The 115,343-nt window shown below is 63.8% G+C and carries 87 protein-coding genes (2 of these 87 only partly in view); 36 read left to right on the top strand and 51 right to left on the bottom strand.

The window, feature by feature from the left end; translation table 11 throughout:
- Together OPIT5_15845 and OPIT5_15840 are read right to left on the bottom strand one after the other, a co-directional pair.
- Positions 1-1,458, bottom strand: partial view of a hypothetical protein gene (locus tag OPIT5_15845; GenBank protein AHF91474.1) — the 5' portion only. Its footprint begins 60 nt before the window's first position; 1,458 of the gene's 1,518 nt are visible here — the first part of the coding sequence; the start codon lies at positions 1,456-1,458; its stop codon lies off the left edge, out of view.
- 320 nt (positions 1,459-1,778) lie between these two features.
- Complete coding sequence (locus tag OPIT5_15840) at positions 1,779-2,873, bottom strand: alanine dehydrogenase (protein AHF91473.1); 1,095 nt, start codon at positions 2,871-2,873, stop codon at positions 1,779-1,781.
- A 193-nt stretch (positions 2,874-3,066) separates the two neighbouring features.
- Between OPIT5_15840 and OPIT5_15835 the strand changes: the two genes are divergently transcribed.
- Positions 3,067-3,930 (top strand): universal stress protein UspA, encoded by an 864-nt coding sequence (locus OPIT5_15835; GenBank protein ID AHF91472.1) that lies wholly within the window; start codon positions 3,067-3,069, stop codon positions 3,928-3,930.
- Between the two features lie 171 nt (positions 3,931-4,101).
- Here OPIT5_15835 and OPIT5_15830 read toward each other — a convergent pair whose 3' ends face one another.
- The 10 genes from OPIT5_15830 to OPIT5_15785 all read right to left on the bottom strand — a co-directional run bounded on the left by OPIT5_15830 (position 4,102) and on the right by OPIT5_15785 (position 17,210).
- The gene (locus tag OPIT5_15830; protein ID AHF91471.1) at positions 4,102-5,508 is read right to left on the bottom strand and encodes a hypothetical protein; all 1,407 of its coding nucleotides are present in this window, start codon (positions 5,506-5,508) and stop codon (positions 4,102-4,104) included.
- Between the two features lie 111 nt (positions 5,509-5,619).
- Positions 5,620-6,282, bottom strand: coding sequence for a hypothetical protein (locus OPIT5_15825; protein ID AHF91470.1), 663 nt, complete (start codon positions 6,280-6,282; stop codon positions 5,620-5,622).
- Positions 6,283-6,352: 70 nt separating this feature from the next.
- Positions 6,353-8,830, bottom strand: coding sequence for a hypothetical protein (locus OPIT5_15820; protein AHF91469.1), 2,478 nt, complete (start codon positions 8,828-8,830; stop codon positions 6,353-6,355).
- 99 nt (positions 8,831-8,929) lie between these two features.
- Positions 8,930-9,664 carry an N-terminal cleavage protein gene (locus OPIT5_15815; GenBank protein ID AHF91468.1) on the bottom strand — a complete coding sequence of 245 codons (735 nt, stop codon included), beginning with the start codon at positions 9,662-9,664 and terminating at the stop codon, positions 8,930-8,932.
- Between the two features lie 39 nt (positions 9,665-9,703).
- Positions 9,704-10,585, bottom strand: coding sequence for an anchor protein (locus OPIT5_15810; protein ID AHF91467.1), 882 nt, complete (start codon positions 10,583-10,585; stop codon positions 9,704-9,706).
- Between the two features lie 69 nt (positions 10,586-10,654).
- Positions 10,655-11,851, bottom strand: a complete 1,197-nt coding sequence (locus OPIT5_15805) for a hypothetical protein (GenBank protein AHF91466.1) — start codon at positions 11,849-11,851, stop codon at positions 10,655-10,657.
- 336 nt (positions 11,852-12,187) lie between these two features.
- Positions 12,188-13,270: a carbohydrate kinase gene (locus tag OPIT5_15800; GenBank protein ID AHF91465.1), complete on the bottom strand. Its 1,083-nt coding sequence runs from the start codon at positions 13,268-13,270 to the stop codon at positions 12,188-12,190.
- Complete coding sequence (locus tag OPIT5_15795) at positions 13,267-13,959, bottom strand: 2-dehydro-3-deoxyphosphogluconate aldolase (GenBank protein AHF91464.1); 693 nt, start codon at positions 13,957-13,959, stop codon at positions 13,267-13,269. Before OPIT5_15795 ends, OPIT5_15800 begins: the two co-directional genes overlap by 4 nt.
- Positions 13,960-14,138: 179 nt before the next feature.
- The gene (locus tag OPIT5_15790; protein AHF91463.1) at positions 14,139-15,431 is read right to left on the bottom strand and encodes an MFS transporter; all 1,293 of its coding nucleotides are present in this window, start codon (positions 15,429-15,431) and stop codon (positions 14,139-14,141) included.
- Between the two features lie 171 nt (positions 15,432-15,602).
- Positions 15,603-17,210 (bottom strand): hypothetical protein, encoded by a 1,608-nt coding sequence (locus OPIT5_15785; protein AHF91462.1) that lies wholly within the window; start codon positions 17,208-17,210, stop codon positions 15,603-15,605.
- A gap of 223 nt (positions 17,211-17,433) precedes the next feature.
- Between OPIT5_15785 and OPIT5_15780 the strand changes: the two genes are divergently transcribed.
- Positions 17,434-18,426 (top strand): LacI family transcriptional regulator, encoded by a 993-nt coding sequence (locus tag OPIT5_15780; GenBank protein AHF91461.1) that lies wholly within the window; start codon positions 17,434-17,436, stop codon positions 18,424-18,426.
- Between the two features lie 393 nt (positions 18,427-18,819).
- Here the strand turns inward: OPIT5_15780 and OPIT5_15775 are convergent, their stop codons facing one another.
- Together OPIT5_15775 and OPIT5_15770 are read right to left on the bottom strand one after the other, a co-directional pair.
- Positions 18,820-19,914 carry a LacI family transcriptional regulator gene (locus OPIT5_15775; GenBank protein AHF91460.1) on the bottom strand — a complete coding sequence of 365 codons (1,095 nt, stop codon included), beginning with the start codon at positions 19,912-19,914 and terminating at the stop codon, positions 18,820-18,822.
- A gap of 346 nt (positions 19,915-20,260) precedes the next feature.
- Positions 20,261-20,437: a hypothetical protein gene (locus OPIT5_15770; protein ID AHF94434.1), complete on the bottom strand. Its 177-nt coding sequence runs from the start codon at positions 20,435-20,437 to the stop codon at positions 20,261-20,263.
- Positions 20,438-20,518: 81 nt separating this feature from the next.
- Here OPIT5_15770 and OPIT5_15765 point away from each other — a divergent pair, with 81 nt between their 5' ends.
- Positions 20,519-21,469 (top strand): lipase, encoded by a 951-nt coding sequence (locus OPIT5_15765; GenBank protein AHF91459.1) that lies wholly within the window; start codon positions 20,519-20,521, stop codon positions 21,467-21,469.
- Positions 21,470-21,593: 124 nt separating this feature from the next.
- Here the strand turns inward: OPIT5_15765 and OPIT5_15760 are convergent, their stop codons facing one another.
- The gene (locus OPIT5_15760) at positions 21,594-22,637 is read right to left on the bottom strand and encodes a LacI family transcriptional regulator (GenBank protein ID AHF91458.1); all 1,044 of its coding nucleotides are present in this window, start codon (positions 22,635-22,637) and stop codon (positions 21,594-21,596) included.
- A 115-nt stretch (positions 22,638-22,752) separates the two neighbouring features.
- Between OPIT5_15760 and OPIT5_15755 the strand changes: the two genes are divergently transcribed.
- The 3 genes from OPIT5_15755 (at position 22,753) to OPIT5_15745 (ending at position 26,418) form a co-directional block, all read left to right on the top strand.
- Positions 22,753-23,667, top strand: coding sequence for a hypothetical protein (locus OPIT5_15755; GenBank protein ID AHF91457.1), 915 nt, complete (start codon positions 22,753-22,755; stop codon positions 23,665-23,667).
- 61 nt (positions 23,668-23,728) lie between these two features.
- A complete protein-coding gene (locus tag OPIT5_15750; GenBank protein ID AHF91456.1) occupies positions 23,729-24,457 on the top strand; it encodes an N-terminal cleavage protein in 729 nt (242 codons plus the stop codon).
- Positions 24,457-26,418 carry a hypothetical protein gene (locus tag OPIT5_15745; protein AHF91455.1) on the top strand — a complete coding sequence of 654 codons (1,962 nt, stop codon included), beginning with the start codon at positions 24,457-24,459 and terminating at the stop codon, positions 26,416-26,418. Before OPIT5_15750 ends, OPIT5_15745 begins: the two co-directional genes overlap by 1 nt.
- A 27-nt stretch (positions 26,419-26,445) precedes the next feature.
- Here the strand turns inward: OPIT5_15745 and OPIT5_15740 are convergent, their stop codons facing one another.
- From OPIT5_15740 to OPIT5_15720, 5 genes are read right to left on the bottom strand one after another with little or no spacing between them, the layout of a single operon-like run.
- Positions 26,446-27,852: a hypothetical protein gene (locus tag OPIT5_15740; protein AHF91454.1), complete on the bottom strand. Its 1,407-nt coding sequence runs from the start codon at positions 27,850-27,852 to the stop codon at positions 26,446-26,448.
- Positions 27,853-27,903: 51 nt separating this feature from the next.
- On the bottom strand, positions 27,904-29,049 hold the full coding sequence (locus OPIT5_15735) for a hypothetical protein (protein AHF94433.1): 1,146 nt from the start codon (positions 29,047-29,049) through the stop codon (positions 27,904-27,906).
- Positions 29,050-29,087: 38 nt separating this feature from the next.
- Positions 29,088-29,900, bottom strand: a complete 813-nt coding sequence (locus OPIT5_15730) for an alpha-dehydro-beta-deoxy-D-glucarate aldolase (GenBank protein AHF91453.1) — start codon at positions 29,898-29,900, stop codon at positions 29,088-29,090.
- Positions 29,897-31,072 carry a hypothetical protein gene (locus tag OPIT5_15725; GenBank protein ID AHF94432.1) on the bottom strand — a complete coding sequence of 392 codons (1,176 nt, stop codon included), beginning with the start codon at positions 31,070-31,072 and terminating at the stop codon, positions 29,897-29,899. Before OPIT5_15725 ends, OPIT5_15730 begins: the two co-directional genes overlap by 4 nt.
- On the bottom strand, positions 31,069-32,514 hold the full coding sequence (locus OPIT5_15720; GenBank protein ID AHF91452.1) for a bile acid:sodium symporter: 1,446 nt from the start codon (positions 32,512-32,514) through the stop codon (positions 31,069-31,071). The genes OPIT5_15725 and OPIT5_15720 overlap by 4 nt, the downstream gene beginning before the upstream one ends.
- Before the next feature lie 200 nt (positions 32,515-32,714).
- Between OPIT5_15720 and OPIT5_15715 the strand changes: the two genes are divergently transcribed.
- Positions 32,715-33,773 (top strand): hypothetical protein, encoded by a 1,059-nt coding sequence (locus OPIT5_15715; GenBank protein ID AHF94431.1) that lies wholly within the window; start codon positions 32,715-32,717, stop codon positions 33,771-33,773.
- A gap of 120 nt (positions 33,774-33,893) precedes the next feature.
- Here OPIT5_15715 and OPIT5_15710 read toward each other — a convergent pair whose 3' ends face one another.
- The 4 genes from OPIT5_15710 to OPIT5_15695 form a co-directional block, all read right to left on the bottom strand.
- A complete protein-coding gene (locus OPIT5_15710) occupies positions 33,894-35,918 on the bottom strand; it encodes a heparinase (protein AHF91451.1) in 2,025 nt (674 codons plus the stop codon).
- Between the two features lie 39 nt (positions 35,919-35,957).
- The gene (locus OPIT5_15705; protein AHF94430.1) at positions 35,958-37,124 is read right to left on the bottom strand and encodes a hypothetical protein; all 1,167 of its coding nucleotides are present in this window, start codon (positions 37,122-37,124) and stop codon (positions 35,958-35,960) included.
- Positions 37,125-37,261: 137 nt separating this feature from the next.
- On the bottom strand, positions 37,262-38,548 hold the full coding sequence (locus tag OPIT5_15700) for a hypothetical protein (GenBank protein AHF94429.1): 1,287 nt from the start codon (positions 38,546-38,548) through the stop codon (positions 37,262-37,264).
- 148 nt (positions 38,549-38,696) lie between these two features.
- Positions 38,697-39,398 (bottom strand): N-terminal cleavage protein, encoded by a 702-nt coding sequence (locus OPIT5_15695; protein ID AHF91450.1) that lies wholly within the window; start codon positions 39,396-39,398, stop codon positions 38,697-38,699.
- 126 nt (positions 39,399-39,524) lie between these two features.
- On the opposite strand from OPIT5_15695, the gene OPIT5_15690 reads away from it, so the two are divergent.
- Complete coding sequence (locus tag OPIT5_15690) at positions 39,525-40,619, top strand: LacI family transcriptional regulator (GenBank protein ID AHF91449.1); 1,095 nt, start codon at positions 39,525-39,527, stop codon at positions 40,617-40,619.
- A gap of 28 nt (positions 40,620-40,647) precedes the next feature.
- Here the strand turns inward: OPIT5_15690 and OPIT5_15685 are convergent, their stop codons facing one another.
- The 5 genes from OPIT5_15685 to OPIT5_15665 form a co-directional block, all read right to left on the bottom strand.
- On the bottom strand, positions 40,648-41,634 hold the full coding sequence (locus tag OPIT5_15685; protein AHF91448.1) for a shikimate dehydrogenase: 987 nt from the start codon (positions 41,632-41,634) through the stop codon (positions 40,648-40,650).
- 291 nt (positions 41,635-41,925) lie between these two features.
- Entirely contained in the window at positions 41,926-44,322 is a 2,397-nt protein-coding gene (locus tag OPIT5_15680; GenBank protein AHF91447.1) for an RNA-binding protein, read from the bottom strand.
- A gap of 519 nt (positions 44,323-44,841) precedes the next feature.
- Positions 44,842-45,072 (bottom strand): hypothetical protein, encoded by a 231-nt coding sequence (locus OPIT5_15675; GenBank protein AHF91446.1) that lies wholly within the window; start codon positions 45,070-45,072, stop codon positions 44,842-44,844.
- A gap of 4 nt (positions 45,073-45,076) precedes the next feature.
- The gene (locus OPIT5_15670; GenBank protein AHF91445.1) at positions 45,077-45,346 is read right to left on the bottom strand and encodes an addiction module protein; all 270 of its coding nucleotides are present in this window, start codon (positions 45,344-45,346) and stop codon (positions 45,077-45,079) included.
- A 512-nt stretch (positions 45,347-45,858) separates the two neighbouring features.
- Complete coding sequence (locus OPIT5_15665) at positions 45,859-46,857, bottom strand: LacI family transcription regulator (GenBank protein ID AHF91444.1); 999 nt, start codon at positions 46,855-46,857, stop codon at positions 45,859-45,861.
- 202 nt (positions 46,858-47,059) lie between these two features.
- Between OPIT5_15665 and OPIT5_15660 the strand changes: the two genes are divergently transcribed.
- The 8 genes from OPIT5_15660 to OPIT5_15625 all read left to right on the top strand — a co-directional run bounded on the left by OPIT5_15660 (position 47,060) and on the right by OPIT5_15625 (position 58,274).
- On the top strand, positions 47,060-47,866 hold the full coding sequence (locus tag OPIT5_15660) for a hypothetical protein (protein ID AHF91443.1): 807 nt from the start codon (positions 47,060-47,062) through the stop codon (positions 47,864-47,866).
- 158 nt (positions 47,867-48,024) lie between these two features.
- Positions 48,025-48,744 carry a hypothetical protein gene (locus OPIT5_15655; GenBank protein AHF91442.1) on the top strand — a complete coding sequence of 240 codons (720 nt, stop codon included), beginning with the start codon at positions 48,025-48,027 and terminating at the stop codon, positions 48,742-48,744.
- A 210-nt stretch (positions 48,745-48,954) separates the two neighbouring features.
- On the top strand, positions 48,955-52,197 hold the full coding sequence (locus tag OPIT5_15650; GenBank protein ID AHF91441.1) for a hypothetical protein: 3,243 nt from the start codon (positions 48,955-48,957) through the stop codon (positions 52,195-52,197).
- A 57-nt stretch (positions 52,198-52,254) separates the two neighbouring features.
- On the top strand, positions 52,255-52,983 hold the full coding sequence (locus OPIT5_15645; GenBank protein ID AHF91440.1) for a hypothetical protein: 729 nt from the start codon (positions 52,255-52,257) through the stop codon (positions 52,981-52,983).
- A 41-nt stretch (positions 52,984-53,024) separates the two neighbouring features.
- Positions 53,025-53,579 carry a hypothetical protein gene (locus OPIT5_15640; GenBank protein AHF94428.1) on the top strand — a complete coding sequence of 185 codons (555 nt, stop codon included), beginning with the start codon at positions 53,025-53,027 and terminating at the stop codon, positions 53,577-53,579.
- Between the two features lie 42 nt (positions 53,580-53,621).
- Positions 53,622-54,305 (top strand): N-terminal cleavage protein, encoded by a 684-nt coding sequence (locus tag OPIT5_15635; protein ID AHF91439.1) that lies wholly within the window; start codon positions 53,622-53,624, stop codon positions 54,303-54,305.
- A 4-nt stretch (positions 54,306-54,309) separates the two neighbouring features.
- On the top strand, positions 54,310-57,087 hold the full coding sequence (locus OPIT5_15630; protein AHF94427.1) for a hypothetical protein: 2,778 nt from the start codon (positions 54,310-54,312) through the stop codon (positions 57,085-57,087).
- A gap of 20 nt (positions 57,088-57,107) precedes the next feature.
- Positions 57,108-58,274: an oligogalacturonide lyase gene (locus tag OPIT5_15625; protein ID AHF91438.1), complete on the top strand. Its 1,167-nt coding sequence runs from the start codon at positions 57,108-57,110 to the stop codon at positions 58,272-58,274.
- A gap of 52 nt (positions 58,275-58,326) precedes the next feature.
- On the opposite strand, the gene OPIT5_15620 is transcribed toward OPIT5_15625, so the two are convergent.
- Positions 58,327-59,208 carry an AraC family transcriptional regulator gene (locus tag OPIT5_15620; protein AHF91437.1) on the bottom strand — a complete coding sequence of 294 codons (882 nt, stop codon included), beginning with the start codon at positions 59,206-59,208 and terminating at the stop codon, positions 58,327-58,329.
- 82 nt (positions 59,209-59,290) lie between these two features.
- On the opposite strand from OPIT5_15620, the gene OPIT5_15615 reads away from it, so the two are divergent.
- From OPIT5_15615 to OPIT5_15605, 3 genes are all read left to right on the top strand, one after another.
- Positions 59,291-60,652 (top strand): tat (twin-arginine translocation) pathway signal sequence, encoded by a 1,362-nt coding sequence (locus tag OPIT5_15615; protein AHF91436.1) that lies wholly within the window; start codon positions 59,291-59,293, stop codon positions 60,650-60,652.
- Positions 60,649-62,694, top strand: a complete 2,046-nt coding sequence (locus OPIT5_15610; protein AHF91435.1) for a beta-galactosidase — start codon at positions 60,649-60,651, stop codon at positions 62,692-62,694. Before OPIT5_15615 ends, OPIT5_15610 begins: the two co-directional genes overlap by 4 nt.
- Before the next feature lie 215 nt (positions 62,695-62,909).
- Positions 62,910-64,904 (top strand): heparinase, encoded by a 1,995-nt coding sequence (locus tag OPIT5_15605; protein ID AHF91434.1) that lies wholly within the window; start codon positions 62,910-62,912, stop codon positions 64,902-64,904.
- Positions 64,905-65,025: 121 nt separating this feature from the next.
- Here OPIT5_15605 and OPIT5_15600 read toward each other — a convergent pair whose 3' ends face one another.
- The 3 genes from OPIT5_15600 to OPIT5_15590 form a co-directional block, all read right to left on the bottom strand.
- Positions 65,026-66,021: a phosphatase GppA gene (locus tag OPIT5_15600; GenBank protein ID AHF91433.1), complete on the bottom strand. Its 996-nt coding sequence runs from the start codon at positions 66,019-66,021 to the stop codon at positions 65,026-65,028.
- A complete protein-coding gene (locus OPIT5_15595) occupies positions 66,021-66,806 on the bottom strand; it encodes a uroporphyrin-III C-methyltransferase (GenBank protein AHF91432.1) in 786 nt (261 codons plus the stop codon). Before OPIT5_15595 ends, OPIT5_15600 begins: the two co-directional genes overlap by 1 nt.
- Before the next feature lie 97 nt (positions 66,807-66,903).
- Positions 66,904-69,855: a hypothetical protein gene (locus OPIT5_15590; protein ID AHF91431.1), complete on the bottom strand. Its 2,952-nt coding sequence runs from the start codon at positions 69,853-69,855 to the stop codon at positions 66,904-66,906.
- A gap of 173 nt (positions 69,856-70,028) precedes the next feature.
- Here OPIT5_15590 and OPIT5_15585 point away from each other — a divergent pair, with 173 nt between their 5' ends.
- Entirely contained in the window at positions 70,029-70,256 is a 228-nt protein-coding gene (locus OPIT5_15585) for a hypothetical protein (GenBank protein AHF94426.1), read from the top strand.
- 130 nt (positions 70,257-70,386) lie between these two features.
- Here OPIT5_15585 and OPIT5_15580 read toward each other — a convergent pair whose 3' ends face one another.
- Positions 70,387-72,105 (bottom strand): glycosyl hydrolase family 32, encoded by a 1,719-nt coding sequence (locus tag OPIT5_15580; protein ID AHF91430.1) that lies wholly within the window; start codon positions 72,103-72,105, stop codon positions 70,387-70,389.
- Positions 72,106-72,257: 152 nt separating this feature from the next.
- Positions 72,258-73,379, bottom strand: a complete 1,122-nt coding sequence (locus tag OPIT5_15575) for a transcriptional regulator (GenBank protein AHF91429.1) — start codon at positions 73,377-73,379, stop codon at positions 72,258-72,260.
- Between the two features lie 83 nt (positions 73,380-73,462).
- On the opposite strand from OPIT5_15575, the gene OPIT5_15570 reads away from it, so the two are divergent.
- The 8 genes from OPIT5_15570 to OPIT5_15535 all read left to right on the top strand — a co-directional run bounded on the left by OPIT5_15570 (position 73,463) and on the right by OPIT5_15535 (position 86,194).
- A complete protein-coding gene (locus OPIT5_15570; protein ID AHF91428.1) occupies positions 73,463-74,170 on the top strand; it encodes a hypothetical protein in 708 nt (235 codons plus the stop codon).
- 69 nt (positions 74,171-74,239) lie between these two features.
- Positions 74,240-75,007 (top strand): hypothetical protein, encoded by a 768-nt coding sequence (locus OPIT5_15565; protein ID AHF94425.1) that lies wholly within the window; start codon positions 74,240-74,242, stop codon positions 75,005-75,007.
- Positions 75,008-75,148: 141 nt separating this feature from the next.
- The gene (locus tag OPIT5_15560) at positions 75,149-76,027 is read left to right on the top strand and encodes a hypothetical protein (GenBank protein AHF91427.1); all 879 of its coding nucleotides are present in this window, start codon (positions 75,149-75,151) and stop codon (positions 76,025-76,027) included.
- The gene (locus OPIT5_15555) at positions 76,024-78,540 is read left to right on the top strand and encodes a heparinase (GenBank protein AHF91426.1); all 2,517 of its coding nucleotides are present in this window, start codon (positions 76,024-76,026) and stop codon (positions 78,538-78,540) included. The genes OPIT5_15560 and OPIT5_15555 overlap by 4 nt, the downstream gene beginning before the upstream one ends.
- Before the next feature lie 132 nt (positions 78,541-78,672).
- The gene (locus tag OPIT5_15550; protein ID AHF91425.1) at positions 78,673-80,883 is read left to right on the top strand and encodes a heparinase; all 2,211 of its coding nucleotides are present in this window, start codon (positions 78,673-78,675) and stop codon (positions 80,881-80,883) included.
- 239 nt (positions 80,884-81,122) lie between these two features.
- Positions 81,123-83,060 (top strand): heparinase, encoded by a 1,938-nt coding sequence (locus OPIT5_15545; protein ID AHF91424.1) that lies wholly within the window; start codon positions 81,123-81,125, stop codon positions 83,058-83,060.
- A 66-nt stretch (positions 83,061-83,126) separates the two neighbouring features.
- Positions 83,127-84,740 carry an ABC transporter substrate-binding protein gene (locus OPIT5_15540; protein ID AHF91423.1) on the top strand — a complete coding sequence of 538 codons (1,614 nt, stop codon included), beginning with the start codon at positions 83,127-83,129 and terminating at the stop codon, positions 84,738-84,740.
- A gap of 56 nt (positions 84,741-84,796) precedes the next feature.
- Positions 84,797-86,194, top strand: coding sequence for a beta-glucosidase (locus tag OPIT5_15535; GenBank protein AHF91422.1), 1,398 nt, complete (start codon positions 84,797-84,799; stop codon positions 86,192-86,194).
- Positions 86,195-86,226: 32 nt separating this feature from the next.
- Here OPIT5_15535 and OPIT5_15530 read toward each other — a convergent pair whose 3' ends face one another.
- From OPIT5_15530 to OPIT5_15510, 5 genes are all read right to left on the bottom strand, one after another.
- Complete coding sequence (locus tag OPIT5_15530; protein AHF91421.1) at positions 86,227-87,576, bottom strand: sulfate adenylyltransferase; 1,350 nt, start codon at positions 87,574-87,576, stop codon at positions 86,227-86,229.
- Between the two features lie 164 nt (positions 87,577-87,740).
- The gene (locus OPIT5_15525) at positions 87,741-88,883 is read right to left on the bottom strand and encodes a sulfate adenylyltransferase subunit 2 (GenBank protein ID AHF91420.1); all 1,143 of its coding nucleotides are present in this window, start codon (positions 88,881-88,883) and stop codon (positions 87,741-87,743) included.
- Positions 88,884-88,893: 10 nt separating this feature from the next.
- Positions 88,894-89,625 (bottom strand): adenylylsulfate kinase, encoded by a 732-nt coding sequence (locus OPIT5_15520; GenBank protein AHF91419.1) that lies wholly within the window; start codon positions 89,623-89,625, stop codon positions 88,894-88,896.
- A gap of 454 nt (positions 89,626-90,079) precedes the next feature.
- Positions 90,080-91,522 carry a hypothetical protein gene (locus tag OPIT5_15515; protein AHF91418.1) on the bottom strand — a complete coding sequence of 481 codons (1,443 nt, stop codon included), beginning with the start codon at positions 91,520-91,522 and terminating at the stop codon, positions 90,080-90,082.
- A 69-nt stretch (positions 91,523-91,591) separates the two neighbouring features.
- Positions 91,592-93,499 (bottom strand): hypothetical protein, encoded by a 1,908-nt coding sequence (locus OPIT5_15510; protein AHF91417.1) that lies wholly within the window; start codon positions 93,497-93,499, stop codon positions 91,592-91,594.
- A gap of 81 nt (positions 93,500-93,580) precedes the next feature.
- On the opposite strand from OPIT5_15510, the gene OPIT5_15505 reads away from it, so the two are divergent.
- The gene (locus tag OPIT5_15505; GenBank protein ID AHF91416.1) at positions 93,581-94,177 is read left to right on the top strand and encodes a peptide deformylase; all 597 of its coding nucleotides are present in this window, start codon (positions 93,581-93,583) and stop codon (positions 94,175-94,177) included.
- A 54-nt stretch (positions 94,178-94,231) separates the two neighbouring features.
- On the opposite strand, the gene OPIT5_15500 is transcribed toward OPIT5_15505, so the two are convergent.
- From OPIT5_15500 to OPIT5_15465, 8 genes are all read right to left on the bottom strand, one after another.
- Positions 94,232-95,341, bottom strand: coding sequence for a dehydrogenase (locus OPIT5_15500; GenBank protein ID AHF91415.1), 1,110 nt, complete (start codon positions 95,339-95,341; stop codon positions 94,232-94,234).
- A complete protein-coding gene (locus tag OPIT5_15495) occupies positions 95,338-96,138 on the bottom strand; it encodes a pectate lyase (GenBank protein AHF91414.1) in 801 nt (266 codons plus the stop codon). Before OPIT5_15495 ends, OPIT5_15500 begins: the two co-directional genes overlap by 4 nt.
- Before the next feature lie 4 nt (positions 96,139-96,142).
- The gene (locus OPIT5_15490; protein ID AHF91413.1) at positions 96,143-96,847 is read right to left on the bottom strand and encodes a hypothetical protein; all 705 of its coding nucleotides are present in this window, start codon (positions 96,845-96,847) and stop codon (positions 96,143-96,145) included.
- Between the two features lie 26 nt (positions 96,848-96,873).
- Complete coding sequence (locus OPIT5_15485) at positions 96,874-98,799, bottom strand: autotransporter (GenBank protein AHF91412.1); 1,926 nt, start codon at positions 98,797-98,799, stop codon at positions 96,874-96,876.
- A 29-nt stretch (positions 98,800-98,828) separates the two neighbouring features.
- Positions 98,829-100,658: a hypothetical protein gene (locus OPIT5_15480; GenBank protein AHF91411.1), complete on the bottom strand. Its 1,830-nt coding sequence runs from the start codon at positions 100,656-100,658 to the stop codon at positions 98,829-98,831.
- Positions 100,659-100,806: 148 nt separating this feature from the next.
- Positions 100,807-101,835, bottom strand: coding sequence for a LacI family transcription regulator (locus OPIT5_15475; GenBank protein AHF91410.1), 1,029 nt, complete (start codon positions 101,833-101,835; stop codon positions 100,807-100,809).
- Positions 101,836-101,985: 150 nt separating this feature from the next.
- Positions 101,986-102,750, bottom strand: coding sequence for a Suppressor of fused protein (SUFU) (locus OPIT5_15470; GenBank protein ID AHF91409.1), 765 nt, complete (start codon positions 102,748-102,750; stop codon positions 101,986-101,988).
- Positions 102,747-104,387, bottom strand: a complete 1,641-nt coding sequence (locus OPIT5_15465) for a hypothetical protein (protein ID AHF91408.1) — start codon at positions 104,385-104,387, stop codon at positions 102,747-102,749. Before OPIT5_15465 ends, OPIT5_15470 begins: the two co-directional genes overlap by 4 nt.
- 177 nt (positions 104,388-104,564) lie before the next feature.
- On the opposite strand from OPIT5_15465, the gene OPIT5_15460 reads away from it, so the two are divergent.
- From OPIT5_15460 to OPIT5_15430, 7 genes are all read left to right on the top strand, one after another.
- Positions 104,565-105,575, top strand: coding sequence for an alanine racemase (locus OPIT5_15460; GenBank protein AHF91407.1), 1,011 nt, complete (start codon positions 104,565-104,567; stop codon positions 105,573-105,575).
- Positions 105,576-105,645: 70 nt separating this feature from the next.
- On the top strand, positions 105,646-106,341 hold the full coding sequence (locus OPIT5_15455) for a hypothetical protein (GenBank protein ID AHF94424.1): 696 nt from the start codon (positions 105,646-105,648) through the stop codon (positions 106,339-106,341).
- A gap of 33 nt (positions 106,342-106,374) precedes the next feature.
- Positions 106,375-107,082 (top strand): hypothetical protein, encoded by a 708-nt coding sequence (locus OPIT5_15450; protein ID AHF91406.1) that lies wholly within the window; start codon positions 106,375-106,377, stop codon positions 107,080-107,082.
- Positions 107,083-107,185: 103 nt separating this feature from the next.
- Positions 107,186-109,279, top strand: a complete 2,094-nt coding sequence (locus OPIT5_15445) for a hypothetical protein (protein AHF91405.1) — start codon at positions 107,186-107,188, stop codon at positions 109,277-109,279.
- Between the two features lie 62 nt (positions 109,280-109,341).
- Positions 109,342-109,587, top strand: a complete 246-nt coding sequence (locus OPIT5_15440) for a hypothetical protein (protein ID AHF91404.1) — start codon at positions 109,342-109,344, stop codon at positions 109,585-109,587.
- Between the two features lie 127 nt (positions 109,588-109,714).
- Positions 109,715-109,972, top strand: coding sequence for a hypothetical protein (locus OPIT5_15435; protein ID AHF91403.1), 258 nt, complete (start codon positions 109,715-109,717; stop codon positions 109,970-109,972).
- A gap of 142 nt (positions 109,973-110,114) precedes the next feature.
- Positions 110,115-111,947 carry a hypothetical protein gene (locus tag OPIT5_15430; protein AHF91402.1) on the top strand — a complete coding sequence of 611 codons (1,833 nt, stop codon included), beginning with the start codon at positions 110,115-110,117 and terminating at the stop codon, positions 111,945-111,947.
- 259 nt (positions 111,948-112,206) lie between these two features.
- Here OPIT5_15430 and OPIT5_15425 read toward each other — a convergent pair whose 3' ends face one another.
- The 3 genes from OPIT5_15425 to OPIT5_15415 form a co-directional block, all read right to left on the bottom strand.
- Positions 112,207-113,655 (bottom strand): glucuronate isomerase, encoded by a 1,449-nt coding sequence (locus OPIT5_15425; protein ID AHF91401.1) that lies wholly within the window; start codon positions 113,653-113,655, stop codon positions 112,207-112,209.
- A 109-nt stretch (positions 113,656-113,764) separates the two neighbouring features.
- Positions 113,765-114,544 carry a xylose isomerase gene (locus OPIT5_15420; GenBank protein ID AHF91400.1) on the bottom strand — a complete coding sequence of 260 codons (780 nt, stop codon included), beginning with the start codon at positions 114,542-114,544 and terminating at the stop codon, positions 113,765-113,767.
- Between the two features lie 53 nt (positions 114,545-114,597).
- Positions 114,598-115,343 carry the 3' portion of an oxidoreductase gene (locus OPIT5_15415; protein AHF91399.1) on the bottom strand. The gene runs 427 nt beyond the window's last position, so 746 of the gene's 1,173 nt are visible here — the last part of the coding sequence; the start codon falls outside the window, past its right edge — the gene reads right to left on this strand; it ends in the stop codon at positions 114,598-114,600.

Raw genomic sequence — 115,343 nt, 5'->3', positions numbered from 1 at the left:
GGCGTCCTGCATGACCACCCGCGGCGCCGGACCGGCCGTCCGCGGCCGCGCCGGCCCCGGCCACACCCAGTCGCCCTTCATCGGGTTGAGGCTGCCATCTTCATTGATCGCCACCACGCCGCCGTCGTCCGTGCGGTTGGCGCCCGTGGCATAAAGCGTGAAACCGCCGCCCGCCAGGCGCCGGTAACGCGGCGGTTCCCCCGTCACCAGATCATGGATACCCCCGATCTCGCCCCCCCACGGTTCGCCGACGCCGGCCGGCAAGGCCGCCGCCAGCGCGTCGAGCGATTCCGGATACGCGCCGCGGGCCCGCCGGTACAATTCGAGCGCGCAGGCCACGCGGGCCAGCTCGACCTGCGTCTGCGTCGCCGCGCAGTTGACGATCGCCTTGTAGAGCGCGGGCATGAACATCCGCGTGAGGATCGTGGAGGGCTGCGGCGGCATCTGCGCCACCCGCCGGTCCACCTCCAGCAGCCGCTGCAGGTCCACCCGCCGGTTCTCCGCATCCCAGGACGGGAAAATGTCGTCGAGATAGAGCCGGCCCATCAGCGCCATGTTGCGGTAGACCCAGCCGCTGGGCACGTAGTGGATAAACTCCGTCTCGTAGCCGCCGCGCGTCGCCCGGGACACCGCCGCGCGCGAATCGAGCGCCAGTTGCTCCATGTACTCCGCGCCGAATGCCAGTTCGCCGCGCAGCCCGTGCATGCCGCTGCCCAGCAGGTCGAGCCGCGCCAGTTCGGCCGAAAGCACCCGCAGGTCCTCGTCCGACCACGCGCCGCGCGCCAGCCCCTCGCGCACCGCCTGCAGGCCGAAATTGGCGTTCGCGTTGGCCGCCAGATGCGTGAGCAGAAACGGCTCCTCGCGCGGCACCGCCACGAGCCGGAACACCGTGCACACATCGGCCAGCGCCGCCGCCCGGTCGCCTTTTTCCAGACGCGCCACCGCCCGCAACGCGAACAGGCGCGAGAGGCTGCGCAACGCCGGCAGGTACGGCATCCCTGAAAACACGCTCTGTGAATAATCGACCGCGAAACGCGCATGCGGACGCCGGCTCGCCAGCGCCACCGCCGCCATGTCGGGCGCGTGCCGGTCGAGAAACCCGCCGAGGTCGTCGGTCGCCAGGTAAGCCCGCCACTGGTCGAGCGGCACCGGATCGCCGCGCCACCACACGCCGAAACCCGGCTCCGGCAACTCGGAGTCCGCCACCGGCATCCGCCAGCGCGCGCCCCGGGCGGCGATATCCGCCTCCGCCGCCAGCACGCCGACAAACACCGGAGCCGCTCCGAAATCATCGGCCGGCCGCACCGGCCCCGGAGCCGCATCGGCCAGGGTCAGCGGCTCGCCGCGGGCCGCGGCCAGCTCCCGGACCTCCCGCCAGGCACGGCGACCCGCCGCGTTTTCCACGGCATAATAGACCGCCACCGCTCCCGCCAGCAGCCCCGCTCCGCCGAGAGTCACCCCGAGGAACACGCGCCAGCCGCGTCGGGCAAAAAAAGGGACGGGGGGTGCAGCAGGGGCGTTCATCGGGTGCGGAAAGCGGCCACTCTCCTGCAAACCTGGCCCGGACGCAAGCCGGAGCGGAGACCCGGCCCCCCGCGACGGTCTCCGGACTGCTGCGACGACGCGTCGCCCGGTCTGGAAAATCCGTGGCCTGTCAGCGAAAGGGCGAGGCGCGTGGCGCCTTGTCGCAGCGGCAGGAATGCCGCCGCTCCGGCTCGCGCGGCCCTGACATCACTTCGAACCGCACCCCGGCAGGCATGGCAGACGGTTGCCCCGCATCACACCGGATGCAGTCCCAGGGCCTCGGCCACGGGCGCGAACGTGATCTTGCCCCGGCACACGTTGAGTCCGCGAGCGAGCGCCGCATCCTCCTGCAGCGCGCGTTCCCAGCCGCGGTCCGCCAGCCGCATCACATAGGGCAGCGTGGCGTTGGTCAGGGCCAGCGTCGAGGTGCGCGCCACCGCCGCCGGCATGTTGGCCACGCAGTAATGGATCACCCCGTCCACCGTGAAGACCGGGTCGCTGTGCCGGGTCGGGCGCGAAGTCTCGAAACACCCGCCCTGGTCGATCGCCACATCCACCATCACCGCCCCGCGCCGCATCTCCTGCAACATGGCGCGTGTGACCAGCCGCGGCGTCTTCGCCCCCGGCAGCAACACCGCGCCGATCACCAGATCGGCCTCGCGCAACAATTCCCGCACCAGCAGCGGGCTCGACATGAGCAGCTTGCAGTTGGCCGGCATCACGTCGCCCAGGTAGCGCAACCGGTCGATGCTGGCATCGAGCAGCGTCACCGACGCGCCCAGCCCGCAGGCCATCTTCGCCGCGTTGGCCCCGACCACGCCGCCGCCGAGAATCAGCACCGACGCCGGTTCCACGCCCGGCACGCCGCCGAGCAGCACGCCCCGCCCCCCGTGGATCATCTCGAGGTACCTTGCGCCCTCCTGCACCGACATCCGCCCCGCCACCTCGCTCATCGGCTGGAGCAGCGGCAGGCGCCCGTCCGCGAGCTGGATCGTCTCGTACGCGATTGCCACGCAGCCGCTGCGCATCAGCGCCCGCGCCTGCGGCTCGTCCGCCGCGAGGTGCAGGTAGGTGAACACCACCTGACCCTCGCGCAGCAATCCGTACTCGGAGGGCATGATCTCCTTCACGTGCAGCAACAGGCCGGCGCGTGCGAAAATCTCCTCCGGCGTCGCCACCGGTTCGGCCCCGGCGTTGGCGTAGGCCACATTGGGAAAACCCGAGGCCAGCCCGGCGTCGTTCTCGACCAGGACGCGGTGCCCTTTCTGCACCAGCGCATCGACGCCAGCCGGTGTCATCGACACGCGATTTTCCTCGGCCTTGATCTCCTTCAGCACTCCGATGGTCATGACGGTGACGCTGACGCCCCCGGCCCGGCCATGCAATGCCGGGAAGCCGGCCCCGGCGCCTCCCCGGAAAAACACGGTCCCGGTCATCTTCTCCTGGCGAAACGCACAAAAAGCGTTACTTTGACCGTGCAGTTCCCTTCCCGGCCTCTCCGGGCATCCACTCGCAACATCAACCCCCGACCCGCCATACGCCATGTCCACGATTCTATCCTGCACCGACGGTTCCATCTACGCCGCCAGCATCTACGACCACACGATCTGGGCCGCCCGACGCCTCGGCTCCGGCATCCGCGTCCTCCACATGCTGGAACCGATGACCACCGTGCCGCTCGTCTCCGATTTCTCCGGCGTCATCGGGCCCGACGCCCAGACGCAGCTCGCCTCCGAACTCGTCGCGCTCGAGGCCGCCCAGACCCGCGTCAACGAAACCCGTTCCCGCGCCCTCCTCGCCGCCGCCCGCGAACACCTTGTCAAGGGCGGCGTGAAACCCGACGACATCCGGACCGACGTGGTGGAAGGCGAACTCGTGGACGCCCTCGCCACCTTTGGCGACACCACCGACCTTGTCGTCATCGGCAAGCGCGGCGAGCACGCCGACTTCGCCAAGGGCCACCTCGGCAGCAACCTCGAGCGTGTCATCCGCACGAGCCGCCAGCCCGTGCTCGTGGCCTCGCGCGCATTCCGGCCCATCGAACGCATCCTGATCGCATGGGATGGCAGCCCCAGCGTGCAAAAGGCGGTGGACCACGCCGTGAGCCAACCCCTGCTCAAGGGCCTGCGCTGCCGCCTGCTCAGCGTGGGGGAATCCGATGTCGGACGGGCGACCGAACTCGCCAACGCCCGCGACCGCCTCGTGGCCGCCGGTTACGAAGTGGAGGCCAGCCATGTGCCCGGCGAGGTCGGCGAAGTGATCACGGCCACCGTCACCGGCGAGTCCATCGGCCTGCTGGTGATGGGAGCGTACGGCCATTCGCGCCTTCGCCAGTTTTTCGTCGGCAGCACCACCAGCGACATGATCCGCAGTGTGCAGATCCCCGTGCTGCTCTTCCGGTCGTGACGTCGAACCGCAGAATTTCAGCCGCAAAGGAGCGCAAAGATCATTCTGCCCGGCGAAAATCTCCTGCGCGCTTATAAGCGCGATGGAGAGTTCCATGCGCGTCAGGATATTTGCGCCCTTTCGCGGCTAAAAAACAATCATCGGATTTTCTGGCGGCAATGGGTGCTGCGCTCAGTAAACCAGCGTCCGGAAATCCTTCACCCGGTGGAACGTGATGAGGTTGCCGTCGTGCGCGCTGCGGGCGCGGGCGTCGCCGCTGCGCGAAAGGATCGCGAGATCGTCGCCGTCGATCACCATGCTCGCGTAGTGGCGGGCCTCCTTCGGCGAATCGCCGGTCGCCACCAGACCGGCAAAGCACCAGTCCACGAGATTTTTTGAAAAGTGCAGCACGAGCCGGTGGCGTTCGTTGTTCGGCAGATCGTAGCGATCGCGCGGCAACAGGTCGGCGCGCGTCATCGAGTCGGTCGCCTGCGAGCCGAGCAGCCACCAGAGTTTGGTCTGTTCGTCGCGCAACAGATGAAACCGCATCTGCCCGCCCGGCACCGGAAGAAACAGGATGCGTTTTCCGGAGGGCACGGTTTCGGGCATGGTCTTCATCGAGCCGTCCGGCTGCTCCACCACCTTCAGGAGCGCGGCATACCCCGTGCCGCCGGTATGCGCCCGCATGAGCAGGTGAAACGTCTTGCCGGCCGGGTCGTGCCAGATGTGCGCCGGGTCGGTGATCTGCGCGACGTTGGTTTCGAGCCAGCCCATCGGGGAAAACGTGCGCACCGGTCCGCCCGACAGGCCCGGCAGCAGCCCGCGACCGCCGGCGACCGGCGCGCGATCCGGATACTGCTGGCGGAAAAACGGCACGCCGAACCCGTCGATCTGCGGATCGTTTTCACGATAGCCGGGGATCACGTCCTGAAAGGCGAGCTCGCCGGCGAAGGTCCAGCTTTCCGGACGCGTCAGGTCGGCGTCGATACGGGCGCGCATGAGCACGGGCGCCAGTTCGCCGACCGGCCAGGCGTTCATCACCCGCGTCGCGCGTTTTTCGAGCGCGAGGTAAACGTAGCCGTTGGTCGTGATAAAATTTGTCGCGCTCTGGTGCCAGTTGCCGTCCGCGATTTTGACCGGGGCGGACCACGTCGCGCCGGCGTCGTCCGAACGCATGATCCGCAGCGGACTGCCGGAGCCGATGAGATAAACGACCGGCGCGGAGGCGACCGGTTTCCCCGTCTTTCCGGCGCCGTGCGCAACCGGTGCGACCGTGAACAGCCGCGGCTGCCCGAGCCGGACGGTGGCGAGGATTTGCCAAGTCGCTCCGTGATCGTCGGAGGCGACGATGTTGACCACGCTCGCCGTCTCGGTGCGCCGCCCGCTGACCGTATAACAGCCGAGCAGCCGTCCGGCCTGCGGTCCGGAGTCGATGCGCACGAGGCTCGGGTTGTAGAGCGGCACGTTGGCCGGATCGGGCGATTCGCCGACGACCACGTAATCCTGCGCCAGCGGACGGATCGGCGCGGCGGAAGCGGTCGCACACAGGCATGAACAAGTGACAACGGCGACAAGGAGACAGGAGGTGACAGACGACATGACAGGCGGATGACGAAGGCCGGACGAGGTTGACGGTTTCCTGAAACATCAAGAACCGTTCCGGCGCTCCTGTCGACGCCGGCCTGCATCGTTCGGGCGCCACCCGAAATATCAGAGCGAGGCCGAAGGCTGCCGGAACAGGAACATTGGCAACGCGCCGTCGGCCTCATGAACGACATCGGCCTTGCGCAACACGCTCGCGTGTCCGTCAAACCATAACAAACAGACGGTGCTGCCGTCGGCGTGGGGAAAATGGAACGTTCCGATGGTCGGGGTGGTGTTGTACGAATACGCCATTGCGCCGACGACGTTGCCCGCAGTGAACCATTCGCTCAGGAAAACCGTCTGTGCCGGGTTGGCGACGTCATCGGAACGGATGCCGCGGTGACCGGGCGTTCCCATCAACTGGTCGTTGAGGGAATAGCTCCTCGGCGCCTCACCGGTTGCTCTCGCCACCCGATCGACCGGACAATGCAGCACCGCGCCCTTCTCCGGAGTGAAGCCGAGCAAGCCATCCCACGCGGTTGTCCCGTCCGCCGCTGGCGGGAACAGGTCGCGATTCTCGACCTGGTATTGGAAAAAGGCGATGCCCAGACCACGCAGGTTGCCAAGGCACCGGGCCTGGTGCGCCTTGCCGCGAACCGCCCCCATGACCGGTATCAGAATCGCCGCCAGCACGCCGATGATCGCGATGACGACAAGAAGCTCGATCAGCGTGAATGCCCGCAAACGTCTGCTCACAGTGAGAACAGGTGGGAAGAGGGCGGATTTCATTGGCGTTCTTTTTGACTGACGACCGGATGATCGGACAAAGCGCAAAGGAATCGGATTGCAGAGCGGCACATTATTTCTCCGGCGATAACATGACACCATGCGTCAGCACGACAGGACCGAGCAGTTCATACAAAAAAGCCGGACGTTCCCTGTCCACGGCGCGCATCAGGGCCAGCAAGGATGGATTGTCCGGAAACCGCGCCAGCGCCAGTTCGAACATGGCCGGGGAATCTCCCGCCTTGCCGATGCGCGGAGTCTCGCCCGCGTAGTAGCCGCTCTTGATGGAGGCATCTTTCAGACGATGAAAATCCGCGTAATATTCGAATGGCAGCCGCACCATTTCTCCCGTCGGCGCCGTATAGCTCCAGAGCGGCAGCCCGTTGCGTTCCCCCATTTCGGCCATGATGCCGAGCAGGCTCATCGAGAGATGGCTGTATTGCAGGCCGCGACCGTACGCCGTGTTGTGACGGAAGCGGTCGTAAATCTCGCCCGTTTCCGGTGCGGGCACAGTCGGCAGATCCCGGGGACACTGCTCGTCACCGGGCATAAGGATCAGGCCGGCGACGAGGTCGGCGAAATCGCGCGGGTTGTCGGGATGCGACACCGCGAACTGCACGAGTTCACGGTCGCCAAGAACGATGCCGATCGCCATCTCGCCCATCGCGTGCGCGGCGAGGTGGTTGTTGTAATACTGGCGGTTGAACCAGTCGTTTTCGCGCCAGTTGCGGCTGCAATCCTTGATAACCGGGATGATAGCTCGAAACCAGGTAGCGAGGACCGCTTGTGTTGACGCATCGAGATGCGGTGTGTCCGCCAGCAAATCGCAAGCGTAGAGAAACGGAAACAGTCCGCGCCCGGCCAGCATACCCCAGTCGGGACTCTTGCCTGCCTTGCCGGCGGGAAGGGCAAAGGCAGTCCCGGGCAATGGATTCGCTTTTGCCCAGGCCAGCAGGATCTCAACAGCCTCGCTCGCATAATCGTCGCGACCGGTGATGTGCCAGGCCAACGCCAGGTCGCGGGCGCGTCCTCCCTGGATCATCGCCACCTTGAAAAACCGGTGCCCGTCCACTCCGGTGTAGGGTTCGATTTCCACCGGTCTCGCCAGTTTGGCCTCCAGCTTTTGCCATGCTTGCGCGTGTGGAGCCTGGCCGGTCGTCACGCGTTCACGTAGGGTTTGCAGCCCGGCGGCATCGATCAGAAGACGGGGATGCGGACGGGTAAGGGGAGGAACGACAAGAGGGAGATCGGGTTGAATCGTGGATTCCGGAGACACCGGGTTCGCAGAAGCTGATGCCGGTGTCGGCTCCGAAAATTCGACGACGCGCAACATGGAGGGTTCGGGCCATGGCTTCGGGTGCGGACGGTCGTTGTTTGGAGAGAGTGTTTCCCAGCGCAAACGCCAGATTTTTCCCGGTGATGCGGTGCCGCTGTCACTTGCCCACTTGACACGCATGCCAGGAAAGCCGGATTCCACAGTGCGCAACGGCGCCGGTGCAAACGAGCGGTCCCGCTGTCCGATTTTCCCCTTCAATATCCAGTCAACAGGATCGATCCCGAAAAGGCCTGAACCCTGCGCAGGGTGGCTGATTTCCAGAGCGAGGCTTCCATTCACAACATGCGGAGCGCCGATCGACAATCCGGTGGAGGGCAGGCTCCCGCGTCCGGAAATCCCGATACGGGTTTCCCAACGGGAGACCTGTCGCGTTTGCCAAGCGCCGTTTTCAAAACACGCCAGGTATAGCTGCGTCAGCCCGGCGGCATCATAGCGGGTATACGCGATGAGCGGCCGTCCCGAACGGTCAAAGCCGATCCTGGGCTGGCCGTTGAGCAGACCTCCATGAACGGGAACCGGATCCACCGTGACACCGGGAGTATCATGGGTGACAGGCGGCACGACAGGAATGCCTCCTGCGGTTTCCCAATGGACCAGATCATGCGAACGAATGTATCCGAGATCATGATTGGTTTCCGCAAGCGGACTGTCCCGCCATACCCAGATCACATGAAATCTGCCATCGGGACCTGGTTCGGGTGTGGTCGGGTAGGCGCTCATGGCACCTCTGCCATCAAAAAGCGGCTGCTCCAGGAGGCGACGCCACGCACGCGTTTTTTCATCGTAACGGTTGTAATAGATGTCGCCTTTGCCGCTGCCTCCATCCCGATAGCTGAAAACAAGATTGCCAGCGGCATCGTGGAAAAAACGCGGATAGGTGACACGCGTTTCCTCTTTCCCCGTCATGGCATGGACCTGTTCGAGACTGCTGATATCAAGCGGTCGCGCGGTACGAAAATAGATCAGCGGGTCATTGTGCATGTTGCCGCTGATGTGAATGACACCATCACGGTCCGCGGCCATCGCGATGCTGTTGTGGCTGTCCCAGCCAACCGAAGTAGGGAGTTTCCGGAAACTCCACTGATGCTCCCCGAGCCTGCGGCTGGCGACGGTCATCTGGCGCGACTCGTCGTAACAGGCGACAAACTGGTGGTCCTGCACGGTGAGCAATGCGAAACCCACCGGGTGCCCCGACCAGACCGGGGTGACATCAATTGTCGTGTATTTGGAATCCGGTGACATCGCTGTCGCGAGCAGGGCGGGCCAGACGACAGACACGAACAGGGAAAAGATGAACGCGTGCTTCATGCTCCCTTACTGCACCTTGCAAAAATCAGGATCATTCATAGGCCACACGCCATCCGTGCAGACATCGTAACCGGCCACGTGCCAATCGGCGAAAAGGAAAATCGCCTGACGTCCGTAACGGGGTGCCGGGCCTCGTTCGACCGTAGTGCCGGTGTATCCAAACTTCTTCGCTTCATGCGAAGGCCCCCCCGGCTCCAGATTTCCTCCGTAACCGTCGGGCGGCGTCGAGAAGACCGGGAATCGTGAGGGACTGCTGATCTGCGAAATCCGGTACGGACCTTTTCCGGCTCCCTTGTGGAGATTGGTGTTGTAGCCAAACATTCCGGTTCGCGTCTTCGCATCGGGCTGGCTCGGATCGTGAAACACATCCAGATGGTTTATCTCGGGACTCCCCACAAGGCCATCGGGGTCTCCGTTGGTGGCGTATTTGAGCGTGTAGGGCCCGATATAGGGGGCGAGAATCACATGCCAACGGCCCCCCGAGGTATTGACCGGAGCCGGCAATTGTTCCCGGTGATCGGCCACATAGAGCTGCATCGCGGTGCCCAGATGGTGCAGACGACTGACACAGGTGGCTTTCCTCGCCGACAGGCGGACGCGTGAAACCGTCGGGATGAGAATCGCCGCGAGGATGCCGATAATCGCAATCACGGTGAGAAGCTCGACCAAGGTAAAGCCTCCCCGGAACCGGAGCGTCGGGAACGCGGATTGGTAATAGGGGCGAATGGGTGTCATGAGCATGGAGGAGTGCGGCTTTTGGGAGGACGCTCCGGTGCGGACTCAGGTGCGGGAAAGACGGCGATGCCAGATTGCAAGGAGCATTACGAGGATTCCGCCGAAAAGCGCATACGTGGAGGGCTCGGGAACGATGCCAAGATCGGCGGCATGGATCGCGCGGATACCATCTATATCGAGAGCGCCATCGCCTCCGCTTGTGGTTCCATACACACGGATGTTGTCGAGAGAACCGTCAAAGGCGCGGGCACCGTTGCTGGTTCCCCCGAAATTGATGCTCCGTCCGAAAGCGATGGAAGTGATGGAGGGGGTGGGGGAAGTCTCGGAAGGGAGGACAACGGAGAGACTTTCCGGCGTGGTTCCTCCGGAATACACGGTAATCGTCCCGGCATCAAAAGTCAGGCCGACGAAGATCCATTGGTTGGGCGTGAATCCGAGACTGGCGCTGTCGAACAGGGTGTCCCCGCTCTGGAGCCGTAATCCGCCCGTATCAGTTACCCTGAAAAGAGGGGCATTGACGGCATCGAACAGGCGGGCCAGATCGACTACAGCGGAATCAGGCTTGAGCCACATGGTAACGGTAAACGAGGTCAGCGTTCCCATACTTGAATTGCCTGAACCCGCATCATACTGCACCGCTGCTCCGGCCCCCGCCATGGTGGATGCCGTATTGTCGAAAGCGTAATCGCCTGCGACGCCGGAAAGGCCGGAGCTGTCCACGCCAAACTTGCCGCCGGAGCCAACAAATTTGCCATCTCTTCCCGATGTCGAGAGGTCGGTGATGGTGGTGCCACTACCGGCGTTGAAATCGTAATGGAGCAGGAGGTTGGCGGTGGGAACCTGCGCACGGGTGCTGATGGAAATGAATGCGAAAAGCCCGGCGAGGATGGCAGGGATGACGGGAATACTGTGTGTTCTGATGTTCATGATGGCTGGTGTGATGTGGTTGGATTGTTATCTGGTTCGGGAGCCAAAGAGAGGGGGAGAAGCCGGCGTCTATTTGCCGAGAGCGGCAAGCGGTATCCTGAAAACCACGACGTCATCCTTGCTGGCGGTGGCCCCGACATACAGGTAGTCACCGGAAACGACAGACGCAGGCCCCTGGTAGCCGGGGAGATTCGCCCCCTTGTAACGGCCCGTGAAACGAACGGGGGGAGGGTTGATGCCGATCGCGAAGGCACGGTCAAAGGTGCGGCCATCACGGCTCAGGCTGATCGCCAGCACGCGACGGTCCCGGGGTTTCCCGGGGTTGCTCACGATGTAGGCGGTGCCGTCAGGCAGATTGCCCGCGCTGCTTTTGGCAATGGCGTCGGGGAAATTCGTTCGTCCCACCCGCCAGTTTTTTCCGCCATCGGTGCTCTCCGCGGCAAACATCGTATCGGCATTTTTTGCCTTGCCGCTCTCCCAGGAGGCACGGATGCGCGAAACGAGTGTGCCGTCGGGCCGGACAAACAAGGAGGGTTCACGCCACTCGTTCGTTCCCAATATTTCCGTGTTGTGCAGCGTGGCGAGTTGCCATGTTGCTGGCGATGCCAAGTCCCCAAAATGCAAAAATCGCAACTCGCGCCCGGGAGCCGGGGCCTGCCCCAACAATACGTAACCCTTGTTGTTCACGCGCCGGGGGCCTTCCGTATAAATACCTTGGTGGGCGGGAAGAAGACCGATATCGGCGGGATCGCTCCAGGTGCGGCCGTCCTTGCTGGAAACCGCATAACAGGCCTTGCGATCCGTGGCGTAGCCGATCAGCGCGCCCTCCGGCGTTACGGCCCAGCCGCCTGCGCCGAGTGATTTTTGCTGATCGGAGGAAACAGCCCCGGGATCAATCAGCACTTGCGGCTCGTCCCAGTTCAGGCCGTCCGCCGACGAGGTCCACAGGATGCGCTGACCTGGCCCGCTTTCATCCTTTCTGCCATTGGCCCACATCACGTGGATACGCCCTTTGAACGCGGTCATGGCCAAATCCAGATTGCATGTCCACGAACGGTCCGTGGCGTAGTAAAGTGTCATCTTGTGGCCCGGAGCCACCGGAAGGCCGAGCGTCCCGGGCTGGTTGTGATCGAAAAGATTCTCGCTGATGCGAAAAATCGGCGCTTCGTCACTCGCGATGACGCCTGAAAGAGGCATCAACAGGCTGAAAAGCAGCAAAAGAGCGGTGGGCAGGTAAACGAAAGATAATTTCGGCTGGAGAACCATAGGGGGAACAAAAAGGGCGACGGGTGTCTGGTTGGAGTCGGGAACAAAACGGCGAAGAGGCACAAAAAGATTACGGGCGGACTCTACGGTTGCTCCCGACTTGCATGCAAATCCCGCTCAAGTTTCCGTGGTAACTGAAGCATTCTGGATTGAATCATCAGCCGTGTCGCAGTGGCAGGCGTCTCTACCTGTCGGACGAGGCGCCCAGCGCCTCGCCCCCCCCCGGCGACGCTGTCGCATCGGGTGTCATACGGCCGAAATACGAAGGAACCGCACGCCGGACGGGACACCCCTCTGTTCGGGCTGCGCCCCGCCGGGCGCCAGCATGGCAATCTGTCAGCGGATCACGCGACCGGAGCCGTCTCCGTTCATCAGCGCCTCGATCTCTGCCCTGCTCACAAAATTGACATCTCCGGGGATGGAATGCGCGAGACAGGCGGCGGCCACGGCAAAATCCAGGGCGACAGAAAGGTCGTCCAGCCCGCGCGTGTGGAGCGCGTGGATCAGCCCGCTGGCGAAGGCATCGCCCGCCCCCAGCCGATCCACGATGGCACGCATTTCCCAAGGATGGTAACGGCCTTCCCTTTGCGGCGCTGCCACCACGCGGTCGGCGGCCGGATCGTAGAGGAGAGCGCCCAGGTTGTTGTGCGAGGCGGAGATGTTTTCGCGCATCGTGAACACCACCAGCTTCAGGTGCGGGTGGGCTTGCGCGACATGGCGGGCCGCGGCCCCGAAGGCCGCGATATCACCGGGGGCGGCGCCGGACCAGGGAATGTCCAGCACATCGGAGACCTGCTCCGGATTGCTCAGGACAACGTCAACATGCGGCATGAGCTCCGCCATGACCCGACGCGCAAGTTCGCGCGGCGGCGTGCCCGGTTCCCAATCCCACAATCTCGCCCTGTAGTTGAGATCGCAACACACGGTGACGCCGCGCGCGCGGGCCGCCTTCGCGGCATGGAGCGTGGCCCGGGTGGCCGTCTCCGAGAGAGCGGGGCTGATGCCGGAAAGAACCAGCCAGGACGCATCGTCCAGGGCGACCTCCCACGCATAGTCCGCGCCCTCGGTGAGACTGAAGGAAGACTCCGCCCGGTCGTAAAGAACCTGCCCCGGACGCTGGCCGACGCCGGTTTCGATAAAATAGTGCGGCATGCGTCCCGCGGATGTCCGCAGAATACATGAAGTCTCCACGCCCAGGCCGCGGAGGAAGCCGACGCAGGCGTCGCCGAGGAGGTTTTGCGGAAGCGCGGTCACGAAACGGCTGCGCCCGCCGAGCAGCGCGATGGAGGCGGCGATGTTGGACTCCGCGCCGGCAAACGCCACGTCCAGCGAGCCGGGCAGGCACTGCCGCAGCCGGTGGTGTCCGGGAGCCGAGATCCGGGTCATGATCTCGCCGAAAGTCACGATTACGTTTTTCATCTGCTTGCGGCGCCCTGACGGGTTTCCCTGACAATGTTCATCGCCCGGCGGGCGCGCTGCGTGATGGCCGTCCAGTCGCGCGCGCGGACGAGTTCGCGCGGCGCAATCCACGAACCGCCCAGGGCGGCGACCAGTGGCTCGGCCAGCCAGCCCGCTGCGGTGCGGTCGTCGATGCCGCCGAGCGGGATATATCTGAGACCGAGGTGCGCGTAGGGTGCCGTCATATTTTTCAGATACGCCAGGCCGCCGGACGGCTCGGCCGGGAAAAATTTCAGGAGGTTGCAGCCGTGTTCCAGAGCCGCCTCGATATCGCTCGGCGTGGCAATGCCGGGAGCGAACGGCAGGCCGGCACCGTTGCCCGCGTCACTGGCGGCGGCGAGAACGCGCGGGTTGCAGCCGGGAGACACCGCGAAATCGGCTCCGGCATCCCTGACCTGCACGACTTGCGCAGGGGTGAGCACGGTGCCGGCGCCAACGAGCAGATGCGGCGCATGGCGCTTGACCGCGGCGAGCGTCGCGAGCGCGGCGGGCGTGCGCAGCGTGAGTTCGATGGCGGCGATGCCGCCGGCGACAAGCGCGTCGATCAGTGGAAGCGCGTCGGAGGGCTCATCGATGACCAGCACGGCGATGATGCCGCGGCGTTCGATTTCCCGCAGCAGCCCGGACGGAAAGGCAGATGGCATATTCATGAGGGAGGTTCTGAAAATTCGTTTTTGAACAGAAGGAAACGAAGAGAACGAAGATAAAACAAAGAAGATTTTAACTTAAAAATTATTTACTATAAACATTTTGTGCAGGAAATGCGTTATAAACGCCCTTGGCTGTTCTTCGTTCTCTTTGTTACCTTCTGTTCAATTTCCGGGGGCTCCTATGAAACGGAAGGTGTCGCGGCCGCAGGCGTGGGCGGGGTGTCAGCGACCAGCGGTTTTGTGGGGTCGATCCTGAGCCAGGCCAGTGTGCCGACGAGCGACATGAGCGCGATGGGAACCAGCGGCGCGTTATAGCTGCCGAACGCAACGACGATGTATCCGAAAAGCACTGTCGTCAGGAACGATCCCGCCTGGCCGGCCATGTTCATCGCGCCGGTGACCACGCCGGCGTTTTTCGCGCCCACGTCGAGACACACGGCCCAGGCCACCGGCAGCGCGAAATCCGAGCAGCCGTAGGCCAGCGCCAGATACACGACCGTGAGCAGCTTCCCCTCGGTGAAAATCGTCAGCGTGAGAAACACCGTCGCCATGCCCAGTCCGCCGAAACCGAGCAACCGGCGTCCCCATTTGAGCCCGATGCGTTTGACGAGCAGGTCGCTCGCGAAACCGCCCGCGAGGTTGGCGACCGCGCCGAAAACAAACGGCATCCACGAAAGCGCCACGAGTTCGCCGGGCGTGAAGCCGCGTCCTTTTGCCAGAAAGATATGCATCCACGTGAGGTAGAAAAAGCCGCACCACGCGTTGGCGTGATACATGAGCATGATCCACCACAGGTTGGCCTTGCCGAAAAGCTGCTTCCACGGCGTGCCCGCCCGGACGTGCGCCGCAGCGCCGGAGTCAACCGCAGCCCCTTCGATCTCGCGCACCTCCTCCGGCGTCACGCCACGCTTTTCCGAGGGCTTGTCGCGAAACCAGACGCACCAGACAACGGCCCAGACGAGGCCGACGGCGCCGAACACATAAAAACTCGTGCGCCAGCCGAAGGCTTGCTGGAGCGGAATCACGAGGACCGGCGCCACCGCCCCGCCCACGCGACTGCCCATCCAGACGACGCTCTGCGCCCGCGCGCGCTCGTGCACCGGAAACCAGCGCGCGATCGTGGCGGAGAAATTCGGAAACGCCCCTGCCTCTCCCATCCCGAAAAGGAACCTCACCACGACGAGTTGCCGGAACCCCTGAGCCATGCCCGTAAGCGCCGTGAACACCGACCACCAGCCGACGATCCGCGTGAGCACACGACGCGGGCCGATGCGGTCGCCCATCGCGCCGGCGGGGACCTCGAAAAGTCCGTAGGAGAGAACGAACGCCCCCAGCACCCAGCCCCACTGCTCCAGACTCAGCCCGAGATCCTCCTGGATGGTGTGGCCGGCGACCGAGATGCAGACCCGGTCCACATACGTGATGACCGAGGCGAAAAACAGGAAACCGAGGACGCGGTAACGGTATTTCATGAGCATTGGGTTTGATACTCCGAAGTTTGCTTCGGCTTGTCGGAGCGGCGGCGTCCCCGCCGCCGCTCCGCTGCCCCGGAGCCCGGGAACCTGATCCGGGGTTTTTTACGGAGACGGACAACGGGAAAAGACATACGAACGGCGGGCAAATGGATTTGTATCCAAAAAATGTTACTTACCGCCCGCGAGGAAAAACACCGGCACCGCCCACTGGCCGAAGGTGATTTCCTCTCCCCCGGCGCAATCCTTCCGGTAAAGCGTCACGTAGTTGCCGGCATTTTCGGGGTTGAAGAGCGGGATTTCCGGCAGAGCGACTTTTTTGAACCCTTGCGCTTCCAGCCGCTTCGACTGACTGTCCCGGTTGCGGTCGGGCTCCGGCGTCAGAAAGTACACCGTCGCCGCTTGGGTGCAGCGCACGGTCTTGTTTCCCCGGAGGCTCACGCGCAGGAACCGCGCCCCGTCCAGCGCCGCCGGAATGTTGCCGGCAGTGTACTTGCGATCCGTGAACAGGACTTGGCCGTCGGACAACGATTCCGAAGAAGCTCCGTCGGCCTGCACGGCCCCCGCCGGCGCCGGTTTCACGCGCAGCGGCTCGCCATCGGCGTGGTCGCGGAGGGGCGGCGAAGGCTCGCGTTTGACCCGTTGCTGTCCGCCGGAGGCCTCGCTGACGAGCTGTCGCAGCCGCACCGCACCGGTGGTCGCCTCGCCCGCCGCCGCATCCTCCTCGCGGAAGGTGGCGAAGAGGATGTGGCGCGTGCCGGTCCGGCTGAAATCGTAGGTGATGTAGACGGTGCCGTCCGCGGCCTGTTGTCCGTCGGGATACGATACACCCGTGCGCTCGTCGAGCAGCAGGCCGCCGCCCCACGTGCGGCCGTCGTCGGTGGAAATGAACGCCGTCAGGTGCGAGCGGAGGGTCTGTTGATCCATCGGACCGTGTTTGACCAGCAGGAGGTTCCCCGAGTGCAACCGGGTGATGAAGAAGCGGGCGGAGGGATGGGGAATGGCGGACGGCACCAGTTCCGGCCAGGTGACTCCGCGATCGGTGGAAATGCTCTCGCCAATGCCGTAGCGGGTGCGCACCAGCATCCGGAGAGAACCGTCGCCGCGTTCGACAAGCATGTGTTCGTCGAAGGAGCGGTCCTTCTCGGGCACATGGCAGGCCCCCCGGACCGACCACGTGCGGCCCTGGTCCGTGGAGACGAGCATCTTCGCGCTGTGATCGGTCTTGCGCCAGGTGGATACGGGCAACGCCCATTCGCCGGTCGAGAGCACGACCGACTTGCACATCATGATCCCGTCGGAGATGCGCGCCGGAGCACTCCACGCAGGCGCTTCCGACTCCGGCTCTCCTGTTTCCAGCGTCCAGGTTCCCGAGATGCTGCCGTCGTGCCCGGCGGCCTGCGCCCAGTAAAGACGCAGCCTGCCGTCCGGCCCCATCCATACTTCGGGATCGAAGGCGCGCACGGGGCCGGGCCCGTCGGGGTCCACCACCAGGACTTCCTTCCAGGTTTTCCCGCCGTCGCCGCTGGTGGCGAGGACCACGTAGTTGTTCCGGTCCTCGCCCGGTGTCACGCCGGCATACCAGATCACCCAGAGGCGGCCGCCGGGCGATACCGCCATGCTGGAGATTCCCTGAAAGGCGCGGTTGGTCACGGCGTGCGCCGCCTGCGGCGGGCCGACGTAGCCGGGCGGATTGAGAAAGGACCGGTCGGGCTGCTGCGCCTGGGCGGACAGGCAACCGGTCATGGCCAGGGCGCCTGCCAGGAGTTTGTTCTTCATGTCGGAGGGGTCGGGCTGGATGGTCGGGTGGTCGGGTTTCTGAAAAAGCCCAGTCAGCGAAAGAAAATGGCCATCGACAAAGGTGTTTTCATGTTATGATAACATCCCCGTGCCCAAAGACGCGCTTCATGCTCCGGAAATCGGTCCGGCCGCAGGACCGGCGGCCCCTTCTCCCGCAGCCCCCAGCCTGGCGGCGGTGGCGCGGCGGGCCGGGGTGTCGGCGATGACGGTATCGCGGGTGTTGCGCAATTCGCCGCGGGTCCTGCCCGAAACCCGGATGCGCGTGATCGCGGCAGCGGAGGTGACCGGTTACCGTCCCGATCCCCGGATGGCGGGGCTGATGGAGCTGGTGCGCAGTCATCGTACGCGCCGGATGCGGGCCAGTCTGGCCGTCATCCGCGACGATCTTCCCGACGATGAACTCCACGGGGCCGCCTATAACTATGTGGCGCTCGACGATATTCGCCGGCGGGCCGGGCGGTATGGTTACGAGGTCGAGGAATTCGACCTCGGGCGCGGCGGCATCAGCCCGGCACGTCTGGGAAAAATCATCCGCACACGCGGCATCGGCGGGCTGCTCATCTCCGTGCAGTCATCGCGGCAATTCAGCGCGAAGCTCGACTACACGGGGCTGGCGGCGGCGACATTCGGTTACGGGCTGGCCGCGCCGGCGCTGCACCGCGCGAGCACCAACATGACGCAGGGCGTTCTCATGACGGCGGCATTGCTGGAAGCGCGCGGCTACCGGCGGATCGGCGTGGCGATCTCGCCCTGGATCGATGCGCGCGCCGACCACACGTATTCGGGGGCCTTGCTGCATTACCAGCAGACGGTGCCGGCGCGGCGACGGGTGCCGTTGTTATTGTTTCCGCACAACGATCTGACGCAGGGCGAACCGGTTTTCCGCAGATGGATGCGGCGGTATCGTCCGGATGTCATCATCACCTTTCACGAGCCGGTGCCGGAATGGCTGCGCCAGGGACTGGGGCTGCGCATCCCCGAAGACATCGGGCTGGTGGTGCATGACCGGGTGCCGCTGCCGTCGATGGCCGGCTTCGCCGGGATCGATCACCGGCGGGCGCAGGTGGCGGCGGCCGGAGTCGATCTGGTGGCGACGCAGTTGCAGCAAAATGAATACGGCGTACCGGAAGTGCCGCGGCAGATATTGATCCCGCCCCGGTTCGTGGACGGGCCGAGCATCCGGGCGGCGGGTTGATGCCGCCTGCCCGGGAAGTGGTCATACCCCGTTGCACTCCGTTGTATCAAAAAGGAGCGGCGACGCCCTCGCCGCCGGACGGGATGACAGTCTCGCCTGATACCGCTTCTCTGGATGCTCCGGATTTTACACAAAGATCGCGAAGGGCGCGAAGGGCGCGAAGGGCAGAATCAGCTATTCTTTGTGACCTTTGCGACCTTTGTGTAAATATCAGGGAGGTTCTAAAAAATGATTTTTGAACAGAAGATAACGAAGGGACGGACGAAGAGAAAATTATGTAGTTAAATTTCGGAATATGTTTTAATAAAAAATGTTACATACATCTAGTGAAAAGACTTTTTGATTATTCTTCGTTCTCTTTGTTGCCTTCTGTTCAATTTTTAGAAGTTCCCATCACCTGCCGGGAACCGAGGCGCCGTCACGCCACGCGCCTTCGACCAGAATGCGCAAGGGGCGCTCGGGCCGGCCGCGCTCGTTGCGCTGGATCATGCTGATGAGATGGTTGACCGCGGCGGCGCCGATGCGCTCCGCATCCTGGTCGATGCCGGCAAACCAGGGGTCTTGCGGATAAGTCGCCAGAACGGCGATGACAGGTTTCCTGTTCCGTGATGACGCGGGTTTCGCGCCCGCCGCTGACGCCGCCGGCTCGAAGCCCAGCACACGCGCGCAATACGGATCGGGCAACAACATGGCATCGGGCCGGTGCTCGCGCATCCAGCGACGGATCTGCGCAGCCGATTTCCTGTAGGTATCAACCGCGTCATTACGCTTCCACATCGGCCCCTCGGGCACGGAGCAGATCAGCGGTGACAGGCCGAGCTGCTCGCACTCGCACACGAAACCCGACCGGAAGTTGCAGTCGGTGCGCTGCTCCAGCGCGGGCCACGTCACGAAGCCGACGCGCCGGTAGCCGAGCCGGTGGAGTCGCCTCATGGCATCGCGGGCGCTGCGGTAGTGGGCGTTGACCACGATGTGAAAAACCGGTTCGTGCGAATAACCGATCGCCACCGTGGAGACCGCGTCCCAGGGCAATTCCAGCAAGACATGGGCCGCCGGCATCGGTGGCAGAAGCAGGCCCTGAACCTGCCGGCTGTGCAGAATCTTCGCCAGCCGTTGCGGCGTCATGCCTGGTTCATACATCCAGAACTCGTCGAGACTGAAACCGGCCTCGCGCGCCGTGGCGACGGCGCCCCGCCAGTAGAGGTCGAAATCGGGATTGTTGCGCAGGGTGTTCTTTTCCGGGAAAGCGTTGATCCATGCGAGGCCGGCCTGGTAAGCGGCTCCCCGCCGCGTCTGGCGATACATGTTGAGCGCGGAAAGCATGGGATCGGCGCGATAGCCCATCTCCTCGGCGATAGCCCGGATGCGGACGCGGGTCTTTTCCGGGATATTGGGACGCCCGCGCAGCGCCATCGACACGGCCACGTGGGAAACGCCGGCCCTGGCCGCGACCTGCCGGAGAGAAACTCGCATGTGCTGCTGGCTCATTTTCCCATGTAAAGCGGAACCGCGAATCCGCGACAATACCTGTCATCATCCGATGAGCCGCCGCGGGAGAGTGTACAAAAGCGCGAGCCCGGAGGACCGGTCGGACGGTCAACTCGACTACACCCTGCGCTTCTGACGGCAACCCGCCTTGCGCCTGCCGGATTACGGGTTGCCCGCGGAGGAGCCGGCTTGCTTTTCGACGCGTTCCTTGTCCTCCAGGAATCCTGCTTACAGGCGACTCATCTTTATTGGCGTCAGGTTCGGACGGTCCGGTCGCAAGAGCAACGGCAACCGGAAACAGGATGGAGGGCAGGACCCGATTCAAGGGATATGTGCCGCGGGATCATCATTCGACGAAGCCACCGGTATCCTCACCGTCACTCATCCCTGACCCGCTCACCTCTTTTCTGGAAAATGCTCCGTCCATCTTCTCTTTTCTCCGACCGAACTTGGTGGCGCGACATTGCCTCTCGTCTTTCCCTTGGTGATCTCCTTGCCGCGGCATTACGACCAAATCGACCATGCCACCAGACACAAACCTGCCATTGATTTCAGAAACCCCGCATTCTTCCGAATGCGGGCATGTGCTTTGTCATTCGCCCGTATGAAACGATCAATTACCCTCCTTGCCCTTCTCGTCATACCCATCCTGGCAACCGCCGTCCCCCGAATCGAGAGCAACATCCCTTACCTCTCCCCGGACCGTGGCGAAAAACTCGATGCGTATCTCCCCGACACCGCCATCTTCCCCGGCCCCCATCCCGCCGTTCTCCTTATTCATGGCGGAGGCTACCGGATTGGAGACAAAGCCGACGCCCGTGAGAAAAACATCGGCCAAACCCTGACAGCGCACGGCTACGCTGTATTTTCAATCAACTACCTCCTCAACGTCGTCGAAAAAGACCCTGCCACTGGCAAACGCAAACTCACTCGCCTTGCCTGGCCACAAAACTTCCACGACTGCAAAACCGCCCTCCGTTTCATTCGCGCCAATGCCACGCGCTTCAACATTGCCCCCGACCGCATTGCGGTCATGGGCGGTTCCGCCGGCGGCCACCTCGCCATGATGGTCGGAGCCACTGCCCACGTTGAGGACTTCAACCAGCACGGCCTCTACACCGACCAATCAAACGCCGTCTCTGCCATCATCAATTTCTACGGTGACTACGACATCCGCGAACGTCGCGTCTCACCCTTTGACGGAGCCACGCCCGAGGAAACAAAAGCCAACAAAACCGCCGCCTCGCCCATCACATGGATCGACAAAAATACGCCCCCCATGCTGATCGTCCACGGCAGCGCCGACAAAACCGTCCCGGTTGAACGCTCCCGCCTTCTCGCCGAGCATCTTCGCAAACTGGGCATCGACTACTGGTTCGTTGAAATCGGGGGCGCCCCGCACACCTTCCATCTCCAACCCGCCCAAATGGACCTCCGTCCGACGGTCCTCTCCTTCCTCGAAAAACACCTGGGCCAGCCTGTGCCTGGCAACTCTCCCGTTGCCCTGCAAAAATCCGCCACGCCCTCAACGAACGCGGGCGCGTGGTATCCATAATATTACGTCGAAAAATCATGCGCACAGGAGCATGATTTCCCTATGGCGCGGAGTGTTCGGCAGGGAGGTCTCTCCGAGACCTCCGCATGACGTTATGAAGCACAATTAAGCCTGGCTCCTCGTTTCAGTTCTGCCGCCGCACGCTTTTCCCGTCCACCCACGAACCCTCGATCAGGACCCGTTGCGGATGCGTCGGTACTCCCCGCTCATTGCGGTGCAACATGCTCACCAGCAGGTCCACCGCGGCGGCACCGATAACCGGGCCGTTCTCGTTCATTCCGGACAAGAACGAATTGTCCGAGATGATCGTCGGCACCAGCCCGATATCGTCCGGAATCCGCCGGCCACCGGCTTCAAGCCAGCCGCGCGTCACCATGGAATTCGACGCCATGACAACATCGGGACGCTGTTTTTGCAGCCATGCCTCAAACAGTTTTCTGTCGAGATCCGGCATCACGAGCGGAGGCACCACACGCCGCTTTCCCCGTTCGGCCTGATAGGCCCAGAACGCCGCTGTCCACGCGCGGTTGATCCGTTCCTCGTGAAAATACGTGGTCGCCAGCCCCGGACGCCGGTAACCCAGCTCCCGCAGTTTTTCCAGCGTGCCGATCATTGTCCGGTACGAATGGCTCGTGACCACATGCAACGCCGGCGACTCCAGCGTCAGCCCGAACGACACGGCCGAAAACCACGACAGGTCCACCTCGAGCCGCGTATGCGGATCCGGTTGCGGTGCGAACAGCAGGCCCTGAATTCCCCGCGCTCTCAGTATCCGCAATCCCCGGTTCATATCCGTGCCATGGTCGCCGAGCCAGAATTCCTCCAGCCGGTAGCCGAGTTCCGCCGCCCGCTTTTCCGCCCCGCCGAAATACGTGGCGGTGGTCAGGATCGGTTGCCACGTGCGCCAGCCCTCGCGGGTTCGCCAGTTCGTCACCCATGCCAGCACACCCGCAAATTTCGAATCGCCCTGCCCCTGCCGGTACGCCGCCAGTCCGGTCAGGAACGGATCGGGTTCGTAACCAAGTTCGGCGGCCAGCTTGCGGACACGCTGTGTCATTGCCTCCGAAATACGCGGATGCCCGCGCAACGCACGCGACACCGACGTGTGGTGGATGCCAAGCCGCGCCGCTAGTTCCTTGAGCGTTACCCGTCGGGGGAGAGATTTCATGCAGGTGCGCACAAGTGTGCGCAAACAATCTGTCGACGCAAGCCCGCGCCTGCGCCTATTTACCTCGTCCGACCCAACGCCCTGATTCCCTGAAATCATCAAACCACCCGCTGCTATGAAATTCCGCCCATTCCCCCGTTCTCTCCGTGCCGTCGCCGCCGCCCTGACCGGCCTCGGTCTGGCCTCGCTCACGCTGCCCGCGCTTTCCGCCGCCACGATCCTGGCAGAAAACTTCACCAGTGACCGGCTGACCTCGAACCTCCCGACGACGTCCACATGGTACACCTCGGGAACCGCTGATCGTATAACCTACGACACGACCAACGGCGGCAGCATTACCCAAACCGTCGGCGCAAACACCAGTCAACTTCTCACCTATTTCACGGATGCCGGCAGTCCCGTCAGCCTCGGTGTCGGTGAAACCCTGTCGGTAAAATTCGACTTCAAACTCGCCGGTGTAGTCAGCGCCAACAACGCACTCCGCATCGGCGTTCTCAATTCCAGAGGGACTCGCATCACGGAAGACGCCGCTGGCACCAACAACGCCACCTTCAACCAATACCGTGGCTATGCCCTGCTCGCCAATCCCGGCGCCGAGACAGGTAATCCCTTCAACCTCTATCAGCGCAGCCGTAACAACAATAACCTCATCAGCAGCGCCAGCGCCTTGTCCACTTCCGCGCTCGCGAGCGGAGGCACCGCCACGGTGCTCTCCGACAGCGTCAGCTACACCGGAGTATTCAGCATCACCCGCATTTCCGAAACCGCCACCAGCATCACCTTCAGCATCCTCAACAGCAGCGGCACCACACTCTCCAGCCTCACGGCACAAGACGACTCGGGCTATATTACATTCGATACCTTTGTGATCACCGGAATGGGCGGCGCCAACGCGCTGGAGAGCTTCACGCTCGAAAATGTCACCATCTCCGTCTCCGCCATTCCGGAGCCACGCACCGCCGCGCTTGGCATCGGTGTCCTTGTCTGCCTGGTTCTGCTGGCAGGCCGTTCCCTGCGCTGCCGGTCATAAAGCATGATTTCTCCCCGGCGAAACCCGGCGCGCCGGCAATCCCCCCCGAATCCTTTCTCCCATGCACCCCTTGCCCTCAGTAAAATGTTCAGCCGTTCTGGCCGGCCGCCGTGCCTTCACGCTGGTCGAACTGCTTGTAGTGATCGCCATCATCGGCACTCTCGCCGGCATCCTGATTCCCGTTGTATCCAAGGTTCGTACCTCCGCACGTGCTGCGCAGTGCCAGTCCAACCTTCGCCAGATCGGCGTCGGCATCCACCTCTATGTCGATGACAACAAAGGTTATTTTCCCGGTCCGCTCCTTTACGGTGTCGGCCAAGGTTACAAGAAACGGGGCCAGAGTGAAAACCAGGACTTCCTCGCTCTCCTCGCCCCTTACCTGAATCTTCCGGAGCCCGAATCCGAGAAGCGCTTCCCCACACAAAGCGTGTGTCCCGGCTGGCTCGTCACCATGTCAGCCATTCCCGAAGACCAGCGCGGTATCGTTTATGTGCTCAACCACAAACTGTACGACCCCGACGGTTCGAGCTGGAGTCCTTGGGGCCGGAAGGGCTCCGGCAATCCACCCAAGCTGTTGACCCGCCTCACCTCCGCGCAACTTACCCGTGGCTGGGCGATGCAGGATGCCGATATGAAATCACTCGGAGATACCGTCGGCACCACCAGCACACTCGGCAACTGCCCGCCCGCACCTGTCCACGGCAACTTTCGCAATACCCTTTACTTCGATGGCCATGTCGGTCGTTCGCCCGTCCCCAACAACCCCCTCGGTCTTTCTTCCGATATCTGATGAAAAAACCCGTCCGCCTGTCTTCTGCAAACGCCGCGCCAGCCATCCGCCCCCTGCTTTCCGCAGTGCTCCTGACTTTCCTCGCAACACCCGTCGTTACCGCCGCAGCGGCGGCAAATGCACCGGCTTCCGTCAGCGCACCTGCAAAATGGCCGCGCGTCACTCCGGTCGATTTTTCCCGGATCACTCCCGCCGACTTCTCCGACGATGAACTCGACCTCGTCGCCCCGCTCGCTCATTTCGCCACATTCGCCAACGCCATTGTCGAAGAGGGGCCCGATCGTGGCTTCATCGCCATTTCCGTCTGGCGGCGTCCGCAGGACAACAAGCCTTACAATGCGCGCGTCATGGAAAACATCCTGTCACTCGCGTGGTTCTATACCGCCGATCGCAAGTGGAATCCTTACCGGGGTGACCCGGCTGTGCGCGTCCGGCTCGAAGCGGCCCTCGACTACATCGGACGCATCCAGGCCCCGGATGGCGCCTTTGCCGAATACGTACCACAAAAGTGGAATCTCGCCGCCACGGGCTTCATGACCAAATTTCTCGGCCGCGCGCTCGAACACCTCGCCGCTCCCGGTACCCCCGCCATCGATGCGGATGCGCTCGCCCGCGCCCAGGCCACCTGGCGCAAGGCCATCGTCGCCACCCTGACACGCCAGGATTTTTACGACCACGGATCCCGCTTCACCAACCAGTTTGGCAACGTCTGGCCCGGCGGGCTCGCCTGGATGCGTCTTCATCCCGACGATACGGAACTGCGCGACCTCTGGGAAAAACGACTCCACCAGAGCGCGGACGATTTCCAGAGCCCCGCCGGCTTTTTCTACGAAAAGGACGGTCCCGATTTCCAGTACACGCTCGGTACCCACGGAACCAATACACGCAGCGCCTGGCCCTATATCCGCGACACGCCGCTCGCGCAGGTCTGGCTCGCCAAGGAAACGGCCTGGTTCGAGTGGCTTTCCTGGAATGCCCTGCTCCAGCCCGGAGAATCATGGATTGCCCTCAATCGCGCCATCGAATCGCGCAAGCAGCATCCTTTCTTCAGGCACGTGGAAACGCCCATGGCAGAATTTATCCCTACTGCCCGCGCCTTCTCCCTGAGCCGCGAGGAACACGCCGCCGCCATCGCCGCCACCCGTGCCCGACTCGCCCGCAACTGGCCGGGAACCGGTCCTCTGAAAACCCGCAGTTTCGAATCCTTTTCGCCCTACCTGTTTCTCGACCGGCGCGATCCTGCCTTTTACCCGACCCATGCCGAACGTGAGGCCGCCCGCGGCCAACTGCCGTATCTCGTCCGTGATCGCTTCAACCATGCCCGCCACGATCCGCGCAAGGACGCCGATTTCCTCTACCTGCGCCGGCCTGCTTGGTACGCCTCGTTCGCCTTCGGTAATCCGGCCACCCCGCAACAGCGTTACGGTTTCGGCTTTGTCTGGCGTCCCGATACCGGCATCCTGCTCCAGAGCCAGTCTCTCAGAAAATCACTCGCCTGGGGCACCTGTGCTGAAAAATCCGAACTCCCCTTCGAGGCAACCTCCTTCGAAGCCCGGATCACCATCGCCGGCCACCCTGCTCCCTCCCCGCTCCCGGCTGCGGCCGACCTGGACCAGGGTGACCTCGTCCTCACGTATCCGCTGGCGCCTGCCAAAGGAAAGCCTGCCGGCGAAAAGACGGTGACGTTCACCGACGCCGGCATTGCTGTGAACGTTCGCCTGCCCGGCACCTTCAGCGAACATTTCCCGCTCATCCTCGCCGGGAACGACACCGCCACCGTTGAAACCGGCGCCATCATCATCCGTCGCGCCGGCCGGGAAACCCCGCTGCTCACGCTCACATTCCGCGGAGCCAGCCGCGCCCCCGCGATTGCGGAAAGCGATGCGCCGTTACCCGATCGCCGGCTCGTGCTGGTCAAGATTCCAGCCGACGGACACCTCGACTACACTCTGCGTTTCTGACGGCGACCCGCCTTGCTGCCTGCCGGATTACGGGTTGCCGGCAGAGGTGCCGGATTGCTTTTCAGCGCCTTCCTTCTTCTCCAGGATTTCATGAGCGCCTTTGCCGGCGTTCTCGTCTTTGGATTTCCTGTCGGCTTCCAGGCGTGCCGCGACGGCCGCCGGATCGGGACGGCTGATCAGCATTTGGGTGCGGGATTTGGGGCCGGCGAATTTGCCGGCGAGGATGTCTTCTTCCGTAAATCGGGCCATCAGGATTTCCCCTTTCCCGTTTCGGTCCCGGTCCCACGAAACGTAGATTGTCCCGTCGGGGGCCTGGAATCCGTCGGGATAAGAGACACGGCGGCGCTCGTCGAGCAACAGGCCGCCCTTCCAGGTATGGCCGTCGTCGTCGGAAAGGAAGGCCGTGAGATGGGAGCGGAAAGGTTCTCCTTTCGACATGGGCGCCTTGTCAATTTCCACGCCGTGCTTGACGAGCACGATATTGCCCGATTGCAGGCGGCGGATGAAGTGCCGGGCGGAAGCTGTCCTGACCGGTGACGCGGTTGGCTTGCTCCATGTCCTGCCGCCATCGGTGGATGTGCTTTCCCATAATCCCGTACGCGTGCGCGCGGTCATCCAGATCGAGCCGTCCCGCCGTTCTATGAACATGTGCTCGTCGAAGCGCGGATTCGGAAACGCCACCCCTCCCCGGCGTTCCCATGTCCGACCCTGATCGCTCGAGACAAACACGTTGGCCATGCGCATGTGATCGAGGTCCCGAAAGGCGTCCATCTGCGAGAAGGGTCGCGAAATCAGGTTGCGACCCCACAGGGACACAGGCAGGAGCCAGTCGCCGTTGGCAAGCACTAGAGGTTTGTTGAGTGTGCAGCCGTCCGAGATACGGACGGGGGGCGACCACTCGGGGCGGGCGGCGTCGGGATTCTCGCAGATCGTGCGCCAGCCGCCGGCGCGGCCGTCGAACATCGTCATGGACTGGTCGAAAAACAGCCACAGCCGCCCTTGCGGATCAGTCCACAAGTTGCCGACCACCGTGCGGCGGCGCAAAGGAAGGCTGTCGTCGTGCGGGTCGATCACGACACGCGGCGACGACCACGTCTCACCGTCGTCGTCGCTCGTCGCGAGGACGAAAAACGCCTTGTCGTTGTCGCCGCCGCCGACCCAGCACGCCCAGAGTCGTCCGCCAGGGGTGCGTTCGATGCCAATGGTCATGCCGTAGTCGAGCCGGTCATAACCGTATTCAGGAAGTGGCGATGTAGTGATGACCGGCGGCACGAGGGCCGGCGCGGCGAGTTGTTCAGTTGTCATTGTGTCGGAGGTTGATGCAGGTTCTGTGGAGGCAGGTTTCGTTGCGGGCTGCCCGACGGAATGGGCTGCACCGGCGGTGAAAAGGGTGACGAGCAGAAGCAGGGTGAGGCGTTTCGTTGTTTTTTTCATCGGTTTTCAGGAATGCTGACGGTTGTAACGATCATGGCATGACAGGGTTTTTCAGCGCGCGCGGTCGCATGCCACGGGTTCGCCGGGGACTTCGATGCGCATGCCGGTCGGGATCAGCCTGGCACCTTCACGTCGCAGGAAGGCGAGGCGGCGGTGGCCGGTGCCGGCCACGATCACATGGTCACCGCCAGGCGTGAATACTGCGAATTGGGGACCACCCTCTACCTGGATACGGGACGCAACGGCAAATGCCTCTCCATCGTTGCTCAGCAGATACACAGCCCCCGCTTTCCCGTATTCTGTATGCGCGATGTCAGTGATGCCGAAGCCGCCCATGCAACTCGCAACCGCCCACCGGCCATCGCGACTGACGTCCAGCCCCTCGGGGATGCGGCCCACATTCACGCGGCCCGTTTCACGGAGCGTGTCGTTGCGCGTCGAGAACATGATGATCTCGTCGCTCCGGATCGCGGCCACAAGGGCAAGTCTTCCCTCCCCCGCAAAACGCGCGACATAGCTCCCCTCTCCGGCGGGAGCGCGGGATATGATGGCCGGCGTGCCGTCTTTCGCGAGGCTGAGCAGAAGCACTTCGCTGCCGGGACCGTTGAGTGTGGCGAGAGCCCGTTTTCCGTCATGGCTGATCTCGATGTGGGAGAGCAACGCCCCGGGTTCGCAGAGCGCCACGCGGGTGCGTTCCCGCAAGGCCGGCGCGGTGTCCGTTCCGGCCAGTTCGAGAATCGAAAGGGTTCCGTCGCTGCGGTTGGCAACGAGGGCCAAGCTGCCATCCGGGGCAAACGCCACGCTCGCCGGCTGGCGGCCGACAGTGGCATGATCTGCAAGGGTTCCCGTATCCGTGCGGACGAGCGTGACGCGGGTGTCCATGACGTGAACCGGTTTCCCCTCGACGATCACGGGGCGCATCGAACTGGCGACGAGCGCCAGCGGACGCGACGGGTGAAGCGCCACACAGGTCGGAGGCCCCGTAAAGTTGACCGGCACGCCGGGCACATGACGGACGGACGGCTGGCCGCCATCAAAGCCGATCAGAGTCAGCGAACCCGGGTCGGGCTGCTTGAGCACGAAGCGGTTTCCGGTATCATCGTACCGGATACTCCGGTCGCTGGCAACGACGAGCGCGGGCTGCGCCGCACGGCCCGGAAGTGGACAGGCGGAGGCAAGAAGGGCGGCAAAGAGCAAGCAGACTTGTGGACCGGGGCGGGGGTTTTTCATTTTCTTCAGGCTTGGGAGTTTTGCCATTCTTTCGCTCCGGCCATCAGTTGCCGGTAACGACTGCGCAGGATCGCCATGTCGGAATCGATCGCGAGGTGGGTGAATCCCGCCTCGCGCAAGCTGCCGGCATCCGTCACGTCGCGCACGAGGATGCCGGTCGATTTTCCGTGCGAACGCGCCGCCGCCACGACGGCGCGCAGGCAGCCGGCGTAATCCGGCCCGGGGGGGGAAGCGTTGATGCTCAGGTCAAACGTGAGGTCCGCCGGGCCGACAAACAGCATATCCACGCCATCGACCGCGGCGATTTCTCCGGCACGGCGCACACCCTCGAGGCTTTCAATCTGCACGATCACGATTGGCCTGGGCGGAGAATTTTTGAAATCCGGGGCGCGCAGTCCGTAACCGCAGGCCCGTGTGGACCGCGAAATGCCGCGGTCGCCGCGCGGCGGGTAGCGCACCGTTCGCACGCAGGCGTCGGCCTGCTCCGCCGATTCGACGTGCGGAAACATGATGCCCTCCGCCCCCCAGTTGAGCGCACGCATGACGGCGTCGGGATGAGGAGCGCCGACGCGCACAATCGGGATGAGCGGCGTGCCGGCCACCGCTCGCAGGTTGTCGGGCAATGCCGCCTCGGGAGCGCAGCCTTGCTCATGGTCAAACAGGCCCCAGTCGAGGCCGCAGCCGGCGGCGATCTCGGCAATGACCGGAGAGCCGATCGAGAACCAGGTGCCGAGCGTAGGGACGCCGCCGCGCAGGCGTTCGGGTTTGCAGCAGGGGCCGGGAAAACCGGATAGGCCGGGAGCGCAGGAAGGGCTCATAGTGTTTCAGGATGGGTGGAGTGTTGCAGCCCGCGCAGCGCCGCGCGGATGCGGGCGAGCGTGAAATCCTTTAACGCCGCGCCGCCACCGCCCGCGCCGTTCGTCCTGCCGGCGCCTGCCGTGAGGAAAAAATTATCCGTTGCCTTGATCCCGAAATACCCGGCGCCCACGCGGATGACGGACTTCCAGAGCATGTTGCGCAGCAGGTGCAGCCAGAAGCGCTCCGCGTGCCTTTCGGGCAACGGCCGCACCGAGACGTAGCCAGCCAGAGCGCGCGCGATGACGGGGCCGTCGTAAAAACACGCGAGCAGCGACAGGTCGTCCATCGGGTCGCCCGCGATGGCGTCGTCCCAGTCGATCACCGCCGCGATGGCGCCGGACGCGTCGCCGATGATGTTCCAGAGCGCGAGATCCTTGTGCACGAGGCAGCCGCCTTCGCTGTCGGCGAGGCGCAGCAACGGCACGCACTTCGTCACTTCGGCAGCGATTGTATCCGCCTCGACACGACTGATAAACTCGCGGTCGACGAGGAACGCCAGATGCCGGTCGAGTCTCGTATGGAAATAGTCCGCCGCCGTGGCGTGAAAACCGGCAAGCCGCCCCTCCGCGCGCAGCACCCCGGGCTGAAACGGCCCGAAACCGTCCGGGCGCACCGCCTGCCAGCGGGCGACGCACGCGCCGATCTTTTCGGCGACGGCGGGCAGATCGAGTGTGCCCGCTTTCATCAGCGCGTTAAGGTCAGCGCCCGGCACACGCTCCACGATTTGCCAGGCAAACGGCGCTTCGCGCCGGCTCGAATCCACGCCGAGAAAACGCCAGCCCGGTACGCCCGCCTTTGCGACGAGGCCGATGACGTGCGCCTCCACTTCCATGTAGTCGTCCTGCTCGGGGCCGTCCTCGACGCGAATCATGCAATCGCGTCCCGCGACCGTGGCGCGAAACATCAGGTGGTTGCCCTGTCCGCCGCCCGGTCGCAGGTCCGGCGGTGTTGCGCCAAAACGCCTTCGCAAGATTTCCGCCAGATGGGCCTCGACACTGGCAAGGTGCACCTGGCGCCGGGCCTCGTCCTGACCGGTGCCGTGAAACGCCGCCGGGCGGTCGCACTTCCAGTAATAGATATCGCGGCGGATTCCGTCTGCCGGACGCATGCCGCCGGTTGCGGGGTTGCTCATTTCGAGCCCTCCGTTTCTTTTGCTTCCGCTTTTTTCGCCACCTCATCCTTCACGGGAACACGGCGCCACCAGGTGGCGAGCGCGGAGCCGGTGATGTTTTGCAACGCGCCAAAGACGGCCGGTGCGATGCCCATCAGCGCCTTGACCGGAGCATCCAGCGGAAGGCTCGCGGCGAGGCCGTTGGCGAGACCGCCGTTTTGCTGGCCGAGTTCGATGGCGAGCGTGCGGCAGGAGCGGTCGTCCATCCTGAAAAGCCGGGCGATCACGTAGCCGAGAAGGTAGCCGCCCACATTATGAACGAACATCACGCCAATCATCAGAAGCCCGATCCTGAGCAGACTCTCGCGATTGGAGGCCGTGATCACGGTCAGGATCGCACAGACCGCCGCCATCGAGAAAAACGCCATCATCCGTTTTACCGCCTCGGTGCCGCCACCGGTCAGCGCGCGCACAAGCACCCCCGCCAGCGGCGCGAGCACGAGCACCAGCCCCGCCGTTATCAGCAGTCCGTGCCCGATGTCGCCCGCCGTCGATTTTTTCAGCAGCCCCATCCCTGTCTGCATGACCAGGATCAGCAGCAGGGACAACCCGCCTTCCCGCAACAGGCTCTTCCAGGGTCTGGCCGTGGCGACCGCGTTAAAAACCAGACCGGCCATGATCGGATAAACCAGCATGCGGATAACATCGCCCATCATCGCCACCACACTCACTTCCACCAGCGTGCCGGCGAGCAGCTTCATCAGCAAGGGTGTCATCAACGGAGCCATCAGCGTTGCGCACGCGGCGATTGTGACCGACAGCGCCAGATTCCCCCTGGCCAGAAAACACATGACGTTTGAGGCCAGCCCGCTTGGCGAGCAACCGATCAGGACGATGCCCGCCGAAATCGCACCCGACAGCGCCGTGGCTCGCGCCGGATCGATGTTGCCCGCCTGGGCCAGTCCCAGTCCCGCGGCGATGGCGCCGCCATCAAACGAGACCGCCCGCGACAGGACGAAACCCAGAAGCGGCATGATGGTGAACTGGCAGCACAGGCCGAGGATGACGGCCCTGGGCATGCGCACCACGCCTTCAAAATCCTTCATGCTCATCTGGGAACCGACGCCAAACATGATCAGTTGCAGCAGAACCGGGATCAGCGTCACGAACCGGAAATCGCCCCACGCCTGGAGGCGGGCCGGATAAAACATCGCCACGCACACGAGGCACAGAATGAGCATCGTGTAGGTGAGGCTTTTCAGTTTCTCGATCCGCGTGCAGCCAAACGATGCCGCGAGAAACGCTCCCGCCAGCAGGAATCCGCCCTGGCCGGCGCGCCCCGCGAACCACATGCCCGCAAACGCGAGCGCGCACAGAAGCGCAATGATCGGCAGGAACCGGGGAAAGGAATCTTTGACTGGCGAGGTTGGCATGAAGGGGAAAAGAAGACGGGAGAAGATCAAACGATCCCCCCGGATACCGCGCCCGCGGCGGCGCAGACGCGGGATGCGCTTGTGCGCAGGCAGGCCGTGTTTCGTGAATTTCTACGGTAGCCGCCACGCCCGGCGAAAGGGAAGCGGCGCGTTCCGAATATCGTTGCGTAAAATGCCCGCGTCGCGGTGCCTTTGTTCATCGTCCCGACGTTTTCCCGTCTTTTTCCACCATGTCTTCCCCCGTCACCATGCGAGACATCGCCCGCGCCGCGCGCGTCTCGGCCTCCACGGTTTCCAAAAGTCTGGCCAACAAACCCGACGTCTCCGCTGCCACGCGCCAGCGCGTGCTGCGTGCGTGCCGGAAACTCGGATACAAGCCCAATCCGCTCGTCGCCGCGCTGATGCAGATACGGCGCTGCCGGGGCGGCGGCGCCGCCGGACACCCCGGGCTCACCCTGGCCTTCGTCACCGCGTTTCCCGAAGCCGATGGCTGGCGGCGTCACCCCTCGCCGATTTTCCGGCAGATGCACGCCGGCGCCCTCGCCCGCGCCAGCGAACACAATTACCGGCTGGAGCATTTCTGGCTTCATCAGGACGGCATGAGCAACCGGCGCTTCGGCGAGATGCTTCGCGCGCGCGGCATCCCGGGCCTCCTGCTCGCGCCCGTGCCGAGCACGCAGATCACTCTCGATCTGGCATGGTCCGCCTTCTCCGTCGTCGTGCTCGGGCTCACCCCGACAACGAACCGGTTTCACCGTGTGACGACCGATTATTACCAGGGCATGCGCCTCGCGCTCGACGAGTGCGCCCGGCGCGGCTACCGCCGTCCCGGCCTCGCCGTGCGACGCGAAACCAGCGAACGCCTCGAACGCCGCTGGGAAGCCGCCTTCCTGCTCGGGCAAGCGGGAACGGGAACAGGGAAACGCCGTCCGCACCTTCGCCCGCCTGCACCGCTCATCGTCGATGCATGGACCTCCGATGCCGTTCTCGCCTGGCTCGATCGCGAAAGACCCGATGTGATCGTTGGTCCCGTTCTTGGTCCCCTGGAGACAATCATTCGCGAATCCGGGCGCATGATCCCGGGCGACATCGGGATGGCGGGCCTGCTCGTGCCGGCGGCGGGCGACCGCCTGAGCGGCATCGTCCAGAACGGCGAACGGCTTGGCTCCGTGGCAGTGGACCAGTTGATCAGCCAGATCCAGCGCAACGAGACCGGCGTGCCCGCGCATCCCGTAACCCATACCATGCCGGGCTGCTGGAATCACGGAAGCACGCTGCGGGCCGGATAGAGGAAGTATCGGCAAGTTTCTTCAGCCGGCACGTCGGTAGCCCATGGCGTTTCCGGTCATCGCCATGACGCCGGGCAAATCATGGCCGACTATGCCCGTCCGATCCGGTTGAGCGGCAAATCACTTCCCTCCGGCTGGCGTAATGATCAGATGAATCGTCGCCTCTTCCACCGGGTTTTCGAAACCGAGGCCCATCCGCAGCCCGCGGGGTGGCTGATCGGGCACGATTCCATAAACCGGCTCCTCTTGCACCAGAAGCCGGCCGCCCCGGCTGGAAGTTGCTTTCCAGCTTGCATCAAGCGCGGCATCGCTGGCGCTGTTTCCGGCGTACACACGCAATCCGTCGTCTGTGTTTCGCTCGTACTTCTGGCCCGGACGGAGAATCAGGGCGGTGTCAAAGGTCCGGGGAGCCGAATCTTTTCTGAAGGCCACCCGATCGAGGATTTCGAGACGACCCGGGCCTGTCCGGTCAAAAATGAAGGTGCGCGTGAGCCGGTCGAGCCCGGGGACATCGTAGGCGCTGGTGATGTCGATTTCCCAGATATCCCGCGTATCCGAAAATTCGTTGCGAACCGTTTTCGCCCGGGCATCACGGCCGGTGCGCTGGAGTTTCCCCGCCACACGGGGTACGGGATGGCCGAAGGAATTCATCAGGCCGCTGGAATAGCGTTTGGGGCCGAAGGTGTCTTTTACATAAGTATCGGCACCGGGATCGCCGAGAACGGGTTGCGAGCCGTTGACAACAATGAAGGAGCCGAGGTCGTTGTGGTTGTGAGACTGTCCGTTGTGCCCGCCTTTGAAGGCGGCGGAGAGCCCCGTGCCGGCTGAAGCGCTGCGAACAACCAGCGCGCCTCCGTCGGGAAACCAGTCGCGCAGGGGAGGACGAGTCGCGGCCGCGGCGATCGCCTGGGCTTTCGGCGAACCGGACTCCGGATACGGAAGCGACAGGCGGAACGGCATGACGTAAAGTTGGGCTCCCAACGGATGGCGATGCACGCCCGCGGAAGCGCCCGGGCTGACGAGCCCGCCGGAACCGCCATAACGGAGCGTGGCAAAATCGTGCAACATGGCGGGAGTGCGCGCACGGACACTGGCATCGCCAAAGGCCGGGTAGACGCTGCCGGCGACTTTCCAGCGAACGTCGAAGGTGGCGATGCGTTTCTGCTGCTCTCCGGCCATAAGGTCGATCCGCCTTCCGGTCGTCATTCGTATGAGTTCGGATCCCATGATGTAATGGCCGTAACCATACGACCAGTAACCGATCCCCTCTTCGCAGAATCCGTCGGGACCGAAGGATTCGATGTAAGGCTGCGTGAAACGCTCGAAGGCTGCGATAAAGAGGGCGCGTTCGGCAGGGGAATCGGAAAGCAGAAGCGCGGAGCCCATGACGCCGGCGTTGCAGATGGCCGTCCAGTTGTTGCGGCCGGCCATCCACGAAAAGCCGCGGCTGTCGGCGGCACGGATGCGCCCGGCGACGGGATCGAGGACCCGGGCGCGTACTTCGGCCCGGATACGGGCGCGGGTGGCAGGAGAGAGTTTGTCGCCGAGCAGATAATCCGTCGTGGCAAGACTCCAGGCTCGCGCGGCAGCGGCAAGATCGACGCGGGTATAAGTTTCCGCGTCGGTGGCTCCGGCGGGAACATGGGCAGGCACAGCCCACGAACGCTCCTCGAGAATGGCGGCCAGTTCGCGTTCGATGGCCGGAAGGCGGCGTCCGTTGAAGGCGAACCCTTCGGCATATACGAGCTGACCGAGCCGGGCGGTGCGTTCGCTGAAAGGCTTCTCATAGGGGGCGCGGTTGCCCGTCACGCGATAGTCATCAAAAAGTTCGCGCGGGAGAGGAGGCGGTGGCGTGCCTTCGACGGCATTGGCCGCGGCAAGGAGTTCGCCGGCAGAGAGCCGTGCAGCCACGGCGTTCCACCAGGTGCGATCGGCATAGGGAGGTGTGTAAAAGACGGGGACCGGAGGAGCCCCGGCAGGATTTTCGGGAGACAGCCAGGCCGTGATCTCTGCGATGCGCGCGGGATCCGGCCGCGGGATGCCTTGCGCCGGATCACCCTTGGCCCGGAGCGCAATCGGGAAAATCAGGGCGGCGGGAAGCAGGAGCCTGGATACGAAGCGGAAGGCGAGAGGTTTTTTTGGCATGTGACGGGTGACGCGCCGGGCGCGGGTGGCTTGCGAGGATCAGGGGATGGTGGTGGTGAGAATTCCACTGACTTCATCAAAAGTCCAGGAACGATCGCCGGGACCTGAGGCACGCCAGAGGGAGGAATCGGGCGCGCGTATCAGCAAGCTCTCGACGGCGCCGGTGAGCTCGACGCGGGTAAAGTGCCCCCGGGTTTCGGAGAAGTCGCCCAGGAGAACCCACCGGTCGCGGGCGCCGGCAGTTTTGGTTGTGTCGCTGGCGATTTGAATCGAGAGGATGCCGCCAAGGGCGAGAGTCTGGCCCGCGCCGGGAGAAAGCGCCTGGAGGATGTCGTTGGCAGCGGCAGCGACGCGGAAAACAAGACGCGTTCCGGGAGCGTTGCTGTCGAGCGTGAGATTGCCGCGAAGAGCGAGCTGGCCGGGAGTTCTGCGCGATTGTCCGGGAAGAAGGGCGCCGCCGGCGACCAGCACATCGGCATCGATCTCCCCGATACCGCGAAGGGCGCCACCGGAGTTGACCCTGACCGGTGCGACGCTGGTGAGAGCAGCGTTCCGGGCCAGAGTGAGTGTGCCGCCATCGATGATGAGAGAATCGACCGAAAGCGGGGCCTTGGCGGCATACTGGAGATTGCCGCTGAAGGAGGGCGCGAGGTGCAGGGCAAGGGTTTTGCCGGGGGTCCGGGTGATGCCGCTGTTGTGAGCAAAACTCCAGTTGCCGGGACCATCAAATGTCGCGGCGCCATCGCCGACAAGAAAGGCGGCGCCGAATCCGGCCGCACCGCCGCCCTCGTTGCGAAGGGCAATTTCCGGGGAGAAGCCGATGGTGAGACGGGGAGTGCGGCCACCATCGAAAACGATGGAGCCGGCCGCGAATTTCGGTCCGATGACAAGAGCCTCGAGCGAGAGGGTCCGGGAACGGGTCGCGGCAAGCGTGTACACGGGAAGGTCGATAGTGAGAGATCTGATCCGGAGGGACTGGTCGAGGCGTGCGTTTTTGCCGTTGGCAAGTCCGGAGGCTTTGTCGATGCGGACCGTGTCGGAGGGGCCGGGACGCACGCCGGAGGACCAGTTGGCAGGAGCGGCGAAGTCATTGCCCGATGTGCCAGTCCAGGTGATGTCCGCGGCAGATGTCGCCAGAGGCAGAAGTGCGGCGGCAACGAACACGCGGAGGGCGAGAGGCTTTTTGTGTTTCGGGTAATGGCTCATGGCAGGTTTGACAGGTCGGGTTTGGGGTTCCGCGGAAGCAAGCGCCGGAAGATGAGCCGGGCACACGCTTCTGGCCGATCCTCGGGGAGAACGATTTTTCGGTTCGGCCCGGCGCCCGGCAGGAGGAGCGCGAAGGATCAGGCGCGACGGCGGCGAATGGCGACGGCTGTTGCGGCGAGGCAACCGAAAAGCAGGGCGACGGCAGCGGGCTCGGGAATGGCGCCGGTCGCGGCCAGCAGGCCGCTGGTCGCATCGAGGCTCCAGTCAAACCCCCGGAGATTTTGTCCGCTCCACCGGTTACTGGCGGAATCCCATGCGAGATCCCCCAGGCCGGACAGCGTGACGCTGGTGAACTCTCCGGCGATACTGCCGAAGCCGGAAAAGAGAATCCATTGACCTTCGGCGGCGATGGCGTCGGCGCCCGAAATGACGAGCGCGCCGTCCTGGGTGAAAACTCCTCCGGCTGCTCCAAGAAGAGAGTCATTTGTATTTCCTGATTCGATACGGAGTGTGGTGATGGCGGTGTCGGCAAGGGTGAGATTTCGGGTAAAGGCGAGTTGTCCCCGCTCGCTTTCCAGCCCGGCGGCGAGCTTGCCTTCGATGGTGATGTCGCCCTCCACGGAACCGATGCCGTCGAGCGTTCCGTTGGCTCCGACCGTGACACCGGCGGCAGCGATGGCGGTCGCGTTTTTCAGGCGGAAAGTGCCGCTGTCGATGGCCAGCGTGTCAACACTCGCGGCCGTGGCGCCGCCGTATTCGAGGACGCCGGTAAAAGCGTCCGCCCCGCTTCCTGCAAGGACGACGGCGAGGGTTTGCGTGGTGTTGCCGGCGTGTTTCCCGAGATAACTGTTGGAGCGAAAAGTCCAGTTGCCGCTGCCACCGAAGGTGATGACGCCCGTGCCGGTGGTGCTGTCCTTGCTCTGGATTCTCGCCATCCTGCCCGCCGTATCCGTGCCGACAAAGGCGGTTCCCGTGCCACGGTTGACCAGGGAAAGGTCGTTATGGAACTCGACGGTGATGGCGCGGCTGTTGTTGGAATCGAAAACCGTGCTGTCCGTGGTGAACCTGTCGGTGAGGATGAACGAGCCGGCATCCGTGGCGGAGCCAAGCGTGAAGGATCTGCTCACCACGGCATTCAGGCGGAACGCCGCGAGATCCACGGTAATGGAACGCGCTCCCACGGAACTGCCGAAGTCAACCTGGGTGCCACTCGTGGCCATACCGGTGTTGATGTCAAAGGTGACATCATCGGCACTCGTGGGAAGGATGTCGCCTGACCAGTTGGTCGGCGTGGTCCAGGTCGAGTTTCCTCCGCCTCCATCCCATTTGATGGTGGCGGCGGCAAGGCCGGAGGAAAACCAGACGGCAAATGTGGCGATGATGACGATGGCGAGAGGCCTGTCGGATGTGCGGGAGTGTTGCATGGCAGTGGGTGGATACAGGTACTTGGTGGTATTTTCCGGCGCTGCCCTCCGGTCGGCGCGCAGGTGAATGCGGAGGGGGAGGTGGCGGGCAGGCGCGAAAGAGGAAATGGCTTCCCTGCCGGAAAGCCTGTCGGGAAGAGGTGTGGTCTCAGGGAGACGAAGGCAGACTCACCTTGAGGGTGCCGACGTGCCAGTCGTAGTAGAGCACGTTGTGATGATCTCCGTGAACGATCTGTTGCGGAAGCGAGGCCTGGTCGCCCGCGTGAGTCAGGGAAATATCAATGTCCTCGAGAGCCTTGCCCCGGGTGAGATCGATGAGATGGTGCAGGGAGTTGTAGTTGAGAGGCTGTTTGGCCGCCTGCCCCTTTTTCCCGTATTTGCCCATGGGAGCAATGGTGCCCGAATAAGTGCCGTCCGCCCCCAGCACGTTGGTGTGCGCGTGATAGACCGGAGACTGGAGCGCATCCACCGCCATGCGACGGTTGTTCCTGCAAACATAGTCGTCGGGCAGGCGACCGGTGTCGGTGTTTTTCATCGTCACATAGGGCGCGAGAAATGAGAACAGGCTCTGCGCACCGTCCTTCAGGTGACCGTTGCGCATGTAGACATCACCGCCCGCAGGGCCGGGCAGCAGGCCGCGGTTGTCGGTGACGTAGCCATTGATGGCGATACCCCACTGGCGCAGGGTTGTCTTGCACTGCACATCGTAGGCGCTGTTGCGTACCTTTCCCGCAACCGGTATCAGGATGCCGGCAAGAATGCCGATGATGGTAATCACTGTCAGCAACTCGATCAGCGTGAAACCGCGATCCGCCATGAATGACGGGAACTGCGCGGGCCGGGGCTGCATCGGGGGTATGTCTGAACGTTTCATGGGGAAGAGGAATTGCACGAGGAGAGACAACGCTCAAGCAGTTCGGTGCTCTAGTTGTAGAGCATTGACGCGACGGAACGATCGTTTTCGACTCAAAGCGTCATGCCGAAGCCTCCCGCCGCATTGCCATCGTCCCGGCAAACCCCTTCGGTTTCCGAAGCTCCCGACTCTCCGCTCGCGGGCATCCCGGCAAAACGCGTGACGCTTCGCGAGATCGCGGTGCGCGCCGGGTTGCATGTCACGGCCGTGTCCATGGCCTTGCGCAATCACCCCCGCATCTCCGCGTCCACGCGGGCGCGGGTACAGGCCTTGGCCAGCGAAATGGGCTACCGGCAGGACGCCCTGCTCAGCGCCCTTTGCCGCTACCGGTCCCGACTTGTGCGCCGTTCGGCGCTGGCATGGATCAATGCCTTCCATCGGGGTATTGGCGAACGGGTACACCTTTATGGCGAATACCTGCGCGGGGCTCGCAAGCGGGCGGAAGAACTGGGATTCGGGCTGCTGGAAATCGAACTCGGTCCCGGCAGCGACATGTCGATCGAGCGTGCACGTACGATCCTGCGCACCCGCAATATCAGCGCCGTGCTGATACCTCCGCAACCGTTGGGACACCGGCTGGATCTTCAATGGAATGAACTGGCAGCGGTGGCTTTCGGATACAGTTTTGCCGAGCCCCGGCTCCACGCCGTAGTCCCGAACCAGTACACCTCGACACAGACCATCATGACGGAACTGCGTGCATCGGGATACCGGCGCATCGGAGCATATGTGGATGAGCAAGTAGATCGGCGCTGCAATCATCACTGGATGGCCGCCTACTGGGTGGACTATCACGCGCACTCCGAAACCGATCGCGTCCCGCCGCTGGTTTACCGGCCTGATTCACGCAATCCGGGAAAACTTCGCGCTTGGGTAAAACGGGAGAAAGTGGAAGTGGTGCTCGTCATCGGCAATGTGGACGCCCCGCTCGACCTGCCGCCTCGTATTGAAAAAGTCTATCACTCGGTCAACTCCACCCAGCCCGAACGGGCTGGAGTGGACGAAAATGGCCTGCTCACAGGCGCGACTGCCGTGGACATGCTGGTCGGCATGCTCTCCCGCCAGGAAATCGGCGTGCCCAAACATCCGCATCGCGTGCTCATTGACGGCTTCTGGCAACCGGGGAACCTGAAACGGAAGCCTGCCTCGAGGTCGTGAGATTTCCGGCCTTCCGGCCTCCGTACATTCACCGTCCCAGCGCCGCTTCCGCCGCCGTGCGCATGGCCGCCACCGGGACGCGTGCACCGCTCCAGATTTCCAGCGAACGGGCGCCCTGATGGATGAGCATCGACAGACCGTTCGCGGCCGGCAGACCGAGCGAACGGGCGCGAGCCAGCAAGGGCGTCTCGGCCGGATTGTAGATCATGTCATAAATCCCCGCCGGGCGTGGCAGCGTCTCCGGGTCCACCGGCAGGGGATCGCCGGACTTGAGGCCGGCGCTCGTCGCGTTGATTACCAGCGCCCCTTCGGGCAAGTTCGAGGCCGGCACGATCCCGCTCGCACTCCCCTCCCCCGACGTCGTCTTGAGCGTCGCCGGATTGAACCCCGCCAGCGTCACGCCGGCCGTGGCGGCCAGCGGAGCGAGTTGCGTGAGCAATGTATCCAGATTTGCATGCGTCCGGTTGCCGATCCACAGACCTGCGCACTTTTGGCGGATGCACTCGACCGCCGCGCCGCGCGCCGCGCCGCCCGCGCCGAGCAGGATGACCGGCGTGCCGGCCAGTTCGCGACCCAGCGTTTCGCGCACCGCCGTGGCCAGCCCGTAGCCATCGGTGTTGAAACCGTGCCACCCCTCCGGCGCCCACTTCAGCGTGTTGACCGCACCGATCGGTTGCGCTTCCGGATCGACCTGCGTCACCAGCGGGAAGGCAATGATCTTGTGCGGCACCGTCAGATTGACCCCGAGGAAGCGTTTTTCGTGCAGGAGGCGCAGGGCTCGCGGCAAGTCGTCCGGATGCACCTCGAAGCGATGATAGCACCACTCCGCGAAATGGTTGCCGCTCTCCCCCGCCCCGTCGCTATCGGCTGCTGCCGCCATCGCGGCGAGCGCGGCATTCTGCATCGGCGGGCTGATCGAATGTTTTATCGGGAATCCCAGCACGGCGAGCGACACGCCCGGCCGGGACCAGCGCGCGAGATCATCGAGAGAATAAACAGGATCGGAACCGCTCATTTGTGTGGTGGTTGTGCTGACCAGATAAAAGGCGCACTTCTTGCGCACCCGGCTCGCCCGCGCGAGAGCAAAAACCGAGGCGCACGGGCCTGTACCTGTTTAGCCAGCCCACGCCCTGTGGCCCGCCCCCTGTAGCTGCGAACGCAAGTTCGCAGGCATCGCCCGCTCCGGAGCCTGCGAACTTGCGTTCGCAGCTACGCTCAACGGTTACCGGCGCCTCGCCTCCGGACCGGCGACGCTCCGCGTCGTCAGCAGCGGCAGGAATGCCGCCGCTCCGTCAGCGACCGCGGCTCACTTCTTCTTGTTCAGCGCTGCCGTGAACCAGTCACCGCCGAGCGCCTGGTTCGAGTCACGACGCGGGGCGCCGCCACCAAAACCGCCGCCACCCGGGCGCTGGCCCCCGCCGCCGTGGCGGTTTCCTCCGCCACCCGCCGCCCCGCCGGTGCCGCCGGCCGGCGCGCGTCCACCGATCTGCGGGTTGGTCCGCAGGCTCAGCGCGATGCGATTCCGCGCCAGATCCACCTCGATCACCGTCGCGCGCACTTTCTGCCCGGGCTTCACGACCTCGGCCGGATCTTTCACGAATGAATCGGCAAGCTGGCTCACGTGGACAAGTCCGTCCTGGTGCACGCCCACATCCACGAATGCGCCAAACGCCGTCACGTTGGTCACGACGCCGGGCAGCTTCATGCCGGGCTTCAGGTCCTCGGGCTTGTGGACGCTGTCGTCGAACGCAAACAGCTCGAACTTCGCGCGCGGGTCGCGTCCCGGCTTGGCGAGCTCCTTCATGATGTCGTTGAGCGTCGGCAGGCCGACCTTGTCGGTCACATAGCTTTCCAGCCTGATCTTCTTGCGCAGCTTCTCGTCGCGAATCAGATCGGCCACGGACACGCCGAGATCGGCGGCCATCTTTTCGACGATCGGATAACTCTCCGGATGCACACCCGACGCATCCAGCGGATTGGCGGCGTCGCGGATGCGCAGGAAACCGGCGGCCTGTTCGAACGCCTTGGGACCGAGCCGCGACACTTCCAGCAACTCCGCGCGCGAACTGAACGGCCCTTTTTCGTCGCGCCGCGCCACGATGGCCGCCGCCGTCGTGCCATTGAGGCCGGAGACGTAACTGAGCAGGTGTTTCGAAGCCGTGTTCAGTTCGACGCCGACGTTGTTCACGCAACTGACCACGCAATCGTCGAGCGAACGCTTGAGCGCGTTCTGGTCCACGTCGTGCTGATACTGGCCGACACCGATGCTCTTCGGATCGAGCTTCACGAGCTCGGCGAGCGGGTCCATCAGTCGTCGTCCGATGGATACGGCGCCGCGCACCGTGATGTCGTGGTCGGGAAACTCCTCGCGCGCGACCGGGCTGGCCGAGTAGATCGAGGCGCCGGATTCGTTGACCGACACGATGGGAATCGAGGCGGGCAGGCCGAGCGTACGCACGAAGGCATCCGTCTCGCGCGAGCCGGTGCCGTTGCCGATGGCGATAGCCTCGGCCTTGAAAAACTGGACGAAGCCGAGCAGTTTTTCCTTCGCCTCCACGGGGTGGCGGTCCGGATAAATCACGTCGTTGTGCAGGAGCTTGCCCTGGCGATCGAGCATCACGGTCTTGCAGCCGGTGCGGAAACCGGGGTCGATGGCGATGACGGCTTTCTGGCCGAGCGGCGAGGCGAGCAGGAGTTCGCGAAGGTTGTCGACGAAGACCTTGATCGCGGTGACGTCGGCGCCTTTTTTCGAGTCGAGGCGAAATTCGGTTTCCATCGCGGGTGCGAGCAGCCGTTTGAAGCTGTCGGCGATGGCAAGCCGGAGCTGCGCGGTGCAGGTGACGGGCGCGGTGGCCGCGCTGACCGGCGTAAGCGGGAGCGGAGCGGCAGCAGCGGCGGCGGGTGAAATGTAAAGGCGGTCGAGCTCGGTCAGCGCGATGTGCTCGTCCACGGTGATCCGCATCATGAGGAAGAGTTCCTTCTCACCCCGCCGCATGGCGAGGAGGCGATGCGAGGGGCATTTGGCGAGCGGCTCGCTCCAGTCGAAATAGTCTTTAAACTTGGCGGCCTCGGCCTCCTTGCCGGAGAGCACCTTGCTGCTGACCACCGCCGTGGAGCGGTAGAGGCCGCGGAGTTTCTCGCGGGCGGCGGCATCGTCGGAAATGCGTTCGGCCAGGATGTCGCGCGCGCCGGCGAGCGCCTCGGCGGCATCCTTGATTTTGGCGGGCGTGTTTTTGCCGTCATCGGGCGTGTAGTCGTTACCTGCATACGCTCCGGCGGCGGCAGCGAGCCCGGCGTCGGATGTGGCTTGGCCCCAGATGAGTTCGGCGAGGGGTTCGAGTCCCTTTTCGCGGGCGATGGTGGCGCGGGTGCGTTTTTTGGGACGGAAGGGAAGGTAGATGTCTTCGAGCTTGTTGAGCGTCCCGGCGGCGGCGATGGCCTTTTCGAGTTCGGGGGTGAGCAGGTTGCGCTCTTTCAGGGAGGCGAGGATGGCGGCGCGGCGGTCGTCGAGCGCGGCGAGCTGTTCGAGGCGGTCGCGGATGGCGGTGATCTGGACTTCGTCGAGTTCGCCGGTGACTTCCTTGCGGTAGCGGGCGATGAAGGGCACGGTGGCGCCGTCCTTGAGGAGTTGCGCGGTGGCGGCGACCTGCTGGACGCGGATACCGAGCTCCTGCGTGATGCGGAGCACATGTTCGCCATTCAACTGGATGGCAGCCGATGCGGACGCGGCAGGGGTGGCGGTATCGACGGCGGACGCAACTGCGGAAGAGAGAGATTCGGTGGACATTGGTTCGGAAGCCGCCAAGTCCAACGCTCCTCGTGCCGCGGGCAAGGGTTTCCCGCCGGAAATTTGCGGGTGAAGTCAGGGATGATGCACAAGGGTCGTGCGACTGATTTCCAGATGAGCCGGACTGGTGAGCGCGGCACAGATTGTGTCAAGGTTGGCGGAAATCAGGGCGAGGAGTTCGTTATTGGAAATGTTTCCGGTAGCAATAACGACAAGCCGTTCCGGGGTATTCCGGGGTATCGTGCAGCATGCGTGAAATCACGAAATCGGCGTCTTTGGTAATCACAGCGGCGCCAAGCGCATCCGCCCGGACACAGATCACGCTGTCAGGAGTTTGATTGGCAAGCGGAAGATCCAGCGTATGCTAGGCATCATGTCCGCGAGCTGTCAGCATGAGCGCAAGGCGCCGGGGCAATTGCGCATCGACCAGAAATTTCACGACGCCAAGGCAACGACGGAGCTGGTGCGCACAAGACGCGAGGCATAGGCCAAGCAAGCTCGCAAATCGATGGCGTCGAGGTCCGGGTAGTCGGCCAGAATCTCGTCTTCGGTCATGCCGGAGCCAAGCAGATCGAGCAGCATCTCAACCGGGTAGCGTAATCCGCGAACACAGGGCTTCCCGTGGCAAATTTCCGGATCACTGGTAATGCGTTCTGCCAAATTCATAATGCTACAAGATAGATGTGCCTTGCCGGAAAAACAAACCCGGAACAGGAAGCTGGCGGGCACGAGCAAAGACTTCGGAAGCGGGACGCGGAACCACACGACCATTGTCAATATCCTCGATGCGGCGTTTTATCTCCTTCTCCCACGCATCTTCCACCTCGGCAGGGGACGGCACTGTTGCCGCCAGTCGCCGTTCTAGCCATTCGGCCACTTCCTGCTGCTGCTCCACGGGCAACTGGTCCAAGGCGTTTTCGATTTCGGTGACGGTGCTCATGCCATATCAATGTGGACAGCTTCCGGGCCAAGGCAAGTGCTGCGCCAGGCAAGCTCGTAAATCGGCGGCGCCGAGGTCCGGGTAGCGTAATCTGGGGATACATAGCTTCCCGTGGCAAATACAGAGGAAGGAACCGCTAATGGATTTCGCTAACGGGCGAAATCTTCAAACACCCCTCCGGCTGATCGCCTCCGGGACAAGCGGACACCGACAGTTCCCCGCTGCGACGATCACTCGCAGCTTCACTCTCAAGAGAGGTTCTAAAAATTCATTTTTGAACAGAAGGAAACGAAGAGAACGAAGGAAAAACAAAGAAGACCATGGATTATAATTAATTTATTATAATTGAGTTAAATAAGAATAAGGCGTCTGCTTCCTTGGTTGTTCTTCGTTCTCTTTGTTACCTTCTGTTCAATTTTTAGAAGTTCCCTTAAGAAAGTAGAAGTAATGCGTTCTGCCAAATTCATGATGCGACAAGATAGATGCGCTTTGCCGGAAAAACGAACCAGGAATCAACCCACTTCCACGGGTGCGCAGGAGTTGCGCACCATCAGTTCCGGCGGCAGTACCTGGCAGGCGGGCATCGGCCGGCCTTCGAGCAATTCGACAAGGGCCGCCACCGTCAGGCGCACCAGTTCCCCGACCGGCTGACGCGCCGAGGTCAGCGTGGGATACGTGACTTCGGTCAACAGCGAATCCTCGATCGAAACCACGGAATAGTCGCGCGGCACTTCCTTGCCAAAGGCACGCAGGCCGGCGATGAGGCCGACGGCGAGCAGGTCGTTGCCGGCGAGGCAGGCCGTGCAGTCGGTCGCCGCCAGTTGTTCCGCCGCCCGCTGCCCGTCTTCGGCTTTCCAGTTGGCCCGGATGATCCATTCGCGTCGCGCCGCCACCGGATGATTGGCGTAAAACGATTCCCAGGCGGCCACACGCGTGAGCTTGGCATCGCCCTTGTCGAATCCCGTAACGATGGCGATGCGCCGGTGGCCGAGCGACCAGAGATGCTCCATTAAAAGCTCCACCGCCGCGCGCACGTCGAACACCGCCGGCGATTCTTCCTCCGAGCGGCCGAAAGTCACGAACGGGATTTTGCGCGCGATGCGTCGCAGGTCTTCGGTGCCGAGCAGCGGATCGAGATTGATCACGCCATCGAGGAGATTGCGGCTGAATTTTTCAAAAAACTCCGCCGGGTCCGTGGCACGCGAGCGCGTGAGACCGAGCAACATCTCGTAGCCATAACCGGCCAGCGCGTCGGCGATGGCCTCGACCTTGCGGCCGGTAAACGGGTTGTAGAGTTCGCTCACCAGCACGCCGATCTGGTGCGTCTTGCGGGTGCGCATGATCTGCGCGGCCTTGTTGGGCGCGTAGTTGAGCTGCGTAGCGATCTCCCGGATACGCTCGGCCCGCCGGACCGCGCTCGGCCACGCCTCCCCGGCCTTGCCGTTGAGCACGCGCGAAACGGTGTCCACCGACACCCCGGCGGCCGTCGCAATGTCCTTGAGAGTCGTCATGACCCGATTACCTGGAGCGGGCTGTTTTGCATGTCGATATCGAACATTGATTCATAAATTGACATATAATTTTTATATTTATTTAAGTAAACATCTTACGTAATATCGTAACGTTCTTTATTTTTTATTGACCAAACGGAAAAACCCTATTTTCGTAACGTTCTTAAATTCACCCTGCATCAAAACCTGTCATCTGCCCACCATGAAAATCACCTGTCACCTCGTGCTCCTCCGCGCTGCCTCCGCCGCTCTCGTCGGTCTCGTTCTGGCAGCTTCTCAAGCCCGCGCGGTTATCGTAGCGTCCGATACGTTTTCAATCACCGAAACGCGTCAGGCGGGCAGCACACTCAACGGCAGCACCACCGAGACCGGCGAACTTGTCTGGAACGCCAATGCGCAATGGAAACTGGCCGAAGAGGGACACGTCACCGCCGACGGCACGAGCAGCGCCGGCTTCGCGCTGCCATTCAGTTTTGCCAGTTACAGCCAGACGGGAAGCATCGCCACGATCAGTTTCGACGTCACGTTTCCTCGTAATAACGATTCGACCTGGTATGCGTTTGGTTTCGGGACGAACGCTGGTGGTGGCCTCAACAGTACGTCGGGTGTCATCTGGGTGCAGGTGAGCAGCCGTCTGGGCGGATGGTCGGTTAAGACAGGAGCCACGAACGCGGCCACCGGAACCCTCACGGAGACGCTTGGCTCCTACAACCGCAACAACACCTACACGTGGTCCCTCAGTTACAACGAGTCGACCCGTACAATCGTGGATGTGAGTGTGAACGGCACCTCGATTGTTTCCAATTACATTGTCCCGGAGGGGATCACACTCAACGCCGCCAGCGCCATTTCGTTTTTCGGCCAGTATCCTGCGGGTGGCAGCACCGAGAAAGTCGACAATTTCAAACTTGAAATCACTGCATCCAACATTCCCGAGCCGGGAACGTGGACCTTGCTGATCGGCACCATTGTTCTTGTCGGCGCAATCGCTTGGAAAAAATCGCAATAAGCTGTCTCCTCATATTGGTTTCGATACCCAACGAACATTATCCCGCGAAGGAATCTGCCGCATTTTCAGTCCGATCCACTCATTTGGCAGGTTTTATTTTCCCCCCTACTTTCCTGGCATCACTCCACCAATCTCGTTCACTCTACTCCTCCTTACCGATGACTCTTACCTCAAAAAATACCTGTCACCGTCAGGGCTTCACCCTCATCGAACTACTCACCGTCATTGCCATCATCGGCCTTCTGGCGGCGATCATCATTCCGGTGACCGGACGAGTTCGCGATTCGGCGCGGCAGGCGCAATGCCTCTCCAACATGCGCCAGTTCCTCCTCGCCGTCCCCATGTATGCCGATGACAACAAAGGCCGGATGCCTCCCTGCTATCACGGTGCCACTAACGGCGAAGTTGCCTACCATCTCGCCCCTTACCTTTCCCCGCCCGCCGGGCTGACCAACGCCTATGACCTCTGCAACTGGGCGCGCAAAAAGGAATGTCCCTCCACCACCAAAGCCACCTCGCCCGGTAGTGAGCGCAGCTGGCGCTACGGCTATTCCCGCATGGCTTCCTCTCGCACCGACACTACTCCACAGACCTACATCCAACTCTCCAGCATCCCCGAACCTTCGCGCTTGCTTTACGTCATAGACACCACCGGTTCCGGTTCCATCCGCCCCGAAACCCTCACCAGTCTACCGACAGACCTCCGTCAGGCCACGCCGAGACCTCATCGCGGAAAAGTCAGCACCGGCTGGCTCGATGGACACGTTCGCGCCGCCCTTGTGAGCACGCTCACGCGCGCCGACTTCACGCGCGGCACGCCTTCCTACTCGCCCTCCTACGAGACCGCTTTCATCACCACCGCCGAATACGACAAGTAAACAGTCAAACTACCCACCGTTTGACATTCCTCATGCATTCTCGGCAAGACCGGCACGGCCCGCATTGCTGACGGGAAACGCAGCAAGAGAGTCGCTGTCAATGATGCTTCGCGCATTTCGCCGACACCTGAACACGTTCGAGAATCGTGGCAGGCATGCAAAACGTATCCTCCTCCGAACTTCCCCATAAAATTTTCCTCACCCTTTTTCATGACAAATAAAATACGTTTTTTCCTCCAGGTGACGACAACAGCCTTCACACCTCTCTGCCTCGCAGCCGAAACACCGGCGACCCTCGAAACCACCGTCACCTATCACACACAATCCCCCTTCATCCGCCCTGCCGCCAGCGCGGCCGAGAACACGCCCGGCACAGGCGCGGAGATCGCGACGGACACCGGGAGCACCGCCGCCGTTTTCCCCGAAACTGCGTTTTTGACCGATATCCCCGGAGAATGGCACGCCGCTGGCCACACCGACGGCAACCGCATTGGCGTCCGTCCCGCCAAAGACCCCGAAACCGGCGCACCGCTCACCGAGTTTTTTTTCGACTCCCGCAACCTGAAAAAGCGCTGGCTCCACTGGCAGAAAAAGTTTCCCGCCCCCCTCGACCGCGCTGCTCTCGGCGGCATCAGCTTTGAAGTGTTTCCTCTCACCCCGATCCCCGCCTCCCTCCGCCTCCAGGTCGGACTCCCCCTCGCCGTCAAGGACATCGGCCCCGCCTACCAAACCACATTCGGACAACTCATCCCCGGACGCTGGAACCGGATCGAAACCCGAGCCGGTTCCAACCGCCACCCACATCCGTCCGGTATCCGCATCCTCCTCGACATCAGCCGCCCCGACGTCCCCCAAAAACAAGAAGTACGCTTCCTTGTCCGCAACCTGCGCCCCCTTGAAGGCGGCGCAGTTATCACGCAACCGCCCTCTGTTCCGGCCGCGGTTTCCGAGCCCGTGTCGGCGGTCTGGATACAACAAACCTCCCCCGCCGAACTCCTCATCACCGATGCCGTTTCCGCCACCCTCGACATCGCCGTTGCGCATCCCGTCCAAGCCGTCCTTCAACTCGCACCCGCCGCGACCACCACGCCCTCGCCCGTTCTCGCGTCGGCTTCCGTTGAGTTGCGCCCGCCCGTCACGCGCATTGCGTTCCGTCACGCGCCGCCCGCAACTGCTCCTTTCGCCCCCGGTCCGCACGCGCTCCAGATCGTCCTCGCCGCACACCAGAACGGAACCGCACTCCCCCCCCTGCTCCTCACGACGCGTCCCCTGACATTCACCGCTTATGCCCCCGCCGACTTTTTGGAAAAACTCGCCGCCGCACGCGCCCGCTCGGAAAAACTCCGCGCCCGCGCCGATGCCCTTGCCGCGCAAGCCATCGCCGTCGCCGAACCCGGCATCACCCTCGAAACCGCCGACCTCTTCCTGCACCGCTTCATCCCCGACGACTGGAACCGCCAAAAAGAGCGCGCCATCGCCCACACCCTTCTCCGTCAGACCGAAACCCTCCTCGACAAAGCCGCCCGCGAACTCGACGAACGCGCCGCCCGCATTGTTGTAGAAAAACCCGTCCCCAATCCCTACGATCCTGCTGCCCCGATAAAAACAGCCCCCAACGGACGCCTCCGGCAGAACGGGAACCCCATCCTCCTCTTCGGCTCGCAGATGGAGCCAAGCCAGTTTGCCGACAACGCCCTCCTCCCCCGCCTCGGCTTCAACAGCGTCCTCATCGAAATCCCGGCCAGCGCCTACAAAAAAAACACCCTCTTGACCGACTGCCTGCGCACCGCCGAACGCAACCGCCTCGCCGTCCACCTCCTCTTCAGCACCCATTACATGAAAAATCTTCCGACGAGTGCGCACGCCGGACACGTCATGCTCCCCTACGACATCCTTGACCCGCGCACCCGCCCCCTCCTCGCCAGCGCCTACGAAGACGTCCTTCCGCCCCTCGCGCCATTTCCCAACCTCGTCAGCGTCGGCACCGCCAACGAACCCGGCTACACCATCGGACAACAAGCCGCCAACTACGAGACCGCCTTCCGCCAATGGCTCGCCGTGCGCGACAACGGCGACATCGCCCGCGTCAATGCCCGCTGGCACACCGCGTTCCCCTCCATCGAAGCCGTCACGCTTCCCCAACTCCTCTCCGCCAAAAACACTCCCCTTCCCCCCTCCGCCGGCACCGACGCCACCTTTGCCGCTCGCCCCGGCAATCCCGCCGCCCGCCTCGACTGGGAACTTTTCCGCACGGAAACCTTGGCCGGCCATTTCCGCTTCATGCGCGACAACGTCCGCCAAGGCCTCCCTGAGGGGATGGTCTGGGTAAAAAAGTATCACCGGATCGGATATGACCAGATTGATCCCGAGGCGCTCTACGACGCCGGCGCCACCTCGCACAACTGGAGCAGCATCAGCAACCCCTTTTACAGCGACTACGCGCGCGGCATTGACCGCGACGCACCCCTCGGATGCACCGAATGGAAACTCGTCCCCGGCCACACCCCTGACACCCTTGACACTGCCGACTCCGCCGCCGGCCCTCTCCTCATGTTCGAAAACTATGCTCGCGGCCTCTCCTACGGCATCGTCTGGAAGTGGTCGCGTCGCGACTGGCGCAATGCGGGCGACCACCACACCTACCCGCGCTACCCGCTCGCAACCGAAGCCCTCGGACGCGCCTCCCTCCGCCTCCAGCAACTCGCCCCGGTCTTTGACCGCCTGGCCACGCTCGGCGATGGTCCAGTCGCCCTCCTTTTTGACAAAAACAGCCACCTCGCCCAAGGCGAGAAAGCGTATCAGCACGACGAACACGCCGGAATCGAAAGCCTCTACTGGCGTCTCAACCGCAACAGCGGCGGTGTCCGCATCCTGCATGCCGGGCGTGCTACCGTCGCCGATTTTTCATCCCGCCGCCTCATCGCAGCCGGCACCGCCAACGCTCTCGACGTAACCACCATGCGCCACCTTTACGACTGGGTGGCACGTGAAGGGGGTACGCTCTGGCTGACCGCACCCGGCACGCTTGCGTCCGATCCCTGGGGGGCCCCACATACCGATCCGGGCTTTACCGATCTCATCGCCGCTGCTTCGAAGCCGGGGGAGCATGCCTTGGGCAAAGGTCGGGTGGTGGTTGATCCTGCATGGGCAGGTTACGAACAATTCCTCTCCGGTCCGTATCCGATAAATACCGACGATTCCAGTCCCGTGATCCGTGATGTCGAGTGCCGTTACGTGGCTCCGACGATAGGCAAGGCCGGATATGTTTACGTTCTCAACCGCACTTCTAACTCTCGCCGCATTCAATTGCGTGATTCCACCACGCAAAAGATCTGGAGCATACCCGCCAATGCTACGGAAATCTGGCAACAAAGGAGCCAGTCACCCGCGACAGACTCCCTCTCAACGCTGGCGCCTTATGAGGTTCTGCTGTTCGAAATCCCGTCTTCCTGACCCTCCCCGCCCGTAAACCTCGATGCCGATGTTCCCAACTTGCAGCTCGTAAAATCCATGAAAAAACGCACATCACCGATCCTCGCCGCAATCCTTGCCTGCGGCCTCTCCGGCACCGCAAATGCGGCGGCTGTTTTCTGGTCCTTCGACACCCAGACCGACGGGCTTGGAAGCTATGCTACCGCTATCTCGGCCATCGACGGCTTCGCCAGCGCTTCTTCCGTCACCCGCACCGGCACGGTACAAGCCACCAATCACCTCGGCGGCGCCGCTTTCACCGATTTTGAGGATACCTTTTGGGCAGGAAGTGGCGGCACCGTGTCACCCGGCCACTCCCTGACCTGGAACGGGAACAGCATAAACAACTCGTTTTCGGTGACCCTCAACACGACCGGTCTCGAGTCGATCAATATCCGGCTCGATGTTCGCTCCGCAGGCACCTCGCCCCTTTCCGCCTTCAGTTCACTCACCTACGCCATCGGCGGCAGCGAGGCCGTCACCATCGACACGGTCGACCTCACCTTCGCCACCGGTTCATCATTTGGCGAGTGGTCCGCCGATCTCTCCTCCATCGTGGCCATCAATAACCAGTCCTCCGTCACCCTGACCTGGAATATCGCAACCATCCCCGGCGGTGCCAGCCTCCGTGTGGACAACCTCCAGATCACGGCTGCCGCCATCCCGGAGCCCGCCACGCTGGCTTCCGTCCTCGGCGGCGCCGTTGCCCTCGCCGTTCTCTGCACCAAGCGGCGCCGGGCATCGGCAAACGCCCCTGTTCGTTCCTGAACAGGATCGCTCCCCGCTCCTCCTGTTTTTACTCCGTCACCATGTCGCCCATTGCCTCCATTCTCTGCTCCGCCATCCTTGCGGCCTTTCCCCTGTCCGCGCTTGCCGGGGAAACGCTCCCGGCATTCAGCGATTCGTTTGACAGCGGAATCCGGCCATGGACGACCGAATCGGGTCAGGCTGGACGCGGGAAAGAGAAAGGTGGCACCCTCATGTTGCGCTCCGTCAGGGAGCCGGACGGCACTCCCCGGCCGGGTATTGCCGTCCGCATCGTCACCGGCCTGGAACCGAACCGGAATTATGAACTGAAAGTGGATTTCCGTTTCGAGAAAGACTTCGAAGACCGCTGGCCCTGGGCCAAGGTCGAGATCGTGGAGTCCGTCTCCGGCAACACCTCCGCTCCCCCTCTGACCTCGACACGTATCGCCACACAAAAACAGTCAGGCGCAATCGACGCCGACAGCGCATGGCGCACCGTCACGCTGCCGTTCAATCCCGGCGATGCCTCCTCCGTGGTCATCCGCCTTTCCAATCATCCGAAAATGTATGACCAGACCCATTGGGACAATCTCCGCATTGTCCCGCTGGAACCCTGACTTTTCTGTCACCCATCTTCCTCTCCCCCTGCCCCGCCCGTCATGAAAACCTGCACGCCCCCACCTGTTTCCCGCCGTCCCCTCTGCCCGATCCGCGCGTTCACGCTGATCGAACTCCTTACCGTGATCGCCATCATCGGCATCCTGGCCGCCATCATCATTCCTGTCGTCGGCAAGGTCCGCCAGTCCGCCAAAGCCGCCACCTGCACCAGCAACCTCCGCCAGATCGGCGTCGCCTTTACGCTCTACCGCAACGACAACAAAGGCATGGCTCCGCCCCCGCTCGATTCTTTCAACAACAATTTTGAAAACCGTACTGTTTGGGGTTATGGCCAGATCAGGTCCGTCGGGCTCGGTCGCCTCCAGTATGAAGGTTACCTCAATCATGGTCGCACCGGTGTCGCCCTTCTCGGCGATGTGAAATCGAAAATATTCCACTGCCCGTCCCGCGACGCCGGTGGCGGGTGGGCCTATGACCAGACCACCCACCCCGACTTCATAGACTACGCCTATCTGATCTCTGGCGACCGCTACAAAGCCGAGCTCGATAGCGGCACCGCCATCGCCACCGACACGACCGGAGGAGACAACCAGAAAGCGGGGCAGCCCATCCATGGTGAAAATGCCAATGTTCTTCGCGCCGATGGTTCCGTCCACAAGGTGAAATTCAGCGTTTACAGCGATCCCGACCGCAAGGCTTCCTCCTTCGACCGACGCTCCCCGTAGTGACATGTTCATGACGGCCTTCCTTCGACCCGCCAGGATCATTCTGGCTCTTTCCCTCCTGTCACTCATGGTTCGCCCGGTCGCAGCCGACGCGCCTGCGCCCGCCCCTCTTGCCAATGGCAGCTTCGACCATGCCCTCCAGGCCTGGACATGGGAGCCGGCCCAAACCGGAGCCACCGCCGAAGTGCTCGCCCAGGCCGGCCTCGACGGCAGCAACGTCCTGCAGATCCGTCGGCCTGCCGCCGACCCCTCCGCCACCGCTTCTGCGCCCGCCCGCATCTCGCAACCGGTCCGCGGTCTGACCCCCGGCTCCCGCTACCGGCTCGCAATCTGGGTCTCCGCCGACAACCTGCGCACCGCCTCCCTCTTCGCCGGCGACCGGCACCAGTCCCTGCCCGCCGGGACATTCGACTGGACCCGCGTGCAGATCGATTTCACTGCCCCGGCCGCCCCCGCCGATGACGCCCCCCTCTTCCTCATCGGCATCGAAACCGGCGACGCCGTCGACAAACTCTGGATATCCGGAATCTCGCTCACCCCGATCCTCGATCAGGGCAACGAAATCGCCACCCTCCACTCCGCCAATCGCGAGCATCTGCAGCGGCTTGAAGCACTTCTCGCCGCCCACCCTGCCCTCGTCACCGATGCCAGCACACGCATGAGCCTCGCCATTGCCCGCCGTTATCTCCGGCGTGTGGAAACCGGCGGCCCCGGAGGCACGCAAGGCATGCGCGACCTCACGCCCGACGACCCGGAAGTCTCCCGCTGGACACTCCTCCAGGCCCGGGAAACCGCCATCGTGCTTGCCCGCGCGGCAAACCGCGCGGAGCAAATCATCGCCGGCCGCCAGACCGCCTGGCAAATGCCCGGGATCACCGGCGCGCACATCGCAATTACTCCCTCCGGCTTTATCGCCTCTGCTCCTTCCTCCGAAAACGCCGGCATCCCCGCCCCCTCCGTATCCGCCCGTCCTGTCATACTCGGCGGGTACGGACATTTCGATTTTGTCATCGAGGACGACACCTTTCTCCAGGACCTCGGCGTCAACCTCGTGCAACAGGAACGCGGCCCGCGCGATCTCCGTTCCGGCGACCGCGTCTCGACTCACGCGAATGCCCTGCTTCGCCAGATTCAGGACGCCCCCGCCAAAGGTTATCTTGTCGATTTTCTTCTCGCTCCCCATTATCTGCCCGGGTCGCTCTTCACCCGCCATCCCGACCTCGCCGGCAATGCCCGCGGAGGCTTCGTCAAATACAACATCGACCACCCCGCCGCCCGGTCCGCCATAGAATCATGGATACAAGCTATCGTACCGAAAGCCGCTCCGCTCCCCGGTCTTTTCGCCTTTTGCCTGAGCAATGAACCCGGTTACCGGGACAGCGGACGCAATCCGCAAAGCCGCCCGTTCTGGACCGCCTGGCTTGCCGAAAAACACGGAACCATCGCCGCGCTCAACGCCGCCCACGGCACCCGCCATGCCTCCTTTGCCGACGTCCCCGTTCCCGACTCGTCCGACTATCCCGCCAACCGCGCCTTGCTCCCGGCATTTTACGACTGGGTACAGTTCAACAACGAGCATCATGCCGGCTGGCATCGCTGGATGCATGACCTCGTGAAGGCCGCCGCCCCGGAAGCCGTCACCCATGCCAAACTGATGCCCGACGTCTTCGACACCCGCCCCCAGGCCCGGCGCACCCACGGGGGCATCCCCGGGCGCGGCATCGATCCCGAGCTCATCACGAGCTTCACCGACCTGGCCGGCTGCGACAGTTGGTCTTTCATCTCCCGTGACGGCGAATGGAGCTACACCTGGCAACGTACGCATCTCTGGTATGACCTGCTCCATTCCTTCAACCGGAAGCCCGTCTTCGACTCCGAACTCCATTTCATCGAGGACCGTCATCCCGCCGAATCCATCCCTGCGGAACAAATCTACACCATCCTCTGGCAAGGCGCACTTCACCATCGCACGGCCTTCACCAGCTGGATATGGCAGGAACCGACCGGCCGCTCCTCCCTCGGCAGTATTTACCTGCGCCCTGCCAATATCCAGGCCGCCAGCCAGGCGCTCCTGGATCTCAACCGCCTCGTCGACGAAATCACTGCCATCAATGCCGCCCCCGCCCGCGTCGCACTCCTCTATTCGCCCGCGGCGCTCTTCTGGCAGGAAGACTACCCGCAAACGACCAAAGACCTCTACACCCTGCTCACTCTCCTCGGCCACAAGGTCACATTCGTCAGCGAACGCCAGCTTGCCTCGGGCAACGTGCCGACCGGTATCGACTGCCTTTTCCTTCCGCGTGTCACCCATACGCCTGACTCCACCTCCGCCGCTCTCGCCGGCCTGATCCGGTCCGGCACAACAGTCATTCCCGTCGGACGCGACAACCTCCGCTTCGACGCCTACAGCCGCCCGCGCGAGCAATCGCTCCCCGGCCTCGCGGCGGTCCTCCACATCGGTCTCAACCGCAAAGTCGATCTCAAAACCGTCGCTACCCTTGTTGCTACGGCCTCCAAATCCTCCGGCCATACCCAGCCCGTTTCCCTTCTCGATGCCGGCACCGGAGCCCGGGCCTGGGGAATCGAGTATCGCGACGTCCGCGACGCCGGCGGACGCCGTCTCATTCCCCTGGTCAACCTGCTCCGCGTGCCCGTCCGTGTCCGGCTCGATCTTCCCGCTTCGACTACTCCGGTGACCGACCTCATCAGCAATCGTGCCATCAACTCCACCGACTTTACCCTGCGCCCGATGGAGCCGCTGCTCCTCGAACTCCGGCCCTGATCCTCTTAAAACATTCAGACATGACCTTTCCCTCCGAAAAGCACACCTATACCGATCCGCACTCCGGCCTGCCCGTAACGCGGCTCACCCACTACAAGGGCCACAGCCACCACTTCTATTTCACCAATCCCGGCTGGTATGCTGGCGAAACCCGTTTCCTCTTCAGTTCCGACCGCGCCAATCGCACCAACCTGTTCGGCGTGGACCTCGACACCGGTGAAATCGAGCAGTTCACCGACATCGAGCCGCCGCCCTCTCCCGCCCGCTTCGATTTCGTCACCGCTTGCAAGAACGCGCAACGCGACGAGGTCTATTTCTGGCACGATCACACCCTCTGTTCAGTTGAACTGGCTACAAAGAAAACACGTTGCCTCCTGGAGGTGGAGCCCGGCTGGAAGCCAAGCATGACAGCCTCCTCCTGCGACGGCGTCTGGCTCTATTTCGGCCTCGAGGAAATTGTCATCACCGAAGACTACAGCAACAGCCGACAGAACAACCTCGGTATCCGCTCCCGCTGGCTGGCCAAGCCACGCAGCCGCATCGTCCGCCTTCCCCTTTCCGCCGACGGCGGCGCCGCCGGTCCGCTCGAAACCGTTTTCGAGGAACGTGCCCTGCTGGGCCACATCAACACCTCCCCGACGCAGCCACATCTGATTACCTACTGTCACGAAGGCCCCTGGGAGGAGGTGGACTGCCGCATTTGGGTGATGGATACCGCCACCGGCCATCGCTGGAAGATCGAACCGCCGCACCGCCGCTTTCACATCGGTCACGAATTCTGGTATGCCGACGGTCTTCACGTCGGTTACCACGGCATTACGGGAGGCTCCGAAACCGTCATCGGAGGCGCGAGCGTCGTCGAAGGCGCTCCCGGCCACTGGTTCGCGCCACAACAGACTGTCACCGGCCATGTGTATTCGCTCGACGGAAATCTCGTCGTCGGTGACGCCTACCATGATGGCGTCATGAAAGTCTGGATGCGCATCGACGGCGTCATGCAAAGCCCGCGCGTTCTCTGCCGGCACGATTGCTCCTTCAAAATCCAGCAACTTCATGTGCATCCCCGCATTTCGCCTGACGGCCGCTCTGTGATCTATACCTCCGATCGCGGCGGCTACGGCAACATCTACACCGCGCCGCTGCCACAAGACGCGGCCGCCTTCAACGCGTTGCCGGCGTGGACATGAGAAGCATTGTCCCTACATCGAAATGTATCCGGATTCTGGTTCCGGATAGCGACTATCTCCCGGTCGCCTGCTCCCGGCACCATTTGCCGGGAGGGACGCCGAACTTCGTCCGGAACCACGCGGTGAAATAGCAGGTGGAGGAGAAGCCCAGGGCGAGGCCGACCTGTTTGATAGAGAACCGGCCTTCGCCCAGCATGTGAGTCGCGGCCCGCTTGCGGCGCTCCAGATGATACGCCTTGGGCGTGGTCTCGAATGCGGCGACAAACAGGCGGTTGAGCTGGGCGGGGCTCAGGCCGGTTTGCCGTGCCAGCCATTCGAGATTCCACGATTCGCTCAGGGGAAGCGTGTTCAGCAGGTGGGCGGCGCGCAGCACCCGTTCGTCCGCATGCGCGGGAGTCGTCGGCGGGTAGCCGGCGGCGGACAACTGGCCGACGAGTTCGCCCAGCCATGCGAAGAAGTGGCTGTTCAGCGCCAGGTACTGCACGGCGTCCGCTTTCTTGAATTCCATGCCGTTGTCGGCCCGGGTGAAATTGCGGTCGGCAAACCGTTCGAGCCGCTTGGCCAGCCGGGTGAGCGTGCGCGAGCTCTCGCGCCCGAGCACGACCCCCCGGGGTGGATTGATCAACTCGCGTCCGTCGGGCCAGAGCGCGTAGAAACGGACGGACAGGATGTCCGCGTCGGCATCGAATTGGATCCGATGACTGACCCGCGGAGGAATGATCCATTCGCCCGGATGCGCCGTCACCGCGTGCTTTCCGGTGGTCACGCTGATCGTCCCCGTCCGCGCCAGCCAGGCCGCGTTGTGCGCCTGGCCGATGCCGGTCCAGGATCTGCCCGCAACGGGGAAGGCCCGGTCATAGATATAGACCGGCCAGCAGCTCAGCCCGGACCAGTCGCGCAAGCGGAGAATGCCGGAATCGATAGCGGTCGCCATGATCAGATTTCTATATCTTTTGCTATATTATGGCAAGGTTCGGATATTGTCCGGTTCACACCGCGGGAGTCAGATTTACCCCATGGGCATTTTTCATTTTTCAGCTCGGTCGTTATCCCTGGATGACTCCTGGGATGTGATTGTGGTCGGAGGCGGCCCCGCGGGTTGCACCGCGGCCGCGGCGGCTGCCCGGCAAGGCGCGCGCACCCTGCTCGTCGAGGGCATGGGGGCGCTGGGTGGCATGGGCACCAATGCGCTGGTGCCGGCCTGGTGTCCGTTTTCCGACAAGCAGCGCATCATTTATCGCGGCCTGGCGGAGCACATTTTTGAAGCCTCCAAAAAGTCCACTCCCCATGTGCCCGCGGAGCAACTGGACTGGGTGCCGATCAGCGCCGAGGACCTGAAGCGCATCTACGACGACATGGTGCTCGGGGAGGGCGCGGAGGTCCTGTTTCACACTTCGCTAGCCGCGGTGGAAATGCGTGAAAACGGAGAGGTCGACGCGCTCATCGTGGCCAACAAGGCGGGGCTGAGCGCCCTGCGGGCCAAGACCTATGTCGATTGTACCGGTGACGCGGATCTCTGCTTCATGGCCGGAGCGGAGACCCGGAAGGGCGATGGCACGGGCAATACGCTCATGCCCGCCACCCATTGCTTTGTCCTGACCAACGTGGACGAATACGGATATCGCCACGGCGAAAATCTTCATGCGAACAACAAAAACAGTCCCATCTATGCGATCCGCGCATCCGGGCGTTATCCGCTGATTCCGGATACACACCTGTGCTCCAACCTGATCGGCCCCGGCACCGTCGGGTTCAACGCGGGTCACATTTTCGACTTCGACAACACCGATCCGTGGAGTATTTCGCGCGGTCTTACCCGGGGAAGAAAACTGGCCCGGGCCTACCGCGATGCGCTGGCCGAATTTGTGCCGGCGGCCTTTGGCAACGCTTATCTCGCGCTCACCGGGTCGATGATGGGCGTGCGCGAAACCCGCCGGGTAATCAGTGATTATGTGCTCACGTTCGACGACTACATCGAGCGTCGTTCCTTCGACGACGAGATTTGCCGCAACAGTTACTACATCGACATCCACCGGGCCCTGAACGAGGAGGCGAAAACCTTCGAGCACCGCAAGGAGTCCGAAAAGAAGAACTCCTTTCGCTACGGACCGGGAGAATCGCATGGCATCCCCTACCGTTGCCTGACGCCGAAGGGACTGCGCAATGTGCTGGTGGCAGGCCGCAGCATCTCCACCGAGCGGATGGTCCAAGGCAGCGTGCGCGTCATGCCGACCTGTCTGGCCATGGGTGAGGCGGCCGGCCTCGCCGCCGCCATCGCCGCCTCCGCCAACGAACCCGACGTCCATGCAGTGAACTCCGGGCATTTGCGCGCCCTGCTCCGCGATCACGGCGCCTGGCTGCCCGACCAGGCATCATGAACCGGACAAAAATCCCTGCCGCATTGCTCTCCCTGATACGGGCAATGCTGGTGTTTCTCGCGTTGTCGTCACTGCACGCGCAAACGGAAAAAATCCCGCTCGATGGCGAGTGGCAATTCGGGCTCGATCCCGTTGGCGCAGGCGAAACGCAAGAGTGGTTCAAACCCGGATTCGTCAATTCGCACTGGGACAAGGTCCGCGTGCCCCACTGCTTTTCCGTTGATCCACGTTATCATTACTACACCGGCAACGCGTGGTATTTCAAAACCTTCACCGTCGAACCGCCGGCCAAGGACACCCGTGTTTTTATCCATTTCGATGCGGTCTTTTATCACGCGACGGTTTGGCTGAACGGCAAGCTGCTCGGAGAGCACGAGGGCGGCTACACACCGTTCGAGTTTGACGCCACCGATCTGTTGTCCGCCAAGGCCGACCGGAAAAACGCGCTGGTCGTCCGCGTCAACAACGTATGGAGCACTCACACCATTCCCGGAGCCAAAACCAGGGTTTCGTACCAAAATCTTAATTACGGACAATTGTTCCCCTGGATCAATTACGGCGGGATCACGCGCCCGGTGAGCCTGCTCGTGCGGCCGGAATTTCACATCGGCAAGGTGAAGGTGGAGACGACTCCCGATCTGAAGGCCGGGACTGCGGCATTGCGTGTCCGGGCATTTGTAAAAAATCAGTCCGTGGACACGACGTGGACGACGAACGAGATCGGCCTTCGCCTCTACCGTGACGGGAAGAGACTCCCGGTTGATGCCAGGGTTTCCGGTACGCCGGTGGGGCCACAAGGCGCAGGTGTCTTTCAGATCGAGGCCGTGTTGCCCCGGGAGTCCGTCGAACTCTGGGGGTTTGATAACCCGGTTATGTATGACGCCGAGGTGATCGCGGGAAAGGATGTGATGCGGATTCCCTTTGGCATCCGCAGCATCGAGGTGCGGGGAACGAAGTTGTTGTTGAACGGCGAAGCGCTTTCCCTCGGCGGGTGCAACCGTCCGCTGGATTACCCGGGCTATGGCTCGATGGATCCGGAAACGGTTCTGGAGCAGGACATGCGCCTGATCAAAAGCGGAAGCATGGAGTTGTCACGCATCAGTCACTACCCGGTTTCGACCGGGATGCTGGACTGGGCGGATCGGCATGGCCTGTTGATCATCGGTGAGGCGGGCAACTGGCAGATGACGCCGGAGCAGATGTCCGATCCGGTGATGCGTGAAAAATTCCAGGCGCAGATGCGGGAGATGGTGGAACGCGACTGGAATCATCCTTCGGTCATCGCCTGGAGCCTGGGGAATGAATACCAGTCGCAGACCGACGCCGGACAGGCATGGACGCGGGACATGTATGCGTTTGTGAAGTCGATGGATGCTTCGCGGCTGGTGACATTTGCCAGCAACATCGTTGCCCGCCCCGACATCAAAAAGCCGGAGGATGAGGCGTCGCAGTATGTGGATTTTATCAGCGCCAACATTTACGGAGACCATTTCAAGCGTCTGCAACGGATCCACGCACTGTATCCGGAAAAGCCGGTTTACGTGAGCGAATTCGGACTTCGGGCGGACAAGGTCAAAAACGAGCAGGAGCGGATGAACTATTTGCGACGGGCGATGGCGGATTTTCGCAAATGTGATTTTCTGATTGGAGCCTCGGTGTGGACGTTCAACGATTACCAGAGTTCCTTTCCCGGAACCAACGCGAACGGGTATCGTCCCTTTGGATTGGTAGAACCGGATCGAACGCCAAGGGCGATGTATTACGCCTGGCAAAAGGAATTCGCACCGGCGGTCGTCACGGTGAAGAAGACGGATTCCGGGGCGTTCGAGGCAAGCGTCACGGCGCGAGCGGATTTTCCGGGTTACACGTTGCACAACTACAAGCTCAAGGCGGGAGGAAGCGTATTTGAAATTTCACGGCTGCACCCCGGTGAAAGCAGAATCTTCACGATTACTCCCGGAGCCGACTCCGCAAAATTGACGGTAGAGCTGGAAAAGCCGGGAGGTTTCACGATCCTGAAAACGGAGTACCCTGCCCGATAGGGCAGCTTGGGAAAAGTCATAGCCGGTAGAAAGTAGTGGCAGGCGTCCATGTGGCACGGCCATCCTGGCCGTGGACGGCGTGAAGCGCCGCCTCTGTCCGGTGCGAAACACGGGCTGGAAGCCCGTGTCACCCCGGAATCATAGGCAAGATGCCCATGCCACCTCCACGCCGCCCTTGGCATCACTTTGCACGGAAAAGCTCGTCGCGTTCGCTCATGATCCTCATACGGAAGCTTTCCCCGATGAGCAAAACCGCCTTTCTCCTTCCCTGTTTATGCTTCAGCCTGTTGTGCATGGCATCACCGGTCATCACCCCCGCCCTCTTCGCAGCATCATCCCCGGCCCCGGCGGCGCCCGCCACGATTGTTTTTCCCGAAACCCTGCCCGCTCACCCGCGACTCTTCGCCCGCGCCGATGACTGGACTGCGCTCCGTACCCGCATCGCCGCCGATCCCGTTTCACAACAGCTCTTCTCCCTCGTCCGCGCCGAAGCCGACGCGCTTCTCGCCGCGCCTCCCGTTCCCCTTGTCAAGGAAGGCCGCCGCCTTCTCGGCCCTGTCCGCGACATCCAGGGTCGCGTCTTCCGCCTCGCGCTTGCGTATCGGCTGACGGACGACACACGCTACCTCGATCGCGCTCTCGTCGAGATGCGCCATCTCGCCAATGCCCCCGACTGGAATCCGTCGCATTTTCTCGACACCGCCGAGGCCGCGCTCGCGCTCGGCACCGGTTACGACTGGCTCCATGACCAGCTCGCCGAGGCCGACCGGACCCTCATCGAAGACGCCCTGATCACCAAGGCCCTTCAACCCTCCTTCGCCGCAAAGCATGGGTGGATTTCCGGCAACAACAACTGGAACCAGGTTTGCCACGGCGGCCTTGTCGCCGCGGCCCTTGCCATCGCCGAACGCGATCCCGATCTCGCCCGCCGCACCGTCGAACGCGCCTGCGCCAACCTTCAGCACGCCGCCCACGCCTATGCGCCCGACGGCGCCTATGTCGAAGGCCCCATGTACTGGGATTACGGCACCACCTTTCACGTCCTGCTCGTCGAGTCCCTGCGCACGGCACTCGACACGACCGCCGGCCTCGACGCCTTTCCCGGATTCCTCGCCAGCGCCGACTATATCCAGCAGGTCACGACGCCGGCCAGCCGCTTTTTCAACTACGGCGACGCCGTCGAACGCCGCGGTTTCAGCCCTGCCCTTTTCTGGTTCGCGCGTCAGTCGCGTCGCGCCGACCTGATCCGGTACGACCTCGCTGCTCTCCAGGCCCATGCGACCCGGCCAGCCGCCAACACGCGTCCCGGTTGGGGCGGCCGTTTCCTGCCCTTCGCCCTGCTCTGGCGCGATCCGTCCCTTTCCGTCTCCACCGGTCCGGAAACGGCACCCCTTCACTGGTTCGGGCGCGGTCCCAATCCTGTCGGCATCCACCGCTCCGCCTGGAATGATCCTCGGGCCGTTTACCTCGCCATCAAGGGCGGCTCACCATCCAACAATCACGCGCACATGGACGCCGGCTCGTTTATTCTCGAAGCCGACGGCGTGCTCTGGGCTGTCGACACCGGCATGCAGAGCTACCACTCGCTCGAATCCGTCGGCCTCAAACTGTGGAGCTCCCGACCCGACGGCGACCGCTGGAAGGTTTTCCGCCTCGGTCCCGAAAGCCACAACATCCCCCGCGTCAACGGCGCCCCCCAGGTCTGGAACGCCGCCGCACTCCCTCTCCGTTCCCGCGCCGACGGCCCTGCCCCGTTCACCCAATTCGACCTCACCCCGCTCTATGCCGACCAGGTGGCACGGTTTCATCGCGGCGTCGCTCTGCTCGCCGATCATCGCACGATTCTGCAAGACGAATGGACGGCCCTTCCCGACCGCCCCGCGACCGTCACCTTCCAGTGGCTCACGCGCGCCAACGTCAGCCTCGACAGCGACCGCCGCACTCTCCGGCTCCGTCAGGCCGGCAAGACGTTGCAACTCCGGGTTCCCGCCCCTCTTCCCGCCGGCGCGCCGGTGGACATCACGGTGGAGGATACGGCGGCCCTTCTCTCGTCGTGGGATGCGCCCAACCCCGGGCTCAAACGCATCCTGTTCAGGATTTCCACCGCCGCCGGTGAGAGCAGCCGGCTCGTCATCGAAGCCACGCCCGGCACGACGCCAGCCACGACGTCCGCTTCGCCTGCCACCGTCAGGCCTCTCGCCGAATGGTGACGGGGAAGAGATGAGGCGCAACAGCAACCGGGAGCACCGGCATCCTTGCCCGTGAGCGTTGCCTCTCCGCGTGGCGCGGGCGTCCCGCCCGCTTCTACATGGGCTGGAAGCCCATGCCACTTCACGATCCGGAAGTCTTTGCCACCGGCGGCAGCAATTCGTCCGCCACGCCCCAGCGCAGGTTGTTGAAGGTGTGATAAACCGTCTCGACACCGGCGCACTCGGCCAGCGTCACCAGCGTGACCAGCGCCGTGCGGAAGACATCCGCCCGCGGCGGCGGCAGACCTGGCACGCGCTGGCACTCGGCCAGGGTCATTGGCGCAAGTCTCGCCAGCAGAGCACGCATCTCCGTTGCCGTGACTGTCGCCGTCGTGTTCACCAGCGGCACGCCGTCACGGATGCCGCGAATCGCCCGGATTGTGGCCACGCTGCCACCGGCAAAGATCGCATCGAAACCCGGAACCGCCAGATCGGGAAATGCCGTCGTCACCTCTGCGCGCACGTGCGCCGCAATGGCCCCGGCTTCGGCCGGCGAAAGCGGCGCCCGCGGGTCGGCGATAAAACGCTCCGTCAGCCGCACGCAACCGAGCCGCAGGCTGATGGCGCGCTCGATCCGGCGGTCACGGAAACGCAGGCATTCGAGGCTGCCGCCCCCGAGATCGAATACCTGAAAATCGCGCAACCCGGCCAGCTCATGATCGCTGGTCAGCCCGCGTCCGATGAGATTGGCTTCCTCCTCGCCGCTGAGGATGCGGATACGGTGGCCGGTGGCGCGGAAGACACGTTCGCAAAACTCCGCGCCGTTGACCGCATCGCGGATCGCGCTCGTGGCGACCAGCGCGATATACGCCGGCTCGTAACCGGCCGCCAGCGCGAGCAGCTCCTGAATGGCGGCGAGGCCGGCCTCCATCCCGGGCTCGCCGAGCCTGGGCGCCGCCTGGTTGATGCCGGCGCTGATGCGCGAGTCGATGGTGTGATGACGCAACGCGCTGACCGATCCGTCCGCCAGGCGGGTGGCAACGAGGATTTTTATCGAGTTGGAACCGATATCAATGACGGCCGCGGCTGAGTAGGGAGCGCTCACAGGGGAATGACGATGACCGGCAGCCGCAGACATTACAGCACGAAATCGCCCGGAGCGACGAGAACCACAAACTCGCCTTTCAGGCTGGACCGGCCGAGACGGGCGGCGACCTCCCCGGCGCGTCCGACATAAAAAGTCTCGTGGAGCTTGGTCACTTCGCGGGCGATGCAGACCACGCGATCGGGGCCGAGCCTTTCGACAATCTCGGCGGCGAATTTCTCGATCCGGTGGCAGCTTTCGTAGAGAGCGAGCGTGTAATCAAAATCCCGATACTTTTCGAGAAACGCGATGCGCGCCGCCGACTTGGGCGGGAGGAAACCGGCGAAGAGAAACCCGTTGGTCGGCAAGCCGCTCGCGCCGAGCACCGTCGTCAGCGCGCAGGCTCCGGGCACCGGCACGACGGGAAGCACGCGCCGGCGGCATTCGCGCACGATCCGGAAACCGGGATCGCTGATCCCGGGCGTGCCGGCGTCGCTGACCACCGCCACGGAGCGGCCGGCGGCGAGTTGATCCGCGAGGCGGACGGCGGTTTCCATTTCGTTGTGATCATGGTAGGCGACGAGTTCGCGGTGCGGCAGGCCGAGCCGCGCAAGCAGCGCGCCGGTGGTGCGGGTGTCCTCGCAGGCGATCAGGTCCACCCGGGAAAGAATCGCGCGGGCGCGGTCGGTGATGTCGGCCAGATTGCCGATGGGCGTGGCGACCACGTAGAGATGACCCGGCAGCGGGGTGAGAGAGGCATTGGTCGCGGAAGCGGCGGATGGAGCGGCGGGTGTGGTGTCGGACACAGGCGCGGAGCAAAGCGCGAAAAACCACCGCACACAATTTCCAATCGAGGAGAGAAACCGCTAAAGAACGCTGAAGAACGCTAAAAACAAAACCGCCCATATTCCTGGTTTGTGACAGAGTCTGACAATTTTAGCGTTCTTCAGCGTTCTTTAGCGGTTCCCTCAGGTTTTTATCCGTGGCGCCTCCATTTTCCGGAGGTGGCTCCGGTTTCTTCTCGGCCGGCGGCGCCGGCGTGTCGATCCGGTTGGCGCCGGTCAGCGAGCGGAAGAGACCGCGCGGTCCGTAACGGAAGCTCCACGTCGGCTCGGACAGCGTGCCGCTGAGCTGGAATTCGAGCGCCGTCGAAAACGGCGAAAAGACCAGATCCGCCACCGGACCGAAAAGACCGCCGGTGCGCTCGAACGGATGCAGCCTGGCCCGGAAATCGAGCTGGCCGTTCTCCAGCGCCACCGCACCGGTCGCGCTCACCTCGGCGGAAGCACCGCGGATCTTCAGTTCACTGAATTTCGCCTGGCGCGAGGCCAGCGTGAACACGCCATGCGCAGTGTCGAAAGAGAGCGAGGTGAACCCCATGCCGGCCGCATTGAGCAAGTCGGAAAGCAACCAAAGCAAGCCCACCTGCGCGAGCGGCGCATCCCGCACGCTGGCCTCGCCCGCACCGGTGAAACCCGCCCAGTCGTTGAGCCGGCCCGAAGCCTTCAGCGAGCCGTCGATCCGGCCGCCCTTGAGGCGAGCGTTGACCGGATCGTCGTCATCGGCCGCGGTGTCGTTTTTCTGCCGTGCGGCGGCAGCGGGCGCAGGCTTGCGGCCGGCCGATGCCGCCGCCTTGCCGGAGGCAGCCGCCTGCGTATCGACCCAGGTGTTGATGGTGTTGACGAGCAGGGCGAGGTCCGCATCGCGCAGGGTCTGATCGAATGCCAGGCGAGGATCTTCTTCCGGGCCGCTGACCAGAGCGGTGCCTTCGAGCACGCCACCGGCCACCCCGACGCGCAGGTGATCGACCCGGGTTTCCTCGTTCCTGATCGCGGCGGAGAGCGCTACATCGCGGAGCGGGAAGCCACGCATGCTGAAGGGTCCCTCGCCATCCACCGTGAGCATGAGTGCGTGTTCGTCCGGCCGGGCCGCGCCGGGTCCCGCCGAGGCGCCGACGGCGTGGAGCCGGGGCGGCGTCGCAAAATCATACGCAGCGAGTTGCTCCACCATGCCGCCGCCAATCAGCTTGCCGACGCTGGCGAGCGGCAGCGTGCTGTGCATGTCGAATTCCATCCGCTCCCACGGCTCGCCCATCCCGGGAAGCCGGAGGCTGAAGTTTCCGTACGCGATGCGACCGGCGCGATCGCCATAAAAATCGAGGATATCGAACCATTGCGGACGAATGAAAAGCCGGGTGTGGAGACGGTCGATATCCACCCCGCGCAAGTTCACCTCCCTGCCATTGGCGCTGACAAAAAGGGCGACGCTGTGCGGGTCGAGCCAGCGTCCGCTGACATCCACGTCGGCAGCGGCAGGCTCGGGGCCAAAGCGGAAATCATCCCAGAAACGGGGCCACCAGTCGCCAAACCATCCGCTGATCAGCAGCGGACGAAGCACGCCGGAGACGAGAAACCGGAAGTCGAGCGTCTTCGTATCCATTTCATAAGTACCACTGGCGGCGCTGTCGCCCCCGAGCAGCGTGATGTGGTGGAACCGCAGCGAATGGGCGTCGCGGTCCCAGGCGAACTCGCCGGAGGCGAGGTCGAAAGGCACGTGATGCGCCGTGACGCGGCGCGCGAAGAGATCGCCCTCCACCGAGCGGGGCAAGCCGCCCGGCGCGAGCTCGGCGCGGGCGGATATCCGGGCGGGCTCCGCCAGTTGCAGGATGCCGTCGTAAGGCGGACCGGCGAGCTTGCCGGCCGCAGCGAGCACCTCCGGCGTGAGCATGCCTTCCCCCTCCGCATGGCCGGCCAGGGTATCCGTGCGGCCCTCGTAAGACGCCGTCCAGAGGGCATTCAGCCAGCGGGCGGCCAGCGCGGCGCGGAGCCGGCCTTCCGGGAGGGGGCGGAGCATCAGGCGCGCCGGGCTCACCTCGACGCCGTGCGCCGAAATGCGATCGGCGCTGGCCTCGAACCGCAAGGCATCGAACGAAAACGGTTCACCGGACACGAGGCCGGACGGGCCGGTCACGCGCACGGTCATGCCCTTGCCGGAACCGAGGCCGGCAAGCTCCAGCGCCTCCATGGACAGGGTGGCCTCGAACCGGGGTCCGTCGAGCGGCAGCGTGATGGCGGTCACGATGTTGTCGGCCGTAATGCCGGCGAGCGCGGGCAGATGCGGCACCGGTTCACCGTAATGCAGCGCCGGGGCCATGGCGGTCAGCGTCAACCGCCGCTGTTCCAGCCGGATGCTGACGACCGGGTCGCCGATCTGGCGGATTTTTCCGGAAATCGTCACGAGCTGGCGGGCGAACGGCACCACCTCGCGGACAAAGCGCCGCAGGGTTTCTCCGGAAATATCGGCTGAAGGGGTGGCCGGCGCCTCGGGCAGCGCCAAGGTGCCGTGCGCCGTGACCGGAATGCCGCCGATGTTGGCGCCGAGGCCGTGGACATCGACGTGCCGGCCGCTGAGGCGAACCGAGAAATGGGCGTTTTCGATCAGCGGCTCGGCTCGTCCGGATGGCGAGACCACCGCCGGGAGCAGGAGATTGACGCCGGTGCCCGCCAGCCGGAGATCGGAGCGGCGCGTGATGAGCCAGCCGGGATCGATCCGGACGAGAAATGCGCGCGCGGTGATGACCGGATCGGTCGGCATGTTGCCGTCGGCGACGCTCGCATCCTGCAGCACCAGGACGCCGCCGGGATCGAGCGTGGCGGTCCGGAAATCCACGGCCAGGCCCTGTTCTGCCGCCGCGTTCCGGATCCAGGCGCAGGCCGCCTCCGGCAGCGGCATCCGGCGGCCGACGAGCAGCGCGACCTGCAACGCCAGCAGCGTGGCGAGGCCGAGCCAGACCACCCAGCAAACCAGACCCGTGACACACGACCAGCAATGCCCCCGAAGGGAGCGACGCGGACGGGCGGCAGGCCATGGAATGCGAGACCGGGACATGCACCCAAAAGGTGCCGGTCTTTTGCAGGTTGGCAATCGGCAGGTTCGGGTGGCGGCCGGAAAAAGGAAGGCCGGCGATTCACCGAAGAACATTGCCCTGACCGGCGAGAACGTTAACCAGCGCGTTTCCGTTCATCCGTTCCTGCCTTTCCCGTTACATTCATTTTCTCCCCGTGAACCCGACACCCGACGATCCCGAACTCCCCCGTCTCATCGAGCTGTTCCAAAGCATGGGCGCGCCTCGCGACCAGGCAAAACGGATGGCGCAGCAGTTGCAGAAACGCTGCAGCCAGCTCGTCGAGGAGCGCGGCATCACCCGGATCGAGGCGATGCAGCATCTGCTCAATATCATGGTGAAGGGGCGGCGCGGCGAAGTGCCCGACGGGTTCGGAAAACGCTGAGGAGAACGTCGGAGCTCCCCTGAACACGGACTGGAAGTGGCACGGGCATCCTTGCCCGTGGACGACGCGGAGCGTCGCCCTCCGGAATCACGGGCTGGAAGCCCGTGCCACGCCGGCCGCTCCGGGGAAATCACTCCCCCTCGTCGTGTCCCCGGCCGCGGCCCCAGGCGTTGCGCAAACGGTGAACGTCGAGCCGGCGGACCTCCGCCCGGCCGCCCCGGGCCTCCAGCGAGAGCGTCCGCACGTTGGGATCGAGGATCAGGGGAAGCGGCACGAAGGTCAGGCCGTCGCTGGCAAACACCTCCAGGCCGATCCGGTCGGCAAAGATCGTCAGGCGCAGGCGGCCCGCGAGCAACGGCGCAGGCGCGCGCAGGTCCTGGACGCGGAGTTGCTGCCTGCCCACGTCGTAGCTGATGACCCCGTTGCGCACGAAGAACACGATTTCCCGGGCCGTGCCAGGGTCGATCTCGGCGCTCAGTTCGACGAGCCCCGCGGTGACGCCGGCGAGCGGATTGGGCGCATCCTCCTCCAGAAAAAACGCGCCGAGGTGGTGTGATTTCGCGCGCAGCACCTCCAGTTCCCGGACAGGCGTGCGGGCCAGCCGCGGGCCATCGGGCGTGCGCACCAGGCGCAACTCCATCGGGAGGCTCATCGACTGGTTGAAGTGCATGCCCGGCGTCGGCGTGTTCCACCAGCCCATCTCGATGCGGCGGCCGTGCGGTTCGTCGCTGAAGGTCTGCGCCGCATAATAGGCGCGGCCGTACTGGCCGGCGAGCACACGCGTCTCCGGAATAAAGGTCGTGCCGTCGAAAATGCCGACCTGGTATTCGCTGTTGGCGCCGCTGAGCACCCATTTGCGCTCGGGGTCGCGGTCAGCGGTGGCATGGCCGGCGTCGGGGTTTTCGACCGGCAGTTCGTAAAAATCGGGGCATTCGTAGAGATAACGACGATGAGCCTTGCCTCCGCCGATGATCACGCTGGCCGGCGTCCAGTCGCGGAGGTTCGGCGAAGTGAGGAAATGGACGGTATAAACCGGGCCGGGTTGCTCGACATAGAGAACCATCACCCAGCGTCGGGTAGGTTCGTGCCACAGGACCTTCGGATCGCGGTTGCCGTCGCTGATCCGCTCCACGGCGCATCCGTCTACTTTTTTGAAAATGCGCCCGTCCGTGCTCCAGGCGAGGCATTGTGTCCAGGAATCGGTCAGCGTGTAGATGAGGACGAGCGGCGGTTTTTCGGGCGTGCCGAGGCCGCTGGTATTGTGCCGGTCGACGACGGCGCTGCCGCTGTAGACCTGCCCCTTGCGGTCGGGAACGAGGGCCGGACCGCCTTCCTGCCAGTGGACAAGATCGGTGCTGACGGCGTGGCCCCAGTGCTGGCGGGCGAATGTCCAGCCGTAGGGGCTGTGCTGGAAAAAGAGGTGGTATTCGCCGTTGTAGTACGAAAGGCCGTTGGGGTCGTTCATCCAGCCGTGCATCGGCGAGAAGTGGAACTGGCCGCGAAGCGGCTCGCGGTAGAGCGTGTCGGCGCCGGGAAAGGTGGTGCCCTGGGTGATCTTCCCGAGCGCCTCGGCGCCGCCGGGCTGGGCGGGCATGGAGAGCGTGATCGTCTGCCCCCGCCAGGAACGGACGTCGAGCGGAGCCCACCACTCGGGCTGGCCGTCGGCGAATTCGACCTCGACGATCCGGTCGATCTGCCCGTCGACCGCGATGTACACGATGCGCTTGGGCGCGTTGTTGCGAATCGGAAAAAGCAGCATCGGCTCGGTAAGGGCGATTTCGCGGCTGGCGACATCGGCGTTTTCGGTCACAGGGGAAGGAAGCCAGGAGGCGGGAGGATTCGTGTCCATGCGTTACATCCGTGATGGTGATGGGGACAGGCTGCGGCCAGATTTCCCGTTACCTTTGGCCACATGCCGGGAAAGGCAATGGCAGGACGTGTTTTGAGGGAGGAGCGCGCACGGACCGTCCTTCACGGGGTCGGCCGTCGTCCCGTTCTCCGTCAGAGCGTCCGCACGGATTCGCGTTCCACAAGTTTGCCGCGAAAGAGCATGATGCCCTGCTGCCGGTGCGGCGGCTTGCCGGCGACGAGCGCGGCGGTCCACTGCACGGCCTCGCGCGCCATCTCGGCGTAGGGCAGCGTGTGCGTGGTCAGGCCGGGCTTGAGGAGATCGCAGATGCCGGGATCGTTGTCGCAGCCGACAATGCTCAGATCGCCGGGGATGCTCAGCCCCTGGCGTTGCGCGTACTGGTAAACGGCCGCGGCCATCCAGTCGTTGGCCGCGAAGATCGCCGTCGGTCGGTCCTTGCGCGCGAGCATTTTGGCCAGTCCCGGCTCGATGTCGCTGGCGGGCTGGGCCGTCTCGACCGGCGCTCCCGCCGGCTGTTTCAGGCGCAGCACCCACTCCGGGCGGGAAGGCACATCGAGGTCGTCGAGCGCGTTCAGGTAGCCGAGATAACGCAACCCGAAGCTGCGGTGAAACCGGCTGTTGCTGACGAAGCCGATGCGCCGGTGACCGTGTTCGAGCAGGTAACGGGTAAGCGCGTAGCCAGTGTGCGCCGAGTCGAGATCGAGAAAAGACGTCGGGGTGACGTAGGGTTTGCAGATGACGTTGAGCCGCGGCAGGCGCGCCGGCAGCAGACGCAGGAAACCGGGGCCGGGCGTGCCCGCGATCAGCAAGGCCTCGTCGTCCCCGAAGTCGGGCCGGGGAGGATTTTCGTGCTCGTTGTAAAACAGCGTGCGGAGACGTCCGCCGAGCGCCTCCACGCCCGTGCCGATCGTGTGGAGCAACAGGTGGGCGAGATGCGTCTGCCGCCACGCCTCCGTCGTGTTCACCCAGATAAACGTCACCGTTCCCAACGCGTTTCCGGAAGGCCGGGTGCGACCTGCCCGGGGGCGCATCCGGTAGCCGAGCTCTTTCGCAGCGGCCAGCACGCGGGTGCGCGTCTCCGCGCCCACGGCTCCGGTCTCGTTCAGGACAAAGGACACCGTGGTCGTCGAGGTGCCGGCCCGGGCGGCGATTTCCGAGAGCGTGATGCGACCGGATGGGACGGTGGACGATTTCATCGCAAGGCTGGCAATCAGGAAATCTTCCGGGCGTCGATTTTTTACTTGAACTTTCATTTTTTAAGTAAAAACTAAATAAAGTTTACTAAAAATCAACTCCACATCACCCCCCTGCAGATTTCCTGCTCCCCCTGCCGCACATGAACACCCTGCACCACCCTTCCCCCGCGTCTGCCTCCAGCCGCTTTCAGATTCCATCCAGCCCAGGCTTCACCCTGATCGAACTGCTTACCGTCATTGCCATCATCGGTATCCTGGCAGGAATCATGATCCCGACGGTCGCCAAGGTGCGCCAGTCCGCCGCCGACGCCCAGTGCAAAACCGCCCTCCGCCAATGGGGCATGGCCATCGCCCTTTACATTGACGACAACAAGGGCCGCCTCCCTGGCCCGTGCACTGTCGGCCAAGCCCGCAACCTCACCATCCTCCCCGAAGACTACGCCAAGGGGAACCGCTCTCTGTGGAGTTTCCTCGCGCCTTACGTGAGCCTCAAAAACAGCAACACGACGAAGTTACCCGACGCTTTCATCTGCACCGCGTGGCTCCGCAAAACCGCCAGGCCCGACGAGGACAACGTCTATTACCTGCGCCTCCCCGGCGATGCAAACAGCTTCCCCTGGGGTTGGTCCAACGGCCAGACACCAGGGAATCCGCAACTCTACACCACGGTCATCAACACCCCGAAATACCACGATCGCCCGGCCCTCATTGACCTCGATGCCGAACTCGAACCCGGCTTCAAGGGCAAGGCTCCCGACACCCCTGTTCACGGCAACCACCGCAACGTGCTTCGCTACGACTGGAGCGTCCACTCCGTGCCCCTCAACTTCGCTCCCGCCATTCAGTAACCCCCTCCCTCTCTCTCGTCTCCGTGAACCAACACCTATCCGCCACGCAACATGAAAACTCCGAGTAATATGAAAACAGATACAAGAATCCGCCTCCGTCCCGGCCTCGTCGCCGTCCTGGTCTCGCTGCTCTGCCCGTTCTCCGTCCGCGCTGCGGAGGCAGTCGTGTTCAGCGAAGATTTCGAAGCCCCGAAGTGGGCTGCCGGCGCACAGCTTGGGAGCACCGCCATCAACGGATGGATCGGCAACGACAATGGCACCACCCTCCTGAGCAGAATCATCGACACCGACGCCCACAGCGGTTCGCAAAGCTTGCATCTCTACGACAACATCAGTGGAAACTCCGCCTCCGCCCGATACGACCTCGGCAGCACCCTCACGCAGGGATACATCGAGTTCTCCATCAAACAGGCAGGCGGGGGTAATTTTTACCTCTATTTTTCGGATGCCGGGACCGACACCACCAATTTTTACCTTTCACTGGCGCCCAATGGCACCGTCACCCTGAATAGCCCAGCCGCCTCCACCCAGGTCGCCTACACGGTGACCGACTGGAACACCTTCCGGCTTTACTTCGACGAAACCACCAACACCGCCTCCGTCTCCCTGAACGGCACGAGCATCGTCAGCGTAGCAACCGGAGATGCCGACGCCACAAACTGGCAGGTCGGCAAGATCAGGCTGCAGGCAGGTGCGGCAGCCAGCACCAACACGAGGGCCTACTTCGACGACATCACGGTCGTGAACACCGCTGCCATTCCCGAGCCCTCGACCTACGCCGCCGTCGCTGGTATTGGCGCCCTCGCTCTGGCCTTATGGTGGCGCCGCAGACGTTGATCGAGACGGGGAGCTTCATCACCTCGCCATTCTCTCCGATTCCCTGTCGCCCTCCAGCGATTGTCCATCGACACCACCGTGAGGGCGATCTGGATTCCATTTTCGCTTCCGCTCCTCCGGCCTTCCTCGCTGAAAACACCCATGCGCTCCATGATTGCGCGACTCTGCCGTCTTTTCTCTCCCGGGCGGTTTGCCCCGATTCTCCTCCTCCTCGGTATTCCGCCTGCCAGCCGCGCCCTCACCCTGCAGGATGATTTCAGCGAACTGCAAGCCGGGCCGCTGCCTCTCTCCTGGCTGGAAAAACGATGGAAGACGCACGCGGACAACGGCGTGCGGGAAAACCGCGTTTCCGTTCTTCAGGAAGACGGCAACAGCTTCATCCGTGTGAGTTATCCACAGGGCCAGATCGGCTCCCGCGCCAGCGGCGCCTCGTGGCGCTCGCCCCTGCCGCCCTCCGACGAGGCCACGGCCGAATACCGAGTGCGCTTCGAACCCGACTTTCACTGGACGTCCGGCGGCAAACTCCCCGGTCTCTCCGGCGGAACGGGCGCCACCGGCGGACGCCCCAACCCTGACGGCCTTACCGCCCGCTACATGTGGAAACCCGGAGGACGCCTCATCCTCTATCTCTACCATTCCGAACAGCGCGGGCGCTACGGCGACGGCATCCGCCTCGACCATGCCCTCCTCCGCCCCGGCGAATGGCATACCCTCAGGCAACGCATCAAGCTCAACACCCCCGGCCAGCCCGACGGCGAGCTCCAAGTCTGGATTGACGGAAAACTCGCCTTCAACCGCACGGACATGCGCTGGCGCAGCGCGGACCAGACCTGGCAAATCAACCGTTTCTACTTCAGCACGTTTCACGGAGGGGCCAGCGATGACTATCGCCCGGACCGCGACAACCATATCGACTTCGATGACTTCGTCATCACAACGGTCGATCCTCCTCCCCTCTCCGCCTCTTCCGCCCAACCACACAACCACCCTACTTCCGCGACACAACCGGCCGCCTTATGAAAGCCCTCACCCTCCTCGCCTTTCCCTTGCTCCTTGCCTGTCCTCTGGCTGCCCAGCCTCTCGACTTTCCCAATCCCGGCTTCGAAGAAGGCACCGACGGCTTCGCCCGCTGGACCGCTCCCGCCGCCGACAAAGGCATGAGCACCACCTCCGCCGAGTCTGCGCGCACGGGCAAACTCGGCCTCAAGGTCAACGACCGGAGCGGATCGTCCGGCAGCAGTCTTTACTCGACGCGGATACCGGTACGGCCCGGACGCGGTTACGAACTGTCGTTTTCCGGCCGGATCGTGGAGGGCGGCGGCATTGACGTTTATCTCCAGTTTTTCGATACAGCGGGAAAACTCATCCCTCCCGGAGACCGTTTTGTGATGTCGCTCCGCACCGCCGCCGCCACATGGACGCGCCACACCCTGCCCGCCATCGCCCCCGAAAAAGCGGCCACCGCCGCCGTCTGGATTCACTCCTACAACCAGGTCACAGTCACCGCCCTCTTCGACGATTTTTCACTGCGGGAAATCTCTGCCAGCGACGCCTCGGCCGCCATCGCCGCCCGCGCGGGCAATTCCGGCCGCGTCCTTTCCGCCAATCCTCTTCCCGACTTCCCCAAACCCCATCCCGAAAAAACCTTCGCCGAATACAAAGTGCTTCAACCTGACGGAGGAGTCTTGCGCAAGCCGGTCGAAGACTGGCAAGGCGCGCGCCAGCGTGTCGCCACCGACCCTGCCTGGGCCGCCTGGCTGAAGGAACGTCGCGAAACCACCGACGCCTGGATCACCCGCCACCGCGACCGGGTCGAGTGGCAAACAGGTTACTGGCACCACTTCGTCAGCCCGAAAGACGGCTCCTTCCTTGAGTGGACCGACGACATCCCCGGCGAGGAAACCGATCATCTCATGAGCCGCAGCGGGCACCGCGTCGAAATCACCCCCGATATCTTCGGGGGCTGGGTATTCGGTTTCCGCAAGCGCAACTTCGAGCAGACGGTCGAAGCCGCCCGCCTGTATCGGCTGACAGGAGAAACCCGCTACGCCGAGTGGGCCGCCGGCCAGCTCGATTTTTACGCGAACAACTACGACCGTTGGGGCAAGAATCCCCGGCAAAGAAAAGGTTCGCACATCGGCTGGCAGGCGCTCGAAGACGCCACCTGGCTGACCCTGAAGGTGGATGCCGCGCGCCTGCTTTTCGATTATGCAGGAGAAACGAGGAGACAGGCGTGGTTTGCCAAACTCCTCAAACCCCAGGCCGAACTGCTTACCGGCATCGGTCAGGATATCCACAATATCCCCACTTGGTATCGTTCTTCCGCCGCCCAGGTCGCCCTGCTCTACAAGGACAATGACCTCTGGAACCGTACTGTGGACGGCAAACCCTATGGCCTGCGGGAGCAACTGCACCGCGGCGTCACCAGCGATTATTTCTGGTATGAACAGGCCATGGGTTACAACGCCTACATCATCGTGGCCACCCGTCCCCTCTTCACCTTTGCGGGCCTGATCGGAGAAGGCCACCGGCTGCGCGACGAGGCTGCCATCGCCCAGAATCTTGTGATCGCTCCGCTCGCGATCCGCTTCCCCGACGGCACCATTCCCAATCCCGCCGACTCGCACCGCCCCGCCCGCGCCTCGGCGAATGGGCTCGCCGGCATTTATCGCATCCTGCCGACGACGCTGGGACTGGCCGCCGCGGCGGATATCCGCTCATGGGACACCCTCGTCGATCCTCCTCCCCTTTCGCCTCAGGAGACGCCGGAACTGCCTCCGGTCGTTTCCCGGCACATGGAGTCCATCCGCTTCGCCCTGATGAAAAAAGGCCCGTGGCAAGTGTTTTTCCACTACGGACAGATCCATCGTTCCCATTCCCAATCCGAAGCGCTCAACTGGTCAGCTTCGTTCGAGGGCGTGGATGTCACCCATGATCCGGGCACGGTCGGTTACGGTTCGCCCATGCACCGCGGCTACTACCAGAGGGGCCTCAATCACAACATCCCCCTCGTCAACGGCGAAGGCCAGGTGCCGTGGGATCCCGGTGAAATGACACTTTTCGACGATGCCAGAGGCGTCATGACAGCCCGGCAGCCCTCCTGGCGTCCCGACGCTTCGGCAAGCCGCACCCTGCGCATCGATGGCGACCGCCTCATCGATGAAACCACCGTCACCTATACGGGAACGGAAACCGCAGGCGCGACCCTCAGCCTCTCCCTCCACCTGCACGGTACGCCCAAACTGCCCGACATCTTCAAGCCTGTCTCCGGCTTCGCCACCGGTCGTCCGGCGGAGTTCGGCTACTGGGAGGAGGTACGCTCGGCCCGCTTCGAAAACGAAGCGGTGATCGACGTCGTTTTCCCCGAGGGCAAAATCCTGCGCGTGCGCTTCGCCACGCCTGGAGCGTTCACTCTCTGGCAAGGTTCATCGCCCGACGCTCCACCTGACCGCCGCGCCGGTTTTTACATCGAAAAAACGGAGCCCGCCCGCGAGGCCTCCTTCGTCACCGAACTGGCCCCGGCCGCGCCCTAGGGCAATCCAGCCGGGGCGGCCCGGTTCCTGCCGGGCTGCATGTTCCAATCCCGCTCCTGCATGGTAGCCAACTCTCCGCATTCGCCTCAGCAAATCTGCAATTCGCCACACTTCTCCGGTTCGCCAGGGTCGATGCTCCGGCCTATCATTCGCCTCATGCCCACCTCCCGCCGTCTCCCCTCCCCCTTCGTATTCGCATCCCTGCTGCTCGCGCTTCTGCTCTCCGCCGTTGCCGCTGACCAGCCTCCGGTCTTCGAACACCCCGATTTTCCCAAACCCGAAAACGGACGCGAAGTCACGGCCGGGGAGTTTGCCCAACCCGACCCGTCGCGCCCTGCGCGCATCGGCGCCAGCCGCCATCCCTGGGCCTCGCCGGAGGAATTTCGCAAACTGGGCGAGTGGTTCGCCGACACCGCCGACGGACGCGCCGCCTGGGAGGCCGAAGCCGCCTTCGCCGCGCAAACCGTCAACCAGTGGCATCTCCCCAAAACCGGCTTCGGCGCCAGCCGCTACATTTACAGCCTGCGCGACCTCACGCGCCTTTCGCTCGTTCACCTGTTCACCGGACACGATCTGCTCGGGCAATTTCTCAAAACGCATCTGACGCACATCGCCGCCCTGCCGCCCGCCTTCTGGCTCCACTCCGAATTGCGCGGCAACAACGCCGGTCTCGAAACCGCCCAGACCGGCCTCTCCTTCGCCAACGCCCTCGCCGCCTCACCCGACTTGTTTTCCGCAGACGAAATCGCCTCGATGGACGCCGCGCTGCGTGCCAAGGCGCTCGTTCCCTGCCTCACATGGCTCAAGACCGACAAAGCCAACAACTGGACCGCCGTCATCGCCACTGGCACGCTCGTCATGGCGCGCTATCTGGACGACGGCGACGCGCAACGAACCGCCGTCCGCCGCCTGCGCTGGTACCTCGATTCCACGGTCGAGGCCGACGGCAGTTATGGCGAGGGGACAGGCTATTTCTATTATCCGATCGACACGCTCTTTTCCGCGGCGCTCGCCATGTCGCCCGAGCAACTGAAAACCGTGTTCTCCGGCGCGCCCCTGGCCCACTCCTCGCGCTGGCTCGCGTATCATTATTTCCTGTTCCGCGGCCGCGACAAAGACGCCGCCGGCTATCAACCGATGCGCGCCCATTTTCACGACAACTCGTATTGGGGCCGTCCTCCTGCCGCCACCACCGCTCTCTTCTCCTCCCTCTATCATGACGGCCTCGCGCGCTGGCTGGGCGACGCATTTTTCCCGCCAAACAGTTCCGTCAAAAGCGAAACGGAGGAAGAACGAGGGGACGTGCGGCACTGGCGAATCTTTCTGTTTCTGCAAAAACAGGGAGCGGGATCGGGATTGGCAGTAAAACTGCCGCCGGCCCGGTCCCCCGCCGAACTCGGCCTGCCCACCCTCGCCTCCTTCGCCAGCGGCGAGAATTTTATCCGCTCCGGCTGGGATGACAACGGCGTGGTGTTCGCGCTCAACAATGCAGGCGCGACCAAAACAAATTACAGCCACCATCACGCCTGCCGAAACTCCTTCGTGCTGGCGGCCTTTGGGGAATACCTCGTCGTCTCGCCCGGCTCCGCCTCCTATCGCAGCCCGTTGCATTTCGAATACGATATGAGCACGCGCGCGCAAAACACGGTTGAAATCGACGACAAGAACCAGTTGCTGCCGATCAAGCCCCGGACAACGGCGATGATCCAAGGCCGGCCCGTCGCGAAAACCACCTTGCTGGCCGCGGGCAAAGCCGCCGACGTCCTCGCCAGCGATGCCACCGGCGCCTATGCGCAACCCCACAAGCGAATCGGACGCGTCGTGGTTTATGCCCGGGAACCGGGCTATTTCGTGATGTTCGACCGCCTCGAAAGCACAGGTGAAACCCACTCCTACGCCTGGCGCCTGCATTTCAACAATCGTGACGGACGCGCCGTGCTTTCGACCACGGAAGGAAGAGGCGGAGCCGATTCGCGTTCGTTTTTGCTGAAACGCCCGAAAGCCGCGCTCGAAATGTTTGTCGCGGCGGATGCACCGCTGGACGCGTCGGTGGGCGAAGGGCACATGCACGGCCAGGGTCGCGATTACAGTCCCGGCGGGGCGAACGAGGGAAAACCCGGCAGCGCGATCGAGTTGACGGTTCGCAACCGCGAGCCGGCCGCGAATCTCGGCTTTGTATCCGTATTGCGTCCCGTGGCGGCGGCCGGCGCTCCCCTCCCCGCGCCCTTGTCCATTTCGTTTTCCGATGGAAAACTCCATGTCGGCCACGACGTGTTTTCGCTCAATGACAACCACCTCGCCATCACAATCGGCGGAGTCACGGAAACCTTTGTCGTGTGGTAGCCATGACGTAAATCGCCCCCCCCGCTCCCGTTCCCTGATCTTTAAGGGAAGTTCTTGAAATTCATTTTTGAACAGAAGGAAACAAAGGCAACGAGGGTAAAACAAAGAAGACCCTGAACAATAAGTCATTTATTCTAATAAAATTAAACAGGAGTGAACCGTAAGCGTCCTTGGTTGTTCTTCGTTCTCTTCGTTGCCTTCTGTTCAATTCCTGGAAGTTCCCTTAATTTTTAATTCCGATGACCACCTCCGGCCTCCCGCTCGCATTCGCCCCCCTGCTGCTCGCGCTTCTGCTCTCCGCCTTTGCCGCCCCGGTCCGCGCGGTATCCGCCGATCCCTGCGCCACGCTCGATGAGCTTGCCCGCACGTCCAGTCCCGACCTTGCCGCCTCCCGCGATGCACTGGTTGCCGCCGCCCGCGAGGAAGCCGCGCAAAAACCGCTCATCCGTCGCCCCCGTGACCTCGCCGAGCTGCGCGCCTCCGGCATCAACATGAAGTATAAAACAAAACCCGCGCACATGCCTCATCTCGATGATGCCGGTTTCGAACGCCTTGCCCTCGGCCTCGGCGACTCCTCCGCGGCCAGCGAACTCAGCCGCCGCCTCCCCCGCATCGCCGCTGCCGCCCGCCTGACCGGTGATCGTGCGCTCGCCGGTTATGTTTGCGCACAACTCGCCGAGCTGGCCACGTGGGCTCCCCTCGAACGTCCCGGCTGGTCCGGCGGCTCGGCCACCTCCGGCGGCGCGTGGCTCGGCACCGGCTGGGCCGTCCGCGCCATCACCGAATCCATAAAACTCCTCCCGGACGGCTCCGTTTCACCCGAGCTTCGCCAAGCTCTCGACACCCGCTTCGAAGCCGAGATCGCCCGCATCCGCGACGACTGGCGCACGCAGCGGAGCTGGTTCATCAAACGCGAAGCCGCCTACAGCAACCAGTGGGTGCTCCCCAACGAGGCCATCGTCCTCGCCAGCCTCTTCAACGGACTCGACCGCCACCGCGACGACTACGAATTCGGCGTCAGGAACATCCTCCGCTCCCTCGATGCCCAGGGCCCCGACGGCGAGTTCGTCGAAGGCATGGGTTACGGCTCCATCACCCTTTCCAGCGTTCTCTCCGTTGCCCGCGCCACGGCGCTCCAGGCCGGCGATACCCGTCTGCTTGACCACCCCTTCCTCAAAAAATTCCCCGTCTGGCTCATGCACCATCAGCAACCGGGCCGCTTTACCATCAATGCTTTTGACAGCTGGGCCGGCATCGATCCCGGCCTCCTTGCCCAACTCGTCACCGATACCGGCCATCCCGTTGCCATCTGGGGTTTCAACCGCCGCGTTCCGGAAGCGCGTTCCGCCACCTTCGCCACCTCGCTCCCCGTTTTCCTCGCCCGCGCCACCCTTGCCGGGAACAAAAACCTCGCCCCGCTTCCGCCCCCCGCCTTCGCCTCCTACCGCATCGCCACCCGGGTCAACTGGATCGAATCGTGGGAAAATTCACCCGGAGGAAAAGTATCCGGATTATGGATTCGCGGCGGCCACGCCACCGACGCCCACGACCACCAGGACCGCGGGCACGTCAACCTCATCCTCGACGGCAAGCCCGTGCTTATCGAAGCCGGCCTCGTTTCCTACGGACTTCCCGAACATCCCACCCACTTCCGCAGCATCGCCGGACACAACGTCCTGCAAGTCGGCGACCATGCACCCGCCGCCCTCACACCCGAAATCCTCAAAGCCGGAGCCGGGCAGATTCTCGACCGCGCCCACCGCTCCGCTCCCCTCACCGTCGCTCGCCTCGACGCCACCGGCGGCGACATCACCGTGGATGCCTCCGGCTGCTATGCCAGCGTCAACCGCTGGGTCCGCCGCGTGGTCTGGGACCGTGCCGGCGCGGACATCACCGACGAAGTCGAGCTGCGCGAACCCGATATCATCCTCTTCCGCTGGCATCTCGGGCAACCCGCCGATGCGCCCCGCACCCTCGCCGACAACCGGGTTCAGGTCGGCGACATCGTGATCCGGAGCGAAGCGACCGCGCCCCTGCAGATCACCGTCGAACCCATGCCCGACGGCACCCTGCTCTCCGGAAAAATGAATCACCACGCCTGCGTTGTCGTTCGTACGGTTTCTCCCGCCCGTACGCTCACGTTGCGCACACGGGTCCAGCTCGACACCCCCCACTGACTCCTGCTCCTGCCGGCAACCGCTTCGCGGCCGGAACGCTCTCTCCACCGGCTTTTTTCCCTCGTCATGACCCGCGACAAATTCACCACGCTTGTCGGCCTCGCCCTCCTTGCCGGCTGTTTCACGTTTTCTCTCGTCAAAATTCTCGGCCGGGCGCGCTCCGACCGCACCGACGATCGCGAGGTGATCCGCTTCGCCCACTGGCAACTCGAAGCCGGCCTGCGCACCGCTTTCGATGCCCTCACCCGCGATTACGAAAAACTCCACCCCGGCGTCCGCGTCGAACAGCTCGCCATCCCGGAGCGCACCTACACGCAGTGGCTGCAAACCCAGCTCATCGGCGGCACCGCCACCGACCTCATCGAACTCGGCAAGATGCCCCGCAACGCCGAGGACGAAATGCTCTCCCGCTTTTTTCTCCCTCTCACCGATTACGTCGAACAACCCAATCCCTGGAACCGCGGCACCGACCTCGAATCCGTTGCCTGGCGCAACACGTTCATCGACGGCCTCGTCGGCGGTTTCAGCTACCGGCCCAATCTCCTCGAATATTACGGCGTGCCCATGTCGATGCACACCGTCCGCGTCTATTACAATGCCTCGCTCTGGAAACGTATTCTCGGTCAAACTCCCGAGCCGCGCACGTTCGACGAGTTCATCGCCATCTGCGACCGCGTCGAAAGCTGGGCCCGCGAGCAGCACGCCGCCCTGATTCCCATCGCCGGATCAAAACTCAACGGCCCCCTCATCATCTACAAGTTCGCCAACAGCCAGACGCAAAAGCTCGGTCTTGTCGCCTTGCGCAATTACGCGATGCAGCGCGATCCCGTGGAACTCGGCGTCAGCTATCTGCGCGGCGACTGGTCGCTCGACACGCCTGCCGTCGTCGACGGTCTCGCCATCACGCGCGACATCGGCCTGCGCCTCCAGCCCGGCTACCTGCAAGTCCCGCGAGAAGACGCCACGTTCTACTTTGTGCAAGGCCGCGCCCTCTTCATCGCCACCGGCAGCTACGACGCGCCCAGCTTTCGCCAGCAGGCGCACTTCCCTACCGGAGTATTCAATATACCGATACCCTCGGGAGATCACCCACGCTATGGGAAAAACGTTCTCGGCCCCGCGTCCGAAGCCGCCACCACCACGAGCCTCAGCTTCGGCATCCCGCTCCAGACCGCCAACCGCGACCGCGCCGTCGATTTTCTGAGGTTTCTGACTTCGCGCTCCCAAAACGAACGCTTTACCCGGCTCAGCGGCTGGCTCCCCGCCGTGGTCGGCGCGCGGCTCACGCCCGAAGTCGAACCCTTTGTCCCGCGCGTGGACGGCTATGTGGACGGCTTCCAGATCAGCAATCCCGGTACCAATACCGCACGCATCGTCGAAAACGCGAACAACGCCCTCGTGCGTCCAGCAGGGTCGGTCGAAGCCTTCAAGGCAATCATCGCTCCGGACTACGGGAAAGCCGTCCGCGAGGATCTGGCCCGCCAGTCCGCGGTTGCGCGCCTGAATATCGCCCGGCAGGACCTGCCTGCCGCCGCCGGTCTCCTGCTCGTCCGCCACGCCTCCGATGCCGACCGGCCGCGTGTCGAAGACCGGCTCAGCGCGATTCTCGAAACGCAAAACCAGCAGGAGGCCACCCGGGCATGGATCGAAAGCGAACTCGCCCGCAATCCGGCCCGCTGAGTCCTCCGGTCTTTTCGCCTTTTTCTCCCTCCGCGTTCAGAACCGATTCCTTTTGTATGTCACCTGTCACTACCTGCAAATTTCCGGATAATTTCATCTGGGGCGCTGCCACCGCCGCGACCCAGATCGAAGGGGCCGCCGCGGCCGACGGCAAGGGTCCGTCCATCTGGGATCACTACGCCACGATTCCCGGAAAGATCCGCGACGGCGATACGCCCGCCGTCGCCTGCGATCATTACCACCGCTATCCGGAGGATTTTTCCCTGATGCGCGATCTGGGGCTTCGCCACTACCGCCTCTCCGTCTCCTGGCCCCGCATTTTTCCCGATGGCGACGGCGCGCCCAATCCGCGCGGCCTCGATTTTTACAAACGTCTCCTCGATTGCCTCGCCGGAAACGGCATCACGCCGTGGGTGACATTCTATCACTGGGACCTGCCGCAATCGCTCGAAGACCGCTTCGGCGGCTGGCGCTCGCGGAAGACCGTCGATGCCTTCGCCCGTTATGCCGATACGCTCGTCCGTGAACTCGGCGACCGCGTGCGTCACTGGTTCACGATCAACGAAATCTTTTCCTTCACCCGCAACGGCTACGGCACCGGACGCAACGCACCCGGCCTCCGCGAACCCGAGCAGGTCGTCAACCAGACCTACCACCATGCCCTCGTCGCCCACGGCCATGCCGTCCGGGCCGTGCGCGAACACGGCGCGCCCGGCGCCATCGTCGGCATGGCGGACAATCCACGCATCCCCATCCCGCTTTTCGCTACAAACGCCGCCGACATCGCCGCCGCCCGCGAGGTGTTTGTGGTGGACAACATTCGTGTCCTCGAACCGCTCCATCGCGGCACCTACACCGACACCTACCTGCGGATCATCGGCGAAGCCGACCAGCCACACGTCGCACCGGACGATTTTGCACTCATCACGCAGCGCACGGATTTTTTCGGGTTCAACGCCTACAGCGGCTACTTCGTCCGCGCCGGGCGCGACGGTCATCCCGAACGCGTGCCCTTCTCCGCGCCCTTTGCCAAAACCGACTGCGACTGGCATCACATCACCCCGCAATCGCTTTACTGGGGACCGCGGTTCTACACGGAGGTTTATGGCCCGCACCCGATCCATATCGCGGAAAACGGCTGCGGCTACATCAACGAGCCTGTCACCGGCATCGAAAGCGGCGGCGGTGCGGACGGCACGGGCACCCGCGAAGTGCTCGACCTGCATCGAAAAGTCCTGCTGCGCGAAAACCTCCTCGAACTCCACCGCGCCATCGGCGACGGCGTGCCTGTGCGCGGTTATTTCCACTGGTCATTCATGGACAACTACGAATGGACCGCCGGGTATGCCCCGCGTTTCGGCCTCGTGCATGTGGACTACGCGACCCAGCGCCGCACGCCCAAACTCAGCGCCCGCTGGTATGCCGGCGTGATGAGCGCGAACAGCGTCGCATGACCGGAGCGGCGGCGTCCCCGCCGCCGCTCCGGTCACAGTCCGCCCATATCCACCCACGGGCTGGGCTCGGGGGTGACGTTGGGTTCGGGCCAGAGGATCATGCCGGCGGCAATCGTCGCGTTGGTGAACTCGTCCACGAGCACGAAGCTGCCCGTGGTGCGGTTGCGACGGTATGAATCGACCATCAGCGGCTGGGCCACGCGCAGGCGGATGCGGCCGATGTCGTTCATGCCGATCGTCAGGTCATCCTCCACCTTGTGCAGCGTGTTGATGTTCACCTTGTAGAGCACCGCCTTGACCACCGCCTTCGCCTCGCGCGTCGTGTGCCGCACGATGTACTTGCCGCCGGGCTGGAGTTTCGAAGGCGAAAACCAGCAGATCATCGCCTCGACATCCTGCGTCACGTGCGGCTGGTTGGCCGGCTTCGCAAAAAGGTCGCCGCGCGAGGAATCGATTTCGCGGTCGAGCGTGATCGTGACCGACATCGGCGCGAAGGCCTCGGGGATTTCGCCGTCGGGTCCGTGGACGGATTTGATCTTCGCGGGGAGCCCGGACGGGAGTGCGACAATCTCGTCGCCGGGGCGAAACACGCCGCCGGCCACGCGCCCGGCAAAGCCGCGGAAATCGTGGTACGCGTCGGTGTGCGGACGGATCACCGTCTGGATCGGGAAGCGCGGATCGACGTGGTTGAGGTCGCTGCCGATGTAGACGTTTTCGAGCGTGTGCAGGAGCGGCGCGCCGGCATGCCAGGGCATGTTGGCGGAGCGCTCCACGACGTTGTCGCCGTGCAGCGCGGAGATCGGGATAAACTGGATGTCGGGGATCGCCAGGCGTGACGAAAACTCCTTGTAGGCGGCGACGATCTCGTCGAAGCGGGCTTCGCTCCAGTCGACGAGATCCATCTTGTTGACAGCGACGATGACGTGCGGGATGCCGAGGAGCGAGGCGATGAAGGAGTGGCGGCAGGTTTGCTCGATGACGCCCTTGCGCGCGTCGATGAGGATGATGGCGAGATTGGCGGTGGAGGCACCGGTCACCATGTTGCGCGTGTACTGGATGTGGCCGGGCGTATCGGCGATGATGAACTTGCGCCTGGGCGTGGCGAAGTAGCGGTAGGCCACATCGATGGTGATGCCCTGCTCGCGCTCGGCGCGGAGGCCGTCGGTGAGGAGCGAGAGGTTGAGGTGCTCCTCGCCGCGCTGCTCGGTGACGCGTTCGAGGTTTTCCAGGGTGTCCTCGAAGATGGATTTGGAATCATAGAGGAGGCGGCCGATCAGGGTCGATTTGCCGTCATCCACGCTGCCCGCCGTGGTAAAGCGGAGCAGATCCATGGAAAGGTAGTGCTGGTCGGAATGGGCGGGAGAAGCGGGTGCGGACGACATGCGGAACGAATCAGGAGTTAAGAATTGGAAAACGGTTTTAACCACTAATGGACACGGATGGACACTAATGAATAAAGCTGCACAGAATGGACCTGTTCATCAGAGACCGGTTTCCCGTGTTTGTTATCAGTGTCTATTAGTGTGCATGAGTGGTTAAAAAAATTTCAGAAATAGCCCGCTTTCTTGCGGTCTTCCATGGCGCTTTCGGAGCGCTTGTCGTCGGCGCGGGTGCCGCGTTCGGTGACGCGGGCGGAGGCGACTTCCTGGATGATCTCGGCGAGGTCGGCCGCGGTGGATTCCACAGCGCCGGTGCAGGTGGCGTCACCCACGGTGCGGAAGCGCACGGTGCGCTCGGTGAAGCTCTCGCCGGGCAACAGGTTGATGAAGGGCGTGTCGGCGAGGAGCGTGCCGCCGCGGTTCACAACGCGGCGCCGGTGCGCGAAGTAGATCGACGGAATGCGGAGGTTTTCACGGGCGATGTATTGCCAGACATCCATCTCCGTCCAGTTGGAGAGCGGGAAGACGCGGAAGTGCTCGCCGACCTGCTTGCGGCCGTTGAAAAGATTCCAGAGCTCGGGACGCTGGTTCTTCGGGTCCCACTCGCCGAATTCGTTGCGATGGGAGAAAAAGCGCTCCTTGGCGCGGGCCTTCTCCTCGTCGCGGCGCGCGCCGCCGAGGCAGGCATCGAATTTGAACTCCTCGATGGTTTCGAGCAGCGTGACGGTCTGGAGTCCGTTGCGCGAGGGGTTGGGCCCTTTTTCCTCAACCGCGGAGCCGGACTTGATCGAATCTTCCACGTAACGGACGACGAGGCGGCCGCCGGTGTCCTTCGCCAGCCAGTCGCGGAATTCGATCGTCTCGACGAAATTGTGGCCGGTGTCGATGTGGACGAGCGGGAACGGGAAACGCGCGGGGGCGAAGGCCTTTTGCGCGAGGCGCACCATGACGATGGAGTCCTTGCCGCCGGAAAAGAGGAGTGCGGGCCGCTCGAACTGGGCGGCGACTTCACGCATCACGAAAATCGCCTCGTGCTCGAGCTGGGCGAGGTGGGTGAGGTTGTAGGACGAAAATCCGGAGGCGTGAGCGGCGGCGCGGACAGGCGCGGAGGACGCGGCGACGGACGTGGCTGGCCCGGCGGCGTCCGCATCGGCGTCCGGAGTCGCGGACGCCGGTGCGGCGGGGGCGGTCGCCGGTGCGGCGGGGGCGGTCGCCGGCGTGGCGGCCGGCGGGTTGGCGGTGGGTGTGCCTGAGCGGGCGGAAGAAGACAGGGATTTGGCGGATACGGGTGCCGAAGCGATAGCGGTCATGTGGTCTTGATCAATGTCGTGAAGTGGAAGAGGAAACAGCCGAGGGAGACGGTGAAAAAAGCGCGGGCGCGGACGTGCCGGGAAACCGGATACGCGGGAGCAGGGTATCGAGAAGCGTTTGCAGGCAGGCCTCGGGCGGAGCGGCCTCGGTGTCGATGACGAGCGCGGGGACGTCGGCGCCGGGCGCGATGGACGCAGGCTCCGGCGGCTCGAATGTCGAGTCGCGCCCGGTAAATTGCCCGACTCCGCCGGCGGCGGCCTTGGCATAGAGGCCCTTCGGATCGCGACGGGCGCAGGTTTCGAATGAAGCCTTCACGTAAACGTCGAGAAGATCGTCAGACCCGATGATTTCGCGAACACGGGAGCGATTTTCCCTGAGCGGCGTGATGAACGAGCAGATCGTGATGATGCCGGCCTGTACAAAGAGTTTCGCCACTTCGGCGACGCGCCGGAGATTCTCCGCCCGGTCGGCATCGCTGAAGCCGAGCCCGCGGTTGAGGCCGGTGCGGACGTTGTCGCCATCGAGCAGGTGGGTGACGAAACCGGCGGCGAAGAGGCTGCGCTCCAGCGCGATGGCGAGCGTGCTCTTGCCCGAGCCGGAGAGCCCGTAGAGCCAGATCACCCGTCCATGCTGCCGAAACCGGGCTTCCTTTTCCGCACGCGGCAGGACGCGATCGAACACCGGATGAAGATTGGCGGCGGCAGCGACTGCGGAGTCGGCACTGTTGACGGAAGAACCCATTTGTTTAGTGAGTTCATAAACATTCAGAACTTAATTATTCCCGCAAGCTCAAAATACCCCCTGAAAAAGGGGAATTAGATTAGTTTTTGATTATGAAATGGATAAAAATTCCAGATCCCGATGCACATAAAACAGGACAGCCCTGGATGTCGGACGCAAGTGGGTTCGACAGGAGCGGTGGGGATCGACGGAGCGGCGGCATTCCTGCCGCTGCGACGAGGTGCGCCAGCACCTCGCCCAATGCTTCGCCGCTCAACCGTATCCATGCAGTCGGACGTTTTCACGGGCGAAAACGGCGGCGAGTCAGTGGCCGCAAACCCTGCTGCAACTCAGTAGAAATCCGTCTCCCATGCAGCACGTCATCAATTGATTCAGTATTTCCTGCATGGATACGGTTTGGACCGGCGACGCTTCGCGTCGTCGCAGCGGCAGGAATGCCGCCGCTCCGTCCGGATCATTGCAGGCGCAGCGGCAGGGCGCGGTAGCGGCCGGCCTGGGTGTCGAGGAGGGCGGAGGTCGGCTGGCGTTCCTTGAGGTCGTAACCGGTGTTGATGGTCGCGGAAGGCGCGAAGGCGCCAATCACCACACAGTAGTCGTTGTTGACCATCACGCCGAGAAGTTCGCCCGTCTTGCTGAGCACGAGATCGCCGCGGTTGGGTGAAAAATCCCCGAAGACGCGACGGAAAAACCGGTTTTCCACTTTCACGTAACCGGGCGTCGCAGGATCGAGCTTGAAGGGGAGTTCGCCGTACCCGGCGCCGCCGTTGCTGATGAGAACGGCCTCCGGAAAACGGTAGGGATCGAGCGCGGTCTTGTAGGTCTTCACTCCGAAGCTGGAAAGCTGCTCCGGCGTCACGGGCACCGCGATGAGACGCGGGTCGAGTTTCAGGAAATGCAGCGCCGGGATCGTCTGGCGCGCGCCGCCTTTCGGCGGGGTGTAGGTCGCGGTGATCTGCTCCCAGTCGGCGCCGCTTTCGCGCACGCTGAACGGGGTGTCGTCGATGTGCAGGAGCGCGTAGGTCGTGGCGCCGTCGTTGACAAAAATCGTGCGGGCCTCGCGGACGCGGTTGATCTGGCCGAGGAAACTGGAGCGGCGGGCGGTCACGTCCACGCGGACGCGGTTGGCGAGGAAGTCGTTGAAAAGAGTATTGGCGTTGATGGGACGACTCTCGCGGATTTCCTTGGTGAGGTCGGCGGAGTGCTCGGCGAGCTGGCTGACGCCGGTGGCGAGCTGCGTGGTGGTTTCCTGGACTTTTTCGCGTTCCTTGCGCTCGGCATCGACCTGGAGGCGGAGGTTTTGCGCGGTTTCACGGAGGAGGTTTTTTTCCTGTTCGGCCACGCGGACGGTGACGTTGAGGTTCTCGATCTGCTTCTGCGCCTCGGCCTGGCGGGCGGCGAGGTCGGCGAGTTCCTTTTCGCGTTTCTCGACTTCGGCGGCGCGGGCGGCGAGATCGCGCTCGAGGGCGGCGGCACGCTCGGCGGCGGTCGTGGCCTGCGTTTTGGTGGTGGTGAGTTGCGCGGTGAGTTCGGCGGCGGTCTTTTCGGCGCGTTCGCGGGTCTGCGTGAGGTTCTGGTCGAGGGCGGCGCGTTCGCGCTCGAGGCGCTGGCGTTCGGCTTCGAGGCGGGCGCGTTCGGCGGCCAGCTGGTCGGCGGTGCTTTGGGTGCTCTCGAGTTGCTGCGCGAGGGTGTCACGCTGCTTGCGCTCGTCCTCGAGCGAGAGGCGCATGACGGCAACGATGTCGTCCTTGGCGGTGGCGGCGGGTGCGGTGTCCTGCGTGGTTTTGTCCGCGGCGGCGGGCGGGGGTTGCGGCCTCGGCTCGGCCTTGTCCCAGCGGGTGAGGGCAAGGAGGTTGAGCAGGAGAAAGTCGCAGAGAATGAGGAGAAGAGTCTTGTTCATCGTCCGTGGTGGCTCGGTTGGATGGGAAATAGGGAACGCACGGGACCGGCGTGAGGAAGCGGCGGCGGGCTAGAGCGGAGCGCGGCTGCCGGCAGCGGCTGCCGTGGCGGCGCCGGAGAGCTGGCCGGCCGCGGCGGCGGCGATGGCGGCCTGGCCTTCGAGAATGAGTTTGTTTTTGTAGGGGCGCACGTGGCGGATCTTGACGAGCGCGACGCAGGTGATGCCGAAAAGGTTGGAGGAGTAGGCCGCGAGGAGGTTGGGATCAAGAACGCCGAGCACTTGCAGGACGAGGGCGGCCGCGGTGCCGGCGATGCCGAGATAGAGGCCGCCGTCGAAGAGGTTCTCCTCGTTTTCCATGAGCCTGAGTTTCACGAGAGGGCCGAGCGGCAGGCGGTCGATGCTCTGGATCTTGAGCAGGCAGATGAGGTACATGCCGATCTGGAGCGCAGCGAAGAGTCCGATGGAGAGGAGCGAGTTGGTGTCCATGGCGAAGGAGGGTGGTTGATGTGTGAGTGTGGATGAATCGGTGACGTCGGAAATGACGGGAACGGCAAAACTGAGCCGGAAATCGGTGGCCGCCGGTGTGACGCGCAGCAGGAATGGTTCCGTGGCGGCGATGACGAGCCCGCCCAGAAGAATGGCGAGGACGGCGCTGACGAGATGCGGGCGGGCCACGCTGTCGCGTGTCAGTTTGGAGTTCAGGGTCTGGAGCTTGGGGTTGTCGGCAAGCGAAGCGGAGTGGGTTGAACTGCCGGTTGCCGACAACTCTGAACCCTGAACTCTGAACCCTGAACGCGGGCGGGTGGCGCGGCCGACAATGGCCCGGTCGAGCGCGCGGAGCAGGCAAAAGGCGGCGAGGAACCAGGCCACGTATTTGGCCGCGAGCACGGCGCGCGGATACAGGAGGGCGACTTCGGCGAGTTGGCCGACACCGAGAGCGGCCGGAGGCGCGGCCTGGCGGCTGACGGGGACCTGCCGCAGGAGGAGCTGGCGAACCGCGCCCTCGCCGAAACCGAGAGCGAGCCGGAGGTCGGGCAGGGCCGCCTCGGCGCCGTGCCGGGTGAAATAGCCGGCCACAGGATCGGCCGAGCCGTCGAGAAGCGCGGCGGTGTAGAGAAGCGGAAAGGCATCGGGCACGGCGCGGGAGAGGCCGGCAAACTGGGCGAGCGTCTCGACGGAACCTGTGATGCGCAGCAGGGAGGCGAGTTGCATCCAGTCGAGCCGGCGCCCGAGCGAGAGGAGGTTGAGGTAAACATCCTCGAGCGGGCCCATGCGGCCGGAGGCGTTGGCATCGGCGGCGAGGGTGGCGAGTTCGCGCTGGAGCGCAGGCGTGAGGTGCTCGCCTTGGTAGAGGAGCGCGGCGAGGAGGAGGGTGGCATCGAGCGTCTGGCCGCCGGCGCGGGTGGCGGGGACGAAGTTTTCGGTGGCGGTGATCCCGCGGGTGCTCAGGAGCGCGAGGACTCCGGGCGAACGGGAGTTGGCGAGAAAATCGCGAAGCGCGGCCCGGGCGCGTTCGGGCACGAAAAAAGTCAGGACCGGGGTACTCGCGGCGGCGCGGGTGGCGACGCCGGGTTGCTTCATGAGAGGATCGAGGAACGGATCGCGTCCGCCCCACGGAATCAGGGCGGGCTGGCGGCGGGCGAAGGCGGCGAGATCTTCCTCGAGCGCCCCGGCATGCGGATCGCCCAGCGCACGCGCCGCGTCGAGAACGATGGCGGCCGGACCCGGCCGGTTGCCGTCGAGAAGGCGCTGCCCGAGCGCGGAGGCGGCGAGCGTGCCTTCGCCGGCCTGGCGGAGGAGCGCGGGAGTCACGGATTTGATGTGAACCGGCAGCGCCCAGGCGACGAGAGCGAAGACGATGCCGGGCAACGCCCAGAGCACGACGGCCGGCCAGCGGGAAGCGGCAGGCGGCGGGGTGTCGCCGGCGGGCGGACCGGATGGACCGGACGGGAGAGTGTTATGGCCGTCGTGAGGCACGGGTGTGGGCGGACGTCTTCTTGATGGTTGCGATGAAAAGAGAAACTCGCAGGCTGCGGCGAAAATTACACGTTTCGACTCATGGTGCTGCCAATTGTTCACTACAACAACCCCGTCCTGAGAAAAAAAGGCGAGAACGTAACCGTTTTTGACGCCGCACTGGCCAAACTGGGCCACGACATGATCGAGACCATGCATGCGGCAAAAGGCATCGGCCTGGCGGCGCAGCAGATCGGGCGGGCCATCCGGTTCTGCGTCGTCGATGTGAGGACGGCGGACCGCGACTACGACTGGGAGCTGGACGGGGCGAAACCTCCGGTGGAGTTGTTCATGCCGCTCGTGATGGCGAACCCGGAAGTGAAAGCGGCTCCGGGCTGCGAAAAGGTGGTTTACGAAGAGGGTTGCCTGTCGTTCCCGGAAATCCGCGGTGACGTGTCGCGTCCGGAAGAGATCATCGTGAAATTCCAGGATGCCGACGGCGTGCCGCATGTGCTGCAGTGCAACGGCATCCTCGCGCGCTGCATCCAGCACGAGGCGGATCATCTGGCGGGCACGTTGTTTATCGACCGGATGACCAGGCGCGTGCGCGCCGGACTGGAGCGGGCGGTGAAGGAACTGGCGGACCAGACGAAGGCCGCGGAGGACGCCGCAACCGGAGCAACTGCGGAGCCGACATGACGAGTCGGAATCTGACAGACGGAAGGGGAGAAACAGCCGCCGGTTTACCGATTATCAGGACGATAGAGAGAAGGTGCTGGCATCCCCGAAGTTCGGAACGGGACCGGCAAGTGCCTGATCAACGAGGCGTTGGCTGAATTCGGATGCGATAACTGCATCCATGATGCGAGGCAGGCGGCCGAGGTCGGCCGTGTCGAGCGCGCAGGCGAAGTCATCGTAATAGCGGGAGAGCTGTTTGCTTTCGTAGGAGAACGTTTCGTCGAGCGTGAGAGCGGGGCCGCGGACTTCGAAGCGGGCGTCATGGAAATCGTGCCGGGCGCTGATAACACCTCGCGTGCCGATGCACTCGACAACCGACCAGTTGCGCGGATCGCGAGCGAGTGACGTGTAGCAAAAACTGTTGTGCAGATCCCAGGCGCAGCCATTTGCCATGCGGCCTTGGGCCATGAAATGGAGTTCATACTCGCCGCCCCAGAAGCGCGTGGCGCGACAGGTGGCGTCATCCGTAAATTCACTTCCCGAGAGCCAGCGGATGAGGTCCACATAGTGCATGCCGCAATTGTGCAGCGTGTGACCTTCGGGACGCGGGCGCGTGAGACGCGAGGGGTCTTTCCACTTGGGCGTGCAATGGGCGGTCCGGATAATAGCGAGTTGTCCGATCGCTCCTTCACGAATGAGGTCGTGCGCGCGGCGCAGCCAGGGGATATTTCGACTAAAAAGATTGCAGGTGAGGAGCAGCGGGGATTGGCCGGCGGCAGAGCGTTTTTCCAGAAGGCATCCGATGTCTTCGGCGAGTTGCCGGGCGGCGGCGGGAGCAGGCGCAAGGGGTTTTTCGCAAAGGACGTGTTTGCCGGCGGCAAGCGCACGAAGGACGATGCCGGGACGGACAGCGGAAGGCGTGTTGACGGTGATGGCCTCGACGGCCGGATCGGCGAGAAGAACGTCGATATCCCCGGTATGCAAGGCAGCGTGGGGAGCCATCTCACGGGCAAGTCGAAGGCGACCGGTCGAGAGGTCGCAGACATGGAGAAGGTGCCAGCGGGGCGCGGCTGCGGGATTGGCCAGCGTAGCGATGTGGTCGATACCCATATGACCGGCGCCGATGGCGGCGATGCCACGCGAACGGGACGGCTGAAGATGAGGAAGCGCACCGGAAGCGTTCATGGAGACACCGCGGAGCCCGACGGTATGACAGTCGCCCCGACCAGTCGCGGATCGATGGCGGGGAGCGCTTCAGCCACGAGGCGGGCGATCTCGCGCGCGCCGGTTTCGGTGAAATGAGTGCGGTCGCCCGGGCCGGTCTGATCGGGCTGGCCAGCATTGTTGAGCGTCCAGTCGTCGGTAGCGGCTTCGCCAAGCCGGGTAAAGAGATCGGCGCTGCTTTTGTGGAGGTCGACGAGCGGGGTCTTCGTTTCGGTGGCGACGATGCGCATGGCATCAGCGTACGGTGCAAGGCGGTCGGTGAGCTGGCCTTTGCGAAAAGTGCGGCGGCTGACGGGAGTGACGAGCACGGGAGTGGCGCCGGCGGCACGGGCTTCGGTGACGTAACGGCGGAGGTTGTCGCGATAGTCGGTGGCGGCGTCGGTAGCCTCGGGTTTGTCCTTCGCGTGCGAATCGTTGTGACCGAACTGGATGAAAATGAAGTCGGGCTTGGCGCTCAGAACCCGGGTCCAGTATTTCGCCTCGAAGCTTTTGGTGCTGCGTCCGCCGCGGGCTTCGTTGAGGACGTTTACATTGGGCGCGAGGAACTCGGGGAGGAGCTGGCCCCAGCCGCGACGGGGATGCCCGGGCGGATAGTTGGCCACGGTGGAGTCGCCGACGAGGGCGAGGGTGAGCGGGGGCGGCGCGGAGGGTGTGACACCGCTGGCGGCGGCCGGCGCGGCGTGGAGGGCGCCGGCGAGGAGAAGCGACAGGCAGGCCGTAGTCACGGCTTTATGGATACAGATGAGGAAGGAGGGCATGAGATTATTCGACGGTCATCCATTGCGGTTTGTTCAGGTCGGCGGCGTCCTTGGCGAGCTGGTCGCGTTTGACGAGGGCGGCGTGGCCGTCCCAGTAAACGACATTGGCGGCGGCGCCGTGTCGGTAGGAGGTGGTCTGGTTTGTGGCGACTTCCTCGCCCGTGTAGTCATTGGAGTTCGCGTATTTCACGTGTTGGTCGAGAGCGTCGACAAAGGCAATGGTCCGGGAGGGACGCTGGACATCGCTCACTTTCACCTGCCAGAGTCCGGTGATGCCGCCGGGGCTGAGACTGGTGGAGTTGTAACCGTAGGCGGTGGAGTGTTTGTTGGAGGTGCTGTCGTAGAGGGCCTTGCCGAGAGGGCATTTGAGTTGTTCGACCATGGTGGGGCGGGGGCTGAGGATGGCGAGGAAGTGGGGGTTGCTGCGCCACCACCGGCTGCCGTATTCGGCCTCGTGAGTGTCGTCGCGAATGGGGACGTAGGTGTCTTTGTTGTCCGCGGCGTAGAGGATGTTGGCGACCTGTATCTGGCGGAGGTTGGAGAGGCATTGCATGCCACGGGCCTTGTTGCGGACGTTGCCGGCGACGGGGATGATGATCGCTGCGAGGATGCCGATGATGGCGATGACGGTGAGCAGTTCGACCAGCGTGAACGCGAGGAGGGCGGCGTGGGGAGCGATGACGCAGCGGGTGCGTGGCGTGTGTTTCATGGCGGGGCGAAAGAGGGGCAGGTGAATCAGAGGCGGGGGTGGCGGCGGCGTTGATGGAGGGCGATGCCGAGGAGGCCGGGGAGAACGACCCAGAGCCAGGTGGAGGCTTCGGGAATGGAGGAGGCGACGACGAGGTCGATGCGGTTGTCCGCATAGACGAAGTGGCTCGCCGAAAAGGCTTCGAGCCCGGCGCCGAGAGTGAGGCCGCTGAGGATGCCGCTGACGACAGAAACGTCGGAGCCGGAATCGGCATAGAAGGCAAACAGGGTCCAGGTGCCCTCGGCGAGTCCGCCGACGTCGAGGATGTTGACGGTGTTGTTGGAGAAAACGAGGTCTCCGGCGGTGTAGCTCCAGAGGTCGATCCGGTCGCCGACGCCGGGGGAACCGAGGCGAAATTCGAGGGTGGCGCCGGCATCGAGGGTGAGGAGCGGGGCAGTGGTGCCGCCGCCGTCGAAGCGGAGGGTGCCGGGAGAATCGGCGTCGCCGGCGGCGAGGGTGGCTCCGTCGGCGATGCGGATGCCGGCGGCGCCCGTCGGGGCGATGATACCGGTGCCGTCGAGACGGGCTCCGGTTTTCACGAGGACCGCGCCGGCGCCGGTGGCGGAGCCGCTGGTGTTGGTGACGCGGAGGGTGCCGGCTTCGACGGTGGTGCCGCCGGCGTAGGTGTTGCCGGTAGTGGCGGCGAACTCGACGACGCCGGTGGGAGTCCAGGTGGTATAGGCGGCCGCGCCCGCGGTATTGGCCGCGGCGGTGGCGGCGGCATCGACTTGCTGCCAGGTGGCGTTGATGAAAACGGGGACCGGCGTGGCGCCGCCGCTGTCTGTAATGCGCTTGTCGATACGCGTGGTGGCCGCTTGGTGAAGGGTGGCGAAGTTGGCCGCGCCGTCGGGATTGTTTGCGGTGTTGTTGAGGACGATGCCGTTGGTGGCGGTGGGAGCGAGCGTGACGGAGCCGGTGTCGTGGGTGCCGGCGATGGTGTTGCGGGCGTTGTTGGCGAGGACGGTGATGTTGGTGAAGCCGCCGTAGGCGCCGGCCTGGTCGAAGAGGAGGTTGAAGCTGGCGGCGGCGTCATCGAGGCCGAGGCGGATGTTGTTGGTAAGCGTGGGAGCGGCGGAGAGGATGCTGGTGTAGGCTCCGGTGGTGGCGGTATCGGAAGCGGTGAACTGGAGGCTGCCGGTGAGGTTGATGGTGTTGGTGAAACGCCAGGTCCCGGCCCCGCCGCGGGTGCGAAGATTGCCGGTGCCGGTGATCGCTCCGGAGAGCGTCACTTCGCGCCCCAGTCCGGCGGCGGTTCCCATGCGCCAGTCGGTGGTGGTGCCGTTAAGCTCGATGGCATTGGCGAGGGCGCTGCCATTAAAATTAAATCCCAGGGTCGTGCCGGAGGTGAGCTTGAGTGTCCCCGTTCCGAGGGCGGCGTTGTGATAGATCTGGACGCTGCCGCCAGCCATCTCGAAGCCGCCGGACCAAGTGGATGCGCCGTAGAGAGAGAGGGCGCCGACACCGGTTTTCGTGATGCCGTGGCCTTCGCCGCCATCGGAAATCGCTCCGGTGACTGTGACCGCGGTGGCGGTGTTCCACTCACCGCTGGCTCCGAGCACGAGACCGGAGGCGAGAGTGAGGCCGGCGGTGCCGCTCTTGGTGAGGTTGCCGGAAGCGAGGGTGAGCGAGCCGTCACCCGAAATGGTCAGGGTGCGACCGGAGGTGGACGCGGTGGTGACGTCGAGGCTGCGCGCGATGACATCGGCGCCATCGAGATCGACCGTGAGCGCGACGGTTGTATCGAAGATGGCGTCGAGCAATTCGGTGGGGGGCGTGTCGTCTGCCCAGTTGGCCGTGGTAGTCCATTTGCCGTCTCCGGCGGTGCCCTGCCAGGTGGCAGTCCGGGCGGACAGCGGAGAGGCGAGGAGGAGCGTGAAGGCGGGCAGGATGGAGGAGATGATCGGTTTTTTCATGGGCGGGTGAGGAGTGAAGACGTGCGGATTTACGGTTTTGGATTCTGGCTGGCGGTGGTGATTGCGGGTGGCGGGCGGGGGAGGCGCGGCATCGGTTCGCCAAACTGGAGAGCGCCGATGTCGGGGCGCTCGCCGCGGAAATAACCGGGCGGGCAGCCGGGGAGTTTTTCCGCCAGCGCGGAGAGATCGAGGCCGGCGGCGCGGGCGGGGCTGTCGGCGGCAAGCGTGAGGTCGGCGGCGGCGGCATCGGTCAGGCCGGGGGCGCGGTCGGTGAGCCAGAGGGCGTGGATGTCCCGGCCGGCTTGCTGCGCCAGGGCGCGGGCATCGGCCCAGTTCCGGTCGAGATCGGCCAGGTTTTGCGGGGTGAAGGGCGCTTCGCCGGGACGCGGATGCGCGGGCGTGGAGCGGGCATAGAGGTTGTAGTCGCCCTGCCAGTCGGGCGGCGGGTAGGTGACTCTGGCAGCGTTGTCCCGACGGAGCCAGGTGCGGGTCCAGAAGAGGTTGTTGTGAAAATGAAAACCGGGCGTGGTGATGGTGGAGCCGGCGGCGTAGCTCATGTTGTAGGCGGCGCCGGAGGTGGAGGTGTTGTGGTAAATCCGGACCTGGACACCGGGAACGGGGCCGTCCTTGCCGGCCCAGTTGCGGAAGTCCTGGAGGTTTCGGAGAAAGAGGTTGCGGTAGATGTAGAGAGGGCCGGCGGCGGGGTCTTTGATGCGGACAGCCACGCGGGCGTTTTCGATGAGGTTGTCGTGCCAGCGGCTGCCGGTCTGGCCTCCGGAGGTTTCGAAGCCGTCGTCGAAGATGTTGACGAGGCGGTTGTGGTGGACGTGGACGGCGGCGTTTTCCTCCGGGGTGCCGGGAAAGCCGGACTGGATGCCATCCCAGTGATCGCGAATGAGGTTGTCGTGGATTTCGTGGTGGCCGCGGCTGCTGGCGATGCGGACGGCGTAGCGGTCGTAGTAGCCACCACTTTTGCAGGCTTGCCAGGCATCCCACTGGCCGGGCTGGCGAGGGTCGGCGCCAGCGTAAGGAGCCATCCAGATTTCGTTGTGGCGGAGAGTGACGCGTTCGCTGCCTTCGCCGAGGTGGAGGCCGAAGTCGATGGGGCCGATGGCACAGTGTTCGACGATCACATCGGCGGCGCGGGTGACGTGGACGCCGTAGGCGGCGTTGCGGAGGGCGAGGCCGCGGACGACGACATGGCTGGCGCCGTCGATGGTGATGAGGGGCGTTTTCGGCGCGATGGCGAGGTCGAGGGTGCGGGGATCGAGGTTTTGTTGGAAACGGAGAAGGAGTTCGCGGGCCTCGTGGCGGTAGAGGGCGAGGGCCTTGACACCCTCCCAGCCGGAGGGGCCGATGCCGTCGCGAAAGGCGGCGGGCCAGCGGATATTGTCGCGGGGGCGGAGTTGTTTTTCGCGGGAGGGGTCGGTGCGTTTTTCGTCGAGGGTGGTGACGAGCTTGCCATTGGCGGCAATGGTGAACGCGTGGAAATCGAGCGGGGCGCGCCAGACGCCGGGAGCGATGTCGGGGGCGGGTTGCCAGTCGAGCCGGCCGGCGATGCTGCCGTCGAGGATGGCGCCCGGGCGGCCGGCAAGGGTGACGGGAGCGCCGGGCCGGCCGCCGCGCGTGAGGCGAAGGTGTTCGCGGTAAATACCGGGGCGGATGTCGATGGTGTCGCCGGGTTGCGCGCGATCGAGGGCGGTCTGGAGGGTGCGGAAAGTGTTTCCGGCGGACCCGGCCGGCTCCACCGCGGCGGCGGCGGGATCAACAACAAGGGTGGCCGCACGGGCCGGGGCGGCGAGACTCGTGACGAGAACGAGGAGGCAGGGCAGCAGCGGGTGGTGTGACAAGGGATTCATGCGGGGCGCCTGGGTGCGGGAAAACGTGGTGGAGTGACGGCAAGCGAGGAGGAGGTTTTGGCTGATGGCAAGAATAAATCACACTCGTGTGTGATTTATGGGGACAAGGCATCTTTCGATCTTGGCGGATCGGGGTTTCACCGGAGCGTCAGGCGGAGGGCGGGAGGGTGGATTGGCGGGGGATGAGGCGGGGGGCGATCGTTTCGGTGTAGGTCGATCCGGAGCGGGGGCGGAGAATGCGGCGGAAGAGGAGCTCGAGGCCGCTGACGAGGAGCTCCTCGGCCTGGTGGTCGATGGTGGTGATGCGGGGGTTCCAGTGGTTGCCGATGTCGAGATTGTCGAAGCCGGTGACGGAGCATTTTCGGGGGATCTGCCAGCCGGCCTCGGAAAGGCGGTTCATGGCGCCGATGGCAACACGGTCGTTAACGGCGAGGATGACCGTCGGGACGAAGCCGCTGTCGAGCAGGTCGCCGGCGAGCGTGCGGCCGTGGTCGTAATCGGGCGGATCGGGGTCGCCGCGGTCGATGCCGCGAACGTCGCGCGTTTCATCGATGCCGGCCCGGCTGAAACCGGCGCGGAGACCGCGCCAGCGTTCGCCGAATTCGTTTTCGGGCATGCCGAGGAGGACGAAGCGGCGATGGCCGAGCGAGGTGGCGTGGAGGACAAGCGCCTCCATGGCTGCGGCGCGATCCATGCGCACGTGCGGAAGCAACGTTTCGTCGTAGGGATCGATGTGGACGAGCGGGATTCCGGACCTGGCCAGGAGCCTGGAGGGATCGAAGCGCGAGTTGACGGTGACGATGCCTTCGACGCGCATGGCGAGGAAATGCTGGACCACGCGTTGCTCGACGTCGGGTTTGCCGAGGGTGAGTTCGATGAGACCCTGGTAGCCACGCTCCTGCAGGAGGCGCTGGAGGATCGAGATTTTTTTTACGATGATGGGGTTTTCGAGTTCGTTGAAGCAGACGCCGATCATGCCGGTGCGGCCGTTTTGCAGGCCGCGCGCGAGAGGGTTGGGAGTGAAACCGAGTTCCCTGGCGGCGTCCTGGATGCGGCGGCGCGTCTCCTCCTTGACCCAGGGGCGGTCATTGAGTCCGTGGGAGACGGTCCAGCGCGAGAGGCCGAGGTGGTCGGCGAGTTCGGCGGTGGAGCGGACAACGGGACTTTTTTTGGCCATGATGCGAAGTGGGCGGTCGGGAGAAGAAAGCGGCGAAGTTGGCGGGGGCTCAAGCTCTCACGCGTGTGTGAGGAGACGAAAAACGGAGCCGCTGCCGGCGCGACGGGCGGTGGGCGGCGGGGGAGCGACGGGCAGCCCTGCCTTGGCTCCTTATCCGAACAGCCTGCCCCAGAGCCCTTTTTTCGGGGCCGGAGCCACGCTTTCGCGGTCGGCACGGAGCAGTTCGGAACAGCCGCCCGCCTGGAGCGCTTCCTCCAGCGCCTCGATGCCTTTTTGCGTTTTCAGCTTCAGCTCGTCGGGAAAAATCGGGATCAGGGCGAAAAAACGGAGGGTCTTTTTGTCGGCGTCGGTCTTCCCGTCGACCGGAAGCTCCAGAAAATCCTCCGGCAACAGGGCCGGCGTTTGCAGCACCACAGCGGTGAAACCCACCGATGGCGCGAACGGCTCCGGCGGGTTTCCGTTGGGCAGCGTCTGCCCGTACCAGATCCAGGCTGCGTGGCGGTGCGGCAGGCGGGCGATGTTGGCGAGGACGCGGAGCGGCCAGGCGTTTTCGTCCTTCGGCCAGTTTTCGAAATCGATTTTCCAGTCCGGCGGCAGACACAGGTAAAGTTCCGCGTGGCTCCAGTCCGCATACTGTTTGGGCGGGACCATGGCGAAATCGCTCATCCCCGCGGTGACGAACGTATAAAAAGGCCGCGCGTCGGTGGGCTCCACCACATGAAGGTCGACGGAGGCCCCGTCCTCCGGTGCGACGGCGCGCAACACGCGGGCGGGTTTGCCGACGTGCTTTTCGATATGGGCGAGAATCTGCGCGGTGTGCTCGGGGACGGCTGCGGCCGCGGTTGTTTCTGCGGGCCGGACGGAGGCTTCGTTGTGCGCGGCGGCGGGAGCCGGAGACGGGTTTTGTTCACTCATGGTATCGCTGACTGGATTACGGAGGAAGGATGCAGATGGCTGGGAGCCAGGCGAGAGTCAGACGCATTTGCGGGGCGTTTGGCAATGTCGTGTTGAGGCAGATACCGGGCCGGAAGCGACCGCTCCTCCGGAGTGGCGGCGCCGTTGGACAAAATGACGAGCTGCCGGGGCGGCAGCACCCCGCTGCGGCAACGGGAATCGCGCAGGCTCCTGTCGAGCGGGGTGGCCTTGTCCGAACACGGATCGAGCACCGACCACGCGCCGGCGCCGGCATCGGAAGCAGTCCCGTCTCCACGTCGGGTTTCGGGTAACGACAGGGTGAACTCGAAAGGCTCTTCTGCATTGTTCACCACGAGGAGCCGGGTGACGCCGGTGGACGGGTCCTGCGCGGCCACGGCCCACACCCGCCGGTGCGGCGGCTGGCCGATGCGGCCGCCGTCCACCTCGACCGGAAAAATCCGGGCGCACTTCGGCACATGGCGCATCGCCCGCCCCAGCACGTCAAACGCCGGCCGGTGCGGGCGCGCTTCCGGGAGCCAGTTTTTGTGCTCGATGCTCCACGTGTCGACGAGCTGCCACTGCCCGTCGATGTCGCCGCGATTCGTAAAACTCCAGTGGCTGAAACCGTCCACGCCTGCCGCCAGCGAACGGATCAGGACCTCCACGTCCTTGAGCGACGACAGATGACAACCCGGAGCCGGGTTGTCCGCTCCGTAACCGTAGGCCATGCTTCCCACCTCCGTCAGAAAAAGCCCCTTCCCGGCGGCATGCGCCTCGTCGCAGTACCGCCGCACCAGCGAGTCGATCCGGTCGCCGATGTGGTAATTCCACGCCGCGGGCAACGGCTCGTGGTCGAACACGGAGTTGTAACTATGAAAATCCACGTCATCCACTGCCGCAAACCACGGCTCCGCCGCCAGCCGTTCATAAACCGGCAAGTCCGTCTCGTCCGGCCCCATCAGCCGCACCGCCGGGTGCTCCGCACGCAACCGCCGCCGCAAGATCGCGCACGCCTCGGCCAGATAGCTTAGCTGCAGCCGGCGCGATGCCTCCCGGTTTCCCTCGACGCGCAGCAGCCGGTACGACTCCGGCAAGTGCCACCACCAGTAACCCGGCTCGTTGATCGGATTGATCCATCGGATACAGCGGTATCCGCGCCGCACAGACAACTCCTCCAGCAAGCGCATCCACCCATCGGCAAACGCGTGCAGATCGGCCGGCGCCGAATACGTCTCCATCGCCGGATCGCCGCGAAACTCCGGGAAGGAATTCCAGGCGACCCCGCCCCACTGTTGCTGCAACATCACGTCGGCTCCCGCCCGCTCCGCCCATGCGCAGATGCGGTCGAGAATCCGCATCCCGGGAGAGTCCCAGGTGAACTCGCCCCGCCGCGGCTCAAATTGCCGCCACTCGAACTCCAGCCGGATGAAGCGCAGCTTCAGCCAATCGGCCTGCGCCTCGATCGATCTCCAGAGCGGCTCGTGGACCGGCAGCACCGGCGGCTGTCCGCCAAACGCGCTCCCGCCGTGGCCGACGGGCGCATTGAGGATGGAGTGCCAGGAGGCGCCGACGCCGCTCTGCATCCGGTGAACCGGAGCAGCGGCGAGTTTGAGAGAGACGTGGTTTTTGTGATGCATATGTGCCTTGTGGAATCGCTGGTTGGATAAATTCAAAACAAATTCAGGAGATTTTTATTGCATGATTTCAAAATTTATCAATCTAAGTTTCGTAACTTTTAAGAAAACCCGCCAATCTCCCCGCCACCCGACGATTCTGAAATAGCCCGCGCCCTCCCCTCTCCTTTCACTGCCGCGATGAACATCTCATCCATAGCCAAAGCCTCCGGCGTTTCCGTCGCCACCGTCTCCCGCGTCCTCAACAACGAGAGCGGCGTGAGCGAGGAGCTGCGACGCAAGACGCTGGCAGTCATCGAGGGCAAGGGCTACCGCCCCCGCGAAAACATCCGCCGCGGCACCCGTATCGCCATGGTCGTGCAGGCCGACGCACCCTCGTTCGAAAACTTCTTCGCGCAGATTTTCACCGGTGTCTCGACCTATGCCCTCGAGCACGGCGTCGAGACCACGCTGCTCTACCACACCTCCGGCGAACGCGACGGCGAACCGCAATCGCTCACGGAATTGTTACGAAAAAAACGCTGTAACGGCGCCATTATCCTCACCCCCCTCGATCCCGCCGAAGGCCGCGCGCTCCTTGCCGCGCGCATTCCCACGGTCCTTGTCGCCAACCGCACCGACCTCGCCGGCATCGGTTACATCGACTGCGACTGTCACCGCGGCGCGCTCGAGCAGACCGAATACCTCCTCCGCCTCGGCCATCGTCACATCGGTTTTCTCTGCGGCCATCTCGACGGCGTCGTCGACCACCAGGAACGCCTCGCCGCCTGGAAGCAGGCGATGGACTCGGCCGGCATCGTCCCGCGTCCCGGCTGGATTGTCGCCCATCATCCGACGGCTATCACCGAACAGGCCGGCTACGACCAGACACGCCAGCTTCTCGAAAAACACCCCGAGATCACGGCCATTTTCGCGACCAACGACTCGATGGCTTACGGCGCGATCAGCGCCTGCGTCGAACTCGGCCTGCGCGTGCCCGAGGATATTTCGGTGGTCGGCTACGACGACAACCCCACGAGCAAGTTCTACAACCCTCCGCTCACCACGACGCGCCAGCCACTCCGCGACATGGGCGAGGAAGCCGCGCAGTGGGTGGACCTGAAACTCAAAAACAAACTTTCCGTCCTCCCGCAAAAAGTGATCCACGGCGACCTCATCGTCCGCCGCTCCTGCGCGCTCCCGCGCGGGTGATCGTCCCTCACGGACCGTTGCAGGAGGTCACCCTGTCTTTCTGTCATCAAAAACCAGATACAAAAAACGCATGAAAACCGAAACCCTCCTGTTCGCCCTCGCCGTTGCCGTTGCCTCGGCGACCACCACCCTGCCGGCGCATGCCGCGTTCCTGCTTTCCGACAACACCACTTCCGGAAATCTTTTCCGAAGCAATAATCCCGACCGCCTGCCCTCCGACCTGCTCCCGACAGGAAAGACGGGGGCGTCCTATACCTACCTCACGACCACCATCACCAACGACGCCGGCTTCACCAAACTTACGGAAGGCAATTATTACTACGATGGAAACACCGGAGTCGGCACCGGTGACGGAGCCGGCATCAAGGTCCTCTTCGATCTGAAAGCCAGCTACACCATCGAGAATGTCATTGTTTCCGTCCACGATAATGGTTCCAGCCGCGGCCTCGGCACCTACACCGTCCGGGTCAGCGAAGATAACCTCAACTGGACCAACCTGGGGACCTGGAGCCAGACGGATGGTTACATCGGCCAATATGCGCCCGACGGAAATAATTACCGTGACTCCCGCGCCTCGATCACGGGCAGTGTTCTCGGCCGCTATGTGGAAATCTTCGTCACTCGCCCGGGCGGGAGCTCCTCCTCGATCAATCTCGGTGAAATCGCCATCTACGGAAGCGCCGCCCCCGTCCCCGAACCCTCCACCTGCGCTCTCGTCGCAGGCGCTGCGCTTCTCGGTTTTGCGTTCCTGCGTCGCCGCTCCTGAAAACCACCAGTCCGACTTGCTCGCCCCCATCCCATGCACTCCCGCCATTTCCAACCCTTTGCCGGCACCCGCCTGCCCGGTCCGGTCCGAGCCTTCACCCTCATCGAACTTCTCACCGTCATTGCGATCATCGGCATCCTTGCCGGCATCATGATTCCCGTGGTCGGCTCCGTTCGCGGTAAAGCCAGGCAAGCCCAATGCCTCAGCAACCTGCGCCAGATCGGCACCGGTTTTCAACTCTACCTCAATGACAACCGCGGCGTGTATCCCGACTTTGCAACTTATGGCATGTATAACTGGGGAGGAAAATACACCAGCTGGGGCGGGCCCCAGAAAGAAAACAGGCCTCTGTATCCCTATATTACCGACACTTCCGTCTACCGCTGCCCCTCCGACACCGGGCGTTATGCGAACGACACCCGCCCGACGTTTTTCGACATATCGGGCAACAGCTACTGCATGGCCAATTCCGGCCAGCGCGGACTCCTCAGGGCCACCAACATTCCCGGTGTTTTTTCCCAGCTGGAACAACCTTCGCGCACCATCCTCGCCTTTGAAAACACCGCGCGCAGCAAGGAGCTCGGTTACGGCACCTACTGGCATAAAAATGCCTGCAATCTCGTCATGGCCGATGGTCACGTTGTCGCCTTTACCCAACAGCAGATCGAAGCCGCCCGGAATCCGACCAATCCTCCCGGCTATACCTGGGGCTGGTCACGCTGGAGCGGCAGCCAGTGGTGAGTCCGGCGACGCATGTTGCCGTCGTCAGGACTGACATTTTCGTCGCGCCAAATTGCCCGGCTCCGGCGGGCACCACCCTCCTTTTCAAATCACGCCAACATCCATGCATCGCTCCACCCTTACGGCCTGCTTCCGTCACGCAGCCACACGTTCACTCTTCGCCCTGCTTCCCTCGTTTCTCCCCGCCGCCCCCGCCTACGAATATCCATCCCAACCCGGCCTCGAGCACATCCTCAAGACCGACCCCGATCGCACCCTCCTCACCGACGGGCGCACCGGCGCTTCCGGCCCGATGGCCGTATGGGGAAAATGGGATACGAGGGAAATGCTCATCGACTGGACCTTCCCTTCTCCCGTCCGGGTCAAGGCCCTGCGCGTTGTCATCGTCCACCCTCGCGCCGATTCTCCCGACTCGCACACCGGCGGCATCCGCCTCCATGCCGATGGCGGTCCCGATGGCGCCTTCTTTCCCGAACCCGACTTCATCCGCAAAATCCCCTTCGAAGCCATTCCTCTCCAGGAGGCCCGCATCGCGCTTCCCGGCGACGGCATTGTCACCACCCGGCTTCGCACGCTCTTTGAAGCCGCCCGCCACCAGGTCGTCCTGAGCGAAGTCAGCTTCGAGACCGGACCGGCCACCGAAGCCGAGGCCGCCGCCGCACAGGCCGCCCGCACCGCCTCGCAACCCGAACAATTCGCACCGGTCTCCTGGCTCCCGCCTCCGCTTGCTCCCGACGCCCGCGTCACCGGCAACTCGATCTTCGGCGCCTGCGGACATTTCCTGCACACCGATTATTTCATGCCCGGCAACCCGAATGCCAAACCCGGCTCCCGGGACCGGGGTTTTAACGCCAACTGGCGCCCCGAACGTACCCTGCCCTGGCTTGTCGAAGCCAACTTTTCGTGGGTCCGTGAAGCGCTCTACCGCAACCTCTTCGTCGGCCCCGAAAACACCCGGCGCGGCAACGGACGCCTGCCCTCCGAAAACCGCCGGCAGGTCGAAGACTACCTTGCTCTCTATCAGGCCCGCGGCCTCCGCGTGCTCCTCTGCCCCATGTTTGGCGGCGCGCAATCCTCCGAAGGTTTTGAGCCATTCGCCACCTGGATCGGCGATCTCGTCCGCCGCTTCCCCTGTGTGCAGGCGGTCGAACTGCACAACGAACCCAACCTTCGCGGATTCTGGAAAGGCACCCCGCAAGAGTTCGTCGAGGCCGCCCGCCTCTTCGCGGCAACCGTCAAAAAAACATCCCCGCAAGCACGCATCGTGGCCGGCTCCTTTGCCGGCTGGGGCGGCGCCTGGCAGCACGACGACCTGAAAGAGCTGCTCCCCGGTCCCCGCGAAATCGCCACCCGCTACGCCGAGGAAGTTTTCAGGCTCGGCCTCCTCGAATTTGCCGATGCCGTCAGCGCCCATCCCTATCGCGGCCACTCCGCCCCCGAAGGGGGCGAAGTCCTCGAATCTCCCACCGATCCCGACGGCTTCGCCAAGGAAATCCGCACCTGGCTCGACCTCGCCGCCAGGCACACGCCCGGCGGTAAACGCCTTCCCTTTTACATCAGCGAGATCGGTTACTCCGTCTCCGCCCAAGGCTACACCAACGTCCCTGACGAAGCCCGCCAGGCCGACTACCTCAGCCGCCTCATGCTCGTCCTCCTCGGCGTGAAACTCGACGGTATCCCGCTCGAAGGCGTGTTCTGGTATGATCTCAAACAGGACGAACGCCCCGACAACCACTACGAGTCCAACTTCGGTCTCGTCACTCCCGATGCCTCCCGTCCGCGTCCCGCCTGGCTCGCCGCCCGCCGCGTCGCGCAGTTCTTCGATAACGACGCCGATCTCCGTCCCCTGGCCGCTTCCGGAGCCTCTCGCCCGCTTGTCTTCAGCAACGGCCCCGATCTCATCAAGAGCTACGTCTGGCAACGCGTCAGCGACGGCTCTCTGGTCGTCCCTTTCTGGCGGATGAACCAGCTCATGAAGAAAGACACCGACTTCGACAGCGAACTCACGCTGGCGCTGCCCTCCGGTTTTCACACCGGCAAGCTCACCGTCACCCTCCACGATCTCCACGAAGACCGCCCCCGCAGCACCGGCTTCACCCTGACTGAAAACGAAAACGGCGTCACTGGCCGGCCCATCCTGAAAATTCCGCTCCATGTCACATCGCGGGCGGCCTGGCTGGTAATCGCTCCCGAATAATGCAACGGTTCTGTCCGGATTCGTGTTTTATTCGCATTCATGCAGGGTTGTTCGGGAAGCAAATGCGGCTTGTTCCGGAATCCATAATGTACGATATTGGAAGCATGAAAACGACGGTGGACATTCCTGAAAAAGACTTGGCGGAAGTCATGAAGTTCACCAAGGCCCGGACCAGGACAGAGGCAGTCTCTTTTGTGGTGGCGGATTACAACCGCCGGCAGCGTCTGGCCAGGCTGGCGGGAAAGCTGGGCACCTTCCAGGACCTGATCACACCTGAAGAGCTTCAAGCCATCCGGGCTTCCCGCTGACTCGCCGACCTGTGCAGCTCATCGACACATCAAGCCGGATCGAGGCGTTGAGACGCGATGGCGATGCCGGAATCCGCAGCCGGGTCGAAGCCTTGCTCCAATCAGGGGAAGCCGCCTGGTGCGACATGTGCGGGTGGAATTGTGGCACGGGGTGCGAGGTGCCGCGGAACGCAAGATGATGGAACAACTGGAGGCCGATGTGTTCCTCCTGCCCGCCACGGATGTGGTCTGGGCCAAGGCGCGTGAGCTGGCCCGACGCAGCCGGGCCAAAGGGCTGACCGTCCCGTCCACCGATCTCATTATTGCCGCCTGTGCCTGGACGCACCGTGTCGAGATGGAACACCGGGATGCCCATCTCGCCGCCCTCCGGAATCTTTTTGATTGACTGATGTTACGCGTCCGGCAGGCGGCGCGGAGCCCCGTCCACGGGCAAGTTTTGTCTCTATTGGCGGTTACACATCCCGCGTGGCATGGCTGGTAATCGTCTCCGAAATAATGCAACAATCCTGCCTTCCCGCACACCGTTCATGACTTCACCCGCTACCTCCTTCATTCAGCCGCCCTCTCTTTCTCCCGCCACGCTCGAACAACTCCGCGCCTGGCTCGCCGCCGAAGAAGACAACTACACGCCCTCCCTCCGCATGGTGCGCAGCGTGTGGGCCGGCCCCGGCTACCACTCGCGCGTGCCCAATGGCACGCTCGTCCACGAAACCCGCCACGCCCTCAGCTACGCGCTCCTGCTCCTGGCGGAAGGCTCCGCCGCCTCCGTCGCGCGTGCGGCGGACGTCATCGCGGCCACCCTTCCCTTGCAGGAAACCGACCCGTGCGCGCCCACCTACGGCATCTGGCCGTGGTTGCAGGAAGAACCGCTCTCCGACATGCGTCCGCCCGACTGGAACTGGGCCGACTTCTGCGGCGTGCGCCTCGCCCACATCCTTGCGTGTTACCATGCACCGCTGACCGCGCAGGCCGCCAGCGGCCCGGCGCTGGTCGCCGCTATCGAGGCTGCGCTCGGCCACGCCGCCCGCTCGATCTTCCGTCGCAATGTCGGCCCCGGCTACACCAACATCGCCGTCAAGGGCGCGGTCGTCTGCGCCGCCGCCGGCGAGTTGCTGGGCGATCCGTTCCTCCTCCACTACGGCCGCACCCGGCTCGCACGCATCATCGCGTACTCGCGGCACCACGAGGGTTTTAACGAGTACAACAGCCCCAATTACGGCCACCTCGTTCTGACTGAACTCGAACGCGGCCTCCTCCTCATCCGCGACCCCGAAGTGCGTGCTCATTTGCAGGAACTCCATGCCTTCACCTGGCGGCAATTCGCCACCACCTTCCACCCCGGCACCGGACAACTCTGCGGCCCCCAAAGCCGCGCCTACCAGGATTTGTTGCCCGACGCTTTCGCCAGGATCCTCGAGGCAGAAGTCGGCATCACTGTTTTTCGTCCGGCCAACCACCCCGCCGCGGAAAGACGTGACTTCGCCGCGGGCGACCCCGTTGCCGAACTGCTGATCCCGCGGCATCCGGCTCCGGCCGACGTGCGCGATACCATCGAACAGGCCGCACGTGAACCGGTCCTGCGCCGGCAGTTCTTCGTGCGTTCCCCGCGCGAAGCGGAAAATCGCGTCTCGACCGTCTGGCATTCGCCGGCCACTTGTATCGGATCAATGAATACCGGAACATTCTGGGTGCAGCAGCGCCCCGTCCTCGGCTACTGGCGCGCAGGGGATGCCGGCGACGCCGTGGCCGTGCTGCGCGTCCGTTTCACTCACGACGGCCGCGATTTCGCCTCGGGCATGCTTCAGGCGCGGCAGCACGACAACACGCTGCTCGCGCTGGCCACGCTCGTCACCGACAAGGGCGATTTCCATGACCATCTCGACCGTCCTGCCGACGGTGTGTTCGACGTCTCGCAACTGGCGCTTTCCATCGAACTCACGGCCCCTGACGCGACGGTCACGGACGATGCTGCCAGCCCGGGCGGCTTTGTTCTCGCTGCTGGCAAGACATGCGTCCGGCTCCGGCCGGCGTTTGGCGTGTTTGGCGATCTTCCTGTCATCTGGGAAACGGGAGCATCCGCATCCGCTGCCAGCGGGGATGTCACCGTCACCGTCCGTGCGCTCGTCAATCGCGGCGAGCGCTTCCGGCTCATCCCGGCAGCGCTGGATGCGGTCGGGATCGGCTTCTGTCTGGAACTGGTGCCGCGTGATGAGGTTCCGTCCAGACTCGCCGTGACGGCAACCCGTCCGGGAAACGGAGATACGCTTCATCTCTCCGCGATCAGGGCCGACCGGGAAACGTCCGCGCTCGAAATTGTCTCGTCACTCAAGCCCGGTCCGTACCCGGCATTTCGCGGGTAGCCATCAGTCGAAAGTCAAGCGGCGCGGGCGTCCCGCGCCGGTAGGGGCGTCGCTTGCGACGCCCGCGCACGCCTATTTGATGCCGCGTCCTGCATACGCGGGCTTCGCAAGCGAAGCCCCTACATGGGGCACGGGCTTCCGGAGAGGCAGAGTGGCGGCGCTCCGCGCCGTCCACGGGCAGGATGCCCGTGCCACTACGTTCGCAGCTGCACTTGTTAACTGATGTTACCCGGATGGCGGATTGGCAGAAAAGACGGCATCAAAACTTGCCGACCTCGAGGCCGAAGTGGGCGGCGGCGTTGTTGTAGCTGATGTCCGTGACGAGTTTCACCAGGGCGGGTTCGTCGGCGGGGATCAGGCCGGCCTCGACGTCGGCGCCGATGAGCGCGCAGAGGATGCGCCGGAAGTATTCGTGGCGCGGATACGAGAGGAAGCTGCGCGAATCGGTCAGCATGCCGACGAAGCGGCTGAGGAGGCCGAGTTGCGAGAGGGCGTTGATCTGCCACTCCATGCCTTCCTTCTGGTCGAGGAACCACCAGCCGGAGCCGAACTGCACCTTGCCCGGAGTGAGACCGTCCTGGTAGTTGCCGGCCATCGTGGCGAAGAGGTAGTTGTCGGCCGGGTTGATGTTGTAGAGGACAACCTTCGGCAGTTCGCCGTCGCGGTCGAGGGTGTCGAGGTAGCGCGAGAGCGCGCGGGCCTGCGGGAAATCGCCGATGGAATCCACGCCGGCATCGGCGCCGATGCGCTTGAGCAGGCGGCTGCTGTTGTTGCGGATCGCGCCGAGGTGGAGCTGCTTGGTCCAGCCGCGTTTGAAATCGAGGCGGCCGAGATAAACCATGATGAAGAAGACGAACTTCGCGGTCTGCTCGGGCGTGGCGGGTTTGCCGCTACGGACGGCATCGAAGATGGCGGCGGCCTCGCGCTCGGTGCAGTCGGCATCGGGGAGGTTTTCGAAACCATGGTCGGAGAGGCGTCCGCCGATCGAGTGGAAGAAGGCGTGGCGCTTGTCGAGGGCCTCGAGGAGTGTGGCGAGCGAACGGATATCGAGGTCGGCGCGCTGGCCGAGGGTGTCGCACCAGGGGTTGAAGACGGCAGGATTGTTGACCGCCATGAGCTTGTCGGCGCGGAAGGTCGGGTAAACGCGGGTCTCGAGCGCGGGCTTGCCCGCGGCCGTGGCATCCGTCCGGGCTTTGGCGATGGCGATGTGGTGTTCGAGCGTGTCGGCGGGATCGTCGGTCGTGCAGACGACGGCGACCTTGTTGGAGGTGAGGATGCCGTGCGTGCTCAGCGCGGGGGTGGCGAGTTTCGCGTTGGCTTTTTGCCAGATGGCGGGGGCGTTTTGTTCGTTGATGAGAAGGTCGATGCCGAAGTAGCGGCGGAGTTCGAGGTGCGACCAGTGGTGAAGCGGATTGCGAACGAGCGAGGGGACGTTGCGGCAGTAGGCGAGGAACTTTTCATAGTCGCTGGTGGAGGTGCCGGTGATGAGATCCTCGTTGACGCCGGCGGCGCGGAGGGCGCGCCATTTGTAATGGTCGCCGGCGAGCCAGATCTGCGACAGGTTTTCGAACTGCCGGTTGGCCGCGATCTGGTCGGGGGGCAGGTGGCAGTGGTAGTCGTAGATGGGCTGCGGCGCGGCGTGTTTGTGGTAAAGCTCGCGGGCGGTATCGGTGGTGAGGAGGAAATCGTCGTGGAGGAAGGGCTTCATGATGTGTGCGGGAGTGTGATACGGATATGAAATGGGCCCCGTGAGCCTGATTGGCGCATGGGGCCCATGGGAAAGACGGTGCGGGCGAGACGCCCGCGCCACGATGACGTCAGCTGACGAGGTTGGCCTTGATGTAGTCGAAGCTCTGCTTGACGGAAACGAAGGGGTCGCCGGGCGTGGTGTCCTGCTCGACGATGAACCACTGGCAACCACCGGCCTCGGCGGCGGCGATAATGGCCTTGAAGTCGAGGTTGCCGGCGCCGATTTCGCAGAACATGGGTTTGTTCTCTTTCGCGTTGAAGGTGTAATCCTTCAGGTGGATGAAGGGGAGGCGGCCGGCGAGTTTCTTCGCCCAGACGACGGGGTCGGCGCCGCCGTATTGCACCCAGTAGGTGTCGGGTTCGGCGACGACGTTTTCGGGCTTGGTGTTGGCGAAGACGTACTCGAAAAAGGTCTGGCCGGTGCCGGGAACCTTGGCGAACTCGATGCCGTGGTTGTGGTAGCCGAGGGTGATGCCGGCGGCGCGCATCTTGGCTCCGGCGGCATCGAGCTTTTTGATGGTGGTGTCGATGGACTCGCGGCTGGTGAAATCCACGCCCGCCGGATACGGGTAGGCGGTGAGTTTGCAGCCGAGCTTGTTCATGCGCTCGATAATGGCGTCGGTTTCATCGAGGATTTTCTGGCCGTTCTCGTGCGTGGCGCAGAGGATGAGGCCGGCGTCCTTGATGATGCTGGCGATCTCTTCTTCGGGAATCGGGCCGACGCCGCTGGCCTGGACGGCTTCGTAGCCGATGGCGCGGACTTTTTTGCAGGTCTCGGCGAGATCGGCGGCGGTCTTGCAGTGCTCGCGGAGCGTGTAGAGCTGGATGGCAACCTGGGAGATTTTCATGGGAGTTGGCAGTTGGTGGTTGGTATATCGGGTCGTTACAATGGGAGCCCCGCTTAGCCGCGGAAGGATTTGGCAAAATCGTCGCCGGCGACGGAGGCCTTGGTGACTTTTTTCTTCTTCGGCTTGCGGGCGGATTCGGCGATTTTCTGCTTCAGCAGGCGCTCGTATTTTTTGCCGTCGATCGGAAGCGACACTTCCTTGTCCGTCCAGGCAGAGAGGAGCATGGCGTTGGCCAGCTCGACCGAGTGGATACCTTCGGGGGCCGGAGCGTAGAGCTCGGTGCCGTCGAGGATGGCGTTGGTGAAGTTTTGCAGGATCTCGTTGTGCTGCCCGCCGTGGCCGGCGGCGGGGACGGAGACGTCCCACTTGTCCGGACGACCGAAGGCCAGGGTGGTCGTCTCGGAGTATTTGCGCATCGGGATTTCGTTGCGCGTGTAGGTGATCTTGTCGGCCTCGTAAACGAGCTTGCCGCGCTCGGCGGTGATCTCGAGGCGGTTGGTGCCGGGGGCCTCGCCGGTGGAGGTGATGAAGACGCCGGTGGCTCCGTTGGAAAACTCCATGAGCGCGGTGACGTCGTCCTCGACCTCGATGTCGTGGTATTTGCCAAAACCGCATTTGGAACGGAGTTTGGTCGGCATGCCGAACATCCACTGGAAAAGGTCGAGGTTGTGCGGGCACTGGTTGAGGAGCACGCCGCCGCCCTCGCCGGCCCAGGTGGCGCGCCAGCCGCCGGAGGCATAGTAGGCGTGGGTGCGGAACCAGTCGGTGATGATCCAGTTGACGCGGCGGATCTCGCCGA

Source organism: Opitutaceae bacterium TAV5, assembly GCA_000242935.3.
Classification (GTDB): Bacteria; Verrucomicrobiota; Verrucomicrobiia; order Opitutales; family Opitutaceae; genus Geminisphaera.
This window is presented reverse-complemented; position numbering and strand designations above follow the sequence as displayed.

What these genes read in the sequence shown, in the direction of transcription:
- OPIT5_15770 (AHF94434.1), bottom strand. Translation starts at nt 20,437, where the DNA reads ATGGTCGATTTGGTCGTAATGCCGCGGCAAGGAGATCACCAAGGGAAA.
- OPIT5_15620 (AHF91437.1), bottom strand. Translation starts at nt 59,208, where the DNA reads ATGGCGACCGCTATCGATTCCGGCATTCTCCGCTTGCGCGACTGGTCC.
- OPIT5_15520 (AHF91419.1), bottom strand. Translation starts at nt 89,625, where the DNA reads ATGGGTTCTTCCGTCAACAGTGCCGACTCCGCAGTCGCTGCCGCCGCC.
- OPIT5_15740 (AHF91454.1), bottom strand. Translation starts at nt 27,852, where the DNA reads ATGAAAAAAACAACGAAACGCCTCACCCTGCTTCTGCTCGTCACCCTT.
- OPIT5_15565 (AHF94425.1), top strand. Translation starts at nt 74,240, where the DNA reads ATGAAAACAGATACAAGAATCCGCCTCCGTCCCGGCCTCGTCGCCGTC.
- OPIT5_15685 (AHF91448.1), bottom strand. Translation starts at nt 41,634, where the DNA reads ATGAGCGGTTCCGATCCTGTTTATTCTCTCGATGATCTCGCGCGCTGG.
- OPIT5_15655 (AHF91442.1), top strand. Translation starts at nt 48,025, where the DNA reads ATGACTCTTACCTCAAAAAATACCTGTCACCGTCAGGGCTTCACCCTC.
- OPIT5_15425 (AHF91401.1), bottom strand. Translation starts at nt 113,655, where the DNA reads ATGAAGCCCTTCCTCCACGACGATTTCCTCCTCACCACCGATACCGCC.
- OPIT5_15645 (AHF91440.1), top strand. Translation starts at nt 52,255, where the DNA reads ATGAAAAAACGCACATCACCGATCCTCGCCGCAATCCTTGCCTGCGGC.
- OPIT5_15615 (AHF91436.1), top strand. Translation starts at nt 59,291, where the DNA reads ATGGGCATTTTTCATTTTTCAGCTCGGTCGTTATCCCTGGATGACTCC.
- OPIT5_15470 (AHF91409.1), bottom strand. Translation starts at nt 102,750, where the DNA reads ATGAGTGAACAAAACCCGTCTCCGGCTCCCGCCGCCGCGCACAACGAA.
- OPIT5_15690 (AHF91449.1), top strand. Translation starts at nt 39,525, where the DNA reads ATGCCGAAGCCTCCCGCCGCATTGCCATCGTCCCGGCAAACCCCTTCG.
- OPIT5_15805 (AHF91466.1), bottom strand. Translation starts at nt 11,851, where the DNA reads ATGGTTCTCCAGCCGAAATTATCTTTCGTTTACCTGCCCACCGCTCTT.
- OPIT5_15500 (AHF91415.1), bottom strand. Translation starts at nt 95,341, where the DNA reads ATGAACGCTTCCGGTGCGCTTCCTCATCTTCAGCCGTCCCGTTCGCGT.
- OPIT5_15545 (AHF91424.1), top strand. Translation starts at nt 81,123, where the DNA reads ATGACCACCTCCGGCCTCCCGCTCGCATTCGCCCCCCTGCTGCTCGCG.
- OPIT5_15760 (AHF91458.1), bottom strand. Translation starts at nt 22,637, where the DNA reads ATGAAATCTCTCCCCCGACGGGTAACGCTCAAGGAACTAGCGGCGCGG.
- OPIT5_15815 (AHF91468.1), bottom strand. Translation starts at nt 9,664, where the DNA reads ATGCTCATGACACCCATTCGCCCCTATTACCAATCCGCGTTCCCGACG.
- OPIT5_15790 (AHF91463.1), bottom strand. Translation starts at nt 15,431, where the DNA reads ATGAAATACCGTTACCGCGTCCTCGGTTTCCTGTTTTTCGCCTCGGTC.
- OPIT5_15525 (AHF91420.1), bottom strand. Translation starts at nt 88,883, where the DNA reads ATGACCGCTATCGCTTCGGCACCCGTATCCGCCAAATCCCTGTCTTCT.
- OPIT5_15715 (AHF94431.1), top strand. Translation starts at nt 32,715, where the DNA reads ATGTCTTCCCCCGTCACCATGCGAGACATCGCCCGCGCCGCGCGCGTC.
- OPIT5_15780 (AHF91461.1), top strand. Translation starts at nt 17,434, where the DNA reads ATGACGGTATCGCGGGTGTTGCGCAATTCGCCGCGGGTCCTGCCCGAA.
- OPIT5_15515 (AHF91418.1), bottom strand. Translation starts at nt 91,522, where the DNA reads ATGAACAAGACTCTTCTCCTCATTCTCTGCGACTTTCTCCTGCTCAAC.
- OPIT5_15550 (AHF91425.1), top strand. Translation starts at nt 78,673, where the DNA reads ATGCTCCGGCCTATCATTCGCCTCATGCCCACCTCCCGCCGTCTCCCC.
- OPIT5_15800 (AHF91465.1), bottom strand. Translation starts at nt 13,270, where the DNA reads ATGAAAAACGTAATCGTGACTTTCGGCGAGATCATGACCCGGATCTCG.
- OPIT5_15795 (AHF91464.1), bottom strand. Translation starts at nt 13,959, where the DNA reads ATGAATATGCCATCTGCCTTTCCGTCCGGGCTGCTGCGGGAAATCGAA.
- OPIT5_15575 (AHF91429.1), bottom strand. Translation starts at nt 73,379, where the DNA reads ATGAAAGTTCAAGTAAAAAATCGACGCCCGGAAGATTTCCTGATTGCC.
- OPIT5_15705 (AHF94430.1), bottom strand. Translation starts at nt 37,124, where the DNA reads ATGAGCCATTACCCGAAACACAAAAAGCCTCTCGCCCTCCGCGTGTTC.
- OPIT5_15630 (AHF94427.1), top strand. Translation starts at nt 54,310, where the DNA reads ATGTTCATGACGGCCTTCCTTCGACCCGCCAGGATCATTCTGGCTCTT.
- OPIT5_15725 (AHF94432.1), bottom strand. Translation starts at nt 31,072, where the DNA reads ATGAGCAACCCCGCAACCGGCGGCATGCGTCCGGCAGACGGAATCCGC.
- OPIT5_15560 (AHF91427.1), top strand. Translation starts at nt 75,149, where the DNA reads ATGCGCTCCATGATTGCGCGACTCTGCCGTCTTTTCTCTCCCGGGCGG.
- OPIT5_15840 (AHF91473.1), bottom strand. Translation starts at nt 2,873, where the DNA reads ATGACCATCGGAGTGCTGAAGGAGATCAAGGCCGAGGAAAATCGCGTG.
- OPIT5_15825 (AHF91470.1), bottom strand. Translation starts at nt 6,282, where the DNA reads ATGAAATCCGCCCTCTTCCCACCTGTTCTCACTGTGAGCAGACGTTTG.
- OPIT5_15490 (AHF91413.1), bottom strand. Translation starts at nt 96,847, where the DNA reads ATGAAACACACGCCACGCACCCGCTGCGTCATCGCTCCCCACGCCGCC.
- OPIT5_15765 (AHF91459.1), top strand. Translation starts at nt 20,519, where the DNA reads ATGAAACGATCAATTACCCTCCTTGCCCTTCTCGTCATACCCATCCTG.
- OPIT5_15540 (AHF91423.1), top strand. Translation starts at nt 83,127, where the DNA reads ATGACCCGCGACAAATTCACCACGCTTGTCGGCCTCGCCCTCCTTGCC.
- OPIT5_15610 (AHF91435.1), top strand. Translation starts at nt 60,649, where the DNA reads ATGAACCGGACAAAAATCCCTGCCGCATTGCTCTCCCTGATACGGGCA.
- OPIT5_15785 (AHF91462.1), bottom strand. Translation starts at nt 17,210, where the DNA reads ATGAAGAACAAACTCCTGGCAGGCGCCCTGGCCATGACCGGTTGCCTG.
- OPIT5_15660 (AHF91443.1), top strand. Translation starts at nt 47,060, where the DNA reads ATGAAAATCACCTGTCACCTCGTGCTCCTCCGCGCTGCCTCCGCCGCT.
- OPIT5_15710 (AHF91451.1), bottom strand. Translation starts at nt 35,918, where the DNA reads ATGCCAAAAAAACCTCTCGCCTTCCGCTTCGTATCCAGGCTCCTGCTT.
- OPIT5_15700 (AHF94429.1), bottom strand. Translation starts at nt 38,548, where the DNA reads ATGCAACACTCCCGCACATCCGACAGGCCTCTCGCCATCGTCATCATC.
- OPIT5_15465 (AHF91408.1), bottom strand. Translation starts at nt 104,387, where the DNA reads ATGCATCACAAAAACCACGTCTCTCTCAAACTCGCCGCTGCTCCGGTT.
- OPIT5_15600 (AHF91433.1), bottom strand. Translation starts at nt 66,021, where the DNA reads ATGTCTGCGGCTGCCGGTCATCGTCATTCCCCTGTGAGCGCTCCCTAC.
- OPIT5_15535 (AHF91422.1), top strand. Translation starts at nt 84,797, where the DNA reads ATGTCACCTGTCACTACCTGCAAATTTCCGGATAATTTCATCTGGGGC.
- OPIT5_15670 (AHF91445.1), bottom strand. Translation starts at nt 45,346, where the DNA reads ATGAGCACCGTCACCGAAATCGAAAACGCCTTGGACCAGTTGCCCGTG.
- OPIT5_15635 (AHF91439.1), top strand. Translation starts at nt 53,622, where the DNA reads ATGAAAACCTGCACGCCCCCACCTGTTTCCCGCCGTCCCCTCTGCCCG.
- OPIT5_15555 (AHF91426.1), top strand. Translation starts at nt 76,024, where the DNA reads ATGAAAGCCCTCACCCTCCTCGCCTTTCCCTTGCTCCTTGCCTGTCCT.
- OPIT5_15580 (AHF91430.1), bottom strand. Translation starts at nt 72,105, where the DNA reads ATGGACACGAATCCTCCCGCCTCCTGGCTTCCTTCCCCTGTGACCGAA.
- OPIT5_15495 (AHF91414.1), bottom strand. Translation starts at nt 96,138, where the DNA reads ATGCCCTCCTTCCTCATCTGTATCCATAAAGCCGTGACTACGGCCTGC.
- OPIT5_15775 (AHF91460.1), bottom strand. Translation starts at nt 19,914, where the DNA reads ATGAGCCAGCAGCACATGCGAGTTTCTCTCCGGCAGGTCGCGGCCAGG.
- OPIT5_15430 (AHF91402.1), top strand. Translation starts at nt 110,115, where the DNA reads ATGACTTCACCCGCTACCTCCTTCATTCAGCCGCCCTCTCTTTCTCCC.
- OPIT5_15590 (AHF91431.1), bottom strand. Translation starts at nt 69,855, where the DNA reads ATGTCCCGGTCTCGCATTCCATGGCCTGCCGCCCGTCCGCGTCGCTCC.
- OPIT5_15605 (AHF91434.1), top strand. Translation starts at nt 62,910, where the DNA reads ATGATCCTCATACGGAAGCTTTCCCCGATGAGCAAAACCGCCTTTCTC.
- OPIT5_15460 (AHF91407.1), top strand. Translation starts at nt 104,565, where the DNA reads ATGAACATCTCATCCATAGCCAAAGCCTCCGGCGTTTCCGTCGCCACC.
- OPIT5_15440 (AHF91404.1), top strand. Translation starts at nt 109,342, where the DNA reads ATGCGGCTTGTTCCGGAATCCATAATGTACGATATTGGAAGCATGAAA.
- OPIT5_15835 (AHF91472.1), top strand. Translation starts at nt 3,067, where the DNA reads ATGTCCACGATTCTATCCTGCACCGACGGTTCCATCTACGCCGCCAGC.
- OPIT5_15750 (AHF91456.1), top strand. Translation starts at nt 23,729, where the DNA reads ATGCACCCCTTGCCCTCAGTAAAATGTTCAGCCGTTCTGGCCGGCCGC.
- OPIT5_15505 (AHF91416.1), top strand. Translation starts at nt 93,581, where the DNA reads ATGGTGCTGCCAATTGTTCACTACAACAACCCCGTCCTGAGAAAAAAA.
- OPIT5_15640 (AHF94428.1), top strand. Translation starts at nt 53,025, where the DNA reads ATGTCGCCCATTGCCTCCATTCTCTGCTCCGCCATCCTTGCGGCCTTT.
- OPIT5_15755 (AHF91457.1), top strand. Translation starts at nt 22,753, where the DNA reads ATGAAATTCCGCCCATTCCCCCGTTCTCTCCGTGCCGTCGCCGCCGCC.
- OPIT5_15625 (AHF91438.1), top strand. Translation starts at nt 57,108, where the DNA reads ATGACCTTTCCCTCCGAAAAGCACACCTATACCGATCCGCACTCCGGC.
- OPIT5_15810 (AHF91467.1), bottom strand. Translation starts at nt 10,585, where the DNA reads ATGAACATCAGAACACACAGTATTCCCGTCATCCCTGCCATCCTCGCC.
- OPIT5_15485 (AHF91412.1), bottom strand. Translation starts at nt 98,799, where the DNA reads ATGAAAAAACCGATCATCTCCTCCATCCTGCCCGCCTTCACGCTCCTC.
- OPIT5_15730 (AHF91453.1), bottom strand. Translation starts at nt 29,900, where the DNA reads ATGAGCCCTTCCTGCGCTCCCGGCCTATCCGGTTTTCCCGGCCCCTGC.
- OPIT5_15570 (AHF91428.1), top strand. Translation starts at nt 73,463, where the DNA reads ATGAACACCCTGCACCACCCTTCCCCCGCGTCTGCCTCCAGCCGCTTT.
- OPIT5_15455 (AHF94424.1), top strand. Translation starts at nt 105,646, where the DNA reads ATGAAAACCGAAACCCTCCTGTTCGCCCTCGCCGTTGCCGTTGCCTCG.
- OPIT5_15480 (AHF91411.1), bottom strand. Translation starts at nt 100,658, where the DNA reads ATGAATCCCTTGTCACACCACCCGCTGCTGCCCTGCCTCCTCGTTCTC.
- OPIT5_15650 (AHF91441.1), top strand. Translation starts at nt 48,955, where the DNA reads ATGACAAATAAAATACGTTTTTTCCTCCAGGTGACGACAACAGCCTTC.
- OPIT5_15450 (AHF91406.1), top strand. Translation starts at nt 106,375, where the DNA reads ATGCACTCCCGCCATTTCCAACCCTTTGCCGGCACCCGCCTGCCCGGT.
- OPIT5_15420 (AHF91400.1), bottom strand. Translation starts at nt 114,544, where the DNA reads ATGAAAATCTCCCAGGTTGCCATCCAGCTCTACACGCTCCGCGAGCAC.
- OPIT5_15830 (AHF91471.1), bottom strand. Translation starts at nt 5,508, where the DNA reads ATGTCGTCTGTCACCTCCTGTCTCCTTGTCGCCGTTGTCACTTGTTCA.
- OPIT5_15745 (AHF91455.1), top strand. Translation starts at nt 24,457, where the DNA reads ATGAAAAAACCCGTCCGCCTGTCTTCTGCAAACGCCGCGCCAGCCATC.
- OPIT5_15665 (AHF91444.1), bottom strand. Translation starts at nt 46,857, where the DNA reads ATGACGACTCTCAAGGACATTGCGACGGCCGCCGGGGTGTCGGTGGAC.
- OPIT5_15695 (AHF91450.1), bottom strand. Translation starts at nt 39,398, where the DNA reads ATGCAGCCCCGGCCCGCGCAGTTCCCGTCATTCATGGCGGATCGCGGT.
- OPIT5_15530 (AHF91421.1), bottom strand. Translation starts at nt 87,576, where the DNA reads ATGTCGTCCGCACCCGCTTCTCCCGCCCATTCCGACCAGCACTACCTT.
- OPIT5_15475 (AHF91410.1), bottom strand. Translation starts at nt 101,835, where the DNA reads ATGGCCAAAAAAAGTCCCGTTGTCCGCTCCACCGCCGAACTCGCCGAC.
- OPIT5_15445 (AHF91405.1), top strand. Translation starts at nt 107,186, where the DNA reads ATGCATCGCTCCACCCTTACGGCCTGCTTCCGTCACGCAGCCACACGT.
- OPIT5_15675 (AHF91446.1), bottom strand. Translation starts at nt 45,072, where the DNA reads ATGAATTTGGCAGAACGCATTACCAGTGATCCGGAAATTTGCCACGGG.